103 protein-coding genes and 1 tRNA gene (1 of these 104 only partly in view) are annotated in these 114,513 nt (G+C 70.8%); 65 read left to right on the plus strand and 39 right to left on the minus strand.

What is annotated here, in order from left to right; all coding sequences use genetic code 11:
• The first annotated feature begins 107 nt into the window (after positions 1–107).
• Positions 108–707: a recombination mediator RecR gene (gene recR, locus MWU57_RS07785; protein WP_106266304.1), complete on the plus strand. Its 600-nt coding sequence runs from the start codon at positions 108–110 to the stop codon at positions 705–707.
• 92 nt (positions 708–799) lie between these two features.
• On the opposite strand, the gene MWU57_RS07790 is transcribed toward recR, so the two are convergent.
• Complete coding sequence (locus MWU57_RS07790; protein WP_246908548.1) at positions 800–4,441, minus strand: family 16 glycoside hydrolase; 3,642 nt, start codon at positions 4,439–4,441, stop codon at positions 800–802.
• 218 nt (positions 4,442–4,659) lie between these two features.
• Here MWU57_RS07790 and MWU57_RS07795 point away from each other — a divergent pair, with 218 nt between their 5' ends.
• Positions 4,660–5,229 carry a DUF5063 domain-containing protein gene (locus MWU57_RS07795; protein WP_308221153.1) on the plus strand — a complete coding sequence of 190 codons (570 nt, stop codon included), beginning with the start codon at positions 4,660–4,662 and terminating at the stop codon, positions 5,227–5,229.
• A gap of 27 nt (positions 5,230–5,256) precedes the next feature.
• On the opposite strand, the gene MWU57_RS07800 is transcribed toward MWU57_RS07795, so the two are convergent.
• Together MWU57_RS07800 and MWU57_RS07805 are read right to left on the minus strand one after the other, a co-directional pair.
• On the minus strand, positions 5,257–6,405 hold the full coding sequence (locus MWU57_RS07800; RefSeq protein ID WP_246908550.1) for an ABC transporter permease: 1,149 nt from the start codon (positions 6,403–6,405) through the stop codon (positions 5,257–5,259).
• A complete protein-coding gene (locus MWU57_RS07805) occupies positions 6,402–7,325 on the minus strand; it encodes an ABC transporter ATP-binding protein (RefSeq protein ID WP_106266298.1) in 924 nt (307 codons plus the stop codon). The genes MWU57_RS07800 and MWU57_RS07805 overlap by 4 nt, the downstream gene beginning before the upstream one ends.
• A gap of 176 nt (positions 7,326–7,501) precedes the next feature.
• On the opposite strand from MWU57_RS07805, the gene MWU57_RS07810 reads away from it, so the two are divergent.
• The 4 genes from MWU57_RS07810 to MWU57_RS07825 all read left to right on the plus strand — a co-directional run bounded on the left by MWU57_RS07810 (position 7,502) and on the right by MWU57_RS07825 (position 13,177).
• Positions 7,502–9,811 (plus strand): choice-of-anchor I family protein, encoded by a 2,310-nt coding sequence (locus MWU57_RS07810; protein WP_246908553.1) that lies wholly within the window; start codon positions 7,502–7,504, stop codon positions 9,809–9,811.
• Between the two features lie 37 nt (positions 9,812–9,848).
• The gene (locus MWU57_RS07815) at positions 9,849–10,631 is read left to right on the plus strand and encodes a TSUP family transporter (protein ID WP_246908556.1); all 783 of its coding nucleotides are present in this window, start codon (positions 9,849–9,851) and stop codon (positions 10,629–10,631) included.
• A gap of 124 nt (positions 10,632–10,755) precedes the next feature.
• On the plus strand, positions 10,756–12,057 hold the full coding sequence (locus MWU57_RS07820) for an aspartate kinase (RefSeq protein ID WP_106266295.1): 1,302 nt from the start codon (positions 10,756–10,758) through the stop codon (positions 12,055–12,057).
• 7 nt (positions 12,058–12,064) lie between these two features.
• Positions 12,065–13,177, plus strand: coding sequence for an aspartate-semialdehyde dehydrogenase (locus MWU57_RS07825; protein ID WP_106266294.1), 1,113 nt, complete (start codon positions 12,065–12,067; stop codon positions 13,175–13,177).
• Between the two features lie 127 nt (positions 13,178–13,304).
• On the opposite strand, the gene MWU57_RS07830 is transcribed toward MWU57_RS07825, so the two are convergent.
• Positions 13,305–13,997 (minus strand): MerR family transcriptional regulator, encoded by a 693-nt coding sequence (locus MWU57_RS07830; RefSeq protein WP_246908559.1) that lies wholly within the window; start codon positions 13,995–13,997, stop codon positions 13,305–13,307.
• A gap of 52 nt (positions 13,998–14,049) precedes the next feature.
• On the opposite strand from MWU57_RS07830, the gene MWU57_RS07835 reads away from it, so the two are divergent.
• The 10 genes from MWU57_RS07835 (at position 14,050) to MWU57_RS07880 (ending at position 23,498) form a co-directional block, all read left to right on the plus strand.
• Positions 14,050–14,505, plus strand: a complete 456-nt coding sequence (locus MWU57_RS07835; RefSeq protein ID WP_246908560.1) for a DUF6194 family protein — start codon at positions 14,050–14,052, stop codon at positions 14,503–14,505.
• Between the two features lie 53 nt (positions 14,506–14,558).
• On the plus strand, positions 14,559–15,527 hold the full coding sequence (locus tag MWU57_RS07840; RefSeq protein ID WP_106266288.1) for a TIGR03885 family FMN-dependent LLM class oxidoreductase: 969 nt from the start codon (positions 14,559–14,561) through the stop codon (positions 15,525–15,527).
• A complete protein-coding gene (locus tag MWU57_RS07845; RefSeq protein ID WP_246908563.1) occupies positions 15,524–17,224 on the plus strand; it encodes an alpha-amylase family protein in 1,701 nt (566 codons plus the stop codon). The genes MWU57_RS07840 and MWU57_RS07845 overlap by 4 nt, the downstream gene beginning before the upstream one ends.
• 670 nt (positions 17,225–17,894) lie before the next feature.
• Positions 17,895–18,290 (plus strand): GntR family transcriptional regulator, encoded by a 396-nt coding sequence (locus tag MWU57_RS07850; RefSeq protein ID WP_106266281.1) that lies wholly within the window; start codon positions 17,895–17,897, stop codon positions 18,288–18,290.
• Complete coding sequence (locus MWU57_RS07855) at positions 18,287–19,285, plus strand: ATP-binding cassette domain-containing protein (protein WP_246908565.1); 999 nt, start codon at positions 18,287–18,289, stop codon at positions 19,283–19,285. Before MWU57_RS07850 ends, MWU57_RS07855 begins: the two co-directional genes overlap by 4 nt.
• Positions 19,282–20,055, plus strand: a complete 774-nt coding sequence (locus MWU57_RS07860) for a hypothetical protein (protein ID WP_246908567.1) — start codon at positions 19,282–19,284, stop codon at positions 20,053–20,055. The genes MWU57_RS07855 and MWU57_RS07860 overlap by 4 nt, the downstream gene beginning before the upstream one ends.
• 5 nt (positions 20,056–20,060) lie before the next feature.
• On the plus strand, positions 20,061–20,819 hold the full coding sequence (locus tag MWU57_RS07865; RefSeq protein WP_246908570.1) for a hypothetical protein: 759 nt from the start codon (positions 20,061–20,063) through the stop codon (positions 20,817–20,819).
• Positions 20,820–20,857: 38 nt separating this feature from the next.
• Positions 20,858–21,847, plus strand: coding sequence for an ABC transporter ATP-binding protein (locus tag MWU57_RS07870; protein ID WP_246908573.1), 990 nt, complete (start codon positions 20,858–20,860; stop codon positions 21,845–21,847).
• On the plus strand, positions 21,844–22,653 hold the full coding sequence (locus tag MWU57_RS07875) for an ABC transporter permease (protein WP_106266272.1): 810 nt from the start codon (positions 21,844–21,846) through the stop codon (positions 22,651–22,653). Before MWU57_RS07870 ends, MWU57_RS07875 begins: the two co-directional genes overlap by 4 nt.
• A gap of 113 nt (positions 22,654–22,766) precedes the next feature.
• On the plus strand, positions 22,767–23,498 hold the full coding sequence (locus tag MWU57_RS07880) for a glutamine amidotransferase (protein WP_246908575.1): 732 nt from the start codon (positions 22,767–22,769) through the stop codon (positions 23,496–23,498).
• A gap of 93 nt (positions 23,499–23,591) precedes the next feature.
• Here MWU57_RS07880 and MWU57_RS07885 read toward each other — a convergent pair whose 3' ends face one another.
• The gene (locus MWU57_RS07885; protein WP_246908576.1) at positions 23,592–25,880 is read right to left on the minus strand and encodes a M6 family metalloprotease domain-containing protein; all 2,289 of its coding nucleotides are present in this window, start codon (positions 25,878–25,880) and stop codon (positions 23,592–23,594) included.
• Between the two features lie 170 nt (positions 25,881–26,050).
• Entirely contained in the window at positions 26,051–26,548 is a 498-nt protein-coding gene (locus MWU57_RS07890; RefSeq protein ID WP_246908578.1) for an NUDIX domain-containing protein, read from the minus strand.
• A 288-nt stretch (positions 26,549–26,836) separates the two neighbouring features.
• Between MWU57_RS07890 and MWU57_RS07895 the strand changes: the two genes are divergently transcribed.
• From MWU57_RS07895 to MWU57_RS07910, 4 genes are all read left to right on the plus strand, one after another.
• Positions 26,837–27,964: a 3-deoxy-7-phosphoheptulonate synthase gene (locus tag MWU57_RS07895; protein WP_374108536.1), complete on the plus strand. Its 1,128-nt coding sequence runs from the start codon at positions 26,837–26,839 to the stop codon at positions 27,962–27,964.
• Positions 27,965–28,151: 187 nt separating this feature from the next.
• Positions 28,152–28,718 carry an ECF RNA polymerase sigma factor SigK gene (gene sigK, locus MWU57_RS07900; protein ID WP_246908580.1) on the plus strand — a complete coding sequence of 189 codons (567 nt, stop codon included), beginning with the start codon at positions 28,152–28,154 and terminating at the stop codon, positions 28,716–28,718.
• Entirely contained in the window at positions 28,711–29,454 is a 744-nt protein-coding gene (locus MWU57_RS07905; RefSeq protein WP_246908582.1) for an anti-sigma factor domain-containing protein, read from the plus strand. Before sigK ends, MWU57_RS07905 begins: the two co-directional genes overlap by 8 nt.
• Before the next feature lie 34 nt (positions 29,455–29,488).
• Positions 29,489–30,439 (plus strand): hypothetical protein, encoded by a 951-nt coding sequence (locus MWU57_RS07910; protein ID WP_246908584.1) that lies wholly within the window; start codon positions 29,489–29,491, stop codon positions 30,437–30,439.
• A 136-nt stretch (positions 30,440–30,575) separates the two neighbouring features.
• Here the strand turns inward: MWU57_RS07910 and MWU57_RS07915 are convergent, their stop codons facing one another.
• Positions 30,576–31,271 (minus strand): fasciclin domain-containing protein, encoded by a 696-nt coding sequence (locus MWU57_RS07915; protein WP_106266260.1) that lies wholly within the window; start codon positions 31,269–31,271, stop codon positions 30,576–30,578.
• 148 nt (positions 31,272–31,419) lie between these two features.
• Between MWU57_RS07915 and MWU57_RS07920 the strand changes: the two genes are divergently transcribed.
• Together MWU57_RS07920 and MWU57_RS07925 are read left to right on the plus strand one after the other, a co-directional pair.
• Complete coding sequence (locus tag MWU57_RS07920) at positions 31,420–32,034, plus strand: hypothetical protein (protein ID WP_246908586.1); 615 nt, start codon at positions 31,420–31,422, stop codon at positions 32,032–32,034.
• A 63-nt stretch (positions 32,035–32,097) separates the two neighbouring features.
• Positions 32,098–34,083 carry a cytochrome c biogenesis protein DipZ gene (locus tag MWU57_RS07925; RefSeq protein WP_246908588.1) on the plus strand — a complete coding sequence of 662 codons (1,986 nt, stop codon included), beginning with the start codon at positions 32,098–32,100 and terminating at the stop codon, positions 34,081–34,083.
• Between the two features lie 39 nt (positions 34,084–34,122).
• Here MWU57_RS07925 and MWU57_RS07930 read toward each other — a convergent pair whose 3' ends face one another.
• Positions 34,123–35,319, minus strand: coding sequence for an NAD(P)/FAD-dependent oxidoreductase (locus MWU57_RS07930; protein WP_246908591.1), 1,197 nt, complete (start codon positions 35,317–35,319; stop codon positions 34,123–34,125).
• Positions 35,320–35,425: 106 nt separating this feature from the next.
• Here MWU57_RS07930 and MWU57_RS07935 point away from each other — a divergent pair, with 106 nt between their 5' ends.
• Positions 35,426–36,169: an SDR family oxidoreductase gene (locus MWU57_RS07935; protein WP_246908593.1), complete on the plus strand. Its 744-nt coding sequence runs from the start codon at positions 35,426–35,428 to the stop codon at positions 36,167–36,169.
• A gap of 144 nt (positions 36,170–36,313) precedes the next feature.
• Here MWU57_RS07935 and MWU57_RS07940 read toward each other — a convergent pair whose 3' ends face one another.
• The 9 genes from MWU57_RS07940 to MWU57_RS07980 all read right to left on the minus strand — a co-directional run bounded on the left by MWU57_RS07940 (position 36,314) and on the right by MWU57_RS07980 (position 46,997).
• Positions 36,314–36,946, minus strand: coding sequence for an HdeD family acid-resistance protein (locus tag MWU57_RS07940; protein WP_246908595.1), 633 nt, complete (start codon positions 36,944–36,946; stop codon positions 36,314–36,316).
• Between the two features lie 73 nt (positions 36,947–37,019).
• Complete coding sequence (locus MWU57_RS07945; protein WP_246908597.1) at positions 37,020–38,033, minus strand: serine hydrolase; 1,014 nt, start codon at positions 38,031–38,033, stop codon at positions 37,020–37,022.
• Positions 38,034–38,083: 50 nt separating this feature from the next.
• Positions 38,084–38,986 (minus strand): RNA polymerase sigma factor SigJ, encoded by a 903-nt coding sequence (gene sigJ, locus MWU57_RS07950; protein ID WP_246908598.1) that lies wholly within the window; start codon positions 38,984–38,986, stop codon positions 38,084–38,086.
• A 474-nt stretch (positions 38,987–39,460) separates the two neighbouring features.
• Positions 39,461–40,120, minus strand: a complete 660-nt coding sequence (locus tag MWU57_RS07955) for an Eco29kI family restriction endonuclease (protein WP_246908599.1) — start codon at positions 40,118–40,120, stop codon at positions 39,461–39,463.
• Positions 40,121–40,238: 118 nt separating this feature from the next.
• Complete coding sequence (locus MWU57_RS07960) at positions 40,239–40,997, minus strand: very short patch repair endonuclease (RefSeq protein ID WP_246908600.1); 759 nt, start codon at positions 40,995–40,997, stop codon at positions 40,239–40,241.
• 6 nt (positions 40,998–41,003) lie between these two features.
• Positions 41,004–42,266: a DNA cytosine methyltransferase gene (locus MWU57_RS07965; protein WP_246908602.1), complete on the minus strand. Its 1,263-nt coding sequence runs from the start codon at positions 42,264–42,266 to the stop codon at positions 41,004–41,006.
• 88 nt (positions 42,267–42,354) lie between these two features.
• Positions 42,355–42,978, minus strand: coding sequence for a hypothetical protein (locus MWU57_RS07970; RefSeq protein WP_246908603.1), 624 nt, complete (start codon positions 42,976–42,978; stop codon positions 42,355–42,357).
• 3 nt (positions 42,979–42,981) lie between these two features.
• Positions 42,982–44,640 carry a DEAD/DEAH box helicase family protein gene (locus tag MWU57_RS07975; RefSeq protein WP_246908604.1) on the minus strand — a complete coding sequence of 553 codons (1,659 nt, stop codon included), beginning with the start codon at positions 44,638–44,640 and terminating at the stop codon, positions 42,982–42,984.
• Positions 44,640–46,997, minus strand: a complete 2,358-nt coding sequence (locus MWU57_RS07980; RefSeq protein WP_246908606.1) for an ATP-binding protein — start codon at positions 46,995–46,997, stop codon at positions 44,640–44,642. The genes MWU57_RS07975 and MWU57_RS07980 overlap by 1 nt, the downstream gene beginning before the upstream one ends.
• A 535-nt stretch (positions 46,998–47,532) precedes the next feature.
• Here MWU57_RS07980 and MWU57_RS07985 point away from each other — a divergent pair.
• The 8 genes from MWU57_RS07985 to MWU57_RS08020 all read left to right on the plus strand — a co-directional run bounded on the left by MWU57_RS07985 (position 47,533) and on the right by MWU57_RS08020 (position 55,860).
• Entirely contained in the window at positions 47,533–48,474 is a 942-nt protein-coding gene (locus MWU57_RS07985) for a D-alanyl-D-alanine carboxypeptidase family protein (protein ID WP_246908609.1), read from the plus strand.
• Positions 48,475–48,743: 269 nt separating this feature from the next.
• Positions 48,744–49,235 (plus strand): hypothetical protein, encoded by a 492-nt coding sequence (locus tag MWU57_RS07990; protein WP_246908612.1) that lies wholly within the window; start codon positions 48,744–48,746, stop codon positions 49,233–49,235.
• 38 nt (positions 49,236–49,273) lie between these two features.
• Complete coding sequence (locus MWU57_RS07995; protein ID WP_246908614.1) at positions 49,274–49,603, plus strand: hypothetical protein; 330 nt, start codon at positions 49,274–49,276, stop codon at positions 49,601–49,603.
• 4 nt (positions 49,604–49,607) lie between these two features.
• The gene (locus tag MWU57_RS08000; protein ID WP_246908616.1) at positions 49,608–50,192 is read left to right on the plus strand and encodes an A24 family peptidase; all 585 of its coding nucleotides are present in this window, start codon (positions 49,608–49,610) and stop codon (positions 50,190–50,192) included.
• 103 nt (positions 50,193–50,295) lie between these two features.
• The gene (locus tag MWU57_RS08005; protein WP_246908618.1) at positions 50,296–50,619 is read left to right on the plus strand and encodes a hypothetical protein; all 324 of its coding nucleotides are present in this window, start codon (positions 50,296–50,298) and stop codon (positions 50,617–50,619) included.
• A gap of 128 nt (positions 50,620–50,747) precedes the next feature.
• Positions 50,748–52,706: a hypothetical protein gene (locus tag MWU57_RS08010; RefSeq protein WP_246908620.1), complete on the plus strand. Its 1,959-nt coding sequence runs from the start codon at positions 50,748–50,750 to the stop codon at positions 52,704–52,706.
• A complete protein-coding gene (locus MWU57_RS08015; RefSeq protein WP_246908622.1) occupies positions 52,703–54,196 on the plus strand; it encodes an SCO6880 family protein in 1,494 nt (497 codons plus the stop codon). The genes MWU57_RS08010 and MWU57_RS08015 overlap by 4 nt, the downstream gene beginning before the upstream one ends.
• A gap of 251 nt (positions 54,197–54,447) precedes the next feature.
• Positions 54,448–55,860, plus strand: a complete 1,413-nt coding sequence (locus MWU57_RS08020; protein WP_246908624.1) for a hypothetical protein — start codon at positions 54,448–54,450, stop codon at positions 55,858–55,860.
• A gap of 12 nt (positions 55,861–55,872) precedes the next feature.
• On the opposite strand, the gene MWU57_RS08025 is transcribed toward MWU57_RS08020, so the two are convergent.
• The gene (locus MWU57_RS08025) at positions 55,873–56,316 is read right to left on the minus strand and encodes a hypothetical protein (protein WP_246908625.1); all 444 of its coding nucleotides are present in this window, start codon (positions 56,314–56,316) and stop codon (positions 55,873–55,875) included.
• 464 nt (positions 56,317–56,780) lie between these two features.
• On the opposite strand from MWU57_RS08025, the gene MWU57_RS08030 reads away from it, so the two are divergent.
• The 17 genes from MWU57_RS08030 to MWU57_RS08110 all read left to right on the plus strand — a co-directional run bounded on the left by MWU57_RS08030 (position 56,781) and on the right by MWU57_RS08110 (position 73,758).
• Positions 56,781–58,559, plus strand: a complete 1,779-nt coding sequence (locus MWU57_RS08030; protein WP_246908628.1) for a type IV secretory system conjugative DNA transfer family protein — start codon at positions 56,781–56,783, stop codon at positions 58,557–58,559.
• The gene (locus MWU57_RS08035) at positions 58,559–59,308 is read left to right on the plus strand and encodes a hypothetical protein (RefSeq protein WP_246908631.1); all 750 of its coding nucleotides are present in this window, start codon (positions 58,559–58,561) and stop codon (positions 59,306–59,308) included. The genes MWU57_RS08030 and MWU57_RS08035 overlap by 1 nt, the downstream gene beginning before the upstream one ends.
• On the plus strand, positions 59,305–59,604 hold the full coding sequence (locus MWU57_RS08040) for a hypothetical protein (protein ID WP_246908633.1): 300 nt from the start codon (positions 59,305–59,307) through the stop codon (positions 59,602–59,604). Before MWU57_RS08035 ends, MWU57_RS08040 begins: the two co-directional genes overlap by 4 nt.
• Positions 59,601–60,293: an SAF domain-containing protein gene (locus tag MWU57_RS08045; RefSeq protein ID WP_246908636.1), complete on the plus strand. Its 693-nt coding sequence runs from the start codon at positions 59,601–59,603 to the stop codon at positions 60,291–60,293. The genes MWU57_RS08040 and MWU57_RS08045 overlap by 4 nt, the downstream gene beginning before the upstream one ends.
• Before the next feature lie 3 nt (positions 60,294–60,296).
• Positions 60,297–61,091, plus strand: a complete 795-nt coding sequence (locus MWU57_RS08050) for a hypothetical protein (protein ID WP_246908638.1) — start codon at positions 60,297–60,299, stop codon at positions 61,089–61,091.
• Entirely contained in the window at positions 61,088–62,758 is a 1,671-nt protein-coding gene (locus tag MWU57_RS08055) for a CpaF family protein (protein WP_246908640.1), read from the plus strand. The genes MWU57_RS08050 and MWU57_RS08055 overlap by 4 nt, the downstream gene beginning before the upstream one ends.
• Positions 62,758–63,663: a type II secretion system F family protein gene (locus MWU57_RS08060; RefSeq protein WP_246908642.1), complete on the plus strand. Its 906-nt coding sequence runs from the start codon at positions 62,758–62,760 to the stop codon at positions 63,661–63,663. The genes MWU57_RS08055 and MWU57_RS08060 overlap by 1 nt, the downstream gene beginning before the upstream one ends.
• On the plus strand, positions 63,660–64,571 hold the full coding sequence (locus tag MWU57_RS08065; RefSeq protein ID WP_246908644.1) for a hypothetical protein: 912 nt from the start codon (positions 63,660–63,662) through the stop codon (positions 64,569–64,571). Before MWU57_RS08060 ends, MWU57_RS08065 begins: the two co-directional genes overlap by 4 nt.
• 62 nt (positions 64,572–64,633) lie before the next feature.
• Positions 64,634–64,837, plus strand: a complete 204-nt coding sequence (locus tag MWU57_RS08070) for a hypothetical protein (protein ID WP_246908646.1) — start codon at positions 64,634–64,636, stop codon at positions 64,835–64,837.
• 2 nt (positions 64,838–64,839) lie between these two features.
• Complete coding sequence (locus MWU57_RS08075; protein WP_308221156.1) at positions 64,840–65,256, plus strand: pilus assembly protein; 417 nt, start codon at positions 64,840–64,842, stop codon at positions 65,254–65,256.
• Positions 65,253–65,714 (plus strand): TadE/TadG family type IV pilus assembly protein, encoded by a 462-nt coding sequence (locus tag MWU57_RS08080; protein WP_246908650.1) that lies wholly within the window; start codon positions 65,253–65,255, stop codon positions 65,712–65,714. Before MWU57_RS08075 ends, MWU57_RS08080 begins: the two co-directional genes overlap by 4 nt.
• 52 nt (positions 65,715–65,766) lie before the next feature.
• Entirely contained in the window at positions 65,767–66,156 is a 390-nt protein-coding gene (locus MWU57_RS08085; protein WP_246908652.1) for a pilus assembly protein, read from the plus strand.
• Positions 66,153–69,188, plus strand: a complete 3,036-nt coding sequence (locus tag MWU57_RS08090; RefSeq protein WP_246908655.1) for a LysM peptidoglycan-binding domain-containing protein — start codon at positions 66,153–66,155, stop codon at positions 69,186–69,188. The genes MWU57_RS08085 and MWU57_RS08090 overlap by 4 nt, the downstream gene beginning before the upstream one ends.
• A gap of 127 nt (positions 69,189–69,315) precedes the next feature.
• Positions 69,316–69,948 carry a hypothetical protein gene (locus MWU57_RS08095; RefSeq protein ID WP_246908658.1) on the plus strand — a complete coding sequence of 211 codons (633 nt, stop codon included), beginning with the start codon at positions 69,316–69,318 and terminating at the stop codon, positions 69,946–69,948.
• A 48-nt stretch (positions 69,949–69,996) separates the two neighbouring features.
• Positions 69,997–70,896 (plus strand): hypothetical protein, encoded by a 900-nt coding sequence (locus tag MWU57_RS08100; RefSeq protein WP_246908660.1) that lies wholly within the window; start codon positions 69,997–69,999, stop codon positions 70,894–70,896.
• A 185-nt stretch (positions 70,897–71,081) separates the two neighbouring features.
• Positions 71,082–72,662, plus strand: coding sequence for a hypothetical protein (locus tag MWU57_RS08105; RefSeq protein ID WP_246908661.1), 1,581 nt, complete (start codon positions 71,082–71,084; stop codon positions 72,660–72,662).
• Positions 72,663–72,951: 289 nt separating this feature from the next.
• The gene (locus tag MWU57_RS08110) at positions 72,952–73,758 is read left to right on the plus strand and encodes a DUF5677 domain-containing protein (protein WP_246908662.1); all 807 of its coding nucleotides are present in this window, start codon (positions 72,952–72,954) and stop codon (positions 73,756–73,758) included.
• A gap of 673 nt (positions 73,759–74,431) precedes the next feature.
• Here the strand turns inward: MWU57_RS08110 and MWU57_RS08115 are convergent.
• The 4 genes from MWU57_RS08115 to MWU57_RS08130 all read right to left on the minus strand — a co-directional run bounded on the left by MWU57_RS08115 (position 74,432) and on the right by MWU57_RS08130 (position 79,249).
• A complete protein-coding gene (locus MWU57_RS08115; protein WP_246908664.1) occupies positions 74,432–75,136 on the minus strand; it encodes a hypothetical protein in 705 nt (234 codons plus the stop codon).
• A gap of 45 nt (positions 75,137–75,181) precedes the next feature.
• Positions 75,182–76,045, minus strand: a complete 864-nt coding sequence (locus MWU57_RS08120; protein ID WP_246908666.1) for a hypothetical protein — start codon at positions 76,043–76,045, stop codon at positions 75,182–75,184.
• A gap of 486 nt (positions 76,046–76,531) precedes the next feature.
• Positions 76,532–77,869 (minus strand): ArdC family protein, encoded by a 1,338-nt coding sequence (locus tag MWU57_RS08125; RefSeq protein WP_246908668.1) that lies wholly within the window; start codon positions 77,867–77,869, stop codon positions 76,532–76,534.
• Positions 77,870–77,875: 6 nt separating this feature from the next.
• Complete coding sequence (locus MWU57_RS08130; RefSeq protein WP_246908669.1) at positions 77,876–79,249, minus strand: hypothetical protein; 1,374 nt, start codon at positions 79,247–79,249, stop codon at positions 77,876–77,878.
• Between the two features lie 507 nt (positions 79,250–79,756).
• On the opposite strand from MWU57_RS08130, the gene MWU57_RS08135 reads away from it, so the two are divergent.
• The 5 genes from MWU57_RS08135 (at position 79,757) to MWU57_RS08155 (ending at position 84,248) form a co-directional block, all read left to right on the plus strand.
• A complete protein-coding gene (locus tag MWU57_RS08135; RefSeq protein WP_246908723.1) occupies positions 79,757–80,044 on the plus strand; it encodes a glutaredoxin domain-containing protein in 288 nt (95 codons plus the stop codon).
• An 86-nt stretch (positions 80,045–80,130) separates the two neighbouring features.
• The gene (locus tag MWU57_RS08140) at positions 80,131–80,382 is read left to right on the plus strand and encodes a hypothetical protein (RefSeq protein ID WP_246908671.1); all 252 of its coding nucleotides are present in this window, start codon (positions 80,131–80,133) and stop codon (positions 80,380–80,382) included.
• A 314-nt stretch (positions 80,383–80,696) separates the two neighbouring features.
• Positions 80,697–82,916 (plus strand): ArsR family transcriptional regulator, encoded by a 2,220-nt coding sequence (locus tag MWU57_RS08145; protein WP_246908673.1) that lies wholly within the window; start codon positions 80,697–80,699, stop codon positions 82,914–82,916.
• A complete protein-coding gene (locus MWU57_RS08150; RefSeq protein ID WP_246908675.1) occupies positions 82,913–83,425 on the plus strand; it encodes a hypothetical protein in 513 nt (170 codons plus the stop codon). The genes MWU57_RS08145 and MWU57_RS08150 overlap by 4 nt, the downstream gene beginning before the upstream one ends.
• Before the next feature lie 16 nt (positions 83,426–83,441).
• Positions 83,442–84,248, plus strand: a complete 807-nt coding sequence (locus MWU57_RS08155; RefSeq protein WP_246908676.1) for a TIGR02391 family protein — start codon at positions 83,442–83,444, stop codon at positions 84,246–84,248.
• A gap of 52 nt (positions 84,249–84,300) precedes the next feature.
• On the opposite strand, the gene MWU57_RS08160 is transcribed toward MWU57_RS08155, so the two are convergent.
• From MWU57_RS08160 to MWU57_RS08180, 5 genes are all read right to left on the minus strand, one after another.
• Positions 84,301–84,924 carry an AbiV family abortive infection protein gene (locus tag MWU57_RS08160; protein ID WP_246908679.1) on the minus strand — a complete coding sequence of 208 codons (624 nt, stop codon included), beginning with the start codon at positions 84,922–84,924 and terminating at the stop codon, positions 84,301–84,303.
• 143 nt (positions 84,925–85,067) lie between these two features.
• Positions 85,068–90,152 (minus strand): MobF family relaxase, encoded by a 5,085-nt coding sequence (mobF, locus tag MWU57_RS08165; protein ID WP_246908680.1) that lies wholly within the window; start codon positions 90,150–90,152, stop codon positions 85,068–85,070.
• On the minus strand, positions 90,149–90,823 hold the full coding sequence (locus MWU57_RS08170; RefSeq protein WP_246908681.1) for a hypothetical protein: 675 nt from the start codon (positions 90,821–90,823) through the stop codon (positions 90,149–90,151). Before MWU57_RS08170 ends, mobF begins: the two co-directional genes overlap by 4 nt.
• Before the next feature lie 225 nt (positions 90,824–91,048).
• Positions 91,049–93,745: a hypothetical protein gene (locus MWU57_RS08175; protein WP_246908682.1), complete on the minus strand. Its 2,697-nt coding sequence runs from the start codon at positions 93,743–93,745 to the stop codon at positions 91,049–91,051.
• Positions 93,726–95,225 (minus strand): hypothetical protein, encoded by a 1,500-nt coding sequence (locus MWU57_RS08180; RefSeq protein WP_246908683.1) that lies wholly within the window; start codon positions 95,223–95,225, stop codon positions 93,726–93,728. Before MWU57_RS08180 ends, MWU57_RS08175 begins: the two co-directional genes overlap by 20 nt.
• Before the next feature lie 70 nt (positions 95,226–95,295).
• Here MWU57_RS08180 and MWU57_RS08185 point away from each other — a divergent pair, with 70 nt between their 5' ends.
• Genes MWU57_RS08185 through MWU57_RS08195 form a run of 3 tightly spaced genes read left to right on the plus strand, consistent with a single transcriptional unit; the run spans position 95,296 to position 97,612 of the window.
• Positions 95,296–95,964, plus strand: a complete 669-nt coding sequence (locus MWU57_RS08185; protein WP_246908684.1) for a hypothetical protein — start codon at positions 95,296–95,298, stop codon at positions 95,962–95,964.
• A 38-nt stretch (positions 95,965–96,002) separates the two neighbouring features.
• Positions 96,003–96,746: a DUF2637 domain-containing protein gene (locus MWU57_RS08190; RefSeq protein WP_308221157.1), complete on the plus strand. Its 744-nt coding sequence runs from the start codon at positions 96,003–96,005 to the stop codon at positions 96,744–96,746.
• Positions 96,743–97,612 (plus strand): hypothetical protein, encoded by an 870-nt coding sequence (locus MWU57_RS08195; RefSeq protein ID WP_246908687.1) that lies wholly within the window; start codon positions 96,743–96,745, stop codon positions 97,610–97,612. The genes MWU57_RS08190 and MWU57_RS08195 overlap by 4 nt, the downstream gene beginning before the upstream one ends.
• 226 nt (positions 97,613–97,838) lie before the next feature.
• Here the strand turns inward: MWU57_RS08195 and MWU57_RS08200 are convergent, their stop codons facing one another.
• The 4 genes from MWU57_RS08200 to MWU57_RS08215 all read right to left on the minus strand — a co-directional run bounded on the left by MWU57_RS08200 (position 97,839) and on the right by MWU57_RS08215 (position 100,468).
• Positions 97,839–98,117, minus strand: a complete 279-nt coding sequence (locus MWU57_RS08200) for a hypothetical protein (RefSeq protein ID WP_246908688.1) — start codon at positions 98,115–98,117, stop codon at positions 97,839–97,841.
• Positions 98,118–98,241: 124 nt separating this feature from the next.
• Positions 98,242–99,126, minus strand: coding sequence for an IS5 family transposase (locus MWU57_RS08205; protein ID WP_246908689.1), 885 nt, complete (start codon positions 99,124–99,126; stop codon positions 98,242–98,244).
• A gap of 61 nt (positions 99,127–99,187) precedes the next feature.
• Complete coding sequence (locus MWU57_RS08210; RefSeq protein ID WP_246908690.1) at positions 99,188–100,039, minus strand: PHP domain-containing protein; 852 nt, start codon at positions 100,037–100,039, stop codon at positions 99,188–99,190.
• 195 nt (positions 100,040–100,234) lie between these two features.
• Positions 100,235–100,468: a hypothetical protein gene (locus MWU57_RS08215; protein WP_246908691.1), complete on the minus strand. Its 234-nt coding sequence runs from the start codon at positions 100,466–100,468 to the stop codon at positions 100,235–100,237.
• 244 nt (positions 100,469–100,712) lie between these two features.
• On the opposite strand from MWU57_RS08215, the gene MWU57_RS08220 reads away from it, so the two are divergent.
• Both MWU57_RS08220 and xerC read left to right on the plus strand, forming a co-directional pair.
• A complete protein-coding gene (locus MWU57_RS08220; protein WP_246908692.1) occupies positions 100,713–100,925 on the plus strand; it encodes a helix-turn-helix domain-containing protein in 213 nt (70 codons plus the stop codon).
• Positions 100,922–102,154: a tyrosine recombinase XerC gene (gene xerC, locus MWU57_RS08225; protein WP_246908693.1), complete on the plus strand. Its 1,233-nt coding sequence runs from the start codon at positions 100,922–100,924 to the stop codon at positions 102,152–102,154. The genes MWU57_RS08220 and xerC overlap by 4 nt, the downstream gene beginning before the upstream one ends.
• A gap of 234 nt (positions 102,155–102,388) precedes the next feature.
• Here the strand turns inward: xerC and MWU57_RS08230 are convergent.
• The 3 genes from MWU57_RS08230 to MWU57_RS08240 all read right to left on the minus strand — a co-directional run bounded on the left by MWU57_RS08230 (position 102,389) and on the right by MWU57_RS08240 (position 105,838).
• Positions 102,389–102,465, minus strand: a tRNA-Pro gene (locus MWU57_RS08230).
• 89 nt (positions 102,466–102,554) lie between these two features.
• A complete protein-coding gene (locus tag MWU57_RS08235) occupies positions 102,555–103,463 on the minus strand; it encodes a metallophosphoesterase (RefSeq protein WP_246908694.1) in 909 nt (302 codons plus the stop codon).
• Positions 103,464–103,474: 11 nt separating this feature from the next.
• Complete coding sequence (locus tag MWU57_RS08240; RefSeq protein ID WP_246908696.1) at positions 103,475–105,838, minus strand: transglycosylase domain-containing protein; 2,364 nt, start codon at positions 105,836–105,838, stop codon at positions 103,475–103,477.
• A 141-nt stretch (positions 105,839–105,979) separates the two neighbouring features.
• Here MWU57_RS08240 and MWU57_RS08245 point away from each other — a divergent pair, with 141 nt between their 5' ends.
• The 3 genes from MWU57_RS08245 (at position 105,980) to MWU57_RS18060 (ending at position 107,273) form a co-directional block, all read left to right on the plus strand.
• Positions 105,980–106,141: a DUF4177 domain-containing protein gene (locus tag MWU57_RS08245; protein ID WP_098464656.1), complete on the plus strand. Its 162-nt coding sequence runs from the start codon at positions 105,980–105,982 to the stop codon at positions 106,139–106,141.
• A gap of 8 nt (positions 106,142–106,149) precedes the next feature.
• Entirely contained in the window at positions 106,150–106,617 is a 468-nt protein-coding gene (locus MWU57_RS08250; RefSeq protein ID WP_246908698.1) for a RidA family protein, read from the plus strand.
• 533 nt (positions 106,618–107,150) lie between these two features.
• On the plus strand, positions 107,151–107,273 hold the full coding sequence (locus MWU57_RS18060) for a hypothetical protein (RefSeq protein WP_281495429.1): 123 nt from the start codon (positions 107,151–107,153) through the stop codon (positions 107,271–107,273).
• 896 nt (positions 107,274–108,169) lie between these two features.
• On the opposite strand, the gene MWU57_RS08255 is transcribed toward MWU57_RS18060, so the two are convergent.
• Complete coding sequence (locus MWU57_RS08255; protein WP_106266234.1) at positions 108,170–108,847, minus strand: Crp/Fnr family transcriptional regulator; 678 nt, start codon at positions 108,845–108,847, stop codon at positions 108,170–108,172.
• A 202-nt stretch (positions 108,848–109,049) separates the two neighbouring features.
• Here MWU57_RS08255 and nth point away from each other — a divergent pair, with 202 nt between their 5' ends.
• A complete protein-coding gene (gene nth, locus MWU57_RS08260; protein WP_246908700.1) occupies positions 109,050–109,781 on the plus strand; it encodes an endonuclease III in 732 nt (243 codons plus the stop codon).
• A 106-nt stretch (positions 109,782–109,887) separates the two neighbouring features.
• Here the strand turns inward: nth and MWU57_RS08265 are convergent, their stop codons facing one another.
• Both MWU57_RS08265 and MWU57_RS08270 read right to left on the minus strand, forming a co-directional pair.
• Positions 109,888–110,817, minus strand: coding sequence for an alpha/beta fold hydrolase (locus tag MWU57_RS08265; RefSeq protein WP_106266482.1), 930 nt, complete (start codon positions 110,815–110,817; stop codon positions 109,888–109,890).
• A gap of 26 nt (positions 110,818–110,843) precedes the next feature.
• Complete coding sequence (locus MWU57_RS08270) at positions 110,844–111,590, minus strand: response regulator transcription factor (RefSeq protein ID WP_246908701.1); 747 nt, start codon at positions 111,588–111,590, stop codon at positions 110,844–110,846.
• Between the two features lie 87 nt (positions 111,591–111,677).
• Between MWU57_RS08270 and MWU57_RS08275 the strand changes: the two genes are divergently transcribed.
• Positions 111,678–112,412, plus strand: coding sequence for a hypothetical protein (locus tag MWU57_RS08275; RefSeq protein ID WP_246908702.1), 735 nt, complete (start codon positions 111,678–111,680; stop codon positions 112,410–112,412).
• 33 nt (positions 112,413–112,445) lie between these two features.
• Here MWU57_RS08275 and MWU57_RS08280 read toward each other — a convergent pair whose 3' ends face one another.
• Entirely contained in the window at positions 112,446–113,108 is a 663-nt protein-coding gene (locus MWU57_RS08280) for a YceI family protein (RefSeq protein ID WP_246908703.1), read from the minus strand.
• A 178-nt stretch (positions 113,109–113,286) separates the two neighbouring features.
• Between MWU57_RS08280 and MWU57_RS08285 the strand changes: the two genes are divergently transcribed.
• On the plus strand, positions 113,287–113,751 hold the full coding sequence (locus MWU57_RS08285; RefSeq protein ID WP_246908704.1) for a thioredoxin family protein: 465 nt from the start codon (positions 113,287–113,289) through the stop codon (positions 113,749–113,751).
• On the plus strand, positions 113,748–114,233 hold the full coding sequence (locus tag MWU57_RS08290) for a DUF4395 domain-containing protein (protein ID WP_246908705.1): 486 nt from the start codon (positions 113,748–113,750) through the stop codon (positions 114,231–114,233). Before MWU57_RS08285 ends, MWU57_RS08290 begins: the two co-directional genes overlap by 4 nt.
• 24 nt (positions 114,234–114,257) lie before the next feature.
• Here the strand turns inward: MWU57_RS08290 and MWU57_RS08295 are convergent, their stop codons facing one another.
• On the minus strand, positions 114,258–114,513 hold the 3' portion of the coding sequence (locus MWU57_RS08295; RefSeq protein WP_246908706.1) for a DsrE family protein. 122 nt of this gene lie beyond the right edge of the window; only the last 256 of its 378 coding nucleotides appear in the window; its start codon lies beyond the right edge, outside the window; it ends in the stop codon at positions 114,258–114,260.

The following is a 114,513-nucleotide window of genomic DNA, read 5'->3' on the forward strand; positions in this document are numbered from 1 at the left end:
GCACGACACGCCGCCCAGCCAGGGCGGCAGACGGCGCGTCGTGCACCCACAGCGACGAAGGGCGGGGTGGGGCGGGGGTTGTCGGGTGCGGCCCGTACCCTGAGCGTGTGTACGAAGGAGCGGTCCAGGACCTGATCGACGAGCTCGGCCGCCTACCCGGCGTCGGGCCCAAGAGCGCGCAGCGGATCGCGTTCCACCTGCTGGCCGCGGACGCCGCGGACGTGCGGCGGCTGACCGACGCCCTCACCGAGGTCAAGCTGCGGGTGCAGTTCTGCGAGGTGTGCGGCAACGTCGCCGAGTCCGAGCGCTGCCGCATCTGCGCCGACCCGCGCCGCGGTGACGACATCATCTGCGTGGTGGAAGAGCCCAAGGACGTCGTCGCGATCGAACGCACGCGCGAGTTCCGTGGCAGGTACCACGTGCTCGGCGGCGCCATCAACCCGCTGGACAACGTCGGGCCGGACGACCTGCGCATCGCCGAGCTGATGTCTCGGCTGGCCGACGGCGCGGTCACCGAGGTCATCATCGCCACCGACCCGAACGTCGAGGGGGAGGCGACGGCCACCTACCTCTCGCGCCTCATCGGCCCCATGGGGCTGACCGTCTCGCGGCTGGCCTCGGGGCTTCCGGTCGGCGGCGACCTCGAGTACGCGGACGAGGTCACCCTGGGTCGCGCGTTCGAGGGCCGGCGCGTCGTCGGCAGCTGAACCGCTGCTGGACCGCCACCGGCCTGCCGACACGACCGGGCCCGCCCCGCACGGTGGCGGAGCGGACCCGGCAGCGGACGTGCGGCGACGCGTCAGCGCACCGTGAGATCCGCCGTCGTGCTGGTGGCTCCGTAGACGGAGTCACCCAGGTACTCCACGGTCACCGTGTGCACCCCGTCGGTGAGGCCCGACGTCGGCACCTTGACCTTGGCGGGTCCCTCACCGAGCTCCGTGGTGACGACCTCGTCGCCGAGCGTCACGCGCACGGTGCCGGTCGGGACCGGCTCACCCTCCGCGCCGGACACCCAGACCATCACCTTGGTGTCCTTGCCGGCCTTGACCTTCGGCGGCGCGAGCTTCGCCCGGACCTCGGCCGGCAGGCCGACGGTGCAGTCCGCGGCGTCGTAGGACGCCTCGACCTCCAGCGTCCGCTTGTCGCCGCCGGCCGTCACCTGCACGGTGCCGGCCGCGAGCTCCGCGGCGTCGGCCGTGAACGACTCCGTGACGGAGGCTCCCGGCTCGACGCCCTCGACGGTGCGGGACCCGAGCGGCGTGTCGATGGTGAGGTCCACCGCCACGTCCGTCTCGGTGTTCGACGCGTGCACGTCCAGCACCGCGGACTCCGCCTCGCAACGGGCCTCCGCCGTGGCGGTGACGGCCAGGTCACCGAGCGGCTTGACCTGGATGTCCCGGTAGGAGACCGTCTCGCCGCCCCCGTGGTTCTGGATCCCGAGGAATCCGCGGGAGAGGTCCCTCGCCGGGTCCGAGCTGACGAAGTCGTTCACCAGCACCCCGTTGAGGAAGATCCGGATCGTGTCGCCCACGACGCGGATGTCGTAGCTGTTCCACTCCGGCACCGGGTTCAGCGCCTCCTCGACGGCCTCCGGGTCGGCACCCTGGAAGGTGTAGATCGCACCGGTGGTGCGGTCCGCCTCGTCGCTGGCGTCGATCTGGATCTCGTAGCCCTGGTCGACGGCGACCCACGGGTCGTTGCCCGGGTCGGGGAACCCGACGAACACGCCGCCGTTGTCGTCCTTGACCAGCTTCCAGTCGAGCTGGAGGCTGTACGACCCCTCCAGCTCGTCGGTGTGCCAGAGCAGACCCATGCCGCCCTGGGTCTTCAGGGTGCAGTCGTCCTGCCGCCCGAAGGACCCGGCGCCGGCGAGCCGCCAGTCGTCGAAGGTCGCGAGGGTGCCGTCGAACAGGGCGGTGTACCCCGCGTCGGGCTCGGTCGGGGTGCACAGGTCGGGCGACTCACCGATCGACAGGACGTCGAGGTTGACGTTGCCGTCGTCACCCTCGTCGAAACGGAGCGTGATCGTGTTGGCGCCCTCGCGCAGGTCGAGGTCACGCGTGACGAAGTCCCACGTCTTCCAGTCGCCCGTGCTCGGCAGCACCCACGGGTCCACCTCGGTGCCGTTGACGAGCACCGAGATCGACTTGTCGCCCTCGAACGGGTTGGGGCCGTTGGCGTACCGCAGGTTGACCGGCTGCGCGCCGGCCGCGTCGGCCTCCACCGTGAAGCTCACGCCGGCACCGGGGGACTGGATGCCGTCCACGAACCCGGAGCCGGAGTAGCCGCTGTGCTCGCTGTCGAGCCCGGCGGACCCGAGCAGCACCGACTCCTCGGCCTCGTAGTACCCGCGGTCGGCCGGGGCCACGTACCCGGGCAGGCTGTTGAGGGTGTACCAGGCCTCGGTGTTCCACAGCTCGCGCCCCTCGGCGTCGCTGAACGGGCGCGGCGAGCGCAGGTGCACGACCCGGCCCGGCTTGAGCCCGTCGACGGCGAGGCTGACGGTGGTGCGGTCCTCCGAGACGGTGGCGTCGCTGACGTGCAGCACCTCCTCGTCGATCTTCGGCCCGCCGTACTGCTGGGTGGGCACGTACCGCCACTGGTCCACGCGGTACGCCTGCCCGGCGTCGTCGGCGATCTTCGCGACCGTCTCGTCGGACAGCGGCTGGTTGTACTCGATCTCGAAGCCGCCCTCCTGCACCCGCATCTCGAGCATGTCGAACGACTCCTGGCCGTTCGGCGTCAGCTTCTGCAGGCCGTACCGGAGCTTGTTGGGCTCGCTCCAGTTGCCGGCCTCGCCGATGCCGCCGACGTAGACGGCGCCGTCGGGCCCGATCACGGTGCGGTTGACGCCCGCCTCGAGCCCCGCGGTGTGCCGGAACACGGCACCCTGGAACTCGCCGTCGACCTTCTCGAGGAACCCGCGCTGCAGGCCGCCGTAGGTGACGTCGCCGAACAGGAGCTGGCCGGCGAACCGACCCTCGGAGAGCTGCACGGGCTCGCTGGGCGAGTTGCCGATCTCGTTCTGCGGGATCCACAGGGCCGGCTGGGTGACGGGCTGGTCGTCGAACGGGCCGTCCGGGTTCGTGTAGTGGTTGAAGAACCGGTCCTGCTCGACGTGCACCAGCTTGGAGCTCGGCAGCCAGGCGCCCTGGTTGTCCATGACGAACAGCTCGTTCTCCGGCCCGAACGTCATGCCGTTCGGGGTTCGCAGACCGCCGGCCACGTAGTCGATCTCGCCCGTCTCACGGTCGACCGTGATGCTCGTGCCGCGGTTCTCGGCCGGCTGCGGGTCGGTCGTCGCCCCACCGTTGTTGATGGCCACGGAGAGGTTGACGTAGAAGTGGTCGTCGTCGTGCAGCAGGCCGAACGCGAACTCGTGGAAGTTGCCGCCGAACGGCCACTCCGCGACGGTGGAGCGCTGGTCGTAGAAGCCGTCGCCGTCCGGGTCGGTGAGCTCGGTGAGCGCGTCGCGCTCGGTGACGAAGATCGAGTCGTCGATGACGGCCACACCCATCGGGTTGAACAGGTCGGTGGCGATCTTGGTCGCCGTCACCTCTTCGGCGCTCGTCTCGCCGGTCACCTGGTCGAGCACGAAGAGCTCCCCGGGCTCCGGGTCCTCGACCCAGCCGCCGGGGCTCACGGAGCCGGACGTCGCGACGACGAGGTCGCCGTCGGCGGTCCAGTCCATGCCGGAGACCATGGGCTCGAAGCCCTCGGGGCGCAGGTCGGTGAGGTCGTACCCCGGGTGCACGGCGTCGAGGGGCAGGCCGTCACCGGCGGTGTCCTCGGCACCCTCGCAGTACTTGGTCCCGGGTGCGGTGACGCGGACGACGCCGGCCTCGGTGCTGAGCGCCTCCTGCGGCACCACGGTGAACTCGGAGGCGCCGGGCGGCATCCACTCGAGCCGCAGCACCTGGCCGTAGGCGTCCTCGAAGAACTCGACGAACAGCGGGTGGGCGCCGGCGGTCAGGGTGACCGTGCCGTCCACCGACTCCTCGCCGTGCAGGCCGTCGTTGTCCACGACGACCTCGTCGCCGATCGACAGCCGGGAGCCGTCGTCGCTGGTGAGGCGGAACGTGTACTCGCCGTCCTCGGGGGCGTGGACGTTGCCGACCACGTGGGTGAGGAAGTGGTCCTCGAGCCCGAACTGGCTCGCCTCGGTCCAGTCGATCGTCGGCATGAGCTTGTCGACGTTGGGTGTCTGCCCGTCCTTGAGCCGGCAGAGCTGGTCGATGCCCTGGCGCAGGTCGTACGTGCGCAGGGTGACGCCGGGCTCCTGGGGTGGGAGGTCGGCGGTCCGGAGCTGGGTGGCGGCCGGGGAAGCGGGTTCGACGGCCCCGGCGGGTGCGGTGGCGAGGGCTACGGTGCCGCTCGCCAGGGTGAGTGTGACGAGTCCCGCGAGAGATCTCCTCGCGGGGCCTGACGGCCGTGCTGGCATGTTCTTCCTCCTCGAAGACGGTGCGATCGACCGTCCTCGACCGTAGCCGCACTTATGCTGGCTATCAAGCAAAAGGTGAACGCTGGTCTCCCGATCCTGCGCATGCGCCGGCGGATCGCTTTCCTGTCTGGCGTCGTGGCGGCCGCGCGGGGGACACTGGCACCACGCGGCCGGGGACTCGCTCGGCCTGGCACCGAGTGCAGGAACGGGTGAGGAACGTGCCAGAGATCTCCGCTGACTCCGAGCTGCGGGACGTCGCCGAACAGATGTCGGCACAGGCGCGGACGTTCCTGTCGACGACGTCGCAGGTCGCCTCGGGAGGCTTCCCCGGCGCCGAGCTGTCCCTGCTGATCCTGGCGACGTCGGACCTGCTCGCCGCGGGCGCACGGTTGGCAGCGATCACCGACGTCGTCCCCGTCGAGCGCTTCGAGCCCGACGCCGGGCGCGAGACCGACATGGACCCGCTGCGGACCGCGCTGGCGCAGATGTTCGACGGGTTCGACGACTACGTCGAGGTGACCGACCCGGTGCTGAGCGCCGACGTCGCCCCGGCGACGCTCTCCGGCGACCTGGCCTGCGTCGCGGACGAGATCGCCAAGGGGCTGCAGCACTTCGACGACGGCCACGAGCTCGAGGGCCTGTGGTGGTGGCAGTTCAGCTACCTGTCGAGCTGGGGCGAGCGCGCTTCGTCAGGACTGCGGGTGCTCCAAGGCGTCCTCGCCCACCTGCGCCTCGACGTGGCGGACGACGTCGCCGCCGAGGCGGAGTACGACGCCCTGCACGCCTGACCGTCGGCCCCGACGCCGGGAGTCGGGTCAAGCCACGCGGGTGCCCTTCGGGAGCCGCCGGGCGGGGATCTGCAGGCGCCGCACGGCCGTGACGACCCCGGCCGCGCCCAGCAGCACGTAGATCCCCAGGCCCCAGGGCCACACCGCCGACTCGCTCGGCCGCTGCTCCTCGACGGGCGAGGCACCGGTGCCGTCGGCCCACATGCCGGAGCACCAGTCCTGCTCCGCCGCGGGACCGGTGCGGGCGTACCGGACCCCGTACTGGATCAGCGTCAACGGGTCGGCGGCGTAGTCGTACGCCTCCGGATCGGCGAGCGGCTGGGCGTCCGCCACGATCACGAACGGGTTCGCCGCGAGGAGCCACCACGTGCGTTCGGAGTGCCAGACCTCCTGCGTGTGCGTGGTCCACTCGCACTCGGGCGGCTCGGTGTCCTCCCAGTCGTAGTCCGCCGGCACGTCCCAGGTGCGTACCGCCTCGGTGGTGGTCACCAGGGGCGCGCTGAGGCCGAAGAGCGCGAGGGACACGACCGACAGGCCACCCACGGTGAGGTAGGTGAGCACCGCGGAGCCGGAGGTCTTGGCGGTCAGCGCGGAGAACCCGAGGCCGACGGCGCACACCACCCCGAGCACGACGGCGAGCACGAGCACCACGGACACCAGCGACCAGAACGGCAGCCCGCCCACGGCGAACGCCCACACGACGAACGGCACGCTCGCGGCGAGGAACGCCAGCGCGGCCAGCCACGCGGCGAGCAGCTTGCCGACGACGATCTCGGCCGGGGTGAGCATCGTGGCCTGCAGCGTCGCGAGCGTCCCGGCCGCGCGGTCGCCGTTGATGGCGGGCGCGGTGAGCGCCGGTGCGACGAGGAGCCCGAGGAACAGCACGAAGAACACGACGACGCCGAACATCGTGCGGCCGGCACCGTCGGCGCCCAGCGACGGGTCGTCGAACAGCATGGCGATCGCGCCGGAGGTGAGCAGCGTGATCAGCCCCACCACCACGAACCACACGACGAGCGCGATCTTCCACCGCGTGGAGCGCACCCGCTGGCGCAGCTCGAGCTGCGCCACGGTCCGGACGCCCTGCCACGACAGCGACCAGTCGCTGGTGGGCACCGTGCGGGGACCGGCGCCCGACGGCGTCGCCACTGTGCCTTGATCGGCCGCAACGCTCATCGCCGTTCCTCCTCGAGTCGCAGGTATGCCTGTTCCAACGCGCCGCCGGCAGGCGCCAGGCTGACCACCGGCACGCCGGCAGAGACCGCGTCGCGCAGCAGCGCCGCGGCGGCCTCGTCGCCGTCGAGCTCGACCAGCGCGGTCCCGTCGTCCTCGAGCCGGGCCTCGGTCCCCGCCGTGGTGAGCCAGTCCGTCAGCAGCCCGGGCGAGAGCGCGGCGATCCGCCACGCCCGGCGCTCGGCGGCGGCGTCGTCCACCGACTGCGACCGCACGGTGCGGCCCTGGGAGATGAAGACGGCGTCGTCGGCCATCTCGTCGAGCTCGGTGAGCACGTGCGAGCTGATGAGGATCGTCTTGCCCGCGGCGGCGAGCCGGCGCACGAGCTCGCGCAGGTCGACGCGCGAGCGGGGGTCGAGCCCGGAGGCGGGCTCGTCCAGGAGCAGCACGTCGGGGTCGTGGACCAGGGCCCGGGCGAGCCCGAGCCGCTGCTTCTGCCCGCGGGACAGCACGTGGGCGGGGGAGTCGGCCAGCTCGGTGAGGTGCACCAGCTCCAGCAGCTCGGCCGCGCGGCGGGCGCCGTCGTCGGGCGTCATCCGGTACGCGGCCGCGACGGTGACGAGCACCTCGCGCGCGGTCAGGGACTCCCAGGTGCCGAAGACGTCGGGCATCCAGCCGATCCGCGCGCGGGCGGCACGTCCGTGCGCGGCAGGGTCGACGCCGGCGACCCGGATCTCGCCGGCGTCGGGCGCCAGCAGGCCCGCCAGCATGAGCAGCAGCGTCGTCTTGCCGGACCCGTTGGGCCCCACGAGCGCCGTCACCCGGCCGGGCCGTGCCTCCAGCTCCACGTCCACCACCGCGTGCACGGCGCCGAACGCCCGTCGCACGCCGCGCGTGCTGATCCCACCACCGTCGTCGGTCATGGCGACGAACCTACGCGGTGCGCGAAGGCCCGGGCATCATCCTCCGGGATGATCTCTGACGTGCGACGACGTCCCGCCACCCCGGCGTCACCCGGCGTTCACCGCGCGGGCCCGGCGGCGCTACCGGCGCGCCCTAGCGTGCGACGCGATCCTGTCGTCTCACACCGGAGGCCCTCGTGCCCGTCCGTGGCATCCACCCACCCGCCGCTCGCGCCGTCGCCGTCGCGCTCGGGCTCACCCTCTGCGGCGCCGCGCTGACGCTGCCGGCCCGGGCCTCCGTGGTCGACGACCCGGTCGGCACGAGCGCCGAGGGCGCGGCGATCGACCTGCGCGCCCTCGGCAGCTACGAGACGGGCCTGTTCGACGAGTCCGGCGCGGAGATCGTGGCGTACCACGGCGGCTCCCAGCGCTTGTTCTCCGTCAACGCGCACGCCGGCGAGGTCACCGTGCTCGACGTCGCGGACCCGGCCGCGCCCACGAAGCTCTTCGCCCTGCAGACCACGGGTGTGGCGGCCGACGACGGCTCCACGGTGCCGGCCGGCGCCGTCGCCAACTCGGTGGCCGTGCGCGCGGACGGGCTGGTCGCCGTCGCCGTCGAGTCCGACCCAAAGACCGATGCCGGCTGGGTCGTCTTCTTCGACGCCGCTGCCGACGGGTCCGCGCTCGGCGCGGTCCGGGTGGGCGCGCTGCCGGACATGGTGACGTTCACCCCCGACGGCGCCCGTGCCGTCGTCGCCGACGAGGGCGAGCCGGACGACGACTACACCGTCGACCCCGAGGGGGACGTCGCCGTCGTCGACGTGCCCGACGGCGTGACCGCGCCGTCGCAGGACGCCGTGCGGTTCGCGGACTTCCACGCGTACGAGGCGGACGGCGCGCTGCCCGCGGGTGTGCGGGTCTTCGCGGGCATCGAGGGGACCGACCACCCCGTCTCGCGCAACCTCGAGCCGGAGTACGTGGCCGTGTCGGCCGACTCGACCACCGCGTACGCCGTGCTGCAGGAGGCGAACGCCGTCGCCGTCGTCGACCTGGCCGGCGCCGAGGTGACCGAGATCTGGCCGCTGGGCGCCAAGGACTTCTCGATCGAGGGTCAGGGCATCGACCCCTCTGACGAGGACGGCGGGATCGACGTCCGGACGGTGCCCGTCCAGGGGCTGTACATGCCGGACGGGCTGAACGCGTACACCGCCGGGGGCGAGACCTACCTGGTGACCGCCAACGAGGGCGACGCCCGCGAGTGGGGCGACTACGAGGAGCCCGTGCGGATCAAGGACCTGGGCGAGGACGGCGTCGCGCCGCTCTGCGCGGACAGCCCCGTCGCCGGCCGTACCGCCGACGACGACCTGGGCCGCCTCGACGTGTCGCGGGCCTCCGGGCTGCGTGCGGACGGCGAGTGCTACGAGGAGGTGTTCGCGTTCGGCGGCCGCTCGTTCTCGATCTGGACCACCGACGGCGAGCAGGTCTTCGACTCGGGCGACGACTTCGAGCGGATCACCGCCGAGGCCGCCCCCGAGAACTTCAACTCCGACCACGGCGAGTCCTCGTTCGAGTCCCGCTCGGACGCCAAGGGGCCCGAGCCGGAGAACATGGCGATCGGTGAGGTGGACGGGCGCACGTACGCGTTCGTCGGGCTCGAGCGCGTGGGCGGGGTGATGGTCTACGACGTCACCGACCCGGCGGCGGCGCAGTTCGTGCAGTACGTCAACAACCGCGACTTCTCCGTCTCCGCCGAGGACGCGATCGACGACGGCGCCTCCCCGGCCGAGGCCGTCGCGGCCGCCGGCGACCTCGGCCCGGAGGGCCTCGCCTTCATCGCCGGCGACGACTCCCCGACCGGCGAGCCGATGCTGGCCGTCGGCAACGAGGTCTCCGGGTCCACCACGCTGTTCGCGATCGACGGCCCCGCCGCCACGCAGGTCCCGGCCCGTGGCGTCCTGACCGACGACAACGCGCACGACGGCGTCCGGGGCGGCGCGTACACCGTCTCCGTCGACCTGTGGTGGGGCCAGAACGCCACCCAGGTGCGCCTGCTCGAGGACGGCGAGGTCGTCGCGACGCGGAACCTCGTCGACGCGACGCCGTCGGCCCAGCACGTCGAGTTCGACCTCACCGGGCGCACCGACGGCCGGTACACCTACACCTGCGAGCTGGTGAACGCGGCCGGCACCACCGACTGCCGCTCGCACACCGTCCGGGTCACGGACGCGGCCCCCGCCGCCCCGCGGCTCAGCCACGACAACCACGACAAGGACGGCGCGTACACCGTCTCCGCGGACCTGTGGTGGGGCACCAACGCGACCGGCTGGACCCTGGTCGAGGACGGCGAGCAGGTGGCGACCGGCGCGCTGACCGACGCGACGCCGTCGGCCCAGCACGTCGAGGTCCCGCTGACCGGCCGTGAGCCCGGCACGCACACGTACCGGATGGTGTTCACCAACGACCTCGGCGAGACCTCCAGCAAGGAGCTCACCGTCCGCGTGAAGTAGGCGCGACCGGGGGTGACCGCGTGCAAGGATTCGACGCGTGCTCGATCTCGACCTCACCACCATCCTGCTGCTCGTCCTGGCCGGCCTCGCGGCCGGCTGGGTCGACGCCGTCGTCGGTGGGGGCGGGCTGATCCAGCTCCCCGCGCTGTTGCTGGTGCCGGGCATCTCCCCGGTGCAGGCGCTCGCCACCAACAAGCTCGGCTCGATCATGGGCACGTCGGTCAGCTCGATCACGTACTACCGGCGGGTGGGGCCCGACCTCACGACGGCGGGGCCGATGGCGCTCGCGGCGCTCGTGGGCGCGTTCGGCGGCGCGGCGCTCGCCACGCAGATCCCGGCCGAGCTCTTCACGCCGATCATCCTGGTGGTGCTCATCGGTGTCGCGGCGTTCACGATCCTCAAGCCGCAGCTCGGTGCGCAGGACAACCTGCGCTGGGAGGGCAACCGGCACCGCTGGACGGCCGCGGGCATCGGGCTGGTCATCGGTGCGTACGACGGCCTGCTCGGGCCCGGGACGGGGACGTTCCTGGTGATCTCCCTGGTGAGCGTGCTCGGCTACGCGTTCCTGCCGGCGTCGGCCCTGGCCAAGATCGTCAACTTCGCGACGAACCTCGGGGCGCTGCTGTTCTTCGTGCCGCACGGCGCCGTGATCTGGGGGCTCGGTCTGGCGATGGGCGTGGCGAACCTCGTGGGCGGCTACGTCGGGGCGCGCATGGCCGTCGCGAAGGGCTCCGGGTTCGTGCGGATCGTCTTCGTGGTGGTGGTCGGGGCGCTGATCTGCAAGCTCGGCTACGACGTCGTCACCGACCTCACGGCGTAGCACCGCGAGGTGTGACGCCGTCCACACCGGTCGCGGGCGCCGGGCGCTACGATGGTCGGCGCACACACAAGACACCGGCGGGCCGTTGAGAGAGACGGTGGCCGGCAACAGAAAGGTTGCATGCATGGCACTGGTCGTGCAGAAATACGGCGGGTCGTCCGTCTCGGACGCCCGCTCCATCAAGCGCGTGGCCAAGCGCATCGCCGAGGCCAAGCGCGCCGGCAACGACGTGGTCGTCGTGGTGAGCGCCATGGGCGACACCACGGACGAGCTCCTCGAGCTGGCCGACGAGATCAGCCCCAAGCCCCCGCAGCGCGAGATGGACATCCTGCTCACCGCCGGTGAGCGGATCTCGATGTCCCTCCTGGCGATGGCGATCGACAAGCTGGGTGTCAAGGCGAAGTCCTTCACCGGCCAGCAGGCCGGCCTCCTGACGGACGCGGTGCACGGCAAGGCCCGCATCGTCGACGTCGTCCCGCACCGGATCCGCCAGACCCTCTCCAAGGGTCAGGTCGCGATCGTCGCGGGCTTCCAGGGCGTCAGCACCTCCAACGACGTCACCACGCTCGGTCGTGGCGGCTCGGACACGACGGCGGTCGCGCTGGCCGCCGGGCTCGACGCGGACGTCTGCGAGATCTACACCGACGTCGACGGCATCTTCAGCGCCGACCCGCGCATCGTGCCGGGTGCCCGCAAGATCGACAAGGTCACCTACGAGGAGATGCTCGAGCTGGCCGCCTCCGGCGCCAAGGTCCTCGCCCTGCGTGCCGTCGAGTACGCGCGCCGGTACGACGTGCCGGTGCACGTGCGCAGCTCGTTCTCGGGCAAGACCGGCACGCTCGTGACCGGCACCCACGGAGATCTCATCGACCCGAACGCCAGCACCGGTGACCAGGAGGAAGCCATGGAAGACCCGATCATCTCGGGCGTCGCCCACGACAGCAGCGAGGCCAAGATCACCGTCGTCGGCGTCCCCGACACGCTCGGTCAGGCCGCCCGCATCTTCGAGGTGGTGGCGGGTGCCGGCGCGAACATCGACATGATCGTGCAGAACGTCTCGGTCGCCGCGACGGGCCGCACGGACATCTCGTTCACGCTGCCGCACGGCGACGTGCGCTCGACCGTGGCCGCGCTCAACGCCGTGAAGTCGGAGCTCAAGTTCGACGAGCTGCAGATCGACGACGAGATCGGCAAGGTCTCGCTCGTCGGCGCCGGCATGAAGTCGCACCCCGGCATCTCGGCGCGGCTCTTCGGCGCGCTGCGCGACGCCGGGATCAACATCGAGATGATCTCCACCTCGGAGATCCGCATCTCGGTGGTCACCCGCGCGGACTCGCTGGACGACGCGGTGCGGGCCATCCACACCGCGTTCGGCCTGGACTCCTCCGAGGGCGAGGCCGTGGTCTACGCCGGGACGGGGCGGTGATCGGCTGATGGCTGTCATCAACTCCCAGGGCGTCGACGTCGCCGTGGTCGGCGCGACCGGCCAGGTCGGTGCCGTCATCCGCCGGCTCCTGTCCGAGCGCGGGTTCCCCGTCAAGGAGCTGCGCCTCTTCGCCTCGGCACGGTCGGCCGGCTCGGTCATCACGTACGAGGGCGTCGAGGTCACGGTCGAGGACGTCGCGGCCACGCCGACGGCGGAGCTCGCCGACATCGACATCGCCCTGTTCTCCGCAGGTGGGGGGACGTCGCGCGAGCACGCTCCGCGCTTCGCCGAGGCGGGCGCCGTCGTCGTCGACAACTCCTCCGCGTGGCGCCTCGACCCCGAGGTGCCGCTGGTGGTCTCCGAGGTGAACCCGGAGGCGATCGCCGACGCGGCCAAGGGCATCATCGCCAACCCGAACTGCACCACCATGGCCGCGATGCCGGTGCTCAAGCCGCTGGCCGCCGAGGCCGGGCTGGAGCGCCTGCGGGTCGCCACCTACCAGGCGGTGTCCGGGTCGGGGCTCGGCGGCGTCAAGGAGCTCGCCGACCAGGCGCGTGCCGCCGTCGCCGGCGACCTCGAGGGCCTGACGCACGCAGGTGACGCGGTGCAGCTCCCGGAGCCGGAGAAGTACGTGGCGCCGATCGCGTTCGACGTGATCGCGCTGGCCGGCTCGATCGTGGACGACGGTTCCGAGGAGACGGACGAGGAGCAGAAGCTCCGCAACGAGTCCCGCAAGATCCTCGGGTTGCCGGACCTCGCCGTGGCCGGGACCTGCGTGCGCGTGCCGGTGTTCACCGGGCACTCGCTGGCCATCCACGCCGAGTTCGGCGCCGCGATCACCCCGGACCGGGCTCGCGAGCTGCTGGCCGACGCCCCCGGCGTCGAGCTGGCGGACGTGCCGACGCCGCTGCGCGCGGCCGGCGCCGACCCGTCGTTCGTGGGCCGCATCCGCGTGGACCAGTCGGTCCCGGGGGGGCGCGGTCTGGTGATGTTCGTGTCGAACGACAACCTGCGCAAGGGCGCGGCGCTCAACGCCGTGCAGATCGCGGAGATCGTCGCCGGCGACCTCGCCGAGCTCTCGACGTACGACGAGCTCGAGGCCGCCGCCGCCGACGCCTGACGCCGAGGTAGTGCGGCCCGCGCCGAGGTAGTGCAGAACTCGGCGAGGTAGCAACGCAGGGCCGCGGTGGGACTCGTCCCGCCGCGGCCCTGCGGCGTCCCTGCACCGACTCGTGGGCAGTTGCTTCTCAGGGCGCCGCGGCGTCCAGCACGTCGGCCAGGTCAGCCCCGGCCCGCAGCAGGGCCACCGACCGTGTCGCGATGCCGGTCAGCCGCGCTCGCAGCGCGGCCTCCGCCTCGGACGGGTCGCCGAGCCCGCGCAGCGCCGCCATGGTCCGGGCGACGGCGGGGATCGGGTAGCCCGCCGCACGCAGCGCCGCGACGATCCGCGCGGCCCGGACAGCGCCGACGTCGTAGGCCCGCGCTCGCAGCGACCCGACCCGTTCGGGCTCGACGAGCCCCTCGGCCTCCCAGTGCCGCAGGGCCGACGTCCGCACGCCGAGCGCGGCGGCGAGCTCGGTGATGGTCAGGACGTCGCGGGGTCCGCCCTCCGCCGGTTCCGCGGCGATGGCTTCCAGCGCCTGCAGCGCCTGGAGGGTCGAGGTGCGTTCCGCGGCGAGCCCGGCATGCAGGGCGGTGATCGTTGCGGCAGCATCGGGCAGCGTCGCCTCCCACAGCCCGGCCAGGGTGCGGCGTGCGACGACCGGCCCGACGGCGGCGGCGAGCCCCCGGTAGGCGCGTACCGCCTGGACGTGGTGCCGTCGGTACTGCCGGTAGCCGTTGGCAGCCCGTTCGGCCGGCGGGACGATGCCGAGCCGCTCGAGGTCTCGCACCTGCTGCACGGAGTAGCCCGTGGCCCGGGCGACGTCGTCGGTCCGCAACGCTCGTTCCTTCCGCAACCCCACAGAAGCACTTCAAGGCGACGCTTGAACCATGAGTATGGACCAGATCATCAGCGCGGTGCGCGGGTTCGACGGCGCGCTCGTCCTTCAGCCCCGGCCCGACGACGGCACCCTGGACATCGCCTGGGGCGACGCGTTCTTCTACTACGCCCCCGACGGCCAGGTGCCGACCACCGTGCAGCCCTACGGCACGATCGTCACGAAGAACTATCCCGACGACACCACCTGCGACCTGGACGAGCCCGGCCGGTGGCGGGTCAACGTCCAGGTGGGGCGGGACCGGGTCCACGAGCTCGTCGAGCACGTCCCGGCGTCGCGCCGCGTGCCGACGGACACCTGGACGCGGCATCCGGTGTACGGAGACCTGGGGTGGGTGTGCGTCGTCGACCCGGCCGAGCGCACCACCCCGGCGGTGCTGGCCCTGCTCCGCGACGCGCACTCCGCGGCCCGACGCCGGTACGAGCGGCGCCGCGCGTCACGCCGCTGAGGCGCCGGGCGCTCGACGCGCGGGCACCAGGACGACCCGCTTGACTGGCGAGCATGGTCACGATCGGGTTCCACGCCTCGCACGAACAGATCGCTCCCGGACCGCTGCTCGCCGCGACGCGACGGGCCCAGGACGCCGGGTTCGACGCCGCCACGTGCTCGGACCACCTGACGCCCTGGAGCGTCCGGCAGGGCGAGTCCGGCTATGCCTGGTCGTGGCTCGGCGCCGCGCTCGCCACGACGGAGCTGCCGTTCGGCGTCGTCACGGCACCCGGCCAGCGGTACCACCCGGCCGTCGCCGCGCAGGCGGTGGCGACGCTGGCCGCGATGTTCCCCGGCCGGTTCTGGGCGGCGCTCGGCTCCGGCGAGGCGATGAACGAGCACGTCACGGGTGACCGGTGGCCGACCAAGCCAGAGCGTGACGCGCGGCTGCGCGAGTGCGTCGAGGTGATGCGGGCGCTGCTCGCCGGGCAGGAGGTCACCCACCACGGGCTCGTGACGGTCGACCGGGCCCGGGTCTGGTCGCTGCCCGAGGTACCGCCGCGACTGGTCGGTGCCGCGGTCACCCCCGCCACGGCACGCCGCCACGCGGACTGGGCGGACGGCCTCGTCACGGTCAACCAGCCGGCCGAGACGCTGCGCCGCGTCGTCGGGGAGTACCGCGACGCCGGTGGCCGCGGTGCCCTGGCGCTCCAGGTCCACGTCGCGTGGGGGCCGGACGACGAGGCGGCGTTCGCCGTCGCGCACGACCAGTGGCGGTCCAACCTGCTGCCGCCGTCCGTGAGCTGGGACCTGGAGACGCCGCAGCAGTACGACGCGATCGCCGACCTGGTCCGCCCCGAGCAGGTGCGGGGGACCGTCCTGGTCGAGCACGACCCGCAGCGCCTGGCCGACCGGGTCGGCGAGCTCGTCGCCTGCGGGTTCGACGAGGTCTACCTGCACCACGTCGGCCAGGAGCAGGACGGGTTCCTCGACGTCGCCGCCGAGACGCTCCTGCCGCGGCTGCGGGAGGTGGCGGCATGAGGATCCGCGACACCGGCGACCTGTGGTGGAAGAACGCCGTCGTCTACTGCCTCGACGTGGAGACGTACCTCGACTGGAACGACGACGGCGTGGGCGACTTCCCGGGCCTGCTGCAACGGATCGACCATCTTGCCGACCTCGGCGTCACCTGCCTGTGGCTCATGCCGTTCTACCCGACGGCCGACCTCGACGACGGCTACGACGTGACCGACTTCCTCGGGGTCGACCCCCGGCTCGGTGACGTCGGCGACGTCGTCGAGCTGGCGCGGACCGCGCGGGACCGTGGCATCCGCGTCGTCGTGGACCTGGTGGTGAACCACACCTCGGACCGGCACCCGTGGTTCCGCGCCGCCCGGCGCTCGACCAGCTCGCCCTTCCGGGACTACTACGTGTGGCGCCAGGACGAGCCGCCGTCCACGAAGGACCAGGTGGTGTTCCCGGACGAGGAGGACGGGATCTGGACCCTCGACGACGCGACCGGCGAGTGGTACCGCCACCGCTTCTACTCCCACCAGCCGGACCTCAACACGGCGAACCCGGCGGTGCGGGACGCCATCGCGAAGACCATCGGGTTCTGGCTGGAGCTCGGCATCGCGGGGTTCCGGGTCGACGCCGTCCCGTTCGCCCTCTCGGACGTCGCGTCTCGGGCGGGCGACGCCATCGAGGACCCGCACGACTTCCTGCGCACGCTGCGAGCCTTCGTCGGCCGGCGGTCCGGCGAGGCCGTCCTCATGGGCGAGGTGAACCTGCCGTACGCCGACCAGGCGCTGTACTTCGGCGACACGTCCCCCGGGGACGGCGACAGCGGTACCGAGGTCTCCGAGCTGACGCTCCAGTTCGACTTCAACGCCATGCAGGCGATGTACCTGTCGCTCGCCCGGGCCGACGCCGGCCCGTTGGCGGCGGCGCTGCGCTCGCGTCCGACGATCCCGCACGACGCGCAGTGGGCGACGTTCGTGCGCAACCACGACGAGCTCACCCTCGACAAGCTCACGCCCGAGGAGCGGCAGGAGGTCTTCGACGCCTTCGGCCCCGAGGAGTCGATGCAGCTCTACGGGCGCGGGCTGCGCCGTCGGCTGCCGCCGATGCTGGACGGCGACCCCCGCCGCGTCCGGATGGTCTACTCGCTGCTCTTCTCGCTCCCGGGTACGCCGGTGCTGTACTACGGCGAGGAGATCGGGATGGGGGAGAACCTCGAGGCGCCGGGACGTCTCGCCGTCCGCACCCCCATGCAGTGGTCGCCGGAGCGGCACGGTGGGTTCTCGCACGCGCCGGCACGGCGGCTCCCGGCGCCGCTGCCGGGCGACGGCTGGGCGCCGGAGCACGTGAACGTGGCCGACCAGCGCCGGGACCCGGACTCCCTGCTGTCGTTCATCCGGCTCCTCACGCACCGCTACCGGGAGTGCCCCGAGCTCGGCTGGGGCACCCCGGAGGTGCTCGACCAGCCGTCGGCCGCGGTGCTCGCGCACCGCACGACCTGGCAGGACGCCTCGATGGTCACGGTGCACAACCTGTCTGCGGACCCGGTGGTCGTGGACCTGTCGCTCGGTTCCCTGCCGGAGGGAACCCGGCTGGTGGACCTCCTCGACCACGACGACTGCGAGCCGGGTCCGCACGGTGCGGCCCAGGTGCGCCTGGACGGGTACGGCTACCGCTGGCTGCGGGTCGTGGTGCCAGGGGCGCGGCGCCTGCTGTGAGGTCGGGGCGCCGGCCGACGGCGGGCGCCACCACCACGATCGCCGCCGCGGCGAGCACGTGCCAGGCGCTGTGCCCCCACCCCGGGACGAACCCGACGAGCGCTCCGACGCCGAGGACGACGACGGCGGTGAGCAGCCGGGCACGCAGCGCCGGCCGCGCCGCGGCGCGCGCGAGGACCGCCACGACCGCGAGGGCCGACGCCGTCCCCTGCGCCACGATCGACGCGACGGGGGAGAGCGCGGCGAGCACCACGTCGGCGAGCGTGGGGGCCAGCCACCACCAGGTGCGCAGGCGGCGGCCGGTGAGGTCGGCGAGGGCGTCGGCGGCGACGAGGGCGTAGGTGCCCAGCAGGGGCGGGTCGTGGACCAGCGGGTTCCAGGCCGGTGCCGGGCCGTGCTGGATCACGGACCCGACGCCGACGAGCACCGCCAGCACGCCGAGCGCGGCCCGGCTGCGCGCCGCCTCGGCGGGCCGGTCCGCCGGGCCGGGGTGCCGCCGTCGGGCCACGATCCACGCGCCCGCGAGGACGAACGCGAGGCTCGACCAGGTGTCCATGCCTCCAGTCAACGCCGGGCGCGGTGCGTCCACCAGGGGTTGACGGCGCCGAACCCCTGTGGTTCATTAGTCAAGTAACGAACCATAGGACCACAGCACCGTGAGGAGGGCCGCATGTTCGACGGGCCCGAGCCGATCTACGTCCAGATCGCGCAGATGATCCGGTCGCAGGTCCTCGCCGGGGAGCTCGCGGAAGAGGAGCAGGTCATGTCCACCACCCAGTTCGCGACGACGTTCCGGATCAACCCCGCCACCGCGGCCAAGGCGTTCACCGGACTCGTCGAGGAGGGCGTGCTCTACAAGCGCCGGGGGCTGGGGATGTTCGTCGCCCCCGGCGCCCGTGAGCGCCTTCTCGACCAGCACCGCCAGGCGTACTACGACGACGTCCTGGCCCCCGCGCTCGCCCAGGCGGCCGTGCTCGGCATCCCCACCGAGGAGATCGTCGCCTACATCACCGGCTCGGACGGCACCGACGGTGCCGCCCACCAGACCACTCAGGAGAAGTCATGACCCCGGAGCCCTTCGGCGCCCGGCTGGACGACGTCGTCGTCCGGTTCGGCAAGCAGCGCCGGATGACCGTCGACGGCGCGACGTTCAAGGACGACGCGACCGTCGCGCTCGCCGGCGTGGACCTCACCATCCGCCCGGGCGTGATCACGGGGGTCCTCGGGCGCAACGGCGCCGGCAAGTCCACGCTGCTCACGCTGCTCGCGGCCTTCAACCGGCCCACCTCGGGCACCGTGCGCCTCGGGCCCGCCGGCGTCTCTCCCGACACGTGGGAGGACCCGTGGGAGAACCCGTGGGTCACCTCCAACGTCCAGCTGGTGCGCGAGTCCGGTGACCTGCAGGACGACGAGAAGCTGTCCGAGACCCTCAGGTACTACGCCGACCTGCGCCCGTGCTGGGACGCCGACCTCGCGGCCCGGCTCCTCGACATGTTCGAGGTGAACCCCCGCAAGAAGCCCGCCGCGCTCTCCCGCGGCAAGAGGTCCGCCGTCGGCGCCACCATCGGGCTGGCCGCCCGGGCGCCGCTGACGATCTTCGACGAGGTGTATCTGGGGATGGACGCGCCGACGCGGTACGCGTTCTACGACGAGATCCTGGCTGACTACGCCGAGCACCCCCGCACCATCCTGCTCTCCAGCCACCTGGTCGAGGAGGTCGAGCGCCTCTTCGAGGACGTGATCGTCCTGGACCGCGGCGGGGTGCTCCTCGCCGAGACCGCCGAGGAGATGGGCCGGCGCGGCTTCAGCCTCACGGGGCCGGCGTCCGCCGTCGAACGGCTCGCCGGCGACCGGCGGGTGCTGCACCGCCAGCAGCTCGGCGGCACGCTGCAGGTCACGCTCGAGGGAACGCCCGACGACGGCGAGGCCACCGCCGCGCGGGCGGCGGGCGTCGAGCTCGGCGCGCTCCCGCTGCAGGACCTGTTCGTGCGGCTCACCGACCCGGCGCGGTCGGCGCAGCCTGCCGCAGGGCGGCCCGCCGCGACGGAGACGGACCGATGAGCGCGCCCGCCGTCGTGGACCGGACGGCGTTCGCCGCGCAGGCGCAGTCCCGGGCCGTCCGTCGCGTCCAACGCTCCGTCACCTCCGCCGTCGTCATCATCGGCGCGGGGTTCTGGGTCGTCTACGCCGTCGTGGCCGTCGTGGTGCCGCTGATCGTGCGCAACGCCGGGAACCAGATGGACGCCGGCGTGCTGTCCGCCGCCGACTACATCGCCCGCTGGGTCGCTTTCGGCACCACCGTCGCGATGTTCGCCACCATCCTGCGCCCACACCTGGCGGCAGGCGGGACGCGCGGCGCCCTGCGCACGGGCGCCGTGCGCGCCGCCGCGATCACCGGACTCGTCTACGGGCTGCTGAAGTCCCTCGCGCTGCTCGGCGAACGCGCCTACTTCGGAGCGCTGGGCTGGCCGTGGCAACGCCTCGACGGCGGGCCGCGCGAGCTGACCGATCTCGGCGACTTCGCCCTCACGGCGCTCGCCGAGGCGGTCGTCACCGCCGTCTACCTGCTCGTCGGCTGCGCCGTCGTCGCGGGGTACCAGACGCACGGCGTGTGGCGCGGGACCGCCCTGCTGCTGCCGGGGATCGCCCTGCTCGCGCTCGTCGAGCTCGCCACCCTCAGCGGCAGCACCGCCGACCTGCTCGGCCACCTGGTCACGGTCGACGGGGCGGCAGCCGCCGGCCGGCTGCTCGCCGGGCTCGCCGTCGTCGCGCTCGCGGCCGCGTGGCTGCACCTGCGGCTGCGCAACCTCCGACTCCGCCCGACGAGGTGACCACCGTGACCACCGCCACGACCGGACCCGCCCGCACCGGCACGCTGCACCACCGCGCGGTCGCCGCTGCCCGCCGCCGGCTCCAGCGCTACCTGCTCAGGACGGCGGTCTGGTTCTGGGCGGGCTGGGGCCTTCTGGTCCTCAGCGTGCCGGTCGTCGTCGACCGCTTCGGCGGCGAGGCCGACGGGTTGACCTACGACGCCGCGGGCAGCCCCGCGCGGTGGCCGGCGTTCGCCGTCGGCATCATCCTGACCGCCGCGCTCCTGGGCACGCACCTGGCCGCCGGGGGGACGCGCCGCTCTCTCGTGGAGGGCTTCGCGCGCGGCGCCGTCGTCGGGGGGCTGGTGTTCGGCGTCCTGACGGTCGTCCTCGGCCTCGTCGAGGAGCAGGTCTACTCGGCGCTCGACCGCCCCTACCAGGGCGCGGGCGGGCTCCCGCTCGACTCCGTGACCGGCGTCGCGGCGACCGTCGTCGCCCAGACGCTCGTGATCGTCACCTACGTGCTCGTCGGCGCGGCCGTCCAGGGCGGCTACCGGCGCTGGGGATCCTGGCGCGGGACCCTCGCCGTCGTCCCGCTGCTGGTCCCCGGCGCCCTCGCCGACCTCGCGAGCCGTTCCGGCATCTTCGCGATCCCGCTGCGCGACGCCCCCGTCGACTCGCTGCCCGGCCTGGTGCTCGCCGTCGTCGGCACGCTCCTCGCCGCATCTCTGGCCGGCGGCGTCGCGCACGGCGTGCTCCGCCACGCGCGGCCACGTCCCTCCTGACCCCCGTACCTCATCCACCTCACAGAAGGAGGCCAGAGATGGCCCAGCCGATCGTGGAGGTCCGCAACCTCCGCAAGACCTACGGCGACAAGGTCGCCGTCGACGACGTGTCGTTCGCCGTCCAACCCGGGGAGATCTTCGGGATCCTCGGCCCCAACGGCGCCGGCAAGACGACCAGCGTGGAGACCCTCGCAGGCCTGCGCCACGCCGACGGCGGCACCGTCCGCGTGCTCGGCATCGACCCGCAGCGGCATCCCGAACAGGTGCGCGAGCACCTCGGGGTCCAGCTCCAGGAGGCCGCGCTGCACGACAAGATCACCGTGGGCGAGGCCCTGCGGCTCTTCGCCGGCTTCTACTCCCGGCCCGCCGACCCCGACGAGCTCCTGGCGCTGCTCGACCTGACCGAGCACGCCGACAAGCAGTTCGGACGCCTGTCCGGCGGGCAGAAGCAGCGCCTGTCGATCGCGCTGGCGCTCGTCGGCAACCCGAGGATCGCGATCCTCGACGAGCTCACCACCGGGCTGGACCCGCAGGCCCGGCGCAGCACGTGGGACCTGGTCGAACGGGTGCGTGCCACCGGCGTGACGATCCTGCTCGTCACGCACTTCATGGACGAGGCCGAGCGCCTGTGCGACCGGCTCGTCGTCATCGACGCGGGTCGCGTCGTCGCCGAGGGCAGCCCCGCCGCGCTGATCGACCGGCTCGACGACGACCGCACCGTCGTCGTGCGCTTCGGTGCCGACGACGCCGGGCGCGCCCGCGAGGCGCTCGACCGTCTCGCGGCCGACCACCCCGACGTCTCGCGCGTCGAGGAGCTGGACGGGGGGCGCGGGGAGATCGCGGTCTCCGGCACGCCCCGCGTGCTGTTCGCCCTCGTCCCGGCGCTCGCCGAGGCCGATCTGGTGCCGGACGACGTCCGCACCGTCACCCGCACGCTCGAGGACGTCTTCCTCGCCGTCACGGGCCGCACCTACGCCCCGCAGGAAGAAGCCGAGTCCGCTCTCGTCGCCGAAGGAGCCCGGTCATGACCACGACCACCACCGCCCCGACCGCCCGCCCCCGAGGATCCGGCTGGCACGGGTTCGGGCGGCTGCTGACCACCGAGACGAAGGTCTGGATGCGTGACTTCGCCTCGCCGTTCTTCGGGATCGTGTTCCCGACGATCATCCTGCTGGGCGTCGGCTACTTCATCCCCGGGATGCGCGAACCGATCACGGACGCCCCGCCCGACTCCGTCTGGTTCGGGCTGACCCCGATCGCCACCTTCCTGCCCACCGTGCTCGCGATGGCCGTCGGCACCGCGTCGCTGACGGTGATGCCCGTGACCATCGCCACCTATCGGGAGAAGGGCGTGCTGCGGCGGCTGTCCACCACGCCGATGCGACCGCAGGGCATCGTGGCGAGCCACCTGATCATCAACATGGTCACCACGCTCGTGGGGATCGCGCTGGCGCTGGTGGTCGCCGAGGTCGCCTTCGGGGTGCCGGTGCCGGCCCAGCTCGGCGTGGTCCTGCTCGCGACCGCGCTCGGGCTGTCCGCCATGTTCGCGCTCGGGATGATGGTCGCCGCGGTGGCCCCGCGGCCGTCGTCGGCGAACGCCATCGCGATGTCGCTCTACTTCCCGATGCTCCTGCTGGCGGGGCTGTGGACGCCGGGCCCGATCATGCCGGACCTGCTGCGCGACATCGGCCAGTTCACCCCGCTCGGCGCTGCCGCGCAGGCCCTGACCACCGGCTGGTTCGAGTCCGGGTTCCCGACGCTGCAGATGATCGTCATGGCGGTGTGGACGGCCGTGCTGCTGCCCCTGGCGGTCAAGATGTTCCGCTGGTCCTGACCACCGCCCCGCCCCCCGCCCCGCCCGCCCCCGCGCGCGCCGAATGTGCAGGTCCTGACCGGAATGCGCCGTCATACCGGTCAGAACCTGCACGTTCGGCCTACGCTGCCGGAGTGAAGCCGTTCCTGCTCCTGGCGACCCGCGCCGAGGACGTCGCCGCCGACGGCGAGTACGCCGCCATCTGCCGCTACTCCGGGCTCGCCCCGGAACAGCTCCACCGGGTCCGGCTGGAGTCCCGCCCGATGCCGGCGATCGACCTCGACGCCTACTCGGGCATCCTCGTGGGCGGTGGCCCCTTCAACTCGTCCGACCCGGACGAGGAGAAGTCCGCGGTGCAGCTCCGTGTCGAGCGGGAGTTCGTCACCCTGCTCGACGAGGTCGTGGACCGGGACTTCCCGTTCCTCGGCGCCTGCTACGGCGTCGGGACGCTCGGCCAGTACGCCGGGGGAGTGGTGGACCGGCTCTACGGCGAGGCCGTCGGCCTGACGACCGTCGAGCTGACCCAGGAGGGCCTGACCGACCCGCTGCTGGCGGGGCTGCCGCCGGCGTTCACCGCCTTCGTCGGGCACAAGGAGGCCATGCGCAGCCTGCCGCCCGGCGCCGTGCGGCTCGCGTTCTCGCCGCGCGCCCCCGTCCAGATGTTCCGCCTGCGGTCCAACCTCTACGCCACGCAGTTCCACCCGGAGCTCGACCTCGCCGGACTCACCCAGCGCGTGGAGGTCTACCGGCACTACGGGTACTTCGCGGCGTCCGAGGCCGACGACGTCGTCAACCGGGCGGCCGCACGCTCGGTCACCGAGCCGATGCGGATCCTGCGCAACTTCGTCGACCTCTACCGACGCTGACGCCGCCCGACGGCGGGCCCCCGGTACGCCGTCGGGCCCGGCGCCGGGACTCTTCCCGGGACCGGGCCCGACGGTGGCCGGACGGTGCAGGCGTCAGTTGACGAGCACCGTCATCACGCCGCGCTTGCTGACCTTCTTGACCTCGATGGTCGTCCCCGTACCGCCGACGACGACCGAACCGCCGGGGTTCGCGTCGTCGTAGTAGGCGAACGGGTCGGTGTCGTCGAACACCGGGTTGGCCGGCGCGCCGTCGGTGACCAGGGTGGTCATGCCGCCCTCGGTCTCACGGTGCAGGGACAGCGGTGCGGCCGCCTGCGTGCTGAACGTCGCGTCGTACGACTGGATGCGGTTGCGGGCCACGGTGCCGTCCGACCACGTCAGCGCCGCGGCGTTCGCGTCGACCGGGAGCGCCTGGCCGCCGCCGGGGTGCTGCGACGTGTTGTTGTCGCCGTAGAGGCTGTTCACGTACCAGACCAGCAGGCCGTCCTGGTAGGCGTAGTGCTCCACGGTGTCCGGTGCGGTCAGCTGCCAGCCGAAGTTGTACGGCCCCGTCGCGAGCGTCGCGTCGTACCCGGCGTACTGCCGGTTCTCCGCCACGTAGTAGTGCGAGTACGTCTGCGTGTAGCTGCCGTCGGTGACGACCGTGTAGCCGTCGAGCGTCCACGCGGCCGCGTCGTCCTCGAACGAGGCCGTGAGCGCGGAGCCCACCGCGACGTCGTCCACCGCGAGCCCCGTCTCGTGGTACGCGGCGTCGTTCACGTGGCGGAAGCGCACCTGCGCGGTCTCGCCCGCGTAGGCGGAGACGTCGGCGGTCAGGCCGACCCAGGCGCCGTCCGTCGTGCCGGTGATGCCGTGCCCGAGGTTCTGGTTGTTCGGGTCCGTGTCCGTCGACAGGTTCGTGGCGAGCGGGGTGAAGGTGGCGCCGCCGTCGGTCGAGATCTCGGCGTAGGCGTAGTCCCAGTCGGCCTCGATCTGGTAGTTCACCTTCGCGGTGAGCTGCCCGTCGGCCGGGACGGTGAACGATGGCGAGGCGGCGCTCGCCGTGCGGTCGTCGCCGGTGCCCGAGTACAGGTACTTGCCGTCGAACGGCGGCAGGACGTCGATCTTCTCCTCGCCCTCGGGGAGGTTGACGACGACGGCCTGGGACTTCTTCGTCGCGTGGAACGACAGGCCGAGGTCCACCGTGGCGGACTCGCCGGCGTCGACGGAGGTGTAGTCGAGCCAGCCGAGGAACATCTTCTCGTGGGCGCCCATGTGGTTGGGCGTGGTGCCGATGGTGCCGTCACCGTGGCCCAGCCACGAGCCGGAGCTCATGAGGTTCCAGAAGCCGGTGCCGTTCTCGCCGCCCGCGGTGTCGTAGTAGTCGGGCAGCCCGAGGTCGTGGCCGAACTCGTGCGCGAACACGCCGAGGCCACCGTTCTCCGGCTCGGTCGTGTAGTCACGGATCCAGACGTCCGAGTCGCCGATCCGCACGCCGCCGGCGGGCTCGTAGTCGGCCGGGCCGTCGCCGTCCTGCCACCCGTTCGGGTTGACGGACCAGCGGTGGGACCAGATGGCCGACTCGGGGGCGCCGGCCTCTTCGCCCGGGCCCGCGTGGATCGCCTGGAAGTGGTCGATGTAGCCGTCGGCCTCGTCGTAGACGCCGTCACCGTCGAGGTCGTACCGGTCCCAGACGTCGAAGGACTCGAGGTACTCGGTGATCTCCTCGGGGGACTTGCCCTGGGCGACCTGATCGGCGTACCAGGCGTCGGCCGAGTCCTGGATGAACCGCGTCATGTCGACGTTCGACTCGGTCTGCCCGTAGGACGCCTGGTGGTAGGGCACGGTGACCCAGTCGGAGACGTCGCCCTGCAGGTCGAAGCGGCCCGAGCTCATCTCGTCGTAGACGCCGTGGAACGACTCGCCGCCCTGGTCGTCCAGGCCCTCGAAGAACATGTCGAGGAAGTGCTCGCGCGAGAAGTCGGACGTCCAGTACGTCGAGTTGTCCTGCGTGGTGGGCTCGGGGATCGCGTTGTGGACGGGCCCGGCGGGTGCGTCGGGGAAGCGGTCGTCGGTCTGGTCGCCGAACTCGACGAGGAAGGTCAGCAGCTGTGCCTCCTCCTCGGTCTCGTACTCGACCCACTGGCCGGGCGCGACCTCGACGACCCGGGAGCTGCTGCTGCCCTTGGCGCGGGTCTCGACCTCGGCCTGGCCGGTGGCCACGAGCTCGACGGCCTTCTGCTTCAGCTCACGTCGCTTCGTCGCGAGCGAGTCGGGGCGGTCGTCCTCCTTGACGGTCGCGCCGTCGGGCGTCGGGACGTCGATCGCGGGGGCCGCCGAGGCGGTCGGGGCGACGACGGCGGCGGCCGCGAGAGCAGCGGCGGCGCCGAACGCGCCGGTCATGCGTAGTTTCACTGTTCCTCCGGTGTGTGGAGCGTCCGGCCGTGTTTCGACCGGACGGGCCACCGCTGCCTGGTCGGCAGTTGTGGCGGGCAACACAAAACCAGAAGTTTGTGACGTGCGCGACAACGGGAGGCCCGGTGGTCCGGCTCGTGCCCGATTCGTGACCTCCGTCAGCGGACGAAGACCGTGCCCGCGGCAGGGTCCGCCCGGTACCGCTCCGCAGACCCCAGCCGCCGGCGCGTGGAGGGGGCGAGATCCTCGGGCAGCGAGCCCGGGTCGAACCACGCCACCGCGACCGACTCGTCGTCGGCGACGTGCGCGGCGGCCGCGGACGCGGCCGAGACGGGCCGCGCCAGGAAGCACAGGTCGAGGTACGCGCTGCGGTCGCCGTTCGGGTAGACCACCTCCGGCGTGGTGGACACCGCGGCCAGGGCCTCGACCTCCACCTCGACGCCGGTCTCCTCGAGCACCTCGCGGACGAGCCCCCGCGCCGGCTCCTCGCCGGGCTCCAGGATCCCGCTGACCAGGGCCCACAGCCCGTTGTCCGCGCGCTGTCCCAGCAGGAGGCGCCCGGCGTCGTCGTGCACGACGGCGGTCACGCCGGGAAGCCACAGCGGTGCGGTCCCGACCTGGGCGCGGAGGGCGGCGACGAACTCGGGGATCGGCATGGGGCGACCGTACCCGGGACCGGATCGTGGACACCGCTGGACGGTCGGGCGCGGCCGGGCGTACTCTCGTCGCCGTGGACATCCGTTGGTATTGGCGCTTTACGCCGGCTCCGCTGGGAGCTCGGCGGGCTCGCGCCTGACCGACACCTTCCACCGGAGCCAGCACAGGGCCTGGGACGCGACGCGCGTCCGGGCCCTTTGTCGTCGGGGCCTCCGGTCGGGATCGGACCGCCGCGACGCCGCCGGACCGCCGATCCCGCCCGCCACCGCCACGACCAGGAGCCCCCGATGAGCCCCACGACCACGCCCGACGCGCACGCCACGGCCCGCCCGCGCGATACTGACCTGATGGCCGAGACCTCTGACCTGCGCGTCCGCGCGCTGGATCCCCTGCCCGCCCCGCGGACCATGCGGGCGAACCTGCCGCTGGGGACCGCGCGCAGCGACCTTGTGACGACGTCGCGCCGTGAGGTGCGGGACGTGCTCCGGGGCGAGGACGACCGGCTCGTGGTCATCGTGGGGCCGTGCTCGGTGCACGACCCGGCGGCCGCCCTGGACTACGCGCGGCGCCTCGCACCGCTCGCGCGCGAGCTGTCGGAGGAGCTCGTCGTCGTGATGCGCGTCTACTTCGAGAAGCCGCGCACCACGGTCGGCTGGAAGGGCCTCATCAACGACCCGCACCTGGACGGCACGCACGACGTGCACCACGGCCTGCGGCTCGCCCGCGAGGTGCTGCTCGGCGTCCTGGACGCCGGGGTTCCGGCCGCGTGCGAGTTCCTCGAACCGACCTCCCCGCAGTACATCGCGGACGCCGTCACGTGGGGCGCGATCGGGGCGCGCAACGCCGAGTCGCAGGTGCACCGCCAGCTCGCGTCGGGCCTGTCGATGCCGGTCGGGTTCAAGAACGCGACCGACGGGGACGTGCAGATCGCGGTGGACGGCTGCATCACGGCCGCGAACGAGCACACCTTCTTCGGTGCGGACGCCGAGGGGCGCGCGGCCGCCGTCGAGACGGCCGGCAACCCGGACTGCCACGTCATCCTGCGCGGCGGGCGCGGCGGCCCCAACTACGGGGCGGACGACGTCGCGGCGGCGCTGGGCGTGGCCCGCACCTCCGGCCTCGGTGGAGCCGTCGAGCACGGTGTGATCGTCGACGCCTCCCACGGCAACTCGGGCAAGGATCACGTCCGGCAGGCCGAGGTGGTGCGCGAGATCGCCGCGCGGCTGGCCGAGGGCGAGCAGGGCATCAGCGGCCTGATGCTGGAGAGCTTCATCGAGGCCGGCGCGCAGAAGCCGGGCCCGCTGGACTCGCTCGTGTACGGCCGGTCCGTCACGGACAAGTGCATGGACTGGGGCACGACGGCGGAGCTCCTGGAGGTCCTGGCCGCTGCGGTGCGCTCGCGCCGCGACGTCTGACGGCGGTGCGCACCGTCGTCGGCCGCTCGCGGAAGACCCGAGGGAGGCCCCGTGACGGGCGCCATGCCGCGACGACCCATCCGCCGGGCCGTCGGCACCGAACCCATGACGTCCCGGAAGGTCCGGGGCGAGCGACGCGGGACGGGTGCAGATCGACCGGACGGCTCGGGTACGGCACACTGTGACGGTGCCGCCTTCCCTGCCGACTCCTGTCGACGAAGCCCTCGTGGCGTGCGTCGACGGTGACCCGGCGGCGTTCGGGCCCGTCTACGACGCCCTGGCCCCGGTGGCCTACGGCACGTCGCTCGGCGTGCTCCGCGACCCGGACCACGCCGCCGAGGTGACCCAGGAGGTGATGGTCGAGGTGTGGCAGACAGCAGAACGCTTCGACCCGTCGCGCGCCTCGGCGCGCACCTGGGTCGCCACCCTGGCCCGGCGTCGAGCGGTGGACCGGGTCCGCGCCGAGCAGGCGCGCCGTGACCGCGACCAGCGGGACGTCGACAGCGCCATCGGCGGGAGCAGCTACGACGTCGTCGCCGAGGACGTGGAGCGCCGGCTCGAGGGGGCGGCCGTGCGCCGCTGCCTCGACTCCCTGACGGCCACCCAGCGCGAGGCCGTCGTCGACGCCTACTACGGCGGCCGGACCTACCGCGAGGTCGCCGAGCGGCTCGGCGCGGCCCTGCCCACCGTGAAGTCCCGGATCCGCGACGGCCTCGGCCGCCTGCGCGACTGCCTGGGGGTGGCCCGTGGCTGACAGCACGCGTGACTCCTGGGACCTGCTGCCCGCCTACGCCCTCGACGCGGTCGACGACCTCGAGCGCCGTGCGGTCGAGCGCCTCCTCGCGGACGACGCCGAGGCCCGCCGTGCGCTCGACGAGTACCGCGAGGTCGTCGCGGCCTTCGCCGTCGAGCACGAACCGCCGGCGCACCTGCGCGCCACCGTCATGGAACGCATCTCGGCCTCGGCCGCCGACGGCGCCACCCCCGCCGCGGACGACGGCGGCACGGCGGGCGAGGCGGAGGTCGTCGAGCTCGCCTCGCGTCGCCGCCGGTGGGGTGTGCTGGCCGTCGCGGCGGCCGCCGTGGTCGCCGTCGCCGTGCCCACGACCGTCGCGATCCAGGCGACGGTGGAGCAGAACCGCCTGCAGGAGCAGGTCGACACGGTCGCCGAGATGATGGCCGACCCGTCGGCGACCCTGCTGCGCAGCGACGTCACCGGTGGCGGCTACGCCACGGTGCTCGCGGCGGGCGACGACTTCCTCTTCAGCGCGGGCGACCTGCCCGACGTCGGCGACGACTCGGTCTACCAGCTCTGGCTGGTCGGTGCCGAGGGCGGCGTGACGTCGGCCGGGCTCCTCGAGCCGCAGGACGGCGAGGTGGAGCAGCTGGTCAGCGACGTCTCCGGCGTGGGCCTGGCGGTCTCCGTGGAGCCCGAGGGCGGCTCGGAGCAGCCGACCACCGACCCGATCGTGGTCCTCGCCGAGGGCTGAGCAGTCCCGCCGGGCGGCGTGCCATCATCGCTCGATGACGTCGGTGCCCTGGATCCCCGACCCGGCGTGCGGTGACTGGGTGCGTGCCGGCCTGGACCCCGAGGGTGATGGCCGGTGGACCATCCATACCTTTGTCCCGCGCGGCTTCCAGGCCTACGCCAGGGTGCTCCACCCGCTGCGACGCGAGGACGACGGCGCGGTCGTCCGGTGGTCGCAGGTCGCGGCGGCGTTCGGCACGAGCATGAGCCCGACGGCGGACCTGGACCGGCTGTGCCGGCGCCCGTGGTCCGGCAACGAGGACGTCGTGACGCCGCAGGGCGAGGCGCTCGAGGCGCCGATGGAGGGCCTCGTGCCCGCCGACCTGCTCGCCGTCCTCGCCGGGCACCTGGCGCGGCACACCTCCACGCCGGACCGCGGCGTCGTGGGCGTCTGGGAGGGGATCGGGGGGCTGGTGTCCTCGGCGGGGCGGGCCTCGTTCGTGGCCTGGACCCCCGTCTGGTGGCTGCGGTGGCTCGTGGTGCCGGCGTGGAAGCTGATCCGGGCGGCGCGGCGGGTCGCCGTCGAGCTCCGGCACCGGCGCCGGTTCCGCGGGCACGTCGAGTTCGGGCTCGCACCACCGGACCCGGACGCCCCGGCCCCCGGCACCGGCATCCTCGCCGCCGACGCCGCGGCCGGCCCGCGTCTCGAGCTGCCCTACCGCAGCCACATCCTCTTCACGGCCGGGATCGAGCGGTTCACCGGCCCGGGATGGATCGAGGACGCTCCGTGGCTCGACGACCTGGACCGCCGGCAGCAGGACCCCCGGACTCCCGCGGTCTTCTGGCCGGAGGACCGCGCGTGGGTCGCCACGAACGACGTCGACGACGCGTGGACCCTGGTGGGCGGCTCCCGGGCGCTCGTGGACGCCCTCGTGGACGACCCGGCGCTCGAGGCGCTCGAGCTGCCCGAGGGCGCCGTGATCGAGCACGCTGCGCCGGAGCGGTAGCCGGACCTGGCCGGCCCGCGTCCGGGACGCCGGGCACACAGAAGACCGGGCCGCCTCGTCCGACGACGAGACGGCCCGGCCCCGAAGGCTCCCGGTCACCCCCTGCGTGCCCGGGAACCGGACCGTGGGGTGCCGGTCACATGGACGGCATGAGCACCGAGTCGACGAGGTAGACGGTGGCGTTCTGCGTCATGACGCCGCCGCAGACGACGTTCGCGTCGTTCACCATGAGCTCGTCGCCCTCGCCGGTGACCTCGACGGTCTCGCCCTGGACGGTCTCGTGCTCGCCGGCGATGTCCTCGGGCAGGATCTGGCCGGGCACCACGTGGTAGGTGAGCACCGAGGTGAGCAGGTCGGCGTCGGTGGACAGCGTGTCGATGGTCTCGGCGTCGACCGCGGCGAACGCGTCGTCGACGGGGGCGAACACGGTGAACTCGTCACCGTTGAGGGTGTCCACGAGGTTCACGTCGGGGTTGAGCTCGCCGCTCACGGCGGAGGTGAGGGTGGTGAGCATCGGGTTGTTGGACGCGGCCACGGCGACCGGGTCGGTGGACATGCCGGTGATCGAGCCGGCGCCGTCGGGCACCTCCTCGGCGTAGGCCTCGCAGCCCGGGCCCACGAGGTTCGCGGCGGGATCCATGGCCATGTCCGACTCCGTGTCCTCGGACTCCATGTCCTCCTCCATGGGGGACTCCTCCGCCATGGGCGACTCCTCGGTCATGGTCTCCTCGGAGCCCGACATGTCGGAGTCGTCGGAGGAGCAGGCGCCGAGGGCCAGCAGTGCCAGGGTCGCGAAGCCGGCGGCGGCGGTGCGGGTACGAACGTTGTTCATCGATCTCTCCTTGCCTCGTCGCCCCGACCTCTTTCCGGGGCGCTTCACCGGGGGTTCGGAGCCCTGGCAGGGGCGGATGGGTGGATAAGGAAGAATTTTTCGGGGCCGGAGACGGGCGTTCGCGCCCCCGCCCTTGCAGACTCGGGGGATGGGTGACGAGCAGCGGTTCCGCGGGCAGATCCTCGGGTGCGGCACGACGTCCGGCACGCGCGTGGTGCTGGGGCACTGGTGGGAGTCGCCGTTCGGTGCGTTCGCGGACGCGATGGTCGAGGACGCCGCCGGGCACCGGGTGCTCGTCGCGCCGCCGCACGTCGCGGACTTCGTGGCCACCACGTACCGGTTCGACGAGGTCGTCGAGACGTCGGTGTCCGTGCGGGCGGACATCGGCCGCGGCGCCGGTGGCCACCTCGAGGCCGCGGCCGGCCCGCTCCGGCTGCGTGCCGCCGTCGGACGCCGCACCGCGCTGGGCCGGGTGCTGCGGCTGGTGCCCGGCCGGCTCGCCGCCGCGCCGACGTTCGCGCTGCTGACCGACCCGGTCGCGCGCCTCCTGCTCCACGGCGTGCGCACGCGCGGCAGCGCCGGGAACGGGCGGAGCGAGACCTACGGCGCGACGGACGTCCGGAGCCTCACGGCGGTCCGCGCGAGCTGGGAGGGCCGCGACCTCGGGGCGCTCGCGGACGTGGACCCCCCGGTGCGGTTCGGGTTCGGCTCCACGCCGCGACGGCCGTCCCTGACGCAGGTCGTCACCACCGTCCGCGGGTGACGAGGTGGGCGCGCCCGGCGCGCGCCCACCCATCCGTGCGGCCCACGGTTCCGAACCTGCGGCATGGAGACCTTGATCATCATCGGCCTGCTCGGCGGCCTCATCACCGGCATCTCGCCGTGCATCCTGCCGATGCTGCCGGTGATCTTCTTCGCGGGCGGCGTCGAGGGGGCCCGGCAGCGTACGGAGGCCGCCGGGGGACGTATCGCGGCCGACGACGGCGCACCGGACGGGGGCCCGGACGCTGCGGCCGGCGAGGGCGGCGGCGTCAGCCCCGCGCTGTTCGCCGGAGCGCCGTCGGCGGTGCGGGTCGGCCGGTCGGGGCAGGTCACGAGCGGCCCGCCGACGGGCCGCGGCGGCACGCTGACGCTGCCCCTCTCCCCGGACGAGCCGGCGTCGGGCCGCGACGGCCGGCGCCCGAGCCGGTCCGCGAGCGGTGCGGGCCGGTCGTGGCGCCCCTACCTGGTGATCGCCGGGCTGGTGCTGAGCTTCACGGTGTTCACGCTGCTCGGCTCGGTGCTGCTGACGGCCCTGGGACTGCCGCAGGACCTGCTGCGCTGGCTGGGGATCGCGCTCCTGGCGGCGATCGGCGTCGGCATGATCGTGCCGCGGATCGAGGAGGTGCTGGAGCGCCCGTTCCAGCGCATCGCCGCGTTCGGCTCCCGGAAGGGTGCCGCGCGCCAGGACCGCGGTGCGTTCCTCCTGGGCCTCGGGCTGGGTGTGCTGTACGTGCCGTGCGCGGGGCCGGTGCTGGCCGCGATCACCGTCGCGGGGGCGACGGGCAACATCGGGCCGGGCACGGTCGCGCTCACGGTGAGCTTCGCCGTCGGCGCCGCGATCCCGCTGCTGGTCTTCGCGCTGGCGGGCCGCCGGGTGGCCGAGCGGGTGCGCGGGTTCCAGCGCCACCAGCGCGGGATCCGCGTGACCGGCGGTGTCGTGATGATCGTGCTGGCCGTGGCGCTCGCGTTCGACGTGCCCGCTCAGATCCAGCGCGCGCTGCCGGACTACACCGGGGCGCTGCAGGAGCAGGTCGACGCCAACGAGTCCGTCCAGGAGGCGCTCGAGCTGGGCGGCATCGTCACCGACGCCAACCGGGAGCTGTCGAACTGCACCAGCGGGTCGACCGAGCTGGCGGACTGCGGGACCGCGCCGCCGCTGACGGGCATCACGCAGTGGCTCAACACGCCGGAGAACGAGCCGGTGGCGCTGGAGGACCTGCGCGGCCAGGTGGTGCTCATCGACTTCTGGACGTACTCGTGCATCAACTGCCAGCGCGCCATCCCGCACGTCAACGCCTGGTACGACAAGTACCAGGACGCCGGGCTGGAGGTGATCGGGGTGCACACCCCGGAGTTCGCGTTCGAGCGCGAGACGCGCAACGTGATCGCGGGCGCGGAGGACCTGGGCGTGGAGTACCCGATCGCGCAGGACAACTCCTACTCGACGTGGACCACGTACCGGAACCGCTACTGGCCGGCCGAGTACCTCATCGACGCCGACGGCACGGTGCGCTACCTGAAGTTCGGCGAGGGCGACTACGCCGTGACCGAGCAGCACATCCGCGACCTGCTCGTCGCGGCCGACCCGGGCGTCGAGCTGCCGCCGCCGTCGGACGTCGTCGACACGACGCCGGACGCGGAGACCACGCCGGAGACGTACCTCGCGCTCAACAAGGTCTTCAACTACGCGGGCCCGACGGCGTACGGCAGCGGCGAGGAGACGTTCGAGCCGGCGGCCGAGCAGCAGCCGGACACGTTCTCGCTGGCGGGCACGTGGGACGTCGACTTCCAGGGCGCCACGGCGGTGTCCGACGACGCCCGGCTGGTCCTCGCCTACCAGGCGACGGACGTGTTCGCGGTGCTCGGCGGCGAGGGCACCGTCACGGCGCGGGTGACCGCTCCGGACGGGACGGTCCGCTCCGAGGAGGAGATCGCCGTCGGCGGCAACCCCACGCTGTACGACGTGCTGCGGGGCGACGGCCCGACGGACGGCACCGTCGAGCTGGAGGTGCCCGCCGGGGTGTCGGTGTACACGTTCACCTTCGGGTGACCGGGCGGCGGCTCGGGACGAGCCGCCGCCCGGCGCGGCTCAGACGAACGACTCCAGCGTGGCGCGGTCGACGGGTCCCTCGGCGCGGATGAGTTTCTCGACGTCGTCCATGCGGTCCCAGACGTTGATGCCCATCCCCGCCTGGACACGGCCGCCGTCCACCCAGAACGCGACGCACTCACGGTCCTCCGGCGACCCGCTGAGCACCACCTCGCCGCTGGTGACGCCCTTGACCTCCATGCCGAGGTCGAACTGGTCGCTGAAGAAGTACGGCAGCACGTCGTAGTCGCCGCCGGAGCCGAGCATGGAGCGGGCGGCGTGCTTGCCCGTCTCGTCGGCGAACGCCCAGTGCTCGACCCGCAGCGGTCGGCCGTAGCGCGGCGACGGGACGGAAGCGATGTCGCCTGCCGCCCAGACGCCGGGCGCGGAGGTCCGGAGGCCGCCGTCGACGGCGATCCCGCCGCCGTCGGCCGCCGCCCGCAGCTCGATGCCGGCCGCTCCGGCCAGGTCGCACTGCGGGGTGACGCCGACGCCGACGACGACGGTGCCCGCCTCGAGCGTGGTGCCGTCGTCGAGCTGCACGCCGGAGACGCTGCCGGAGCCGGTCAGGGCGGCCACCGACGTCTCGCGCAGCAGCCGGACGCCGTTCTCCTCGTGGAGTCCCGCGAAGATCTCGCCCACCCGGGCGCCGAGGCCGTGCAGCGGGTGCGGCGACCTGCCGACCACGGTCACCTCGCGGCCGAGCTGCCGCGCCGACGCCGCCACCTCCATCCCGATCCAGCCGTCGCCGACGACGACGACCGGCCCGTCGCTGCTCAGCGCGTCCTGCAGGCGGTCGGCGTCGACGACCGTGCGCAGGTGGTGCACCCCGAGGAGGTCGGTGCCGGGCACCTGGAGCCGGCGGACACGCGAGCCGGTGGCCAGCAGCAGGCGCGAGTACCGCAACGACCCGCCCGGTGCCGCCTCGACGCTGCTGCTGCCCACGTCGAGCCGGGCGGCCGACGTGGAGGTGCGCAGGTCGACGCCCTGCTCGGCGTACCAGTCCGCGTCGAGGGGGAACAGGGCGTCCTGGCCGGCCTCCCCACGCAGATAGTCCTTGGAGAGCGGCGGGCGCTCGTACGGCGGGACGGCCTCACCGGTGAGGACGACGAGATCGCCGTCGTACCCCTGTTCGCGCAGCGTCTCCGTGGCGCGGGCGGCGGCGAGCCCGCCCCCGACGACGACGATCGGCTCCATCGGTCCTCCTTCGTCCGTCCTGCGTGACCTGCCTCACAGCCTGTCACGTCGGACGGCGCTGTGCTGTCGAATGTCTGGAACGGGTCGCAACAGGAGGGTGAGCAGCATGAGGATCGCAGTCGCCGGTGGGACCGGAGTCGTCGGGAGGCACGTCGTGGCCGCCGTGGAGCGCGCCGGGCACGAGGCGGTGGTGCTCTCCCGCGGACGGGGCGTCGACGTGGCGACCGGGAGCGGGCTGGACGCCGCGCTCGAGGGGGTGGACGCCGTCGTCGACACGCTCAACGTCACGAGCCTGCGGGAGAAGGTCGCCACGGAGTTCTTCACCACGACGTCGCGCCACCTGGTGGCCGCCGGCGTGCGGGCCGGCGTCGGGCACCACGTGCTGCTCTCGATCGTGGGCATCGACCGGGCGTCGGGGTACGGCTACTACCGCGCCAAGCTGGAGCAGGAGGAGGTGGTGCGAGCGGGGGACGTGCCGTGGTCGGTGGTGCGCGCGACGCAGTTCCACGAGTTCCCGGGGCAGGTGCTCGGCCAGGTCCCCGGCCCGGTGGGGATCATGCCGCGGATGCGGTGCCGGCCCGTCGCCGCGGCCGAGGTGGGGACGTACCTGGCCGAGGTCGCCGCCGGGCCGGCCCGAGGTCAGGCGCCGGAGATCGCGGGTCCCCGCGAGGAGCAGATGGTCGACATGGCCCGCCGGCTGCTGCGCGCGCGGGGACGACGGCGGTGGGTGCTGCCGGTCGACTTCCCCGGGGCGGGAGCCGCGTTCCGGGGTGGGGCGCTGCTGCCCGACGGCGAAGGGCCGCGAGGGTCGGTGACCTTCGACGAGTGGCTGTCGGCATCGCCAGCCTGACCACGAACGTAGACGAACCTGTCGGGACACCAGAGGCGGACGAGGTCCGTCCGAGGTCCGTCGATCCGGCCCTCCGGCACACCCGACGGGTGCTGGAACGGCTGGACGACCCCGTCGAACTGCCGGCCGACAGGCGTCGACCGTCTACGGTGTAGCGCCGGGCTCAGGTCCAAGGCCGGGCGCCACGGTCGCGTCCGCGTCCTTCTGACGGGTGGTCGTCGCCAGGCCACCCACCAGGACGACGGCGCCCGACAGCACCAGGTACAGCGCGAGCAGCAGGGCGACGGTCGTCGTGTCATCGGTGGGCCCGGCCAGGAGCACGACGCCGAGCACGAGCCAGAGGGCCGCGTTGACGAGCTGCCAGTCCCACGCCATCGTGCGGGCGGTGCGGCCCCGCAACCCGCCGGCGAGGGCCATGGCGCCGGCGAAGCACGCCCAGATGCCGACGAGCAGGAAGAGCAGCGGGCTCGTCATCGACGGCCAGACCACGATGAGCACGCCCGCCACGATGCTGACGATGCCGGCGACGAGCCGGGCGTTGAGGTCCTCACCGTCGGAGCCGCCGGTGGCACGCCGGTTCTCGACCACGAGCAGCACGCCCTGGACGGCGATCACGATGCCGACGAGCCATCGGAGCCACGTCAGGCCCTCCTCCGGGTTGAGGAACAGGACGACGCCGGCCACCAGCTGGACGGCGCCCCGGAGGTAGACGAGGCCCCATAGTCGCCGGGCCGTCCCGACCGTGCGGCTGGACATCGGGGCGCTGGCGTCTGACATCTGCGTGCCTCCTCGTGGCGCTGCTGCCTGGTGCGATGCTACGAGCGAACCTGCCGCTGCGCGCTGCGAGGCGTCAGTCGAACAGCCCCGCTGTGGCGCCGATGACCGGCCACGCACCCTCGGAGGTGTTGCCCAGGACGCTCACCGTCGTCGAGGTGGCCGGGTCGTGCGTGGAGCGGAACGAGACACCGGCGTCGTAGCCCTCGAGGATGACGGCCGGACCTGTGCGGTGCCGCCAGAAGCCCATCCCGTAGCGCAGGTCCTCGGCCGGGACGTCGTGGCGGGCGCGGGTCATCTCCTCGACCGTCTCCCGTGCCACGATCTGCCCGGCGAACAGCGCCCGCCAGAAGCGGTGCAGGTCGCCGGCCGTGGTGTAGATGCCGCCGTCGCCGTTGCCGAGCACGGGAAGGTGCAGCAGGTTGGTGCGGTTGCCCGTCGCGTCCAGGTACCCGAGGGCGACGTCCCCGGGCAGGCCGTCGGAGCGCAGGTAGCGGGTCGCCGTCAGGCCGGCGCGGTCGCAGACCTCGGTGTGCACCAGGTCGTGGAACGTGCGCCCGCTGACCCTCTCGGCGATCAGCGCCAGGACCACGTACCCACCGTTGTTGTAGGCGAACCGCTCGCCGGGGTCGGACTGCTGGGGGAACCCGTCCAGCTCCGGCAGGAACGCCTCGGCACGGTCCAACAGGTGCACGGGGGAGCGCAGGACGTGGTCGTCGACCTCCCAGTCGGCCTCCTCGTCGAGGTAGTCGCCGATGCCGGACGTGTGCGTCAGCAGGTGCTCCACCGTCACCGCGTCGTCGACGAGAGGAAGATCTGCGCCCAGGACGTCGCGCGCCGGCGTCGTCAGCTGCAGCGCGCCGTCCTCGACGAGCCGCATCACGGCCAGGGCGGTGAAGGCCTTGCTGCCGCTCGCGACGCCGAACCGGTGCGACGCCGTGTTGGGCACCTGCAGCGCGCGGTGGGCGTCGCCGGACGCGCGCTCGAGGACGCGATCGTCCGCGACGTCGACCGCCACGACGCCGGAGAAGTGCCCCTCGGCCACAGCCTCGGTGACGGCCGCGTCGAGCCGGTCCACGTCGATGTGCATGAGGCAACGCTAGGAAGTCGCTGCTGCCTCGTCGAGGGAATACGTGGCGCTCACGGTGCGAAGCCTGCGAGCTTGTCGGGGTTGACCTGGACGAACACGTGCTCGATACCCGCAGCGGTGACCTCGAGCGACAAGAGCCCGGTGAGAATTCCGTCCCGCCGGAAGGACAGCGCGGGACGTCCGTTCGCCTCGACGAAGCTCGCCTCGACGCCGTCGCCGTACTTGCGCCAGAGGCTGCCGAAGAACAGCGAGACCCGCTCGGCGCCCACCAGGTCGACACGGGCGGCGTGCACACGCCCGCCACCGTCCGAGCGTGCCACGACCTCCTCGGCCAGAAACTGCTCGAAGCGGCTCATTTCCCCGTCCCGTGCGGCGGCGAGGAACTCTCCGAGCAGACGGCGGTGCTCGTCCCGGTCCACGGTGACCGCATCACGGGTGCCGAGACGGTCGCGCGACCGGCGTGCGAGCTGGCGTGCGTTCGTCTCGGTCAGGTCCAGGGTCTCCGCGACGCGGCGATAGGGGTAGCCGAAGGCCTCCCGCAGCACGTAGACGGCCCGCTCGACAGGAGTGAGCCGCTCGAGCAGGACCAGCACCGCGACCTCGAGCGCCTCGGCCCGTTCGGCACCCAGGGCAGGGTCCTCCGAGGTGTCGACCGGTTCGGGCAGCCACGGACCCACGTACGTCTCGCGCCGGGCGTACGCCGACGTCGTCGCGTTGATCGCCAGGCGCGTCGCGACCGTGGTCAGGAACGCAGCAGGGTTCTTGACGCGCGACCGATCGGTGCTCTGCCACCGGATCCACGTGTCCTGCAGGACATCCTCCGCCTCCGCAACACCACCCAGCATGCGGTAGGCGATCCCGAAGAGCTGCGGCCGGACGGAGAGGAACGCGTCGAGGGCTGCGGTGCCGTCCTGCTCGGCGGAGTGCTCGGGCACGGACGGGTCCGACGTCATGTGGCCACGCTACGCCACGGGTGCTTCGTGGCCGTGTACGACGAGAGGCCCCCTGGGCAGCGTTCCCGCTGTTCAGAGGGCCTCTCGGCTAGTCGGGGTGACAGGATTTGAACCTGCGACCTCTTCGTCCCGAATCAAGAACCACCTGCGCAAGCGCGCGCTGAGCGGCGGATTCTCGCCCGTGGCGGTTCGTGAGCGTCCGCGCGTGAACGGACGCTTCGTGAAGCAGTTAATGAAGCAGGGGGTCGGCTCGCCAGGACGCGTGAGGCCCTACTGCGGGAGGGTCAGTACGCGGAAGATGCGGCCATGCGCCTCTTGCTCGGCCCCCTGCCCCAGGCCAAGAACGCCGACGGGCTCGCGTGTCCCACGACAGTGACAGCCGACACCCCGTCGCACCCACATGCCAGAATCAGCACCCGAACACGGCAACAACGCCACACCAGCGCCGGTCGACCGTCGGATGAAAGATCGAGGCTAACTCTTCGGAACCTCGATCGCGTGAGGGTCGTAAGAGGTCCAGTCGATTGAGCCGCGCGCGCCGCAAAGTGCCACTTGCATGTCGATCAGCTTGCTCGCGATCGACTGCTCCTTGGCGACAGTTGCCGCATTCCTGGCTGAGCCGTAGGTCCGCGAACGCCCTGGGTGGGCCGTATCCCAAGCTGATTGAGCGCCGGTTCGCGTCGTCGACCCTTGCTCGTTACTGCCGAAGCCCGTGAAAACGGCGTTCCAGACAGGCTTGTATCCCACGCGGAGCCCGTTCTCGCCGAGGTCGATGTGGACGTCCGGCATGAGGAGCATGCGTACGGAGAACTCGCGAAGATCGAGACTGCTCTGGTCGATCGACCTCTTGTGCTTCTGTACCCGCTTGTACAACGGGTTCGCTGTGGGCGCCGAGCGCCCCGTCGCACTTGCGTTCTGCTGCGCCGACCCAACGTAGACCGGGACGAGGAGGGTGCTCAATTTGCTGTAGAGGCCGTGTGTGACCCCGTCGTAATAGATGGCGTAGAGCCCAGCGCCGTCGAAGTCCGCGATGTTCGCGAACGTCGTCGCGGGCTGCTCCTCGAACTTCTGGCAAACGACAGCTGTCAGCCCCGTGGTCGAGAGCGGGTCGTAGTACGCGGGTACGAAACTCATGTGCCGATCTTGGCACATGCGGCTCTGTCACCAGGGGTTTCATGCGCTGTGGCATCCGCCGACCGATGCACCTCATCTCGTGCGAGGAACCCAAACTGGCCTCACAGGCGATGTGCAACTACCGTTCACGACGCTGTAGCACAGCCTCGCGGATGCGCGCCGCGACCACCTGCGCGGGCTCATGCTCCCATCCCCGGATCACTACCCACCCTTCATCGATCAGCTGGCGGTTGGTATCAGCGTCACGGGCGCGGTTCGCCGAGATCTTCTCCGACCAGAACGCCGAGGTCTGGCCGGTCGCCGGGCGATGGTGATCTGGGCACCCGTGCCAGAAGCACCCGTCCACGAACACCGCGACCCGCTCACGTGGGAACACAACGTCGGCGGTTCGCCGGAGGCTAGGGAGTGGGCGGGTCCCTACGCGGTATCGCAGCCCCATCCCGAAGAGAGCCGAACGAACCGCCAGCTCGGGCATAGTGTCCCGTGGCTTGTTCGCCTTCATGACGGCTCTAGATGCGGGCGACGAGGCCCAGGAGGCATCCGGTTCGACGAGTAGCTCCTTCGCGCGTGCGGTGTCCCACGCGGCGCGCAGGTTCTCTGCTCGTGTCGGCCGATCGACCTCACCGAGGTACGTGGTGTGCGTCTTGCCCGCGCGGCTCCATCGAAGGTATGCCCTGATACGCCGCTGCTTGGGAAGGAGCTTCAACTCCACAGAGGCATGCGCCACCCGGCCGTCGCCTGCGTCAACAAGGCGCCGCTCGTGACCGCCTGCGGCCCGGTCCTGCTCGACGCTCCCCGCCTTGGCGGACCGGCCCTTGGTTCCCCGCCACGCTGCGTCGGCCGGACGGCTCTCACGCCAAGTGGAGTTCTGGGTCACGCCCGCTCACGCGCCCGCCTGATCGAGTACCTGACGGATCGCTCGGGCGAACACCTCGCCCAGCTTGACGGGTACGGCATTGCCAAGCTGGCGCATCTTCTCGCCGCGCGGGCCCTCGAGGCGCCAGTCGTCGGGGAAGGTCATGACGCGCGCCGTCTCTCGAACACTCATGTAGCGATGTGTGCCGTTATCCAGAAGCATCACGGACTCGCCACCAGGCACACCATGGACACCTGCCTTAACGGTCTTCGCGGGCCGGTCAAGGACGTTCGGCGTGTGGCCCGGGTAGACGCGCGCCCCCGGCCAACCGATGTGATCACGGAACCCGCCCAGCCCCCGTTCTTTGCGGTCCAGGAACCTCGGGGGAATCGGTGGGAGCGCGGGGTGGCCGTCGATCCCAGCGATTGCGTCTCGCAATGTGATCCACGGCGCGAGGTCGTCATCCTGCCCGGCTTCCGGCAGGCTCGCGACGACGCGGTCGCGTATCGCGGCGGGGACGCCACCATGCCGCTCCCAATAGGAACCATCTCGAATCGATCGGTTGAGCGCCGCCTCCGAGTGTGTCGGTCGAACGGCGTTCCGGAATACGTCGAGATCCACTCCGAGGTCGGACCTGAAAGCGACCATGACCACCCGGTTGCGCACCTGGGGGACGCCATAGTCCGCCGCGTTCACCGGGGTCACCACGACGTCGTACCGCTCAGACGCGGGGCCATGTCCCGCCGCGATCAGCTCACGCAACGACGCGTCGTGGTCAACCCACGTGGTGTCGTCGGCGCGCTCGGCGAACGGAAGCGTGAGCTCTCGCTGGATGTACTCGAAGTACGGGCGGAACGACGCGCGCAAGAGCCCGCGGACGTTCTCCACCATTATGACCTTCGGCCGGACCTCGCGTGCGGCACGGAACATGTGGGGGAAGCCGTTCCGTTCGTCCTCGACGCCCTTGTGGACGCCGCCGAGGCTGAAGGGCTGGCACGGGCACCCGCCGGCGAGGACATCGACGTCGGCGGTGCGCAGGTACCGCATGTCCAGCTCGCGAACATCACCCACGACGAGCGGTGTCGGTTCGCCGGGCGCCGGGACTCGGTCGAGCTCAACCCGCGGCTTCGCGCCGTTCGCCTCGAGCGTCTCTCCCGCTCGTCGGTCCCACTCGTTGAAGAGAAGCGGCCGAAACCCCGCGCGTTCGACGGCTTGTGCGAGCCCTCCAGCCCCGGCGAAGAGTTCGACAGAAGTCCGTTCTGCGGCGACGGTGTTGAGCTCTACGGTCATTGGGAAACCATACCGCGGAGTTGGAAGCGCGCAACCGTCCGACGCGCCGCCACTGTCGCCGTGTCGCAGCACGGCGCCGTCGACCATGTCAGTCCTCGACCACGGGCGCGGACCAGCCCTGCTTCCGCCGAGCTGCGTTCGTGACCTGATGAGGCGTGGCGCCGATGACTTCGCAAAGACCGCGCACCAGCTTCCAGTCGTCGGGTGGCAGCGGCGCGATGCTCGGCTTGGTGACGACGACATCGACACCGATCGCTGAGCCCGAGGCGATGTGAACGGCGCCGGTCCAAATCAGTTCCTTGAGGTTCGCGAACGGGCCCCATGTCACGAAGCGCGCCTCGTTGCCCTTGGCGGCTCGGCATCGCATTGGCTTGTGTTCGAGAGACCCTGGTCGCACGAGCCACCCACTTCCGATCGAGCCGTCGATGATCGACTGCGGACCGGGGTACTGCCGTGATGTGAAGGGCGCATACCTTCCGACGCCCTCAAGGGCGCGCCGGTACTCCTTCGCGGGACCGTCCTTGATCCACACTCTGACCTGTCCGCGCGGCATGTATGTCCCGAGCCTCCCGCCCACTGCGGGGTCATTGACGAAGCGCTGGTACGCCGTCGTGCTCTCGCTCGCGCTGAACTGCTCCCAGTGCATCTCATCAAGGCGCTTGTACAGCTCGACGACGATCTCATGCCGTACGACATCCGGGATCTCGGCCACGGATCACGCTCCTACTTCCGGGGGAAACTCGAGACGGACGCTGTCGTCGGCACCCGCGAGGTCGCCGATATCCGCGATCCATTGCTCTAGGAGGCTCTCGACCCTTGCGTCGGTGAACTCGAAATCGTTCCTCGGAACGGACACGCTCTCGGCTTCCGACTCACCGACCTGCTCGCGTAGGTCGTGAATCTCGGCGAGGCGTCGGATATCAGACACGAAGTCCAACACCTCGACGTTCTCCTTGCCAGGGCGGATCCTGAGCCCGCGGCCGAGCTGCTGCACGAAGATCCGGCGCGAGTGTGTGACCCTGGCGAACGCGAGGATGTTGACGTCGGGCACGTCCACACCCTCATTGAGCAGATCCACACTGGTTAGGATAGGGATCTCTCCGTTGCGGAAGCGGATGAGCCGATCGCGACGTTCGCTCTTCGTCAGTTGACCGTGGATCGCGGTCGTCGCAGTCCATCCCGGGACTCGGGCAAGGAGTCCTGCCATCTCCTCCGCGTGCAGGATGGTCTGGCAGAAGACGATCGCACGCGGACTCCTCGTCCGACCCCACACCTCGGTCAGGTGATCGCGGATCGCCTCGTCGCGTTCCGGCACGAAGAGACGTTTGTTGAGGTCCCTGATCGAGTACCCCTTCTCGCTGTGATCGTGAACGAAGTCCCAGTCGATGTTATCGGAGTAGAGTTTGTACTTGACGCTCGCGAGGTAGCCGAGCCGCATGCCATCCGAAATGCTCACGCGCACGACGGGGCGACCGAAGACCTTTTCGATGTCGAACTGATCGCCGCGCCACGGCGTGGCGGTGACGCCGAGCCTCGGGACATCCGGCAGCGCGGCGAAGACGTCGGCGTAGTCGCCCTCCTCCCCGACGTGGTGCGCCTCGTCTACGATGATCGCGTCTGGTTTGAAGCCAGACCGGACGTAGTTCGCGGCCGTCGGCAGAACCGCGAAGGTAACCCCGCGAAGGTCATCCGGCTTGGATGTCCCGTTCACAACCCGCGTCGCGACACTCTTCGGGATGTCGCGCCACATGGACCGCTCGAGTTGCTCGACGAGATCCGTCGTGTGCGCCATCACCAGGACTCTCGCATCGGGGCTGGCAGCCAGGATCTTCGTCACGACCCGTCCTGCGACGACCGTCTTGCCAAGTCCCGTCGCAAGGAAGATCAGCGCCCGCCCTGTGTCGGTCAGGGCCGTCCAGGCGCCTTCGACCGCACGCTCTTGGTACTCGTGAAGCCTGAAGGGCCTGATCCGCTCGCTGGCACGGTCGTGCAATTTCTCGAGTGCGACTCCGTCCCACAGCGAGATGTTGAGACCGACCTTGCGAAGCGCGTCAACGCGCGCACGTGCCTTCTTGGTGAAGGTACCGTTGGTCACGACGACACCACGATCGATTCGGTACGCGGACATCGCGTTCCGCACCTCGTCAACCGCGTCCGCGTCGACCGTCGCTCCTCCTCTGAGCCGCCACTTCGCCTGGAAGACCCAGTCCTCACCTTTGAGTCGGCCGATCAGATCGCCGCCTTGATCACCGGACGTGTCGATGTTGATGACATCGACGAACCCAATCAGCGCGAGCAGGCGCTCAACCTGCCGGGTGAAACCCGCCGGCCCGCCAGCCCGCAGGAGATCAGGGTCTACGAAGCGCAGCCCCATCAGTCAGCCACCTCCGCGGCGATCAACTCGGCGGAGAGAAGGTACTTGCTGAGCTCGTGAGCGCTCGTCCCACGCGTTACCCCGAGCATCCTGCCGAGATCACCTAGAAGGCCATCGAGGCGGTCGAGCGTGTCGGCGCGAGTTCCCTCGTCGTCGAACGCCGAGTAGGTTGTCCTGAATACCCGTCCGTCGAGGTATCGCTCCGGGTCCTCCGCGATCAAGTCCTTGATGCCGGCGACGGTGACGTAGTCGGCGAACCTGCCAGTCTCGATCGCGTTCATCCAGTCGATGGACGACGACGACCTGTAAGCGGCGAGTTCAGCCTCGCGTCGTGACGACGGGCGAAGACTCTCCCAGCTCACCAATGGAGTCTCGCCAACGACTGGTCCGAGCAGATCGCGCAGACGCTCGACGAGTCCTTCCGCCCGGGACCGCACGGCAGCGTGATCGAGCTTCATGTTGTCGTGCGCCGCGAGAACACTCAGGATGAAAGCGTCCACCGTGCCGCTGTACTGGAGAACCTCGGAGAGGGCAGGGGCCGCGCAAACGAGCGCCACCGACGTCGCATCCCAGCCGTACTCGGCGACCAGCGGGTGCTCACCGGCTACGTACATCTCCACCTCGCCACCGGTCACCCTGATCGCGAAGTGGGGCCCATGACTCTCCGCGGACAAGTCGACGCCGCTCGTCAGGTAGCACCGGATGAATGGGGTCGCGCCCCCGATCGAGACCTTGCCCTCGATGCCGGCAACGCTCACCGAGTTCTCGCGGTAGCGCGCGAACCGCTCATCGAGGGTCGCCGGCCGTTGCGGCGTGTCCGGTTCGGCGTCCACACGGGTGACCTGGCCCGACTCGTCGGACTCGTCGTCACCGTCCGCCAGGTGGCCGAGCCCTTCATTCGTGAGCCAGCTGTCGTCCGCGGTCGGCTCTGGCCGGTCGGAGCCGCGCCCGTGGACGATCGCCTCGTGCTCCTCGATTGCGGCGTACCACACCGAGTCGGTCTGATATTCAGGATCGCCCGCCGCGAAGAGGCGGGCCCACTCACGAGCCTGATCATGGATCGCCGATCTTCCGTTTCCCGGCACCAGATATCGGAAGCCGGGGTCATTTCGTCGATAGGCATTGAATAGGATTCCGAGTGGGCTGTCGTTCTCTGCGAGATTCAACTCTCGCGCTTTGTTGGGCCGCAAAGGGGCCTCGCCCCGTACCTTCTGGACCATCGTTGACCATGCGGCGTTTTCACGATCGAAGTTCGTCTTGCGGAAGGTGACGGGCGCGTGATCGAGGTGGACTTCGCCGACGATCCGCCCGCCGCCAACCTCGATCGGATACTCGACCTGCCGGGTGTCGCCGTCGTCAATCCACTCGAAGAGGGACTTGTCGCGATGCACGATCACTCGACCTTGCCGGATGAGGCTGATGCCGAAGTCGCTGTTGTGGTTGTAGCGCTGGATGCCGAGCCAGCCGGTGATACGCCGTTCGCGCTCATGTACGTTGTGAGATGAGCACTCTGTGCACTCGTCCACGCTCAGGCTCATCCAGTGCCCGCAGTCCATGCACGCGAAGGCGCTGGTCAACGGAAAGTCTAGGGAACGGACCGCCTTGACATCCTGCCCCCTGTAGGGGACCGCTCGAGATGGGGCCCAGATGCACGGCACGGTCGGCTTGATGGCGTTCCCGTTGAGATAGAGCGACAGCGCGAGTCCGCCGATGACGTCCGAGCCCGAGTAGGAGGAACGCTGGGGGTCGCGGAGCATGAAGGTGTAGATGTTCCCCAGCTGGGTCCTCACGCGCCCCAACTCGGCCTGCCTCTGGAGCTTGGCCACCGTGTCTTGCCGCAAACTCTTGATGATAATCATCGTGCCGTGCTCACCAGGCGGCTTCGGTTCCTTGGTCAGCGGCGCATTGAAGGTTCCCGAACGACGCATCTCGGTGAGGTCGATGGTCACGACGTTCCAGAAGTCGTCACCCTCACGACCGGACCTCACAACCGTGACACCACCGAGCCGCGCAGTCGCGACGTTGAAGCCCATTCCGAAGAGCCCCAGCGTGCCGTACTGGCTGTTGCTCGACGAGCCAGCCTTGAGAGCCTGCTCCATCTGCTCTGGAGACATGCCTCTGCCCGAGTCCGCGACGACAACCTCTGAGTTCCGGTTCGCCCTGCCAGCCGTCGGGAGAGTGATGTCGACGCGCCCCTCGAAGCCGGGAATCGCCTCCCGGGCCTTCTGCAGCTCATCGAAGCAGTTGTCGATCAACTCCGCGAGGCACTGATGGATTTGCAGGTCCGTCTCGGCGATCATCTCGAGAATGCGTGGCGACGGCGTCAGATCGAGTGTCTCAACGGGCTGTTCGGGCACTTCTACCTACCTTGGTGAGCATTACGGGCTTTCGGGGTGGCCTGGGCGCGAGCCCGACCGTCGGCTCGGCCCCGTATGGGACCGACCCTACTTGTGACCGCCGACATCCACCGCGTTCAGCTTGTTCGGGTGGCCCACGCCGCAAGCGGGGCCTGTAGGCGCCTCCGCAGCACCGACGCGTCCGAAAGTGCCCGATGCGGTCGGTAGGGCTGTGACCTGGGCTGAAACCTCGGTCGCTTCAGGTTCGCCGGACACTTCAATGTGGCCGCGGGCTGGTCGTCAACCTTGGCGTTCGCGCAGGTCAGGAGTCGCCCCCAATGAGCCGTTGCGGTTAGGGCTTTCCGATATCGCCCGCCGACCTGCTCCCGGCTGTAGCGATGTACCCGCTGAAGGGCCGCGCACCAGGGCATGGCCCTCGCGAGCTAGGGGAGTGGGCGTGGCAGGAGCGTTGGCGGTTGGAGCGGCGCGGGGCTTGGCCGTCCGTGCGGCGCGAAGCCGTCGGGGTCGGCGTCTCGCGGTCGCGATCATCGTGGCCGTGGTCGCCGCCGTCGTCGCTCCGCTGGCCGCCGTCGTCCTGCTCGTCGCCGTCGTCGTCACCGCCGTGACCGGCACCGCCGACACCGGCAGCATGCTGATCGCAGAGGGTGGCGCCGTCTCGTACACCGTGGACGGTTCGACGTTCGTCGACAACGACCCGTCCGCGAACGCCTGGGGCGGTTACGCCAACGGCCGCATCCCCGACTCGGAGCTGTGCCCGGTGCCCACAGCGCCCGGGCATCAGGCCCGCTGCGACGCGGCCGAGGCGTTCGGCGACCTCACGGCAGCGTTCAAGCAGGAGTTCGGGCACGACATCGCCGTGACGGATGCCTACCGCTCCTATTCCGAGCAGGTGTGGACGAAGGCATCGAAGGGGTTCCTGGCGGCGACGCCGGGCTACTCGAACCACGGCTGGGGGCTGGCGTTCGACCTCGGCAGCGGGATCAACGACTACGGCAGCGCGACGTACGCGTGGATGAAGAACAACGGCTCCAGGTTCGGGTTCTTCCACCCCACGTGGGCCGAGCCCGACTCGCCGGACTTCAGCAAGGCCGAGCCGTGGCACTGGCAGTTCGTCTCGTCGGCGTTGCAGGCGCAGCGGCAGGCGACGTCGGGCACGTCGGACGGCACGCCCGACGGCAACCGCGCGCTGGGTCGCTCGATGGCCGCCGCCCAGGGCTGGACGGGCTCGCAGTGGGGGTGCCTGGAGAAGTTGTGGACCGCCGAGTCGGGCTGGAACCACCGCGCCGCGAACCCGACCTCGAGCGCGTACGGCATCCCGCAGTCCCTACCCGGGAAGAAGATGGCGGCCGCCGGCGCCGACTGGCGCACCAACCCGGCCACCCAGATCGCCTGGGGCCTGGACTACATCGCCGACCGCTACGGCACCCCGTGCCAGGCGTGGGCGTTCTGGAACAGCCACACCCCGCACTGGTACTGACCTCGGAGGACGCCATGCACCAGCAGCAGAGTCGACGACGGCGGGTCCCGCCGTGGGGCGTGGGCCTGGCTGCGCTGGCCACGGTCGCGCTCGTCGGGGGCGCAGCGGGGTGGTTCGCACTCCGCGGAGTGCCCGACGGCGGTACGTCCGGCCACGGTGGGCCGGTACCGAGCGCATCGGCACCGGTAGGCGAGTCGGCCTCGGCGCCTGCGCCGACGCCATCGACCCTGCACGAGCGGGCTGAGCACCGCGAGAAACACGCCGCCGAGATGGCCGCCGAGGCAGGTGACGCCGGACGTGTAGGTGATGACGATGCCCCGGACCCCGCCGTCGGACCAGCCGAGGTCACGGACGCCGACCTCGCGGCCGCGCGAGGCTGGCTCACGACCGCCCTCGCCTGGCGGGAGGACGAAGCGGCGCTCGGACCCTGGGGTCGTGCGGTCAAGCGGGCGAACGCCGAGTGGGCGCACCCCGACGTGCAGGTGACAGTCGTACCCTCGACCGCGCTGGAGGCGATCGCGTCCGACGCGACGGTCCACGTTGCGCTGCCTCGCGTCGTCGAGCTGGTCGACGAGACCGACCCGGAGTGGGCCGCACCCGGTGAAGTGACCCTGAAGGCCGATGTCGTGTTCGGCACCGGCGATGGTTGGACCCGGCCCGGCCTGCGGCTGCTCGTCGGCCTCGAGATCGCAGACGGCGAGGTGACGGCCGTGTTCATCGACGACGGGTACGTCGTCTCCGACCCGGAGCTCCTGCCATGAAACCCACATGGATCGGCACGGCTGACGGCGATGAGACGGTGAGCATCCCGGCACTCGACTTCGGCTGGCTCGACGGCGCCGGCACCGGAGCGGCCGGCACGACGCTGCGTGAGATCGCGGGCAGCGTGCTCGCCGTCGGGCTGATCCTGTGCGCGATCGTGTTCGTCACCGGCGTCGCCTTCTGGGTCGCCGCCCGGGCCTCGGGCGGAACGGTGGGCGGTAGGAACTCCTCGTTCTTCGCCGGCGGCGCCGGGGCAGCGCTGCTGGGAATGGTCCTGCTGGGCTCCTTGGTGGGCGCGACCGGCTGGGGCGCGGATACGGTCGGCCAGTGGGTGACAACGATCCTGCCGATCGACTTCGGCGATTGAGCCCGTGACCGGCCACGGGCGTGCGGCGGCGCTCGTCGAGCGGATTGTCAGCGAGGTGCGCCCCTCCTGGCGACCGATCGCGGCCCTCGCCGTCGTCGCCGTCGCCTGGGCGGTGTGGCTAACTGGACCAGGTTGGGCGACTCCCGCGTTCGTCGTCGCCGCGGTGGCGGGCGCGGCACTGGGTGTGATCGACGGGCGAGACCAGCGCCTCCCGGACGTGATCCTCTACCCGGCCATGTGCGCATGCGCGGCACCGCTGGTGGCGGCCGCCGTGGTGACTGGCGCGTGGGAGAACCTCGCTCGAGCGGGGTTGGGCGCCGCCGCGCTCGGCATCGTGTACCTCGGCCTGAGCATGGTCAACCGCCGTGGGCTGGGTCGTGGTGACGTCAAGCTCGCCGTGCTCCTGGGTATGCTCGCCGGCTGGCAGGGCTGGCAGGCCGTCCTCTGGACGGGTGTGCTGCCGTTCCTCCTCGGCGGACTCGCGGCTGCCTTCCTTCTCGTCACCCGTCGAGCGACCCGCCAGTCGATGCTCCCGTTCGGCCCACTCGTGCTCGTGGGCGCTGTGGTCGCGATGACGTGGGTGCGATAGCGGCCCAGTAATCGGCGATATCGGACCGGCGGTTGTCCACGACACCGCGATGTGAGGGATGAAGCCTGCGCGAAGGGCGCGGGCCATCCTCCGGAGCGTCCTCATGGTCCTTCCCAGACATACCCACGGCGTCGCGGCGGCCGACGGCGACGACGTCGACCTCGGCGTCGAGCTCGATTTCGACGCGTTCCCCTTCATGGCCCAGCTCCAGGAGTGGGCGGGCGGCATCCAGGCGGTCTGCCTCATCGTGCTGGGCATCCTGTTCGTGGTCGCGATCGTCGCGTGGATCGCCGGCAAGGCCTCGGCGAGCCAGCAGGTGCAGCGCGTCTCGGTCGGTGCACTCATCGTGTGTGCGATCGGCGCGGCCCTGACCGGTGCCGCGTTCGCGATCACCGGGTACTTCGCGGGCTTCGACCTTGGGTTCTGACGGTGCGTACGCGCGAGTCCCAGAACGCGAGGATCCGACGGCGCCCGCCGCGCCGCCGTCGGTGGCCGCTGCGCCGTCCTGCCCGACGACGACGCCGCTCGCTCGCGACGATCCCCGCTGTCGTCGCCGTGGCCACCCTGACCAGCGGATCGTGGTGGGACCCGCTGGACTGGGAGGGCTTCGTCGACGGGATCATCGAGGGCATGGGCGATGCCCTGGTCTGGCTGCTCAACCTCGCGTTCAACAACCCTCTGACGGTCATCTCGGCCTCGGAGTGGCAGGCCGCGTTCGGCCAGGCGGCCAAGTGGGGCGGGGTGTTCGCCGTCGTCGCTGTGGCGATATGCGCGGTAGAAATCATCGCGGGGATGATCTCCTCCGACCAGGGCCGCATCCTTCGCGGCTGGGTGTGGGCGATCCTCGCCTGGCCCCTGACGGCCGCGAGCCTGCTGGTCTACTCCCGGCTGGTGAACGCCTCGGACTGGCTGACCACCGGAATCCTCAACTCCATCACCGCGCCCGAGGTCGTCGCCGGATCCGCTGCCGTCACGGGGGCGACGTCAGCCGCGACCACGGCGATGGTTTCCATGCTCCTCGGAGTATCGGCGCTGTCGACGTGGTGGCTCGCGCTCATCTTCGTCGGACTCGCGATGCTGCCCGTGATCGGCCTGGTGATCGTGCTCGGAATCGTGACCTTCGGGCAGATCGCCCTGGCCGCGTTCGCACCCGTCGCGCTGATGCTCATCGGGTTCCGCGGCACCCGGGCGATGTCGAGCAAGTGGCTGCAGATGGCCGTCGCGCTGCTGCTCACCAAACCCATCGCGGCGGGCATCGTCGCACTGGGATGCGCGCTGGGCTCCGAGGGCGGAGCGGACGGGCTCATCCTCGGGATCATCGCGATCACCATGGCTGTGGGATCGCCCGCGCTGGCGTTCTCGTTCGTCGGGTTCGCCGGAGCGCAGCTCGGCGGGGCGATGACCGCGCACGCGGACAAGCTCAAGGGCCTGACGAACTCGATGACGCAGGCGGGCGCGAACCAGGGGATGGCCGCGCTGCGCGAGAGACTCGGAGGCTCGGCCAAGGCTGCTGCCGCGACCGTAGGAGCCGGAGCAGGAGGAGCCGACGCTGGCAGTGCGGGCTTCAGCGGTTCAGCACCGACGACGACGACGGCGGCTGGCTCGGGTTCGCCCCGACCCTCGGCGAGCGATCCTCACTCGAAGACGGGCAACGCGGCCAAAGGCCAAGGTGAGGGGCGCGGTGCTGGGCAGCGTGGAGCAACCGGTTCGGGCAAGGGCTCAGGCGAGACCGGCAGGGACACCGCTCGCGGATCAAGGGATCCGGCCAACGGCGGCAGCGCCGCGGGCGTACACGACAACCAGGTCGGCGGTCGGGCAAGCACCGCCGACCCGGCAGCGACAGGGTTCCATGACGTCGCTGGACCGAGCGTGGCCGACACCGGCTACGACTGGGCAGGGCTCGATTCTGCCGACGCCCCGGCTCAGGACGGCTGGCCCGACGACACCGTTCCGGCAGCTCCGGTCGATGACGGTCAGGTGAGCGGTGACGCGTCTCGCCTCGCGGGACCTGTCGGCGATTCTGCCCAGCCTCTTGCGGGGCAGGCCAGCAGCAGCGAGACGACCGGACAACCTGCCGACCCAGCCGGGGCGGCAAGAGCACCGACGTCCGGCGCGAGGGGTGCCGCTTCTTCCGATGGCAGCGGTTCGCGGGCGCTATCCGGCGAGTCTGGCTCTGGGGCGTCGGCTGGACGCAACGACACAACGTCCAATGCCAGCCGTCCCGCTGGCGGCACGGCCCCTCGTCGGCAGAGCGGAGGAGGTGCCGGGGCATCGCCGGGGACGGCCCCGCGCTCGGGCACCTCGGAAACCAGGGCCGAGCCGGGTCCGTCCGCGGCTGGACCATCGGCACCGGCCGGCCATGCCTCCACGCCCCCAACCCCACGCCACGAGCAGCCGAGCGAACCCGAGCGCCCGGGCCGGCCGCCGTCGGACAACCCCAAGACGCCGGATCCCGCGCCGTCCGCTGAGCCGGAGACCGAGTCCGGACCCAACCCGTTCGGAGGCGACCAATGACCCGGACCAGCGATCGCACTACGGGGGACCTTGTGCCGTCGGCGTCGTTCGCGCCGCTGTCGCGCTCGGGCGTGATGCTCGGGCTGTCCGGTCCGCAGCTCGTGCTCGTTGCGATCGCGATCGCCCGGCCGATGTGGCAGCTCACCGTGGGCAAGGATCTGCCAGGAGTCATGTGGTCCGTGGCGTGGTGGACGACGCCGATCGCGGTGGTCGCCGTGGGCTCTTGGGGCGGGCGGTCGTTCCTCGAGCGGCTCACCACCGTGGGCCTGTTCGCACTGCGCAAGGTGTTTCGCCAGACCTCCACGGTCGTCAAGGTCAACGCCGCCCACATCGAGGGACGCATCGCCGTCCCCGGCGCGGCAGGGGAGCGGCTGCACTCGTTCGCGCTGGTCGGTGTCGAGTACGGCCAGGGAGCGGCGTTCGTGTGGGACGCCGTCGCGCAGACCGCGACCGCAGCCCTGCGGTTCACCACCGACGCGTGGGACCTCGCCGACGACCAGGTCAAGGCCGCCCGCGCGACCGCCGTCGGCGACCTGTGCCAGAAGCTCACCACCACCGACGGCGTGCAACGCGTCGCGGTGCATGCCCGCTCCTACCCAGGCGCGGACACCCGCCTCCCCGGCCCGCGCATCCCCGCCTCGACGTCGGCCGGAGCGCTGCTCGCTGACGAGCACGCCGAGCTCCTCGCCACGCCCGCCGTCGGGCAGATCCTGCACCGCGACGTCGTCGTGACGATCACCCTCGCCGCAGGCGCCGTCTCCCGGGACGTCGATGCCGCGGGCGGAGGGATCACCGGCGTCTCCCACGTCTTGGCCGACCGGGTCCAGCAGGTCGCAGCCGGGCTGCCCGCCTGCGGCGTGCGCGTCGAGGACGCGACCTGGATGAACGAGGCCCAGATGCGCGGGGCCATCCGCCTCGCCTACGACCCCGACGCCGCACCGTGGCTCGCCGAGCAGGACTGGCAGCTCCCGCCCGACGCGTTGCTCGCCCAGGTCGTCACCGAACGCCTCGACCACCTGGTCACCGACTCCGCCGTGCACCGGTGTTGGTGGGTCGAGCGGATGCCGGCCCTGCCCGCCCGGGCCGGATTCCTCGCCCCGCTCATCAGCGGCGGGCGCACCGCGCACACCGTCACCCAGGTGTGGGAAGCCGTGGACGTGCACCGGGCCGAGAAGCGCCTCAACAACGCCGAGGCCTCGCGCGCGACCGCCGAGAAGGTCAACGAGTTCCTCGGCCGACCCACCACGACCGCGCACACCGCCGAGGGCAAGGAGCTCGCCAAGCGCCGCGCCGAGCTCGAGCTCGGCTACGGCGACGTGCGCTACTCCGCCTGGATCACCGTCCACGCCCCGTCGCTGGACGAGCTGGATCACTCCGACCTGTGGGTCGCTGCCTCGACGCCCGGGATGAAGGTCAAGCTCCTGCGCGGCGACCAGTGGGCCGCGTTCAACACCGCCGTCCTGCCGCTCGGGATCGGAGCACGCGCATGACTACGACGGCGGAACGCCACCAGGTTGCCGAGCCTGCCGTTGATGGCGGCACGACGACGCCGGACGGGCAGGGCTCGCGACCTTCCCGGCGGCGGTGGGGCCGCAAGCGCGCGACGGCGGACCCGGCGTCGGGCAGGGGGCAAGACCCGGCTGAGGGCGCGCGCCCCAGTGCGCGACCGGGTGGGGCATCGACGGAACCTGGCGAGCGGACGTACGAGGTCACGGCCTTCGCTGGCCCGGGCGATCGCGCCATGCGCAAGGCCGCCCGCCGTGCGGCCAAGGAGGCCCGCACGCAGCTCGCGCACGCCGACGTGCCGACGTCGGACGCCGATGCTCTGCCGAGGCTGTCCCGCCGCCGCGCGTGGGGACGACTGACCCGCGGCGGCATGTGGGGGCCTGCCGGTGTCGGGGTCCCGAAACATGTCACGTCCGCGGCGCGGATCGGTGTGCTCACCCCGTTCGTCGCGCCCACGGCGACGTCGATCCCCGGGCCGGTCATCGGGATCGAGGCGACCAGCGGCCAGCCGTTCACGTTTGACCCGTGGGGTGCGGTGCAGAGCAAACATGCGGCGTCCCCGGGCGTCGTCGCCTTCGGGCTGCAGGGCACCGGCAAGTCCTTCTGCGTCAAGACCGCCATGCTGCGCGAGATCGGCTGGGGCCGACAGGTCATCGTCTCCTCGGACCCCAAGGGGGAGTGGGTGCCGCTGGCCGGGGCGCTCGGCGGGCAGGTCGTCGCCGTCGGGCCGGGCAGCGGCAACGTCATCAACCCTCTCGACGAGGGCATCCGCCCGCCCGACGTCGGCCCGGCCACGTGGCGTGGGCTCGTCGGCTCCAGGCGGTCGCTCGCCTTGGAGTCGATCTGCACGACTCTGCGACCGGGCCGGGTGCTCGACGAGTTCGAGCGCACCGTCCTGGACCGCGCCGTCGAAGCCGTCTCTTCCGGCGCCGTGGTGGCGACCGTCGCGGCCGTGGTCGACTGGCTCGCTCAACCGCCGTCGACCCTGAGCGATGAGCTCGGCGACGCCGGGGCGGGGGCCCCGACGTCGCTGCGCCTGGTGCTCGGCCGCCTCGTCCGCGGGCCGCTGGCAGGCATGTTCGACGGCGAATCAACCGTGGCGCTCGACCCGGTCGCGCCGATCACCGTCATCGACACGTCCGCAATCGTTGGCGCCGCACCGGAGCTGAGGGCGATCGCCCAAGCCGCAACCTCGGCGTGGATCGACGCAACCTTGCGCTCAGGGGACGGGCGCTGGCGGTGCGTGGTGTCCGAGGAAGGCTGGGACGAGCTGCGCAACCGCGCCCAGGCCCGCGCGATGGACGAGCGGCTGCGCATGACGAGCCAGTGGCGGTGCTCCAACTGGCTGATCTTCCACGAGCTTGCCGACATCACCCAGTTTGGCGAGGCCGGCTCGGCACACCGCAACCAGGTCAAGGGCATTATCACCAAGTCGGCGATCAAGATCCTCTACAAGCAGTCCGCGGCCTCGATGGCACTGCTCGACGAGATCGTGCGGCCCACCCAGGCCGAAGCCGACCCGCTCATGTCCCTGCCGCAGGGCGTTGGTGTCTGGCACATCGGGGAGTCGACACCGGTCCTCGTCGCTCCGGTCGCCGGTCCGACCGCCTACGCCCTCATCAACACCAGCGCCGGTCGCGAAGGCTGAGAACTGGCTGGCTCACGATGCGCGCCTCCGCAGCGCCTTCTTCGCGACGGCCTGCCGTTCGTCTTCGTCCAGGTCATCCTCAGGGGAACTGGCCTGAGGCTTCACGGATTGCACCGTCTTGGAGTCCTCGATGACTGCGTAGGTGTCCTCGATCAGAGCATCAACATCGTCCTGCTCTTCAACCAGGGCTACGGCTTCCGAGGCTTCCTCTTTGCGTGCCTTGCGGCGCTTCCATGCTTCGACCCCGAACCAGACCAGTCCCGCCGCTGCGAGCCCAGCGGCGAAGACAAGCGCGGCATCCTCGAGTTCCTCAGTGTCGGAGATTTCGCTCATCGTGGCCTGGCTGAGGTTGTTGTCCTCATCGCGAGCTAAGGCGCTTTTGTGTCCTTCGATTTTGTGGGAGTCGGAGAGCGAAGCCCCGTCGTCCGTGTGGACCCACATCTTCTCCTTGGGCACGCTCGCACACTCCTCGGTTGGGTGATCCAGCTCCGGTCCGTGCTCATTGTGGCCCAGGAGCCGCCAGCCAGTCGATAGGCATGGCCCCGCGCCCCGCGCCCCGCGCCCCGCGCCCCGCGCCCCGCGCCTCGCGCCCCGCGCCTCGCGCCCCGATCGGCTCGATATCGGAGGCTCGGTTGGTCCAGTGGCGGCGACGTGTGGGGTGAAGTCCGCGTCCGCGGGCTCGCCCCGCCGTCGAGAGGATCTCCGTGACCAGCCAGGGTTACGTTCCGCAGCGTCGTGAGCGCTCCGACCGGATCGGTGGCGCCGCGGCTACGCTGTTCGGTCGATCCGATGGCGCTTCGACAGGCGCGAACACCGAGGACCAGCAGCTCGGCCCAGCCTGGCTCGAGCGCGTCGAGCGTCGGGTCCGGTTGACGAGGTTCGCGTGGTGGTTGCGGCGGTACGGCGGTGCCTACCGGCGCATGGCTGTGCTCAACGACGCCGAGGTCGCCCAGGCGCTCGGGATCGCCTGGCTCGCCTACGCGTGTATGGCGGTGATGGCTGCGATCGTCGTCGGCCCATGGTCGGTCATCGTCTTCGTCCCGCTCGGCATCGTCGGGCTCGCGGCCACAGCCGTCGCGCTGGTCTGGTGGTTCGGCTACCGCCGGTCCGGCGCGCAACTTCGCCATCAGATGCTCGCCCGCGAGGGTATCGCGCGTGGCCGGGAGGTGGCCGAGCACCTCGGGGCGGTCGTCCACGTCGCTACGGCCGAGACGGTCCGCCCGACGTTCACCACCGAGGCTCGGGCAGCTGGTCGCACCGTGAACCCCGAGGACGTCGCCTTCCTGCTGGGGCACACCTACGGCGAGGAAGTCTGGGTCGGCCTGGAGCGGCCGATCTACGTGCTAGGCCCAGCGCGGTCGGGCAAGGGCGTCGGCGTCGTCGTCCCGGCGATCCTCGCCGCGCCCGGTGCGTGCATCACGACGTCGACCCGCACCGACAACCTCGAAGCCACCGCCGTCGGCCGCGCAGAGCTCGGCCCGGTCGAGGTGTTCAACCTCGAGGCATCGGGCGGGCGGCCGCACACGATCCTATGGAGCCCGCTGGAAGGCTGCGAGGTCCCGCGCATCGCGATGAAGCGAGCCAAGCTCCTGGTCGGCGCCTCCGGACTGGGTGGCGACAACGCCGTGTGGGCGACGAGCGCGGGCGGCATCGTCATGGCTCTGCTGTACGCGGCGGCGATCTCGGGACGGACCATCGCCGACGTCTACCGGTGGAGCAAGAGCCCCGACGCCTGCAAGGAAGCCATGCAGGTTCTCGAACGCGCCGCCCGTCTGCCCGAGTACTGCTCGGCGTCGGGCGAGCAGGTCGACTGGCACACCACGATCCGCTACGTGATGGGCGAGGAGGTACGGATGAAGGCGAACAAGTGGTTCGGCGTCGAGAACGCGTTCGTGCCGCTCATGGACCCGCACGTCCGTGACCGCCTCGCCATCCGCCTCACCGACGACGCCGGCCACCGAGTCCCGGGCACCTTCGACTCCGAGGCCTTCCTGCGTGAGCGCGGCACCTGCTACATGATCTCGGCCGGCACCTCGACCACCGCGGAGACCTCCGGCACGGTCGGCACCTTCTACTCGCTGTTCCTCGACCACGTCACCGACGTCGCGCACGAGCTCGCCCAGCGCTCACCGGGCGGCCGCCTCGACCCGCCGTTGACGCTGGTCCTGGACGAGCTTGCGAACATCCACCCCTGGCCGGGCGCCGCGCGGATGAGCTCGGCCGGGTCGGGGGAGGGCATCCAGCTCGTCGCGGTCTTCCAGTCCCGCTCCCAGGGCCAGGACGCCTACGGCGACGACGTCGAGGAGACGATCTGGAACAACTGCCTCAACGTGCTGCTCCCAGGAGTCAAGGCACCCGAGGTGCTGTCCGCGCTCTCGCAGACCCTCGGGGCCGAGGACCGCTCCACCACCTCGGCGAGCTACAGCCTCCGCGAGCCGTTCAGCCGCTCCTGGCAGACGCAGACCGCCCAGCAGGCAACGATCGAGCCAGGCGAGATGCGCCGCCTACCCAAGGGTCATGCGCTCGTCATCGAAGCGGCGATGCGTCCGATGCTCGTCGACCTCATCCCGTACTGGCACGGGCCCCACGCCGAGGCCGTCGCCCGGAGCCGGGTCTGGTACGCCGAACATGAAGGGCTTGCCGTCCCGCCCGCGAGCACGGCCCGGGACGACTCCCGGACCCTCGGCGAGGTTGCGTGATGGGCTACGACGGCAACGAGCAGGCCTGGGGCCCGGGCGCCCGCAAGGACGCAACACGTGTGAGCCGGCCACCGCAGGTGTCGCACGGCGACGGCGGGCCGCCCGCCAACGACCCGTTCAGCAGGTCCGGTGGCCTGGGCCCGTTCGCGAAGGCCAAGGGTGGCGGCTGGGCGCGCGTCGATGCGATGTTCCCGGCCCACCAAGACACTGGCGTCTTCTCCTGGATGGACGCCGACGTCGCCACCCGCGCCGCGGCGATGCAGCGCCTGGACAGGTTCGTCGAGTGGCTGTGCGCCACCTTCGCGTTCGGTGAGGTCATCACCCCGTGCTGGAGCCTGCACCCCGCGATCGTCCAAGAGCTCTGGGCGCTGGAGCGGTACCACCGCCTCGCGCACGACGACGGCGCGAACCTCGCCGAGCCCGTCCGCTGGCTCAACCAGCTCGCCTCGACCCGCACACGACTCGGCGCCGAGTGGCGTGCGCGGGCCTGCGACTACCAGCACGTCGAACCCATCGCCGAGGCCGACAGTCGCATCGCCGAGCGTCGCGGCTACTACCTCGCCGACTATTGGCCCGACGGCGAGATCCCGCTCGAGGACCCGCCCGGCGGGTTCGCCTGGCAGCGGTGGTCGTGGCCCGAGTCCGACGAGTCCGGCGCTGAGATCACTCCGCCCGACCACGTCGAAACCGTCAGTGTTCGCAACCGTCGAGAACGTGCGCGAGACGGTGGGCGGGGGAGTCCGGCATGAGCGTCGATCTCGCCCACCAGCTCGAGTCGATCTTCCACAGCGAGCCCGAGGTCAGCGGTCTGCTCGGCCACCTCGCGGCCGCTCCGTTGGCCGAGCCCACGGCAGGCCGGATCCGCCGAGCCGTGGCGAACGCCTCGCCCGCGGTCCGCCTCGCCAAGCACCGACAACTCATCCGAATGCATGAAAACGCGAGTGATTCCGCGGGCGACTCGCCATGTGGCGCGGATCACCAAGGGTTAGTGTCCTTTTCACGCATGGTCGATCGCAGTCCCGAGCAATGGGGTGCTCAGACATGACGACAACGACACAACAGAGCTCCACCGACGCCCATGCCGGTGTCGACGGCGAGCCCGGGCCCGACCAGATCGCCCCGCCGCCGAAGTACCGGCGGCGCCCGCTTCTCGTCATCGCCTCGGTGGCCGCCGTGGCGCTGGGCGCGCTGGCCTCTGTGTGGGCCTATCAAGGAGCGTCGGACGCCAACGACGTACTCGCCGTCCGAACGACAGTGGAGCGCGGGCAGGTCATCGAGCCCGACGACCTGATGACCGTGCCCATGACGATCGACCCCGCCCTGCACCCGCTCCCGGCCTCGCAGCTCGACGTGGTTGTCGGCAAGCGAGCCGCGCTCGACCTCGTCGCCGGGGGAGTCGTCACCGCCGACCAGGTCACCGAGACGGCGCTACCCGCCGCGGGGATGTCAGTCGTCGGCCTCAACCTCACTGCCTCCGCACTGCCCGCGAACCAGGTGCGCGTCGGAGACCGGGTCCGCGTCGTCCTCACCTCCGATCCGGTGACGGGCACCGGCTCGACGCCGGAGGAACCAGTGGCGATCGACGCGGAAGTGGCCGGTTCCGGGATCGATGACGCCTCGGGCAACACGATCCTCAACGTCCAGGTCGCCCACGACGACGCCCCGCTCGTCGCCGACAAGGCCGCGGCGGGCCAGGTTGCTGTGGTCCTCGACGAGCCGGGCGACCAGGAGTGAGACATGGCCCTGATCGCGCTCACCTCAGCCAACGGCTCCCCAGGGGTCACGACGACGGTGCTTGGCCTCGCCCTGTCCTGGCCGCGGCCGGTGGTACTCGTCGATGCCGACCCGACCGGGTCGCGAGCCATCCCTGCCGGGTACCTGCGCGGTGGTGAGCTGCCGACCACGCGCACCGTCGTCGACCTCGCTGTCTCCCTGCGGGCTGGCACCCTCGTCGCCGACCTGCCGAAGTCGGTCTTCACCCTGCCCGACTCGCATGTGCAGGCGCTGGCCGGCCCCCTCAACCACCTTCAGTCGCAGGCGCTCGGACCGTTGTGGGAGCCGCTGGCCGCCGCGTTGAAGGCGCTGGAAGGCAACGGCCAGGACGTCATCATCGACGTCGGCCGCCTCGGCCTGGACGGCAGCCCCATCCCGCTGCTCACCGCTGCGGACCTCGCGCTAGTGGTGACGAGGTCGAGTCTGCCCGCACTCGTCGGGGCGTCCTCCTGGGCACCGACTGTCCGCGAATGGTTCGAACGTTCCGGTGCTGGCACCAGCCTGGGAGCACTCGTCGTCGGACCGGGTCGCCCCTACGGCGAACGCGACGCCGCCAAAGTGCTCGGCATGCCCGTGGCCGCGTCGCTGGCGTGGGACCCCGAGTCAGCGTCCGTCTACTCCGACGGCGCCACACCGGGCCGCAAGTTCCAGACCGGAGCGCTGGCCAAGTCGCTGCGCGCCGCCGTCCAAGGGCTCGGATCCGCGCTCACGGCCGCGCGCATCGACCTCGGCTTGGCCGTCGAAGGGAGCTGGTCGTGAACGAGTTCCTCGAAGATGCGGCACCCGGCGGTGCCGGCGACCCGACGAACCTGCCGATCTTCGGCGTCCGGCCGAGCGGCACCACCGAGCTGCTGCCCGCGCCGTCGGTGAGCGGCAGCAACACGTCCAGCGACGCCGACGTCGACGCCGACGCGGCCGCGGCCGCGCCCACGCAGCCTGCGGCACACTCGCTCGCCGGAAGGCTCCGAGCGCCGAGTGCGCTGGCGCCCGAGGAAGCACGTTCCGCGACACGGTCTGTAGCGGCCCCTACGGGGGAGCCGACTGTTGCCACCCGGGGACACAGCGGCGAGCCGTCGTCGGGAAGCCTCGACTGGCAGCTCGTCGCCGAGCTGCGGACCCAGGCCTCGGACCTCCTGATGGCGTCACTGGGCGACGAGCGCGGCCAGGACATCGAGGCCGAGCGTGAGCGCGGTCGGGCGATCATCCACGAGCTGCTCGCCACCACGGCCGCCGACCGGATCCATGACGGCGAGCCCGCATGGAGCCTGGAGGTTCAGGCACGGCTGGCCGAGGCGGTCTACAACGCGCTCTTCGGCCTCGGGCGCCTGCAGCCCTACGTGGACGACGACTCGGTAGAGAACATCATCATCACCGGGGCCGACACGGTGTTCCTAGAGAAGACCGACGGCGACCTTGTCCGTGTGGAACCGGTCGCGGATTCGGACGCCGAGCTGCTGGAGTTCCTCCAGTTCGTCGCCGCTCGCCAGGAGTCCACCGCCCGGTCGTTCTCCGCGGCGTCCCCGACGATGCACATGCGCCTCGACGGAGGGCCGCGTCTGGCCGCCGCTGCGTGGATCACCGCGTTCCCGGTCGTCGTCATCCGTCGCCACCGCCTCGTGCGGGTCACGCTCACCGACCTCATCGCCCGAGACATGCTCACCCCCGTCCAGGCGTCGCTGCTGTCGGCGGCGGTCAAGGCGGGTCTGTCGATCGTCGTCGCCGGCCCGCAGGGAGCGGGCAAGACGACCATGGTCCGCGGACTGTGCGCCGAGATTCCCCAGCACGAGAAGCTCGGCACCTTCGAGACCGAGTACGAGCTGCACCTGCACGAGCTCAAGGACGTCCACCCCATCGTCGTCCCGTTCGAGGCGCGCCCAGGCTCGGGCGAGGTCGGCCCCGACGGCAAGCGGGCGGGGGAGTACACCCTCGACGAGGCGCTCTACGACTCGTTCCGCATGGCCCTGTCTCGGCAGATCGTCGGCGAGGTCCGCGGCTCGGAGGTGTGGGCGATGCTCAAGGCGATGGAGTCCGGGGCCGGTTCGATCTCCACCACGCACGCCGCTGACGGCGAAGCAGCGATCCGCAAGCTCGTCACCTGCGGGATGGAGGCCGGCCAGGCCAAGGACGTCGTCACTGCGAAACTCGCCGAGGCGATCGACCTCGTCGTCCAGGTCCACCTGGACACCACCGAGGTCGGCCCGAACCAGTGGCACCGCACCCGCTGGGTGTCCGAGATCCTCCACGTCACACCGGGCGAGGAAGCCAAGGGCTACGCCACCACGCGCGTCTACGTACCCAACCCCGACGGCGGGCCGGCCCTGCCCGGAACCTTGCCCGACGAGCTGCGCCGCCTGGAACGCCACGGATTCGACCTGGCCGGGTATATCGCCTCCGCACCCGGCGCGACCCAAGCGGGGGCCGCCTGATGCCGCTGCTCATCCCCGCCCTCGGCGGCGCACTCATCGTCGCCGGAATCATCGGCGTCATCGTGGGTCTGACCCCGCGATCTCCCGCCGTCTCAGCGCCGCGGATCTCACGGCGCTCGCCGCTGGCGGCCTGGTGGCGGCGCCTGACCAAGCGGACCAAGGTGCTGCTCGGTGTCGGCCTCGTTGCGGGCATCGTCGCGTGGCTCGTGACCGGATGGGCCATCGCGATCGTCCTCGGACCCCTCGCTGTCGCAGGGCTCCCTGCACTCCTGTCTGCCCCGGGCACCGACGAGCAGATCGCCAAGCTGGAGGGCCTCGAAGAGTGGACACGGGGGCTCGCGAGCGTGCTGACCGTCGGCGTGGGGCTCGAAGAAGCCATCCGGGCCACCTTGCGATCGGCCCCCGAGGCGATCCGGCCCGAGGCGACCGCGCTGGTCGCCCGGCTGCGTGCCCGCATGGGCACCGAGGCCGCGCTGCGGGCCTTCGCCGACGACTTGGACGACACCACCGGTGACATGGTTGCCGCGTTCCTCATTCTCGGCGCCCGCAAGCGTGGCCAGGGCCTGGCCGACGTGCTCACCTCGCTCGCCGAGTCCGTCTCGTCGGACGTCCGTGCGCGGCGCGCCATCGAAGCCGATCGCGCCAAGCCCCGCACGACCGCCCGCTGGGTCACGATCATTACCATCGCGGTGCTCGGCTACCTGCTGATCTTCACCGGCGAGTACGTCGCTCCCTACGGCACCGCTCTCGGCCAGCTGCTGCTCACCCTCCTGCTCAGCATCTACGTCCTGCTGCTGTGGTGGATGCGCCAGATGGCCAAGGGCGAGAGGCTGCCCCGGTTCCTGGGGCTGTCCGGCCTTGCTGGGACCGAGTCCCGTACGGCCACAGGGGCAGGTGCGCGATGACGACCGGACTGCAGATAGCGCTGGTCGGTGGCGCCTTGGCGGGGCTCGGCGTCGCGTTGCTCCTGTGGCGCCTCGTGCCCGCGCGGCCCGACGCCGCCGACGTCGTGCGGCGGTACTCCCCGCAGGGCGTCCGTGATCGCGAGGCCACCGCCAGCGCCGCCATGAGCACCACGAGCGTGACAGAACGCCTCGGCGTCTGGGCGCTGCGCACCGTCCCCGCCGCCTGGTGGGGCCGAACACCGACGCGCGAGCTCGCCCTCCTGCAGATCCCGCTGCACCGCTACTACGGCAGCAAGATCCTCTACGCGCTCGTCGGTCTGCTGATCCCGCCCGTCGGGATCTACGTGCTGTCCGTTGTCGGGATCACCATGCCGATCGCCGTGCCCGCGGCCGGATCGCTCGTGGCCGCCGCGGTGCTGTTCTGGCTCCCTGACTTCAATGCCCGCGACGATGCCCGCAAGGCACGGGCGGAGTTCAACCGGGCGCTGGGCGCCTATATCGACCTCGTCGCGCTCGAACGCCTCGGCGGATCAGGCAGCCGCGAGGCGATGGAACTGGCCGCGAAGGTCGGCGACAACTGGGTCTTTCGGCGCATCAGCGAAGAGCTCGCCCGCTCACGGTGGTCCGGCGTCGCCCCGTGGGACGCCCTCCACGCGCTTGCTGACGAGCTCGGCCTGCCCGACCTGGCCGACCTCGGCGACGTCATGCGCCTGACCAGCGAAGGTTCCCAGGTTTACGACCAGCTCAGAGCCCGGTCCGAGTCGGTGCGAGCCGCGATGCTCGCGGCCGAGCTCTCCAAGGCCAACGCCGCAGGTGAACGCATGACCCTGCCGATGGCGCTGCTGTCCGTGGTGTTTCTCGTGATCCTCGTCGTTCCCGCGCTCCTGCAACTGACAGGAGGCGCGTAGCACCGGGCCCGCAGCTCCTGAGCCCGTCCAGAAAGCACCGAAACCCACCCGGGGGAAGAACCATGAGCAAGTTCATCGCCACCATCTACTTGTTCGGCCTCGACGTCGTCGACGGCGTCAGACGCCGTCTCGGCCCCGACGAACGTGAGCGAGGCTCGGTGAGCATCGAGCAGGTCGTCATCACAGCCGCCCTGCTCATCGCCGCCGTCGCGCTGGTCGCGATCATCAGTAGCGCGATCGGCGACCGCGCTGCGGAGATCAGCTGACCGTGACCAGGGGGCACCCGCGCCACGGAGCACGTCCTGCTCGACGCTGCCACCGGGCGGGCGAGCGTGGCTCCGTCGCGCTCGAAGCCGCCATCGTCATGCCCGTCATCCTGGCCCTGTTCTTCCTCGGGCTCCAGGCGGCGTTGCTGTACATGGGGCGGACGGCGGCAGTGGCCGCAGCCCAAGAGGGGGCGCAGGTCGCCGCGGGGGAGTCCGGGACCATCGCCGGTGGGATCACTGCAGCCCAAGGGCTCGCTGACGCCTCCACCATGGTCCTGGAATCGACGTCGGTCACCGGTTCGATGACGGCAACGGAGGTACACATGACCGTCTCGGTCCGCGTCGCCTCGCTCGTCCCGGGGTGGCAGCCGAACGTCACGGCCTCGGCCGCGATGCCCGTGGAAGAGGTGACCGGATGAGGACGGCGCCGCGCCATGCACGACGGCGGTACGCACCGTTGCCCGGCGACCCTGAGCGGGGTTCGGCGAGCCTCGAGCTCGCCGTGCTCGCACCCGCGTTGCTGGTGCTGCTCGCTCTCATCGTGGTGGCGGGCAGGGTCGCCGTCGCACACCAGGCGGTCGACGGCGCGGCAGCGCAGGCCGCGCGCGCAGCGTCGCTGGAACGCACCCCGGTGGCGGCCACCGACCGGGCGCTCGCTGTCGCCGACGCGACCCTCGACAACTCCGGACTGCATTGCACCGGCACTTCCGTCGTCGTGGACACCGGCGGGTTTGCGGCGCCAGTTGGTACTCCGGCCAGCGTGACGGCGACCGTGACCTGCACCGTCGACCTGTCCGGCCTGCCCGTCCCCGGCGTCGGGCCGCAGACCATCACCAAGACCGCGTCCAGCGCCCTCGACACCTACCGGGAACGGTGAAGCGATGCGCCTCGTCTACCGCCGCACCACGCCGGACGCCGAACGTGGGTCCATGTCCGCGTGGGCGGCCGTCACCACGATGGCGATGCTGCTGTTCGTGGGGATCGGGGTCGACTTCGGCGGCCAGCTCCAGGCCATCCAGAACACCCGCGCCGTCGCCGCCGAGGCCGCACGCATCGGCGGACAGCAGCTCAACGCCCCCGAAGCGATCCGCGGACAAGGCGCCGAGGCATCACCAGCCACGGCCAGGTCCGCCGCAGCGGCCTACATCGAGGGAGCCGGGCTGACCGGCTCGGCGCGGATCGCAGACGGACGGATCGTCGTCGACACGAGCGCCACCTACCGAACGAAGATCCTGTCCCTGATCGGCATCGATAGCCTGCCAGCGAGCGGGCACGCCAGCGCCCGGATCGCACGCGCCGTCGAAGGGGTCGAACAGTGAACCTGCTGCGACGTCGTTTGCTCGGCCTGGCCGCCCTGGTCGCGATCCTCGCGATCATCATCGGCCTGCCCGCCGTGCTCTTCGCCGTCGGGGCTAACCCGTTCGCCGATGGTGTCTCCTGGGGAGACCTGACCCGTCCCGACGACGGATCTCTCGCCCTGGCCGCGATCAAGGTGATTGCGTGGATCGCCTGGGGCGCCCTCACAATCTCGTTGCTCGTCGAGATCGTCGCCCGGGTGCGCGGCATCCGCCCGCCGCGCATGCCCGGACTCGCGCTGCCGCAGGGCTGGGCGCAGGGCCTCGTCGGGGCAGCCGTCGCTCTGTTCGCCGCGGCCGGCCCGACGGCGGCCGTCTCGCCTCCGGCAAGCGCCGCCCCCCTTGCTGCGGTCGAGCCCGGCGTTGCCGCCGCCGACGTCGATCATGCGGCCACGGATGGCGCGGCCCGCTCGCAGGAGCAGACGGAGCAGCGCGACGCGCCAGAGACCGTCGCGTACACGGTGCAACCCAACGACTCCTTGTGGTCCATCGCGGAGCAGCGCCTCGGGGATGGGAACCGGTTCACCGAACTCGTCGCCCTCAACGCCGACCTGCTCGGCGGCAAAGCCGACTTCCTCAAACCCGGCTGGGTTCTCACCCTCCCGGCATCGCCCGAGCCTCCCGCCGCGCCCGCCGACGACCGGCGCACAGTGACGGTGCAGCCCGGCGACACGCTGACGTCGATCGCCGACGCTGAACTTGGCGACACTGGCCGGTACCGCGAGATCTTCGACGCCTCGACGGACATCACCCAACCCGACGGGGCACGCCTGTCGGACCCCGACCTGATCCAGCCCGGCTGGACGCTCGTCATCCCCGGCGTGCGTGGCGATGGCGAGCCGGGGGCGTCTCCGACGCCGGATCCGGCTGAGCCACCTGCCGCCGAGATGCCGACCGCAGAACCGGAGGCCTCGGAAACGGTGGACGCGGCGCCACGACCCGAGCGCGGAACCGGGGCATTGTCCGCTCTGCCCGGCGAGGCTCCGACACCTCCGGCCGCCGTGCAGAACGCTCCCGACGCCGGAGCATCCGAGACGGCCGCAAGCGGCGACGTCGACGAACCGGACTCGGCCGACGCATGGAAGGTTGCGACAGGCTCGGGCATCGGGACGATCCTGGCGGCCGGAGCGATCGCCGTCGTCGCCCGCCGCCGAGGCGCCCAGCAACGCCGCCGCAAGCCGGGCCAGACGATCCCGATGCCCGAGGGCAGCGCCGCGACCCTGGAACAAGAACTGCGGACGGCCGCCGACGAACTCGCCGTCCAGACCGTCGACGATGCCCTGCGAGGACTCGCGCGCCAGTGCTCCGAATCGGGTGAGCCCTTGCCGGGCGTGCGGGCCGCGAGGCTCACGGTCGACCGGTTCGAGCTCTACCTCGAGGAACCCGAACCTCTCCCGGCGCCCTGGCAGGACCTCGGCGACGGCTCCATCTGGGCTCTCGACGCAGGCCCGGCACTCGCGCCGGACTCGACGTCCAGCTTGGTCCCGGCCCCGTACCCGGCGCTCGTCACTGTCGGTCACGACGACACCGCAGGCCACATCTTCCTCAACCTCGAACGCATCGGGTCGCTCGGTGTCACCGGTACCGAAGAGGACGCACGCGCGATCGTCGCGGCCCTGACACTCGAACTGGCCACGTCGGTGTGGGCGGACGACCTTCAGGTCACCGTCGTGGGCTGGTTCGCCGACGTCGAAGGCGTCCTGCGCAGCGGCCGGATCCGGTGGGTCCCGACCATCGACCGACTGCTCGATCAGCTCGCCGAACGTGCTGATTCCGACCGCCAGGCGATCGCCGGGGCAGGGGTGCGCGACCTGGGCGCCGCTCGCTCCGCGGGCCTCGTGCCTGACGCTTGGACGCCGGAGATCGTCGTCGTCGCTGATTTCATGACCGAGTCGCAGAAGTCCAAGCTCGCGGCGCTCACGGCTCAGACGCCGAAGGTCGCGGTCGCGGCCATCACCAGCGGCGTGAGCGTCGGGCAGTGGGCGCTCCGAACGTCGCCCGGGGAGTCACGCGCGATCCTCGACCCCATCGCCATGCCGCTCACACCGCAACGTCTGGCGCTCGAACAGTACGACGACCTCCTGGGACTCGTCGCACTTGCCGACCCGGCGGGCCTTGTCGGCGACGGTGATCCAGAACCGTCCGTCACCCAGGTCGAGGCTCAGGCTCCGGAGCCTGAACTCGATTCGGACGCCGGCGAGCCCGACGGACATAACGAGGCACCGGCCACGCCGAGCGCACCGCGGCTCCTCGTCCTCGGGCCTGTCGACCTCATCGGCGCTGCCGGGACCGTTGAGGACTCCAGGAAGGCGCGCCTGCTCGAGCTGGCCGCCTACCTCGCGCTGCACCCGAACGCGACCGCCCCCGCGATCGACGACGCTATCTGGCCCGACCGCAGAACCGAGGACAACCTCAACACCCGCAACACCGCGACGTCGAAGCTACGCCGGTGGGTCGGGCAAGACGAGTCCGGTCAGGACTTCCTCCCGCGCCACGCCGCCGGCGGCGGATACGGGTTCACCGACGAACTCACGAGCGACGTCGGCGACTGGAATGCGCTGACGGGCGGAGACCCGCTGAACGGCTCGACCGAGAACCTGGAGGCAGCTCTCGAACTCGTGCGCGGCACACCCTTCGAGGGCACTCACCGCAGGCGCTATGCATGGTCGGAGCCGATCCGACAACGCCTCGTGTCGGAGATCGTCGATGCCTCGTACGCCCTCACCAAGCGCCGGCTCATGGAGGGGCACTGGCGAGCGGCCGAGGCCGCCGTCAGTGTCGGTCTCCTGGTCGACCCCGCCCAGGAAGCCCTGTGGCGGCTGCGCATCCTCGCCGCCCACGAATCCCGCAATCCTGCCGCCGAGTCCGAGGCCGTCGACCGCCTGCTGGCCATCACCGAAGAGCTCGAAGTCGACCTCGAACCCGAGACCGAACAACTCCTCGCCGAGCTCAAGAACCCCGGCGAGCCGACCAAGACCCGCCTTCGTGCATTGTGACGGGAGACCACGTGCGTCCACAGCCAGTCCGAACCGCGCGCCATCCACAGATCCGTGGTGGCGATGCCGGCGCACGGCCGATTGATCCTACGGTGGCCGCGAGGCAGCGGAGCGGAAGGAGGACGCGATGATGCCGACACGACTGGCTCTGGCGGCGGGCACCGTCGGGCTCACGGTGCTGCTTGCCGCATGCACAGGCGGAAGCAACGGCAACGACCGCCCGCTCCCGATCCCTACGGTCGCGCTGCCTTCGGCGACCGCATCGCCGACGCCGTCACCCAGCCCGACGCCGACTCTGAGCAAGGAGGATGCCGCCCAGCAGGCCAACGTCGATGACGCGCAGGGCCGCTTCGCGGAGTACCTCGAGGTGAGTGATCGGGTCCTCGCAGAGCCGGGCAGCGGTGATCCCCTCCGCACTGTGCGCCCGTACATCGGCTCGGAGGAGATGGTGACGTGGTGGCAGTCCGTGCCGCAGCAGTTCACCGACCAAGGGCTCCACCAGACCGGGACGTCCACCCTGGTGTCCGTGGATGTCACCGACTACGAGGGTGATCCCCTGAGCGAGGGCACGCAGATCGTGACGATGGAGGCGTGCGTCGACTTCACGGACGTCGAGGTCGTCGATGCCGACGGCAACCCGGCCGAGTCGAGCTATACGGCGACGACACCGGTTGTCCAGGACGTCGTCATGCAGCGGCAGCCGGATGATCGTTGGACCGTCCAGGAAGCCTCGACCAGGCAGCCATTCACGGAGTGCTGACCGATGCGGTACGCAGTCAGGGTCGTCTTCGCCGCAGTGGCCGCGGCGATGACTCTGCTGCCTGCCGTCGCGATCCCAGCGTCGGCCGCCGACCCCGTGACGTGTCCGCCGGGCCAGACACCCATCGGCGGCACCTGCTACATCGCGATCACCGACCCCGGCGAGGGCGGCGGAGGCAACGATGACGGGGGAGACGACTCGGGTGGTGCCGAGAATGTCAGCCGTGAGCCGGCTACATGCCACTTCGGGCCGCACGAGGTGCCGTGCGCCGTCGAGGGCTACACGTGGAACGCCGCCCGTGAGTGCTACGCGCGGCTCGCGGATCCGCAGCCGGGCCCCGATGATCCGGTTTGGGAGGGCCGCACCGAGGGCGTGATCGTCTCCTGCACTCCGCCGTGGTGCATCGTCGAGGGCGTCGGTATGGACGACTGCTGGAACGACATCTACTGGGCCGAGTCGCCGCCGGGAGCCAGCGGACCCTCTCCACGGGACCTAGCCGACCGCGCCATCGAGGCGATGAACCTGCGCGCGATCACGATCGGAATCGTCCCGGAACCCGTGGCCGGGAGCGTGGGCCTTGTCGGTATGCCTACTTGGATGTGGGCGGCAGAGCCCTCGGAGTCGTCGGCCGGGCCGATCACGAGATCGGCGTCGGCGGGCGGGACGACGGTGACGGCGACCGGGCGGCTCGACCGGATCGTGTGGTCGATGGGCGACGGCTCCGCGCCCGTCGCGTGCGGGGTGGGAACGTCGTATGCGGACTCCTACGGGAAGGCATCGTCGCCCGACTGCGGACACCACTACACCAAGCAGGGTCGCTACACAGTCACGGCGACGTCCTACTGGACCGTCGAGTGGTCCGGCGGCGGTCAGAACGGGTCGATCCCGCTGGAGTTCTCGGACTCCACGCAGATCACGATGGGCGAGGCCCAGGTCGTGGTCCAGTAGCCGATGCCGCGCCCACACTGTCGGTGGGTGCGCCCAACGGGCGAAGAGGGTGAATTCTCCTGGACGAAGGCGCCTGTCGGGCGTCGACTGTCCGTGGCCCGCACTACGGTCCTTCAGTAGAGGCGCGGCCGGGCCGTCCAAACGGGTTCGGGGTGTCTCGCCGACCACGACGAACTGGAGCTGGGATGGGCACGATCTACCGTGCGGTTTGGACCTCGGACGGCACCGACGAGGCGATCTCAGAGTGGAGAGCCCTCGTGGCCGCGTGGGCTACCGAGTCACAGACTTCAACGGAGCTGCCTGAGGGGCGGAGTGAGTGGGACGTGTCGCAGGATCGCCATCGCACGATCCTTCACCGATCGATCGATTCACACGCGTTCGCGGTCAGCACGATTGACCGCAGAGACGGCGACCCCACCGAGTGGACCACCTTGATCCAGGTCGTCGCCGATGACTCCGGTGTGCATGTCCTCGTGGAGAACAGCATGGACTCCGACGACCTGAGTCTGCGTGTGTCCGTAGGGCGACCACGCGTTGTCCACGACCTTCTTAGCGCCGCAGCCAAGCCCGTACTGGGGGCTAGCACTCTGCTTACGGAGCCTGTCTCTATTCCGGCGGCCGGCATCGATATCCTGACAGCCCTGCTTGCCAACCCCGAGCGGACCTTGCCCGTCATCGTCTGCTCCGAGCCAGGTGGCCAGCACGATCAAGCGTGGCTCGGGACGGTTGAGAAGATCGCTCGGAGGGCCGAAGGAGTAGCCGTTGTCGTAACACTTGATAACGAAGCGGTCACCGCATTCAGGAATGCACTCGGGGACCTTGCTATCTGGGGCGGCGGAATCCGGGTGTATGGGCCAGAATCTGTCACGGTTGAGGCAGACGGCTGGCGCCACCGCCTCTATTCACGCGATCGCCTCGAGGGAGCGCGGAGAGCGACAATCGATCGCATCGTGTATGCGGTGGCGCAACTGTCGACTCGGCGGCGGATCCCAGATGCGTTCGGTGTGTTCAATGAGAACGACGACGTCTCGGTCGACGCAACGTCTGTCGACGTGATACCGACGCGGGATTTTGACGAGGCTCGGAAGCAGTGGAAGTTCGATCTTGAGCTTGCGCTCGAGGAGCGTAGCGATCTTGAGAAACAGCTTGCGCGGACGAACGGCCACCTCGCGCGCATGAAGGACGAACTCATCGCCAAGGGGCTAGCCGACGTGATCTGGGGGACTGAACACGCGACGGAATCGTCAGTACCGGACGAGGTCCAGGACACGTCGGAAGCAGTTCTGGCCGCGCAGATGTATCTCACGAAGTGGCTCGTACTGCCGGACTCAGCGGCGAGGGAGTTGGCTGACATCGACACGGCGCCGACGTCATACGCCTGGGGAAACACGACATGGCGTGGGCTCCGCGCTCTCGCTGCGTACGCAGAGGATCGGGCGCACGGCTGGGACGGTGGCGGGTTCTGGGAGTGGTGCTCATCTGGGCCCTTGCTCGGGTGGCCCGCGACCTCGAAGAAGCTCTCGATGACTGAGAGCGAGAGCGTCCAGAACGACGGCAAGATCAGCCGAACGCGTGTCTTTGAAGTGGATCGCGCGGTTGACTCCGATGGCAGCATCACCATGCTTGCACACCTAAAGATCGCGGAAGGCGGCGGGAACCTCGCACCACGGGTTTACTTCTACGACGACACCAACGGCGCGACCGGCAGAGTGCACGTTGGCCTAGTAGGACCGCACTATCTCGTACCGAACAAGTCTACGAACTAGGCAGCGGTGAGCGACCGGAGTCCGGTTCAGGCAAGTAGTCAGTAATCAGTCCGGGCGACTGCGGCGAGTTTCGCGACTGTTGCGAGCAGCGCATCTTTACCGCTGCGCGCGACAGTCCGGTGGCACCACGAAGACGACGAGTCGGGTTCGGTCGAAGCAGCCAGCCGGACTTGCGCGTTCACGGACGCGGCACTGGCACCGTCGCCGATCCGGCAGACAGTACTTTTCGCGGCTTCGTTGATCGCATGCGCCACCGATAGCAGGAACCGAAGTAGGGTAGGGTCCGCGCATGGTGATGGACAGCGATTCGGTCCGCGAACGTCTCGACGAACTCGCAACGACGTGGGATGCAGAGGGAGACACGATTGAGCTCGCCACTCGCGAGTCGTACGTTATCGGCGTGGTTGTCTTCGGGCTTACGAGCCACTGCCACCACCTGAGCCGCGGGATCCGCGCGCTGGATCGGGCTGGGCTACAGCAGGCTGCGATCCCATTGGTACGCCAGCTGATCGAGTGTGCGATGACGGTGCTTTGGCTCGAGTGCTACGGCGAGCGTGCTGCACGGGCACTGATGCACGAGCACGCGCAGAACAGGGACAAAACCTTTGCCGAGTTCATCCGGACAGGAGGCAACCTTGACGCCGACACGCTCAAGGACGCCGAGGACTACCTGGCCGACCTCGAGGACGAGGCGAAGTCTGCAGGCCGGAAATTTCGGGAGCGCTGCGAGGACATTGAGGGCGGGCTTCACATGTACGCGTTCTGGCGGATCGCTTCGGGGGAGAGCCACGCGTCGACAGCGGTGTGCGACAAATACACGCACGAGGTGCCGGAAAGCCCTGTTGGCATTGCGCTATCGCCTGATCCGAAGCCGGGAGCCTGGGATGCCTGGCTAGGCACGAGTCTGACGATGTTGGTGCTGGCGTCGCTAGCGGCCGACCGGTTCGACAAGACCCGACGCCGGCGTACGCACCTCAAGGCGATCGCCCGGGAGGTCGGGACGGCAGTGAAGTGGAGCCGCACGACGACTGGGCTGAAGCGGCAGAGACAGTGGGAGAAGCGTCAATGGGCGATAGCGCGCGGGGACGCGTCCTGAAACTAGGTCATTGGTCGACTTCTCCCCGCAGCGTTCGAGGCAGCGGTCCTAGGCATTGGGACATGCCAGCGCTGCGTGATCGGATGTGTCCTCCGGTGCCCCGGAACAACCGCAGTTCGCCGGGGCGATGATCGACCGGGCCGTGGAGTCCGGGACCCGGGCGGTGTGGGTCGCCGGCGACGAGGTCTACGGCGGCGACGAGCGGCTGCGCGCGAACTTCCGCTCTCACCAGCTGGGATAGGTCATGCAGATCGCCGCCAGCCGACAGATGAATACCCGCGGCCGCATCGCGGTGCGCGATCTCGCCGCGCAGATGCCCTGACACGGCGTGGCAGCAGTCTTCCGCGGGCGAGGGATGCGAGGGGTACTGCTACTACTCCTGGACCCTGATCAGCATCGAACCCGAGCCCAAAGACGCTGGCGAGCTTCGCTCGCCCACGCATTCCGCACCGCCCTCGCCACGCTCGCCCGCACCGGAGACGAATCGTCGCCGTCCGGGCTGATCGCGATCACCGTCGCCGAGGCCCGACGTCTGTTCAACACCTTCGTCCAGACGGCGACCAGGACGGCCGAGCGCGCCCTCCACTGATCCCGCTGGAAGCGACGACACCGAGCGCGAGCCGCGCACTACCATCGACGCGTCACCGGAGGCCACGATTATGATCCACTACTGCTAGGCCCCGATGAGACCGACGGCGTTGATGACACCCTGGCTCAGAACTCCGCCGCCGGCGTTCGTGAGCACCGGGCGCAGGACCGTCTCGCGCAGCTTCTGCCACCGAGACTTGGTCTCTGCCGGAGCGGTCTCCTCGGCCATGACAGTCGCGCCCGCGAACTCGTGTACCGCGGAGCGGAAGTCGCCTGCGTGCCCGCTGCGCAGCGCGGACCTGATCCGCTCGAGCAGGGCGAGCAGGTAGTGGCGCGTCTCCTCCGAGACGTCGTCGATGGACTTCACGAACTCCACCGCTTCGTCGATCGCCGCAGCCACGCTGTCGACCACAGCCGGCGCCGGCATCAGCGCCGCACCACGGGACTCAAGCAGGTTCCCGAACGCGAGCAGCAGAGCATACTGGTCCTCAGAAATCACGGGCCTCGGCTGCTTGGGCACGCTGCTGTTGGCGTTCGTGGTGAACCCGTGCGTGATGCCGGTCTGCCACTTCGGCAGGGCGCTCCGGTACGGCGCGGCGCCGAGGTTCAGTGCCTCCACCTCACCAATCCGCTCCTCGACCTCAAGCAGGTACTGCATCGCGAGCCGAATCAGCGCGTCCTCGCTCATCCCGCGCTGTTTGGCGTACTCACGCCTCACCTGGACCGCGCCCTTGCCGTTCCCGTATTCCAGGTTCTTCAAGATCTCCGCGAGGTGGTAAGCCGGATTCATGGCCCGTACGCTATCCGACCCGCCACTACACCTCGCGTCGGTGGATCAGCACTGAGTCGCACCGGCACGGGCAGCCGCGCTCAGTTTGGCGACCGCGCGGGAGCAGCGCATCTTCACTGCCGCTCGTGATGCTCCGACGGACTCTGCGACGTGGTCGAAGCCCCAGCCGTCCGGCGTAATAGGGACGTATACGTCGGCAAGCATCTGTGCGTCCGCCGTCGTGACGACACCCTCGGAGACTGCCCACGTGAGCACGGTCAGCAGGTCGGCGTCGGGGTCGATCCCGTCGACGAGGCTGGGGGTTCCGCCGTCTGCTTGGGCGCGGACCGCTCGGTAGACGTCACGGTCCTGCTCTGGCGCGACATCCGTGTAGAGCGGTGTGGGGTCGAACGGCCTCGGCACGGCCTGACGAATGTGGCTCGTGACGCGCTTGACGGTGTCGAGCAGGAGATTGGATGCGACGCGCTGGCGGCGTCGGAGGACTGGGAACTCCGCTGCGACCTCCAGGAACTCCTCGACGACGAGCTGGCGTGTGGCCTCGGCACGGTCCGGTTCGCTGGTAGGCAACTTGGGGGTCGTGCGCGCGGCCAGTCCGGCGAGCCCGGGGAGCATCGCGTGGAGCACGGTCTGGCTTGCGAGCGGTTCCCCCGCCTGCGTGAGTCGAAGCAGCGCGAGGAGGAGGGTGTCCTTGCGTTGGTGGTTGCCGGCGTCGATCGCGTCCACGACGTCGGCGGGTCGGGAGAAGCCCTCGAAGTGCGGCTCGGTACGACCCCAGCGCTGTAGGGAAGCGGCCACCGTCGGGCGGGACTGCGTCCACACCCAGTCCTGGACGAGTTGCCGATAGAGCGCCGACGACGTCACGTCGGGAGCGACGTCGTGCTGTCTGAAAATCTTCTCGGCCCGGCGCATGGCATCCACCTCCGTGGTGTCGAGCCACGTCGGCGTGGTGGCTCTCCTGCCATGGAAGCCGTGGGGTCTTGCCCGAACTCTTGCCCGATGCGGATCTGTGGACAGACTCCTTCATCCACAGGGGTCGAGAGTCTTGCCCGCAGGACTCAGGTGCGGGTGACGGCGTTCGCCCAGACCCATGTCCAGCCCTCGCGGCCGTGGGTATCGACGTACCTCACGTGCACCTGTCGGTCGGTCCAGCCGATCGCGTAGCCGTCGCACTCGTGGTTGCCCGACTGCCGCGATCCACACCCGCACCGGGATCGGGTCGGTCGGCTCGATGATTCGCTGACCGGCACGCTGCTCCTTCGGGGCGTGGTTCGCCGCGTCGCGCATCGGCACCGAATCGATGCCGCGATCAGTCAGATACCGCCGACCTTCCCCGGTCATGCACTTCCTCCGGCGTAGAACATGTGTTCGATAATATCGTGGCAGCCGACCGGGTCGTCAGGGTTCGAGGCTCCAGCCGACGTCCGAGACAGGGGAGGGGCTCGGATCGGGCTCAGCATCCCAATCGGTGTCTACACCGGCTGCCTGGGCGAGGCGTCCGTAGAAGGCGTGCGCCTCGCCGTTCGCGCCGGTGGAGCCGAAGGCAGGCATGCCGGCGTCGACGGCCGCACGTTGGATGGGTTCGGCGAGCACCTCGATCGCGGAAGAGCCCCACCGAGTGTTGGCACCGAGGTAGACGACGGCTTCGGCGAGCTCGCGGGCGTGCGTGGTCAGGTGGGTCGCGAGGGCCTCGGCGACGTCGTCGGTGGTCGCCGGTGTCGTTGGTCGGCCGGGCGGCTGGTGGCTTTCCTGGCCGAGCGACGTGTCGGCCATCGCAGCAGCATGCGGCGCGGTGGCCACGGCAACCGGCTCCGCTGTCCGCTCGTGCTGGACGGTCGGTGTCGCCGGTTCCTCGACGGCACCGGCCGCGGCGTCGCTCGTGAGCGCGTCGGCGAGGGTGTGGGCGCAGCGCAGCACGCGGTCGGCGGTGTCCTTGATGAGCTGGGGGTCGCAGTCGGACCACCCGGCGACGTACCCGATGGAGTACTCGGCGGTGTCGAGGCCCAGGAGACCGGCGGTCACGTAGGCCACGGATTCGGCCTCGGTCTCCTTGAGGCCACGGTGTGCGACGTAGTCCTCGATCCCGTCCTCGGCGTGCAGGGTCGCGTGCGCGGCCTCGTGGAGGGCGACCTTGGCGGACATCGCTGGCGACAGACCAGAGTCGACGACGACGCGTCGTGAGTCGTCCATACTGGTGAGCCCATTGGTCTCACCGGGGATGGCCTCGCGGGTGACGGTCCAACCCTGCGACGTCAGGTAGTCGACGACGGCGTCGTAGATCCCGGCAGGGTCTTCGCCGTCGAGCCGGACGGGGCCGGCGGGTGTGATCGCGTTCTCGGGGTCGATCGGGTCGCACTGGGTGATGTCGAAGACCGGGACGGCGAAGAACAGCGTGCGGCGCTGCTCGGTTTCCTCACCGGTAGCGGGGTCCTCGACGGTCTCGGTCACCGAGCGGCCGCCGAAGATGCGGATGGCCTTCTCGCCCTTGCGGACCTGGTAGCCGCGGTCCTGCCAGGTGCGGTAGCCGGCGACGGCGGTCGCGTCGGGGTTCTGCGCGAGGATCAGCAGGAGGTTGTTGATCGAGTAGCCGTTCATGTGGCGGGAGAAGTCGAGGAACCGGGTCCAGTTCGTCGAGTCGCGCAGGTTCTCCACCTCGGTCGCGATGGTCGCGTGCAGGGCTTCGGCTTCCGCCTTGCGCTGCTCGGGCGTCTTGCTAGTGCGGACCTTGCGGGCCATCGCAGCTCACCACCCGAGCTCGGCGTCGGGGGCTGTTGTAGGCCCGACGTCGAGCATCACTGGCGACGGCGCCGCCTGGCTTCCAGGTTCGGTTGAGGGCTCGTCGGCGAGTTCGAACGTCCAGCCGAGGAGGCCGAGGTCGTAGGTGCCGTCGAGGTTCGGGGCGACGGCGTCCCGATCGGTCAGCGTTCCGTTCTCGAGGTGCTCGAGGCGGAGGACGTCGTCGCTGTCGATCCGCCCGCGCAGCCATTGCGGGTCCAGGTGTCCCAGGAGGGCTTCGAGCGTGGCCCGGTCGACGACGGGTGCGGCCCAGCCGTTCCATCCCTGGTGGTAGGCGACGGCGGTGAAGGTGACGCTGTCGAACGCCGGGTGCGTGAACCGTGGCGTGCCCGACGCCGGACCACCCGGCTGCGGGGGTCCCTCACGGACCGGCGTTGGTGAGGCGGGTCCCGCGACGGACTGGGCGGACAGGTCGCCGAGAAGTGCAGCGGACGGGCTCGGGTGGTCGGTGGTGACGCGCTCGATGGTGGGCGCGATCGTCGCGGTGATGGCGTGGTCGACGACGTTGTCCAGGGCGTCGGTCAGCCGGATCCACACCTGCCGCGCCCACGCCTCGACCTCGTCCCGTTGGCTGTCGGTCAGGTTGCTGGCGCCGCGCCATTCGACGTCCTCGGTGTACGCTTCGCCGGTCCAGACTCCGGCGACGGTGAGCAGCTCGGCCCCGCCGACGTTGACGGTCAGTCGGGTCTCGCCGTCGGTGGCACGTCTCCCGGCCACGTCGGAAACTGGGAGGTCCTCGGGCCACTCGGGTAGCGACGGGTGGTGCCGCGTCCCGGTGTCGATCAACGCTGCGGGGACGACGACGCCGTCGGTCGCCAGCGCCCCCAGTTCTTCGGTGGGCGGGATTGGTTCGGGGAAGGCCGCGGCGATCGCGTCGGACAGGTCGAGCTCGGCCGCTGCGCGCAGGTCCAGCCGGTCCACGCGGTCGCTGCTGGCGATGAGCCACGGGTAGGGCGGGAGCGCTTCGCGTGTCTCGACGTCGTAGGTGAAGTCGCTGGGCAGGTCGGTCAGGGGTCCGTAGTGCGCGGCCACGACGGCGTCCCACGGGGCGCTGTGCCGATCCGCGGCGATCGGTGTGCCTGCCGCGTCGAGGATCGCTCCGGGCTCGAAGTCGACCCCCTCCTGGTCGGAGGGTTCGAGCTCGAGGTAGGTCGCGGCGGGGAACTCGGCCCGGATGGCCAGCGCCGCTGCCTTGGCGGTGGCCTGGTGGTACAGGGCCTCACCGACCGTCGTGGTGCGCCGCAGCCGGTGCTGTGCGACGTCCCGCAGCGTCCGCGTCTGATCCGCCATCTGGGCGGCGTGGGGGTCGAGCACGTTCATGAGGCCCTCCAGGTGCCAGGGGCCGAACCCGACTGCCCGGCTCCTCTCACCGAGGTCATCGCCGCACGGACGGCAGAAGCGCCGTCGATATCGGTCGCGCGCTTGCCTGCGGGCCGGCGATGTACGGGGCGAAAGGAGGCCGTGATGACCGATACCGACCGCGGCGCAGCCCCCGACGCCGAGCCCACGGCTCCGCCGAGCGAGCAGCCGCCGACCGGCGCGCAGATGGCCGCCGCGCGTGACCGCAACGCGGAGGTCTACCCCCGCGACGAGCAGAGCCACCTGCGAGCACTGGCTGACGACTCGGCCGCGCGGGTGATCGTCGCCGGCGACACCCTGCCCGACGTTGGCACGGGCTATCGGGCCGCCGCCCAGGACGCGGCTCAGGCCAACGAACAGGTGACCCGCGCCGAGGCCCGCCTGGTCGGCGCGCTGGCAACCTCGGACGGCACACTGCGCGAGCTGGCCGACACCACGGGGCTGGGTGTCGACGACATCGCCCGGGTGTTGGGGCGCGACAAGGTCACCGTGCTGTCCAAGCCCGGATGCGTCCAGTGCGACGCCACCGTGCGGGCCCTGGAGAAGAAAGGCATCGACTTCGTGCGGGTCGACGTCACCGACGACGCCGAGGCTCTCGATCTTGCGCGCGGGCTCGGCTACCTGTCCGCGCCGGTCGTGGTGACCCCCGAGGGAGAGCACTGGGCAGGATTCCGGCCCGACCGGATCGCCGACCTGGACGCCGGTCCTGGCCGCGAGCCTCCCGCCGCACCCACGCTCGTCGGGCCGGGACAGTGAACGCCCACCGCGCTGCCGGTTCCCGCGAACACGCACGGGCTGAGGTGTACCGGGATGCTCGCTCGAACCTCGCCACCCTGCAGGCGATGCTGCCGGACTTCTCGGCCCTGTCGTACACCGAGGTGCTCCTCGCCCTCGAAACCGCGACGGACCTCCCGGTTCCGGTAGCGGTGCCTGTCGAGTCCGGGGACCGCGCCCTGCTGTACGTGCGGGCACGCACCGCCGTCGAACTCCTGGTCGAGCACGGCGATCGCCTGGGGCTCGAGCTTGTGATCGCCGACCTCGACGCCGTCTGGTCCGATGACGTGCGCACCAGGGGGGCAGGGGATCTGCCGTGACCTACGGGCAGAGCGCTGCAGCATTGCGGGACACGCTGGGCCGGCTGCTCGCGATCCAGCGAGTGCGCCCCGCCCTGGACGGGCGCGACGCGCGCCGCGAGCTGGCCGGCAGGCTGTTCGCGGACGGCTACTCGTGGAACGAGGTCGAGCGCGCCCTCGGTATCGGCCGCGAGCTGCTGCGCGAGTACCACGCGGCGTTCCGCGACGACGGCCGGTTCGCAGCGGGCCCGCGCCGTACGGCGAGCGAGGCGCTCCAGGATGGCGGGTTCGACGTTCGCCCCTTCGCCGAGCGCGAGCAGGACCGGCAGCGCGCCATGCGCGACGCCGTCGCGCTCCTGGTCGAGCGCGGCTACGAACACCAGCAGATCGCGGTCGCCGTCGCCGCTGACGTCCACACGGTCCTGCGATACCGCCGGCTGTTGGAGGCAGAAGGCTGGACGCCGACTGTCGTCACCGCCGCCAGCGCCCTCGAGGAAGCGGGGCTCAAGGTGCCCGACCGGGCAACGACACCTCGCGGGACTGAGCGCTCCGCCGCGTACCGACGTCTGATCGGCTTCCTGCGGGGGCGCGGCCACGAGCAGCAGGAGATCGCCGACATCCTCGGTCTGAACGTCGGCACGGTCCGCACCTACCAGCGGCGCCTGGAAGCATCCGGTTGGACGCCCGAGCCACGACCCGACCCGGCCGAGGTACTGGCCGACCACGGCATCAATCTCAGCGCGAGAAGCCTCGGCGACGAGACCCGCGAGATGGTCACGTTCCTCACCGAGCGCGGATACACCCAGGAGCAGATCGGCGATGCCCTCGGCCTGGACCGCGCCTCGGTCGCCTACCACCAGTCCGTGCTGCGCGACGGCGGGCAGATCGCACCGCGCGACAACGGACCCGAGGTGCCGATCGAACAGGCCATCGCCAACCTGGCCACCGAGGTGCCCGAACGTGCCACCCCCGAGCAGCGCATCGCCACCGCCGAGCAGATAATGCGCTACCGCGCCGAGGTGGTCGCGTACCTCGCCGCCGTCGTCGAGAAGGCTGCCGAAGCCCGCTTTGCGACGACGGCGATCGGTGCCGCGAACCCCGCATACCGGCTACGCGCCGCACTCCTGGAACTGCGCGACGCCGAGAACACGCGAGCCTCCGCAGACGACCTTGGCACCCCGCAACCGATCCGCGCCGTCGAGTTGTGGCGGCAAGCCGCGGTTGCCGCGGTGGCGGGGCGCGAACGCGACCTGCCGACCTCGCTAACCCGCGACCAGCGCGCCGCCGCCCTGAGAGACACGGTCACCACCCTGCGAGCACTGGTCGCCCTCGACGAGCGATACGCCGCAGCCCGCGGCTGGAAACGCCTCCCCACGACGGTCGGCCCGAAGCCCGACGAGTGGGCGCTGCCCGCCGTCGTGCTCGACACCGCTGCATGGGCCGCCGACGCACCGACGGCGGACTACGCCATCGACCGCCTCGGGCCGCCAGCGACAGACCGGCCGCCAGGTCCGCCGCCAGCGACTTTCGGGGCTGCCGCCGCCGCGCTCGACCGGGCCGCCGCCCACCTGGCGGGCGAACCCGAGCCGGTCAAGGCCACCGTGATGCGCTGGCTCGTCGATGCGCAACGCCGCATCGCCACCTACGCCCGCCACCAGGCGCTCAACCTGGACCTGGACGAGGTCGCGGGCGTCCACGAGAAGCGATACCACTGCTACGACGACATCGACGGCGTCCTGACCGACGTCGCCAGCACCGCAGGGTGCGAATCGGTGGCCGTCGTCGAGATCGCCGAGGCCGGGCGCATCCTCAAGCACACCCGTCGCGGCACCGAACCCGAGCACACCGACCTGACCTTCGCGAGCCAAGCCCTCGACGCCACCATCTCCCGGATGCTGCGCCTCGGGGCGGCCGGCTACTACTTCCAGCGCACCGAGCGCCTCGCCGTCGAACGACCCGGCGGCTCACTGGTGCGACGCGCCGTCGCCGTCTACGAACCCATCACCCCCGAGAACAACCCCGGCTACGCACCCGCCTGGCTCGAGCTCGAACGGGTAGCCGCCCCGCGCGAGATCGCCCGCTCACCCGAGCGAGAGGCATTCACCGCTCGCCTGGACAGCCTGGCCGCGGACACCCTCGCTGTCACCCAAGCACGCAACCACGCCCTCTACCCGGACGACGACGGCCACCGCGTGCTTGCCGATCACGCGTCCGCCGAGGTGATCGCTGGCATCTACACCCTTGACGCGGCGGGGGCCGCGTTCACCGAGGCTCGAGCACGCCTCGTAGGAGCTCTCGCGGCGACCAACGGCACACTCGCCGAGCTCGGCAACCGATGCGGACTGGACCCCGGGGAGATCGCCTGGCTCATCGAACCCGCCCGTGCCATCGACGCTGGAACCCTTGTGGCAGCGCCGGAGCGGGGCGAGGGCGAACTCGCGTTCGGCGGCGCTGTCGGTGGGTCGCAGCAGACTGAACTCGAGACCGGACGGAACGACCAGCCGGGGACCCTCGTGGGCATCGGGCCGGCCAGTACGGAAGGACCAGGACTATGAGCAAGCGGCGACGCTGGACTATAACCGCCGACGTCGTGCTCGCCGTCTGCGGGCCGGTCTGGCTATTCAGCAAGGGCGCGGATGAACCACCAGGCGCCGTCGTGGCCGTCGTTGCCGCGTGGGTGTTCCTCACCGTCGGGGCGCCCTGGGCCGTCGTGCGGATCGTCCAGCTGCACCGCCGGTGGCGCGAAAACGGCCGACCGTTCGCCCAGGCGCCCCGAACCCTGGTGCTGACGGTGTGCCTGGCCGCGGCGCTCGTCCTGGCCGGCATGACGATCGGCGGCCCCGTCGGCCGCACGGTCGTCAACCTCGCGGGACTCGCACTGCTGGCCTTCGGCGTCTTCGCGTTCCTGGCGGCGTTCACGCCGCTCGGTGGAGTACTCATGGCGCGCTCAGAAGCGCGCCGACCCGGCTTGAGGTTCGGCAGATCATCGATGAGCTGCGGGACGCCGGAGCCGTTCCCTGACCTCCCTCGGCGCCCCTGGCTTCAGGAGCAGCCGCACGAGTAGCTCTCAAAGGAGTCCGATGGCAAAACCTCCCGCGTCCTTCCCGCTGGCAACGATCGAGAGCGTCGCACGCGCGGTGGGTGACCTCTACACCGGTTCCGAACTGACGATCCTGCTCGCCGAGGCAGGCCTGCGGGACGACCCCGGGGTCAGCTTCACCAAGTGGCGTCGGATCGCGCACGCCGCCGCCAACCAGCAGGCGCGCCGTCAGAACGGACAGCCGGTCGTCAATCTCGTCGCCGCGGCGATGAGCCCACACCGAACGCTGAGCCGGGTCCATCAAGCCGCGGTGGCCCGGGACGAGATCAACCAGCACCTGTCTCTGGTCGGGCTACGGGTCCGCGACGACGGCAAGCTCGCGCGCACAAACCGGACCAGCACAGACGTCGAAGCAGCAGCCCGCACCACCCGGCTGCGCGCGCTGCTCACCCAACGCGGCGCCCACGCCGAGGTCCTGACATATTGCCGGCCTGAACTGGTCCGCGCGGACTACTACGAGGCCGTGTTCGAGGCGATCAAGGGCCTGGGCAGTCGACTACGTCAGATGACGGGGGAGGACCTCGACGGACCGAAGCTGGTGGAGGCCGTCATGGAAGGCCGGTCGCCGCGGGTGCTGATAAACCCCGGACACACTGCGACCCAACGCAACGAGCAGCGCGGCGTCGCACTGCTCGCCAAGGGGCTGTTCGCTGCCTTCCGTAACCCCGCAGCACACGAGCCGCGCCTGCACTGGACCATGTCCGAGCACGACGCTCTGGACGTCCTCGGAACGCTCTCCCTCGTTCACCGGCGCCTCGACTCCGCCGCCGCGTCCGCGCATTCCTGATGTGGATCCTCACCACCGCCGTTGGGCTGTTCGACACTGAGCGCCTTCGCACCTACTCGTCCGGGCCGCGCGCCAAGACGCCTTCGAGCCGGGCCTCCATCTCTGTGATCGCGGGGATCGGCCCGCCCACCACGCTGGCTCTTAGCGCATCCTCTGTGAGAAACCACTTGATCATGTCAGCGACCATCCAGACCTGGCCCCTCAGGTCTGGCCTGTTGATCTCGTGGGGCACCGTGAACGAGCCGTCTTCTTCGAGGTCGACATAGAAGCCCTTCTTTTTCGCCTGGTTGTCCTCCTGGGCAATCCCCGTTAGGTGGGCGAGGAGCCACTCGGGATCGTGAGCCTTTACGAACTCGACTTCCACAGGATTCGGACTGCCCGGGAACTCGACCAGCGGGATCAAGAAGCCGCTCGCCTCCGCCAGCTTCGGGACGTGATGCAGCCCTTGCTTGCGCAGTTCAGGCACTTCGCTCGGCGTCTCGTCGCCGTTGCTCCAAGCGCTCCAGAAGGTCTTGTAGACCCAGACCCCCTTGCCGACTTCCTCTTGCGCAAGGACAACGAGCGACTGAGCACGCGGGGAGGGGATCAGGGCGTCGGCCTCGACGACGAGTCGCGACGCGTTGTCGAGAAGTACCAGCCAGTAGGTGCGGGCAGCCGCCGGCGTCATCATCGCCATGTCGCCAGGCTACGGGGTCGACAGTCGAGTGGGAGGGGATCGAATGCGCGGCGGTCGACTTGCTGCTGTCCGGTATCAATGGCCTGCTGCGAGGTCGCGAACTCGAGAGGTCGCGCGGGTCATCTGGCTCGGTACTTGTGCGGCTACCTCAGAAGTGGCTCTGATGCTGGTGCCGGATGGCTCGAGACCGCCGCAGGCAGGTTCGGCTCGGTTCGACCGAGCGTCTGGAGCGCGTCGACGAACTCGTCGTCGATGATCGTGTGGTCGATGGGGCTGTTCGGACCGAAGCGGTCGACGAGGGCGTCCTTGGCCGCCGTGATCGCCTCAGTGTTGAGCGTGGGGGCGACCTCGGTCGCCACCGCACGCAGCAGGAAGACGCGCCCCTCGACGGTCTCCGGTGCGATGGCTGACGCCGCGAGGTGGTCGACCACGGCGAGGGCGAGGGGGCGCGGGTGGGCAAGAGATTGGGCAAGAGTTTCGATCTTGCCGAACTGGACGAGCTCGCCCGGGTCCTTCGCCCCTGACCACATCGCTTGGCGTACGGGTCCCGCTGAGTTGGGCCCGAGCAGCGACCACATTCGAGCGGCCGCTGCCTGTCCGGCGGCGTCGGCATCGAAGGAGACAACCAGACCGTCGAGGTCCCCGGCGTCGCGGGCGATGGCGGCAAGGTGGTCCGCGGTGACGGCGGTGCCACAGGTAGCCAGTGGGACGAGGTCGCCGCGGCCGATGGCATCGACAGCGGCTGCGTCCATGGGGCCTTCGACGAGGACCGGTGTGGCGCCGCTGGCGAGGCGTTGCCCGGCTTCGGGCGTGAGGCCGTAGAGCAGGCGGCTCTTGTCGTAGGCCGCGGTGGCGGGGGTGTTGAGGTACTTCGGGGTGTCCGGCCGGGCGGCGGTTTCGGCGGGGTTGGCGCGGGCGGTGAACCCGGCGATGCGCCCCGCGTCGTCGTAGACGGGCATGGGCAGGCGGTCGCGGAACCGGTCGATGAGCCGTCCTGTACGTGCGCGGGTCGCGAGACCGGCGTCGAGGAGGTCGTCGTCGGTGAACCCGGCGCCGCGCAGGTGGTCGATCGTCGTAGTCCACCCGGCGGGGGCGTGCGCGAGGGGGACGACGCCGCTGAGGCCACGGTCGGTCAAGTAGGCGGGGACCCAGGATGACGGAGCGGCGGCGCAGGTCCGCCAGTAGTCCCAGGCAGCGGCGTTGGTTGCGGCGATCCGGTCGCCCGTGGCCGGGCGGGGCTGGCGGACGTCGTCGCGCCACAAGGGCGCCGTCCGTGAAGGCGAGTGGTCGGCGTCGTGCGGCCAGGTCTCAGGGTCCGACGGCGGTTCAGCGGTCTCGTCGATGAACCGTGCGCCCCGGGGAACCTCGAGGTCGTGGTCGCCGGGGTCGAGTGCCTCGAAGTCGATGTCGGCGTAGGGGTCGGTCTCGATGGGCCGGGAGAGGTCGGGTCCGGGTCGGGGGTCGCCGTCGCGCCAGTGGGCGAGCTGGTCGCGGGTCTGCTCGAAGTGCCGCAACCGGCGTCGGTCGCCCACGGGTACGGGGCCGAGCAGTGTGGGCGCGGTGACCTGCCAGGTGTCGCGGTAGATCGCGACGGCGAGCATCGCCTGGCGCCATGCGTCGCGCAGCTCTGGCGCGGCGTCGGGGTCGGGGGCTGGCGGGGCATCAAGCGTCCAGGGCGGTGGGTCGTCGTCGAGCCGGCGCGCGAGGTCGGCGACGCGCCCCGAGATCAACGCTTCGCACTGGCGTGCGAGGTCCGCCAGCGGGGCGTCGTCGGCCCGGATTCGCACGACGAGGCCGTCGACGTAGGCCGGATCATCGGCAGCGACCGGGGCGGGGTCGACCAGGGCGCCTGCCAGGCGCCACTGCATGATCGCGGCCGGGTCGACGCGGCCCGCAGGGTCGCCGCCTGTGTCGAGTGGGGCTTCTTCGGTGCCCGCGTCCCACAGGTCGAGCGTTCCCTGGAACGCCGTGCGGGCACCGCGGCTGGGTGGGATGCGCAGCAGGCGCAGGGCGCGGTCAGGGTTGACGGCGTGGGCGTGCCGGAAGGTGGAGACGAGGGCGTCCCAGGCGGGGGAGGTGGTGAAGTCGATCTCGGCGTGGAGTCGGGCGAGGTGGGCGGCGAGGCGGGGTGCCTCGGCGTGGGAGGCGAGGGTCTCGTGCTCGGCGACCAGGCGCCCGAGGTTGCTGTGCGCCGCGACCTCGGCGTCGCGCTGCTCGTGGGCGGTCTGCTCGGCGCCGACGGCGGCCAGCGCTCGGGCGAGGATCGACGCGCCGGTCGGCATCGCCAGGCGCGGGACGCCGTCGTCGCCGGTCTCGAAGGCTGAGCGGTTCTCGTGAGCGAGGTCTGCGGTGTCGGGCAGCCCGACCCACGCCGTGTTGTTCGCCCGGCCGCGGGTCATCGCGACGTAGAGCAGTTCGCGGGTCATCCGGGCGCCGTAGGGCACGAACAGGTGTGCCTCGTCGACCGTGATGCCCTGGGCGCGGTGTGCGGTCAGGGCGTACCCGAGGTCGCAGTGGCGGGCGAGGTATACGGGCGGGAGCGTGATGCGCGCGCCGGTGTCGACGCGCCGGCAGGTCGCGGAGCCGTGGTCGTCGATGGCGGTGATGCGCAGCAGGTCGCCGTTGTGGATGGCGACGCCCGAATCGTCGCGCAGGGTGCGGTAGTCGTTGAGGCGGGCGTAGAGCAGGTCGCCGACCCCGGCGTCCTGCCCGGCTCGGAGCGTGACGACCCGGGTGGTGTCGACCTCGCCGGCCTGGCGGCGGTCGAGGGTGGTGCGCAGGTTCAGGTCGGCGACGTGGTCGTTGGTGGCAGCGACCAGGACGGCGGTGCGCCCGGCGCGTTGGGCGGTGCGGACGGCGTCGTAGGCGGCGTCGAGCATGCCGGTGGATTCCCCGTCGCGGATGCGGCCGGCGTCGGCGTATGACGGCGGACCGCCGTCGGTGGGGAACAGGACGGCGGCGTCGCCGTCGCGCAGGCGCAGTGAGGCGGCTGCCTCCCAGGGGGCGTCGAACCGGAACAGCGAGGACAGGTGGGCGGTTTTGCCTTGGCGGTCGAGCCAGCCGAGCATCCCTCCGGCGTCGATGGAGTCGAGCTGGGCGGGGTCCCCGACCAGCGCGACCTTCGCCCCTGCGGCTACGGCCAGGCGCCCGAGCGCGGCGAGGTCGTGGGTCGAGCACATCGAGGCTTCGTCGACGACGACGAGGGTGCCGGGCCGTAACGTGAATGAGGCTTCCTCAGCGTCCAGGGCGGCGAGGCCGCGTGCCGCGGCTGCACGACGGCGCGGGTGAGCGGAGTTGAGCGCGGCGGTGATGTCGTTGCGGCGTGCGGCGCGCCGGGCACGCGCGTCGGGGGAATTGCGGGCGAGCAGCATGGCCAGGGTGTGGGCGTCGATCCCGACCGAGGCCGACAGTTCGTGGGCGGCGCGCGCAGACGGGGCGACGCCCATCACCGACCCGGTGCCGTGGGCGGCGGTCCAGACGTCGTGAAGTGCGCGCATGGTCGTGGTCTTGCCCGAACCGGCCGGGCCGACCAGCGCCGTGAGCGCGTGCGGGTCACCGGCCAGGTGCCGGACGGCTGCGGCCTGGTCGTCGGCCAAGGCTTGTCCCTGCCAGGCGGCGAGTGCGGTCTCGACGCCGTCGAGCGGCACGTGGGCGCCGTCGAGGTCGGTGAGGGAGTCGAGGAAGGCTTCGGCGTCGAGGACCTCTTGAGCGGTGAACAGCCGCAGGTTGGGGTTGTCGAACACCGTGTGGCCGCCGTAGGCCAGGCGCGGGTCGGCGGTGGCAAGGTCGGGGAGCTCGTAGCGGTGCGGGGTGATCGGCACGCACAGGGCGAGCGCGGCCCCGGTAATGTCGTCGATGACCTCTTGGCGCTGGTCGGGGCGGAAGCGGACGAGGCGGGTGAGGCGTTCGACCTCGGCGCGGGCGTTGAACCGCGACCACGTTGCCCGACGGCGCGCGAGGGTGTCGTGGACGGCGTGGGCGAGCGCGTCCCGGGTGGCGCCGTCGTCGTGATCCTCGAGCCAGGTCTCGACGTCGGCGTCGGTGACGCGGGCCAGGTGCTCGCGGTCGACGCCCGGGTTGTCGGTGAGGTGGTGCGCGATCGCCAGGCGCGCCATCTGCTCGACGACGTCGCCGCGGATCCGCCCGGCGGCGGCGGGTGCGCGCTCGTGGCCGAGCACACGGGCGACCAGGTCGCGGGCGTCATGGCCCAGATGGCGCAGCTGGTCGCGCCATCGGCGCGTGAGCCCGGACAGCGGTGCGGCGAGAGCGTCTTTCGGTTTGCGGGTCTCGCGCCAGGCCTGCGCGTCGAGGGCCGCCTTGACCGGTGAGGGGACGGCGTCGAGGTCGGGGTGATCGGCCAGCCACTGGCGCTCGAGTGTGTCGCGACGCTGCCGTAGGGCGAACCGACGGGAGGAGAACCGGTCAACGAGGTCGGGCGGGAACCCGGCCACGTCCGCCACAACCGAACGGGCCGAGCGCGCATCGGGCCGCTCACGCTCGACGAACGACATGCCCAAGCGCTCATGGAGCAGGTCGAGCAGCGCGTTCTCGTGCAGCTCGCTCATCGCGACCGCCGACCGGTACACGGTGCGCCCGTCGAGGGTGAGCCACTTGCCATCGAACGAGCGGCGCACGCGGTTGGCGAGCGCGACGTGCGTGTGCAGGTGCGGGTCGCCGTCGCGGGTCTCGAAGTGGTCGTAGGCGATCGCGATCACTCCGCGCACGCCCGCCGTTGTCGCTCCCGCGCGCCCCGAGCGGGTGGACGCGACCTCGGTCTCGAACCAGTCGAGCGTGCGGCCGATCGCCTTGCGGTGAGCGCTCATGATCGCCGCTTGCGTCTCACGGTCGGCGACGCCCCAGATGACGCTCACCGACTTAGGGATGCTGAACGTCAGGTCGAACCCCGAGACCTGCTCGGGCGACTCCTGCGCGCGAGCCGCGTGCAACTGACGCGGCGGGGTACCCAACGGGGTCCCGGTCACCGGATGGGCGAACCGGGAGAACACCCGCTCGGCCTGTTCGCGGGTCGCCTCGTCGCCGACGGCGAGCCCCAGTCCGGGAACGGCCGAGCCGACCCAGATGCCCGCGGGCGTGCCCGGGCGGGTGTAGTACCCGACCGCACCGGACGCGGCAGGCTCGGCGGCGTCACCCGTGACGACCGACTTCAGCAGGTAGGCGACACCCGCGACCGCCGTGATCTTCGTCAGGTTCATCGTCACCGCGATCACCAGCCCCCGGAGCGTGGTGCCGAGGGCGGGGCTCCGGCGTCGTCGGCGTGCTGGTGGTCGCCGGTGGGGCCGGCGAGCTCGGGCAGGTAGTGGCGCAGCAGCGTCTGGACGCGCTCGTCGACAACGAGGCGATCGCCGTAGACGGCGGCCAGGTGCCACAGCCAGCGAGCCAGCTGCTGCGCGTTCTGCTCGTGCCCGACCGCGGTCTCCTCGACATCGGCGAGCTGCCGGGCGATCGCGGCCTCGCCCGCCTCGAGCTCACGGATGCGCGCGGTCGCGTCCTGGCTGAGCGTCTCGAGCCTGGAAGCGAGCGCGCGATCACGGCGTGCCGCAGCGCGTCGGCGGGTGAGCGCCCGTGACCGCTTGGCGTGCGCGGCCGACCGCTCACGGCGAGCGGCCCGCGCGCACCGGTCGGAGCAGTACCGGCCACCGTGCCGGGCGCGCTCGACGCTGACCGTGTCGCTGCAGCCCGGGCGCGCGCACGCGCGCTCCTCCGGGACGCTCGGCGTCCACTCGGCCTGCCCGCGTCGTCGGGCCTCATGGTTGCGCGTCGACACGACGCTCGCGCAGGCGGGCGAGCAGTACTTCGCGTTCGACCGGCGGGAAGCAGGGATCGGCGACCGGCAGGTCGGGTTGCCGCACAACCGGGCAGGGCCGGAGGTCGTCTCCATGTCCCGCACATCGCGCCCGTCCGCCCAACCGGGCGGGCGATATCGGTCAGCCCGTCAGGGCGCCGATCTACACGGGTGCAAGAGGCGCGTCACTGACTCTGGCGTCGGCGGTCTTGGGGCTTCGGAGGGCCGGGGTTCGGCCTTAAGAGGGCTATCGTCGCTGTCGCTGTCGCCGTCGACAGTCGCTGATCGTCTGATCGGTCCTGTGCTTCAACTTTGGCGGACCTAGTCGTACGCGACCTTGGCGGCGTCGAGGATATTTCGAGCCGTCTCTGACGTCGTGCGCCATGCGATCGGGGGGTCGATCTGGGCCTTCACCCGTGTATCGGTGCTGGCGGCGATACCTGAGGGGGACACGAGCTGGCTTAGCTGGTAGGTCTTCCACACCAGGCGTGCCCCTTGCCTTTCTTGGATTGCGAGCTGCCAGTCGTGCTGCGCGAAGAGGTGCTCCCGACGATCCCTGCCAGCGGCCACAGCGATCGCGACGGTCAGGTCACGCGGCAGGAGGGAGAGCGCTGCGGCCGCGATCGTGAACTGCGCGCCGCTGCTGGCTTGGATACGGATGCGACCGTCCTCGACGAGCACGACGTCCCAAGAGGGGTGAGCAGCCTGAATGCTCTCTGCGTATCGCTCCCAGGGGTTGTCATCGAGCTCCTGGCGAACGATGTCCAGCACCTCGTCGGGCTGCGGTGGACGCTCGGAGCGGCCAAAGTGAGCGTTGACAACAGCCGTCAGGTCGTCTTCGGTCACATATGTCAAGAGTGGTCGGGAGGACTCGAGTGCCTCGTGGGCCATGAGGCCTGTCCCGACGCGGGGGTCGAGCCCTTCGGTCCGGAGGCTGTGCACGCACAGAGCAGCCACGGCCGCGATCCTCGGCAAGAGCTCGTCTCGGACGGGATTCTCGACGATTGACGAGAGGGCTCGAGCGACGAGTTCTGGACGCTTTGGTGGGTCGTCATCCCACACGCGGAAGCGCGAGCCGAGTAGGAGGAGCACCGTGTAGGTGCCGCGGTCGATCTCCGGAAGCGACGGCTGCTCGATAGCTTTAACCAGCTGCTCGAAGCTCCTGCGCCAGTGCCTGCGCTGCTCGGCGGTGTACGAGGAATGAGCAGCCTCCAGCGACACGACGGGTGTTGGGTCGTCGACGGCGTCGGGCTCGTCCTCCGGCTCGACCGCGGTTCGTGCGTCCGCGGGGTCCCCATCCGCCTCGGACACGATGTCTGCCCACTGAGGCACGAGCGTCCGCACCAACGATCCGGGCAGCGGAAGATTGCCGGTCGGTCCACCGAGAACGGCAGCGCCAAGTCGTCGCGACGCCCGTTCGAGGTAGTCGTGGAGGCTCCCGGTGAAGAGCGGACTATGCCCAGCTTCGTCGCGCTTCTGAGGTTTGCGCACAGCCCGGGCTGTGCCAGAGCGGGGCACCGGCAGAGCGGGCGCCTGTTCAGTTCTTACGCGTTCCGCGAGTCTCAGGTACGCGTCGAGGTCGGACTGAGAAGCGAGAACGTCATCAGCCGACTCATACGTGTTCCGCGCCTCACGGGACGACGGGGACTGGCGACGCAGGGCATCACCAGGTGAGAGCATCGGCAGCGGGCTCCCGACTTTGAGAACGCCGTCGACAGTGGCGCCGATGAACACCCGCGACCCCGGCTCGGTCCCGTGCTCGTCGAATAGGTCAAGCACCGAGGTGCCAACCGGGATGGTGCCAAGTCGACGTCGGGCCTCAGGGTCGTTGCCGTAGTCGCTAACGAGCACTTCAAGGTTGACGGATGTGGGCCTGCTGAGTTCAACGCGGATCTTGCCGTCGACAAGGGTGACCCCAACCAGCGCGGGGAGAGGTGCTCCACCGACGCTTGGGGGCGATGCGATCTCGAGCCGACGTTCGGGAATCGAGCTGCTCTCGAGCGTAGGGCCGCTGCCACGGAACATGGACGTCGGGATGACCTGGACGAGCCCGACCTCGCAGTTCCCGCCGTCTGAGAGAGATCGCGTCAGGGCTGCCGCTGTGAGGTTCGGCGAACCCGTGAGCGCCCACCGCTCACCTGCTCCCACCGCCTCGATCAACTTGCCGTGCTGATAGCGCACGCTTACTCCGCTGCCGGCCCCCGGTCCACTCGCTTCCTGCCACCGCAGCTCGGCCCCATGTTCTAGGGCGATGCGGCTGAGCACCGGGGGGATGACGAAGGTAAGGCCCGGCTGGACTGCGATCGTGACCCGACGCGGCCGGTACCTCGCCAGCAGTCGATCAAGAGCGATGCCGTCGGGGTCATGGAAGGGCGCTTGCAGCAGGAGCTCGTCGGCCGGGCCCCCAGGGAGTTGGTCGAGGATCGCTCCGGTCGATGTATCGACCAGTCGCGGACCGAGGTCCTCGTTGATGCCACCGCCGATGAACGGCTCCAGACCGTCCGCTACTCGTGATATTGCATCCCGGGATGCCTGGCCGAGCACGAGGCGGTCCTCGACTGTGAGCAGGGATCGGAGCCAACCTGCGACATCGGCTATGACTCGAGGGACTTCCCCTCCACGGTCGATGTCGATGATCGTGGCGAGTTCTTCATTGGTGAGCCAACCGCCGGTTGTGAGGTTCCCGGACCCGATGCTCACGAGAGTTCGATCGGTTCCTACGAGAACGTTGACCTTGGGGTGGAAGGCCGCATCGAGCGCAGCAACTCCAACGTGATAGGCGCGACCAGCACTGCGCATCGCGCGCAGGTCCGGGTCGAACACAGAACCATCACACAGCACCGTCACGGCAGCGCCCGTGGCGCGGACAGACCCAAGAACGCGAGACTCGAAGTACCTCGGGTCAAAGTTGAACGTGGTGAACAGCGCCTCCCGAAAAGGGAACTCGGCGGTGTCGATCGCCTGTAGGCGGGCGGCAAGAGAGTCAACCCGTGGGGGTTCAGTCGAGGAGTCCGCCATAGGGCCCCACCTTCCACACGCCGTCGTCGGACCTTTCGAAGAGCCCTACCTGCTGTCCGATCGTCAACAGGTTCGGCAGACGCATCGTTGGAACCCAGCCGTTGTCATCCCACAACTTGATGACCAGGCCGTCCTGCACCTTGATCCGCCCAGGAAGGACCAGCCTGCCGGAACGCCAGAACGCCTTAGCCAGGGTCAGGCGGTGGGCTCGTCGGACCATCGTGTGGGCCAGGTAACGAGTGAAGTCCTGCAAGGAGCGGTCCATCCAAGAGCCCAAGGTCGTGGAGACCCAGCGAGGAGAGAGCTCCTCCCGCGCTGTGCGTCTTCCAGCGGGACCGATCTCCTCTCCGACCAGCCCGAGACGGAGGCGGTCTCCGTCCTCGTCGGCCGCCTTGAGACGCGCAGCGCCGAGCGCCAGTACGGCAATCCATTTCTCGGGCGCCGACAGGCTGTTCACCGTTCGCTCAGCTGGCAGCGCAACTCCCGCGCCGTCGGCGATTGGCGGGAGGGAGGACACGAACTCTCGCACCGTGCCCGTGCCGACTTGGTCGGCAAGGTAGTCGGCCAGGACCTCCTGGGGTAGCGCTCCACCGTTGTCGCCCAGGAGGGACAGCAGGTGCGACCAGAGGTACAACCATGCTCCGACGGACTGCGCCCGGAATCGGAGACCCCGCCATACCTCCCAGAACTCGCCCTCCTCGGAGTCCTCCGACGCTGTTGGGTCGAAGAGGACAATGTCGTCGAAGTCGTTGATGTTCTTCACACTGTCCAGGGCCATGGCGCGCGCGAGGAGGCGCAACGTTGCTCGCGTTGTACGGTGAGCTGCGCTCGGCGCCGGCCCCTTTCCGGCTAGCAAGCGGGCGAGCCACTCGCCGTCTGCCGCGGAGGACATCCGGCACAGGCAGGCGCCCGCGTAGGGTGCTAGGGACTTCGCCGTGAGGGGCTCGTCAGAAGCGGCCAGGTCAAGCAGCGGCTCAAGCGCTCTGACCGCTTCACGAGTGAACGCAGCGCCTGGACCATAGCCGCCCGATGCGCCGGTCACCTCGAGCGCGCGTTCTGCGCCGTAGTACTGGCCCCAGAATCCCCACGGTGCCTTGGCGTACGTCGCGGTCCCAGCCTCGATGACGATCGCTCCGGCCTCTTCAAGGAGGCGGGTGAGTCCGTTGACACCGTGAGGGGACCTGTCGCCGTGCTCGGCCGGCGCGTTCTCTCGGTGTGCCATCGAGACCGCAGCGAATGCGACCTCAACGCGCTTGAGCAGGTCGCGATGCTCGAGGTCGTTCAGGTCTCGTGCCACGCGCTCGTCGGCGACGAGCCCATGTAGAACGAAGTACCGAGCCACTGTCGTCTGCGTCGTCACCGTCGGTAGGTACTTGCCGGCGGACGCGTTCAGATACCTCTCGGCCGCCAGGTTGTACTGACCAGGCGTCGGGTCATACGAATGGTCGACCCACCCTGGGCCAGCGATGGTCGCTGCCATGCGTCAATCCTTCCATGTGAGGACGCGGGTCCCGGGGCACCCACAAGCCGACTCGCTGCGATGAGGGTCGTTGGCGGCGGCGATCCGGCGACTGCTCGTGGTGCTCATGCGGATCGCGGGCGGTGCCGACTCCGCGCACGGGCGCGGGTCCGATCTCGCGATGCCGGGATGGGAGGGGATTCGAACTCGACTGTTACTCCGGGCCGGTGTTCGAGGCATTCCCCTGGTGTACGCATGCGACGGCTCCAGGGAGTACTCGATGGCCTCGACCGAACTGCGTGAGCAGATCCGCGCGCTGCTCGCCGCTGGACTCAAGCAGCGACAGATCGCCGTGTCCTTGGGGATCGGTCAGGCGACCGTCTCGGACCACAAGCGAGCCCTGGTCGCGGCCGGTCGCCTGCCGGCCAGCCCACCTGTCACGGCGCGTGGTACGGGCGGCGCCGTCGTCGACCTCGTGCCAGCAGAGCCAGCGTCTCGGCGGTCCAGGGCCGAGGTCCTCCTCGAGCATGCCGAGCTCAAGGCATCGACGCTGCGCACCGCGGCGCGCACCTTCGCCGAGCACATCGTGGGCGCCGACGAGTGGGTCACCGACGGCGTCTACCGTGAGCAGGTACGCGCCGTTGCGGCGGATGCCGTGGGTGAGGCCATCGCCGACCTCGAGCGGATCGCCATCGATCTCGGCCTTCGCGAGCCGGCCGCCGGAGGCTCGTCTACTTCCAGGTCGGGGTCGGCGCGGTGAGCGGGCGCCGGCCCCTGGCGGGGGCGTTGTGGCCGGGCGTGCTGCTGTGCACGGTCGCGGCGGTCATGGCGTTCACGCTGTCGTTCAACGCACTGCGCGCGGTCGGCGTCGCGTCGGGCATCACCCCGCGGCTGGCGTGGATGTTCCCGTTGACGATCGACACCGTCATCCTTTTCGGCACGTGGGCGGCGTTCCGGTTCCGCGCCCGCGGCGCGGCTGGCACCTGGTACGCCTGGGTGCTGCTGGTCGTGTTCGCGGCCGCTTCGTGGACCGGCAACTTCCTGCATGCCGAACCGGTTCCCGTCGGGGACATGGAGCTCTCCCGTCCGGTCGCATCATTGTTCTCTTCGGTGCCGTCGCTGTCGCTGCTGCTGACCACGCACATGCTCGTGTTGATCGCCGTACGGCGCGGCGAGGAACGCGACCACGAGCCCGCCGCCGAACCGGTCGCGGTCACCGTCTCCGCGCAAACCGAGGAGTCGAACGTTCCCGCGCGGGGGCAGATCGCCGCCGGCGCCGACACAAGCGTGGCGCGCTCGGGCGCCCTGGTCGCCCCGGCGGCGGAGCCGTCGGGCATCGATGTTGAGCAGGCCCAGGTCGAGCAGGCCGCCGAGAAGGCTGACGGTTTCGCTGCGTGGGTGGCTGCCCAGGAGAAGGCGGGGGTCCGCCCGACCGGACGGATGGCCGTCGAAGCGGGGTTCGCCGGCTCGGAGGCGACCGGGCGGAGATGGCTACGAGACCTGCGATCGCAGTTGGCACACCGCAAGGAGGCCGAGACATGACGACACTGACCTACGCTCCACCTGCCGCCGTGGCGGCTTCGATGTGCGATGACGAGGTTGGTGCCCGCGTGCTCGGCCTGGCTGCCGACGTCGAGAGCTACGTGCACCGGCGCCTTCGCACCGCCGGATCCACCGCCGTCGTGCGCGACGAGCTCGGCGACCTCGCCAGTGCCACGAGCGAGGTCGTCGGCGACGTCGTCGAGATCCTGTGGACGAAGCGCGATCAATGGACCACCCTGTGTGACGAGGACCAGCGGCGCTGGACGTTCGCCGTCGCCCGCAACATCGTCGCCCGACGCGTGAAGAAGGCCTACGCGACCCGCGTGCACAGGAGCGAGTTCGTCCCGCTCCTGGACGGCACCGGCGAACCCACCGTGGTCGATCCGCGTCTTGACACACTCGCCGAGCTGCGGCTACTCGTCGAGTCCCGCCTCGGAGACGTGGCGTGGGCGACGATCACTGCTGCCATCCAACGTAACCACTCGCCGCACCTGCGCGCCGACGTCGCCGCGGCGCTCGAGGCGGTGGCCGCAGGGCGTGTGCCGTCGACCCGAGCCATCGTGCGTCGATGCCGCGTCGACTGGCGGCCCTGGGCCCTGGCACGCCTCGAAGCAGGCCAGGCGCTGCGCCCGCCCGATGCAGTCGATCTCGGCCTGTTCGCGACTCTCGTCGAGGCGACGTCGACCCTGACGAGGTGGTGGGTCGAGCAACGCACCGCGTTCGACCAGCCCATCGACGACGCCGCCCTCGTCGCTTCGGGCCTGATCGAGCACTTCGGCCGTACTGAGGCGGCCCGCCGTGAGGCCGCGTCCGACCTGCTCGTGTGGATCTCGACAACGGGCACTCGTGCCGCGGTCGCGGCGTAGGCAAGAACAGCTCGCGGATTTCCGATCGGGGATGCAGCCCGGTCCCCGCGGATGAATCTGCGCGTGTGGCGGCGTGGTTCGATGCCAGTGCACGCCGCCGCGCTTGACCGGCTCGAGGAGTCCTGCGCACGGTGCGGCCGTTGAGCTGCCCTGCCGCGGCTCGGCGCCCGTAGAGCAGATCATGGCGGCGAGTTCTCGCTGCTAGGGCCTGTTTCAGAAGTACTGGTCAGGGGCGTTGCTGGAGCCAGGCGATGAGGCCGGTCGTGATCTGGGTGGGGTCCGTGGCCGTGGTCTTGGTGTCACGCCCGTTCTCGTCACGGTGTTCGACGAGATAGCCGGCGCCCTGGCGGGTGACGGATGCGTGCCAGGTCGGGGCGTCGGTATCGGGCAGGACCACCAGGAACGAGTTGCTGGGGCTGAGCCCGGTGATCAGGTCGCAGATCGTGGTCTGGTCGGGCTCGATGAAGTACTGCCCGTCCTCGGTGTCCACTACGTAAGCCGCCACGAGCATCGATTCCAGCAGCCAGGACGCAACACCGGCAACGAGAGGGGTCAACAGGTATCAACCGCTGCCATCGTGCGGGGGTGATGATGTGGGTCGCCGATGGCGAAGTCAGCTGGTCGAGCGGTCAGCTGGTCGGGCGCAGCCAGTCGTCCATCGCGGCGATCTGGACGGTCGCCTCGAAGCGCACGGCGAGCTTGTCGTAGCGGGTAGCCACCGCCCGCCATCGTTTGAGCCGGGCGAACATGCACTCCACCGCGTGCCGCGCCTTGTAGTCGACCCAGTCGGTCTTCGGTGGACGCCCGCCGTGGCGCCCGCGCGCGAGCCGGTGCGCGGCGTGGTCGGACTTCTCCGGGATCGTCGTCTTGATGCCGCGCCGACGCAGGTAGCCCCGGTGCGCCCGGGACGCGTAGGCCTTGTCCGCCCGGACCCGGTCCGGCGTGGTCCGAGGTCGACCAAGGCCGCCCGGCCGGGCGACCCGCACCCGGTCCAGCACGACCTGGAACTGCGGACTGTCGCCGAACTGGCCCGGCGTGACGACGACCGCCATCAACTTCTGCCCCTGCTCGGCCGCGGCATGGATCTTCGACGTCCACCCGCCACGCGAACGACCCAGCCCGTGGTCGGCCGGCTCCACCCTCACGCCTCCCGGCGGCTCCTTCTGCTCACCACCGGATCGACGGGCTCCAGCCGCGTGCTGGTGAGCCCGGCACACCGTGGAGTCCACGTTCAGCTCCCACGTGATCCGTCCTGCCCCGTCCGCGCGCGTGCGCAGCGCGTCCAGCAACCGGGTCCAGGTCCCGTCGCGCTGCCAGCGACGGAACAGCCCGTAGATCGTCTGCCACGGCCCGAACCGATCGGGCAGATCCCGCCACGGGCAACCCGTGCGCACCCGATGCCGGATCCCGTCGATCTGCAATCGACGACAACCGGCGGGGCGGCCGCACCCCGCGACCGGCAGCAACGGCTCCAACACCACCCACTGCTCGTCAGACAGATCTCCTCGACCCACGACGACGAATCATGCCAAATCCGGCATCACGGTCGTTCTGAAACAGGCCCTAGAGACCACGCTAGCGAGTCCAGAACTCCTCCAGGGTGCGGCCGGGTCGGAAGCCGAAGTGTTCGAGCATCGCCGTGGCCTCGGGGAAGTTCGACGCGATGGCGTCGGGCGTGTGGGCGTCGCTGCCGAAGGTCACCGCCGTGCCGCCGGCATCGGCCCACCACTCGGGGATCCACGGCCAGAGCCGGCGGGTGTTCATCTCAAGCGCGCGGCCGCCGTCGGCGATTGACTGCAGCGCCGCGCGAAAGCCGTCCTCGAACGCGCGTGGATCGAACGGTCCGGCGGTGGCGACGGGCCACGTGCGCACCGCGTAGTCGATGTGCGTGAAGACCTCGAAGGCGTCGGATCCCGCGACCGTGACGCGCACCTGGGCGAGGTAGGCGTGCAGGACGTCGCCCGGGTCGTGGTCTCGGTACAGCGTGTGGGGTTCGGCCGGACCGTCGCCCAGATCGAGCGTGTGGAGCGAGCCGAGCACGCGATCGATGAGGTCCAGGTCAACGACCTGGGCCGCGCGACGACCCATCAGATGGGGCTGGCCGAACTCGACCCCCGTGTGGATGTGCAGGTCAGGAAACTCGTGCCGCATGCGGTCGACCGCGTCCAGGTAGCCCGCCGCGTCGAAGGGTGCGAAGTCGACGCGGCCCGCAGCGTTGAGGAAGTCCTGCTGGTATGCCATCAGGTCCTCGGGCTCAGCCCGCCACGTGTCGGGAATGTCGAGGTGCTCGGTGAAGTAGATCGCGCCGAGCCCGATCCGCACGGCGTGCTCACACGTGGCCCGCATACGTCCGGCGGCCTGCGAGGTCGGGCCGCCGGTGTCCCAGGACCACTCGCTGTGCACGTGGCTGTCGGCCGGTAGCGTCATGTCCGCATATCAGCCGATCGGCGACGATACCGCAAGCCGACGACGGGGTCCCATGTTCGGCCCCGTTCCGGTCATCGCGCCTGTGCGCGCACACGCCAACAGTCCGAAGCGTCCGGCAGGGCTGTGACCTGCGGGAACGCACCGGGTCGGACGGATCGAACCGCCCGACATCTGTCGTAGCGAAGGTGGGCGTGGTCATGCGGCACCGCCGATCACGCCTCGGGTGACCACGGCGCCGGTGCGGGCGACGGTGAAGCGCAGACGAGCGTGCCTGGCGGGGTGGGTGAGCGCGTCGGTGGCGCAGTCGAGGCAGACGGCGTACCGGTGCTCGCCGTCGACGGCGATGAAGGTGATGGTCCCGACGACGGCGGCGTCGCACGAGTCGCAACGGCGCGCGAACGGCAAGCCCCTGTTGGTCTGGGTCCTCATAGCCCTGGATCCCTCCGGTCGTGGCGGGTGTCGAGAGGCGGGTGCCCCTCGCCAGAGGAATGCCTGTCCGACGGCCGCGGAGTAACACCGCATGGACACACCCGGGTCTGCCCGGGTTCGTCGTCGGCCCATAGAGTTCAGGTTCGCCTGTTACTCCGCCGGCCCTCGGGAGGCATTCCCAGGGTGTGAGGGAAGTTCCCTCGCCGGCACTGCTGGTGCCGGCAACAACGCCCTTGGGGGAGAAATGTCGAGGAATGAGCCGATCACCGCCAGCCAGGTCGCCCCGATGCTCTACCGGGTCGAGGAGGCTGCCGAGGTGCTGCGCGTCGGGCGGACCGTCGTCTACGAGCTGATCCGGTGCGGTGCCCTGCGTACCGTCAAGGTCGGTACCCGCCGCCTCGTGCCCGTCGAGGCTGTGCGTGACTACGTCGACAGCCTCTCGGACGGTGCCGCATGACCGAGCGGTCGAAGAAGCCGCCGCGTCGCTCACGCGGCGAAGGTGGCGTCTACTGGAACGAGAAGCGGCAACGCTGGGTCGCCACCCGGGTTGTCGCCTACGACGACCGTGGCAAGGAGGTCCGCAAGACGGGCTACGGCAAGTCGCGCTCGGCGGCAATCGATTCTGTGCGTCGGCTCGTCCGCGCCTACGAGAACGGTGTCCCGCCGGGCGCCGAGAAACTCACCGTGCGCGACGCGGTCGACGACTGGCTCCGATACGGCCAAGGTCAGGTCGACGAGAGTACGGTCAAGACGCGCGCGTACTTGTCCGCGCACGTCATCGACGGGCTTGGCGACGTGCTGCTCAGGAAGCTGACGACCAAGCACGTCGAGGCGTTGCTGGCCGAGCTGGCGAAGACACGCTCGACGCGCACGGTCGCTGACGTCAAGGCGCAGTTCAACAGCGCGATCAAGCGTGCCGTCGCGCGTGACCTCATCGAGCGGAACGTGGTCGAGTTCGCCGTGACCCCACGAGGGCGTGCTGGGCGGAAGTCGAAGTCCCTGACCGAGAAGCAGGCGCTGGACGTCCTTGAGCTGACCAAAGGGCACTGGATGTACCCGTACATCGTCGTGTCGATGCTCGTCGGCATCCGCACCGAGGAGATGCGCGCCCTGACGTGGAACCACGTCGACCTCGCCTCGAGCCCACCCGCGATCGAGGTCTGGCGCTCCGTGCGGACATCCGGGGACACCAAGACCAGGAAGTCCCGGCGCACCCTCGCCCTACCCGACGTCGCATCGGAGGCTCTGGGTAGGCGTCGCCGAGAGCAGGAGACAGACCGCGCCAGGGCTGGCTCCGACTGGGCCGAGACCGGCCACGTGTTCACGACGTCGGTCGGCACTCCGCTCGACGCCGCGGACGTGCGTCGCGCGTTCCGGTCCGCGCTCAAGCTCGTCCCCTCGGTGGATGCCAAGGAGTGGACCCCGCGCGAGCTGCGCCACTCGTTCGTGTCGCTCATGTCCGCTGGCGGAGCGGCCGTCGAGCAGATTGCCCACGTCGTCGGGCACTCCGACACCTCGACCACAGAGCGCATCTACCGCCACGAGCTGCGCCCTGTGATCCACACCGGGGCGACGTTCATGAACGAGTTCGCCGGCATGGAGGTGGTCAACCCCGAGTGGCACATGGACCCGTTGTTCAAGATGCCGGGGAACGGCCAGGTGCGACAGGCGGACGATGGCGGGTGACAGACGGAGCATCCGGGGATGAGGGCTCGATCGTCGCGGACGATCAAGCCCTCGTTGCCTGGGAGGTGAGGATGCTCCAACTCGCGCCAGTGGTCCGCCGCAGACCGTCCAGACGCGCCGGAGTCCCGGGCCGTAATGAAGCAGGTGATGAAGCATCCCCGCAACCGGTCCCGTCGAGGCAATGCGAAAGGCCCTCCGCACTCAGCGTTTCCGCTGGTCAGAGGGCCTTTCTGGTGGTCGGGGTGACAGGATTTGAACCTGCGACCTCTTCGTCCCGAACGAAGCGCGCTACCAAGCTGCGCCACACCCCGAAGGACTGCATCCGCAGCACAGGACGAGCCCGTCCGCGGAAGCCTGCTCAGAATAGCCGACGATCGCCCGGGAACGAAAACCGGATCCGCTAGCGCGCCGTGAACGTGATCAACGTCGCCTCGGGGCGGCACGCGAACCGCACCGGCGCGTACGGCGAGGTGCCCGCGCCGGCCGAGACGTGCAACCAGGTGGAGTCCCCGCCGTCGGGCGCGTCCGGGCGGGCGCCGGGCCAGCCGTGGAGTCCCTTGGCCCGCCGCTGGTCGATGTCGCAGTTGGTCACCAGCGCTCCGTAGAACGGCACGCAGAGCTGGCCGCCGTGCGTGTGCCCGGCGATGATCGCGTCCGCGCCGTCGGCGTACATCTGGTCGAGCACGCGGGTGTACGGGGCGTGCGTGACGCCGAGCCGGAGCAGCGCCTCGCCCTCGTCGTCCTGCGCCGGGCTGGGTGCGGGGAAGTCGTCGAGGCCGAGGTGCGGGTCGTCGACCCCCGCGAACGCGATGCGTCGTCCGTCGACGACGACGGCGTCACGCCGGTTCGTCAGGTCCGCCCACCCGGCGCCGGACATCGCCGCGGCCAGCTCGGCGGCCGGCAGGTTGGGCGCGCTGCGGGTGCGAGGGCCGGACCGCGTCCACAGGTAGCGGGCGGGGTTCTTCGGCTTGGGCGCGTAGTAGTCGTTCGACCCCATGACGAAGGCGCCCGGAGCCTGCTCGAGCAGCGGCCCCAGCGCGTGGAGCAGCGGACCGAGGGCCTCACGGTGCGCCAGGTTGTCACCCGTGTCGATGACCAGATCCGGCTCGAGGGCCGCCAGCGACCGCACCCAGGCGATCTTGCGGTGCTGGGTGGGCGTCAGGTGCAGGTCGGAGACGTGCAGGACCCGTAGGTCGCGCTCACCGGCCGGCAGGGCCGGAACGGTCACGTGCCGGACGGTGAAGAGCTTGGTCTCCAGATGGGCGTAGGCGAGCCCGGCTGCCGCGACGGAGACGATCCCGCCGAGCACCCCGCGGGCGCTCAGTCGTCGCCCCCGTTGCCGTTGCCGCCGCCGTTGCCGCCGCCGTTGCCGCCGCCGTTGCCGCCGCCGTTGCCGTTGCCGTTGTCGTCGCCGCCGTTGCCGCCACCGCCGCCATTGTTGTCGCCGCCGTCGTCGGACGAGTCAGACGACTCTTCGTCGTCGTCATCGGTCGACGGCGGGACATACGGCGCCGGCGCCTGCCCGATGAGGTTCTGGTCGGGCGAGCCGAAGTCCTGCACAGGCATGCCCTCGACGGCCACGTCCATGTATTCCTTCCACGCCGGAGCGGCGACCCGCGAGCCGTACATCGGCATGTGGGTCACGCCGTTGACGGTGATCGGCACCGTCGCGTGGTCCTCGAGCGGGTTGTCGACCGAACCGACCCACACCGTGGTGGCGAGCTGCGGGGTGAACCCGCTGAACCAGGTCTGCGCGGCCAGCTGCGAGGTACCGGTCTTGCCGGCGACCGGTCGCCCGTCGGCCAGGCCGCCGAGAGCCCTCGCGGTACCGGTGCCGCTGAACACCTGCTCCATGGCGTACACGACCGTGTTCGCGATGTTGCTGGGCAGCGCATTCTTGTCGCACTTGGACGCGGGGACGTCGTACGCCTCGCCGTCCGGACCGGTCACCTCGGTGACCGCGACCGGCGTGCAGTAGGTGCCGCCCGAGGCCAAGGTGCCGTACATGGCGGCCATGTTGAGCGGCGAGGACTCCTGGGTACCGAGCACCATCGGAGCCTGGACGTCGACGTCGGACTTCTTCGCGCTCGTCAGCGGTCCGTGGTTCGGCTTGCTCGTGGGCCGGAAGCCCATGTCCCAGGCGTTGTCCGCGAGGTCGCAGAGGTTGATCTCGTAGCCCATCGACGCGTACGCGGTGTTCACGGACTCGTAGGTGGCTCGCAGCACGGAGATGTTGCCCGCCGTGTTGCCCTCGGCGTTCGCCGGCTCCCACGGCTTGGCGCTGGTGAGCTGGGTGCAGGGAGCGTTGAAGTTCTGGGGCCAACGGCCCACCTTGTTGGCCGTGACGGTCTCGTTCAGCGTGTGCCCCTCGCGCAGCCACTGGGCGAGCACGACCGGCTTGAAGTTCGAACCCGGCTGGAACCCACCGGACGCGCCGTGGATGTAGTCGGCGTTGTAGTTGACGGTCGTGTCGCGGGAGGCCTTGTCGGCGGCCTTCGTCCCCGTGTAGGGCACGTTCTGCGCCATCGCCTTGATCTTGCCCGTGCCCGGCTCGACCGAGACGACGGAGGCCTCGAGGCCGCTCTGGTCGTCCGGCGGGATGTTGTTCTTGATGGTCTTGTACGCCTGGCGCTGCATCTTCATGTCCAGCGTCGTGTGGATCTCGAGCCCGCCACGGTAGAGCAGCTTGTTGCGGTCGGCCCGCGTCTCGCCGTACGTCGCGTCGAGGAGGATCTCCTTGATCACGTAGTCGCAGAAGAACGCCGATCCGTTGGCCGATTGGCAACCGGCCGACACCGGCGTCACCTTCAGGGTGTCCTCGAGCGGCGTCTCCTGTGCTTCCTCGCGCTGCTCGGTGGTGATGTACCCGAGCTTCCACATGTTCTGCAGGACCAGGTTGCGGCGTTCCTCCGCGTTCTCCGGGTTCTGCGTGGGGTCGAACTGGCTCGGCGCCTTCGTCACACCGGCGATGGTGGCCGCCTCGACCGGCGTCAGGTCGATCGCGGACTTGTCGAAGTAGTAGCGGGAGGCAGTCTCGACGCCGTAGATCTGGTTCTTGCCGTACTGCGCCACGTTGAGGTAGCCCTGGAGGATCTCCTCCTTGGACATCTTCTTCTCGAGCGCGATGGCCATCTTCGCCTCGCGGAGCTTGCGGTTGAGGGTGTCCTCGTGCGCGTCGATCACCGCGAAGGGGTCGCCGTCCTGCAGCGCCGCCTCGATGAGCATGTTCTTGACGTACTGCTGCGTGATCGTCGACGCGCCCTGCGTGTCCGAGCCGCTGAGGTTGTTGACCGCCGCGCGGGTGATGCCCTTGGGATCCACGCCGTTGTGCTCGTAGAAGCGCTCGTCCTCGATGGCGATGGCCGCATGCTGCATGTGCTCGGAGATCTCCTCGAGCGGTAGCACGATGCGGTTCTGGTAGTAGAACGTGGCCAGCAGCTTGCCGTTGCTCGCGTAGATGCGCGACTGCTGCGACAACGGCTGCGGCTCGAGCTCGGCCGGCACGTCGTCGTACATCTCGATGGTGCTGTCGGCGGCGGCGTTGGCGCCGGCGACCGCCGGGATGACGAACCCCGCAGCGAGCACGCCACCGGCGCCGGCGGCGAGCAGGAAGGCGAGCAGGAGCGCGACCATCTGGGTCGCGGGGATCGTGCGCGTCATGCTGCGCGGCTCAGAGTTCGCCATGTTCCAAGCCTAGAGGGTCACCCCGACGGGGCCAGCCGATCCGCGCACCGCGCGTGTGCAGGTCCTGTGGAGCGGTGGTCGAGGCCGGAGAACGGCCGGTCCCGGACGTCGGGCTTCACCCGCTCGGGCTACCATCGCCGCATGGCTACCACGTGGGAATACGCGACCATCCCCCTCCTCATCCACAACACCAAGGCGATCCTGGACCAGTGGGGTGCGGACGGCTGGGAGCTCGTGCAGGTCGTGCCCGGCCCCGACGGCACCGGGCTGGTCGCCTACCTCAAGCGGCCCTCCGGCGCGTGAGCGCGGGTATGAGCATCGACAGCCGCCTCGCCGAGCTGGGCATCACCCTGCCCGACGTCGCAGCACCGGTCGCGGCGTACCAGCCGGCGGTCCGCTCGGGGAGCTACGTCTACACCGCCGGGCAGCTCCCGTTCGTGAGCGGCGAGCTGCCCGTCACGGGGAAGGTCGGCGAGGGCGACGGTCTCGTCGACGCCGCCACGGCCACGGACCTGGCCCGCACCTGCGCGCTCAACGCGCTCGCTGCGGTGCGCTCCGTCGTCGGCTCTCTCGACGATGTCCGCATCGTTAAGGTGACCGGGTTCGTCGCGAGCGACCCGTCGTTCACCGGTCAGCCCGCCGTGCTCAACGGTGCCAGCACGGTGCTCGGTGAGATCTTCGGCGACGCCGGCACGCACGCGCGCTCCGCCGTCGGCGTCGCGGTCCTCCCGCTGGACGCCCCGGTCGAGGTCGAGCTGATCGTCACCCTCCCCGAGTAGGCCTTCAAGCACCTGGTTCCTCACGCAACAACAAGTTCTCCTCCACCTCCCGCACCGCCGTCTGACGGCTTGGCCCGGATCGCAGTACACAACGTGTGAGTCGCAGTACATAACGTACGAGCGGGTGCGAAGGGCCACTCGCACCCAGGGTGCAGGCAGGGTCGGGTTGTGGGCTGTGAACCGCGTCTTCGCTGGCGAGGCGAGCGTGCCGTGTCCCATTAACCGGCAAGATCGATCAAGCCACGCGCCGAAGGACACCACAATGGCCGAAGTTGGGCCCCGCGCGAGGTGATGAGGTCCAAGCAGATGCTAGTCGAGTCGCTCGCCAGTCTGCCCAGTCGCGGGCTCAGTCCGGGCATCGGCCGGTCGCGCCAGCTGTTCGCGGTTGCCATTATGTGAATAGTCGATCGGATCGATGCTCGGACGCGGTTGCCGTTCAGGTTTGTACCTGCACCGCTGAGGTTTCGAGGCGAACAGATTGTTGAGTAGCCGGTCATAGGAGGCGAGCGTTTTATGTCCTACGGTAGTCTAAGGTGAAGAATGCAAAGCGGCTCTTTTTGGCCCTTTTGGCCCTTTTAGCCATTGCGGCGATCCTTGCTTTAGGTTGGTGGATTCTCGACATTTTTGCCCGGATGTGGTTCCGCGCTGCTCCATGACGGCAGTTTGCTGGTGCTATCGCCAGTCTTCGCAAGTGACGTTCTCGACATGATACTTCTCGCGCCCTGCGCAACGACGCCACGCCCGACTCGGTACCCGGCTCACCGATTCGCTCATGACCGCATGGTTCAGTTGGGATAGCTGCACGGATAGGTGACATCTGACCTGTGGTTGACCTGTGGTGCCTGCGGGTGCTGCTGGAAGGATGTGTCCCGTGCCCAGACCCCAACCCAAGGAGTTCGGCGACGACGTCTTGGCGATCGCTCGCCGCGGCGAGGCTCCGATCAAGAAGATCGCGAGGACTTTGGAATCTCCGAGTCGTGCCTGCGCAACGGTCTCCGCCGTCGGCGACCTTGCGGCCAGAATCGAGCAAGTGTCCAACATCTTGCGCCGGAACTCCGGAGAATACCCACGACGTCCCACGAGGCCACTCCTACCGGGTCAGGTGGCACAAGAATCCAGTAATCCGGCTCCACGGAACGCGGGACACACCATCGTTCCTGCTGCGGGTGTTCTCGCGGTTCTCGCGGCTGTGGGCGCGCCACCCGCCGCCGTCGGGGATGCGTCCACGGCCGACCGTGCCGGCCTCGCCTTCGATGGCGAACCGGTGCAGCCAGCACCGAACGCACTGCGCGAGACGCCCATCGCCGCAGCGATGTGTGCCTGCTTCCAGCTCTGGCGGCGACGCTCGACGATCAGCATCCTCCGCGAGACTTCTGGCGGGCGTTCGCGTGGGACACGAAGACCTCCGGGTTGTGAAGACTTCAGACATCTCCACTAAGCCCGGGGGTCCTCCCTCTCGCCAACCGGAACTGATACCAACCTCATGACCGAGTACACCTAGGGAACGCGGTGGCCTGCCCGCTTCTTATCGGACACTCGCGCCTCAGCGGGCTCAGCGAGCCCTTCGCTCCAGGCGGTCCAGGTCCAGCAGGACGACGGCGCGGCCCTCGCGCCGGACCCAGCCGCGGGTCGCGAAGTCGGCCAGCGCCTTGTTGACGGTCTCGCGGGAGGCGCCGACGAGCTGGGCGAGCTCCTCTTGCGTGAGGTCGTGGGCGACGCGGACGCCCTCGTCGTTGGGCTCGCCGAACCGGTTGGACAGGTCGAGCAGCGCCTTGGCGACGCGGCCGGGCACGTCGGAGAAGACGAGGTCGGCGAGGGTCTCGTTCGTGCGACGCAGCCGGCGGGCCAGGGCGCCGAGCAGCGTCGTGGCGACGTTGGGGTGCGCGGCGATCCACTGGACGAGGGCCTGGTGGCGCAGTTCGTAGCAGAGGGCGTCGGAGACGGACGAGGCCGTGGCGGTGCGGGGGCCGGGGTCGAACAGCGACAGCTCGCCGAACATCTCGCCCGGTCCGAGGATCGAGAGCAGGTTCTCGCGGCCGTCGCTGGAGCGGCGACCGAGCTTGATCTTGCCCTGCGCGATCACGTACAAACGATCGCCCGGCTCTCCCTCGCGGAACAGGACGTCTCCGCGGGTCAGCTCGACGGGGATCATGGATTCGAAGAGTGCCTTCGACTCTTCGCTGTCCATGTCCGCGAAGAGGGGGGCGGAGAGCACGACGGTGTCGTCCACAGGAATCCTCACGTTCTCAGATGTCGTCCGCGCGGGACGGTGCTGTCTCGAAATGTGTTCCAGGTCTCAGTGTGCCTCACGCAGGGGCATCGTGCCTGGAAGGGTCGGTCTCGGGTGGCTCCCCGGCGAACGAACGAGCGGCCGCCGTGGTTCCTGTCAGGGCACCGCGGTCGGTGTCGGACGTGGCCGATACGCTGCCGAGGTGACCGCCGAGAAGCCACAGCAGCCTACCCCGACGGGGGAGTCGCCCCTGGCGCTGGTCCGCCGAGCGCGGCGGATCGACCGCGTGCTCGCCGAGACGTACCCGGAGGCGCGCGCCGAGCTCGACTTCACGACGCCGCTCGAGCTGCTGATCGCCACGGTGCTCTCCGCGCAGACGACGGACGTGCGGGTCAACGCGACGACCCCCACCCTGTTCGCCCGCTATCCCGACGCGGCCGCCCTCGCCGGCGCCGATCCTGTGGAGATGGAGGAGATCCTGCGCCCGCTGGGCTTCTACCGGGCCAAGACCCGTGCGGTGATGGGCCTCGGCCGCGCGCTGGTGGAGCGGTACGACGGCGAGGTGCCCGCCCGTCTGCAGGACCTCGTCACGCTTCCTGGCGTCGGGCGCAAGACGGCGAACGTGGTCCTGGGGAACGCGTTCGGCGTCCCGGGGATCACGGTCGACACGCACTTCGGCCGGCTGGCACGGCGGCTGGGCTTCACGACGGAGGAGGACCCGGTCAAGGTGGAGCACGCCGTCGGCGCCATCTTCCCGAAGAAGGACTGGACGATGCTCAGCCACCACCTCGTGTGGCACGGGCGGAGGATCTGCCATGCGCGTCGTCCGGCGTGCGGGGCCTGCCCGGTGGCCCGGTGGTGCCCCTCGTACGGCGCGGGCGAGACCGACCCGGCGGCCGCGGCAAAGCTCGTCCGCACGGGCGGCCGGGCCTGAGCGGCACTACCTCGCCGGGCCGGCGACTACCTCGCCGGTTGGGCCACTACGTCGCCGGGCGCGGCACTATCTCGGCAAGCGAGGTACTACCTCGGCGGGTGGGTGACTACCTCGCGGCGAGGGCGTGCGGGAGCCAGTCGGCGAGGAGGGCGTCGACCGCGTCCGGGGCCTCCTCGGCGAGGTAGTGGCCGGCGCCCTCGACCACCTCGAACCGGAAGTCGCGCGCGAGCGCCGCACCGTCGACGTCGGCCGTCGCGGCCCGCACGAATCCGTCGGCGGTGCCGTGCACCTGCAGCACGGGCACGTCGATCGGCCGGCGCAGGGCCGCCAGGAACCGCCGTCCGCTGGGCCGCGCGGCGTATCGCGTCAGCCAGCGCAGGGACTCGACCGAGCTGTGCGCGGCGAACGGGATGCGGATGACCTGGCGGTACCGGTCCACGACCTCTGACGGCAGGGGTCGGGCCGCACCTGCGGCGAGCACGCGGGCCACCTCGTCGCCCCGCGTCAGGCGACGTTCGGCGACCGACGGAAGCTGGTAGAGGGCGAGCGTCTTGCGGGCGGCGGGGGTCAGCAGGCGCCGCCCGGGCACGTGCAGGCGCAGCGGGTGCGGCGAGGCCAGCGAGACCACACCGGCCGTGACGGCGGGCTGCAGCGCCGCCATCGCCCACGCCAGCGCACCGCCGGTGCCGGAGCCGACGACGACGGCACGGTCGTGACCGAGGGAGCGCACCACGCCGGCGACGTCCCGCGTGCGGGTGGGGATGTCGTGCCCGGAGGGCGGCTTGTCGGAGGCGCCCACACCCCGCAGGTCCATCGCGGCGACCCGGACGCCGTCGTCGGACAGCGCGGAGAGCTGGTGGCGCCATGCCCACCACATCTGGGGAAACCCGTGCAGGAACAGCACGAGCGGGGCGCGGTCGCCGTTGCCCCGGGCGGGGCCGGCCGTCGCGACGTGGAACCGGGAGCCGTTGGCCGGGACGAACTCGTGACGCCACGGCCCGTCCACGAGGGCGGAGGTGTAGTCGGTGTCGGGCATGGCGGTCACGCGCCGAACCTACCGGTTCAGCCGCCCGAGGACACCCGCGTGGAGCCTCGAGCGCCCGAGCCCGGGTCGTCGCCCTCGTCGTCGCGGGGCTCCTTCGGCGGGTCGAACCGGTAGCCGACGTTGCGCACGGTGCCGATGAGCTGCTCGTGCTCGGGCCCGAGCTTGGCGCGCAGGCGGCGCACGTGCACGTCGACCGTGCGGGTGCCGCCGTAGTAGTCGTAGCCCCACACCTCCTGCAGGAGCTGGGCGCGGGTGAAGACACGGCCCGGGTGCTGCACGAGGTACTTGAGGAGCTCGAACTCCTTGTAGGTGAGGTCGATCGGCCGGCCGCGGAGCCGGGCCGTGTAGCCGCCGGCGTCGATCGCGAGCTCGCCCGCGGAGATCTCCTGGGGCGAGTCGTCCGCCGGGCCGTGGGCCGACTTCTCCACGACGAGCCGCAGGCGGGCCTCGACCTCGGCGGGGGAGGCGTTCTCGAGCAGCAGGTCGTCCGCGCCCCACTCGTGGTTGACGACCGTGAGCCCACCCTCGGTCAGGACGAGCACGAGGGGGACGGTGAGGCCGGTCGCGTGCAGCAGTCGGCAGGTGGTGCGGGCGGCGACCAGGTCGCGGCGCGCGTCGAGCAGCACGACGTCCGAGTCGGGGGCGTCCACCAGCGCGGACGGCTCCATCGGCAGCACCCGCACCTTGTGCGAGAGCAGACCCAGTGCGGGCAGTACCTCGACCGACCCGCCTGTCGCGGGGGTCAGGATCAACAGCTCGGCCACGCGCACCTCCTCCCGCCACCGGTGGTGGTAAAGGTACCGTGCCCTGCGCCGGAGATCACAACGGGTCGGCATGCGAGACTCTTCGTCGTGACCGTGACCACCCGTGCCGTGACGACCGCCGCGCTCGCCGCGCTCGTCGCCGCCGCGGCGTACCTGGGGCCGCTGTGGACGACGGCCGCCGCCGCCGGTCTCGTGGTGCTCGTGGCGGTGGGCTGGGCCGCGCTGCTGCGACTGCCCGCGGAGGGCGCGACCGTGCTGGTGGTGCTGCTCGCCGGCCTCGGCGGTGTCGCGATGGCGTGGGCGACCGAGGACGAGCCCGTGCTGCGCAACGTCCCCCTGGTCATCGCGATGGCCCTGGTCCTCGCCTTCGTGGCGCAGATGCTCCGGCGTGGCGGACGCCCCCGGCTCGTGGAGTCGGTGAGCGGCATGACGGCGGGGATCGTCGTCGCGGTCTCCGCCTCCGGCTGGGTCGCCACGGGGCGTTCGGACGCCGGGGCGGCGCTGGTGCTGACCAGCGCCGTGGCGCTCGCCGTCGCCGCCGCGGTCTCGGCGCTGCCGATCGCCGGCGGCTGGACCGGCTCGCTCATCTCGGTCGCGCTCGGCGCCGTGGCGGGAGCGGGCACCGCGTCGGCGGTCCCGGAGGTGGAGCCGGTCACCGGCATGATCGCCGGGCTCGTGGCGGGACTGATCGCGGCGGCGCTGCGCTTCCTCTTCGAGCGCCAGCCGACGCTGTCGCTGCGCCGGGCGGGCCTGACGGCCGCCGCGGTCCCGGTCGTGGTGACGGGGATCCTCGTGTTCGTGGTGGGCCGCGTCGTCATCTGACGTGCCCGGCCGTCCGGCACACCGTCGGAGGCCTCATCCGTCGACGCGGATGGCCTCGCCCGCGAGCTCGATGCGGACGGTCTTGGCGACCAGCACGCCGCCGGCCTCCAGGGCGACGTTCCACAGCAGCCCGAACTTCTCCCGCTCGAAGTCCGCGGTGGCGCTGAACCCGAACAGGTGGCGGCCGTACGGGTCGGTGCCGACGCCGCCGAACTCCGCGTCGAGCGCGATCGGGTGCGTGACGCCACGGATCGTCAGGTGCCCGTGGAGCACGAACCGGGTGCGTGACCCGGCCGTGGCGCGCTGGGTGTCGACGTCCCGGCCGGGCAGGCGGCCCTTGAGCGCCGCCCACGAGAAGATCGGGTCGGGCGCGGGGTTCCACTCCACCCCGGTGGACCGGAACTCGATCGTGGGGAAGACGTCGACGTCGAGGAAGTCGGGGCTCTTGAGGTGCGCGTCCCGGTCGGGGTGCGCGGTCTCGATGGACGCGGCGTCGATCGACGCCGCCACGGTGGAGGCGAGCGGGTCCTCGGCGACGTGGATGACGGCGGAACCGGTGCCGAACTGCCCACGGACGGGGCTCACCATCATGTGCATCGCCAGGAAGCCGATGCGCTGGTGGGCGACGTCGAGCTCGTAGGTCCCGGGGGCGGGGACGACGAGGTCGTTCCAGATCCGGGTGGGGGCGTCGGTCATCGCGGGTCCTCCAGGGTGCCCGCGGCGGCTGCCGCTGCACCCGTCTCGTGAGCGGGTTGGCGGCGGTGCCGTGGCGTCGGGGCGCGTACGCTACGGCGCATCGCAGGCTCCACGGTACCGGGAACATTCATGCAAACGGATCTGTTCCCCGCCGGAGAAGGACCACAGGGAGGTCAGGATGTCCGTGCAGTGGCCGTCGCTCGTCGCGCTCGTCGTGCTGACCGCCGTCGTCGGCCTCGTCTGGCGGGGTCGGCAGGGCCGCCTGCGCCGGCACGACGGCGCCGCGGCCGGGGACGCGTCGGCGGTCTGGGCCGCCGACCTCGCCGCCCTGGGCGCTCTCCCCGGCGCGCGGGCCACGTTCCTGCAGTTCTCCGCGCCGGTGTGCGCCCCCTGCCGCGCCACCGCCCGGGTGCTGGGAGTGCTGTCGGCCGGGGAGCCCGGCGTCGCCCACGTGGAGGTCGACGTCGAGACCCACCTCGACCTGGCGCTCCGGGCGGGTGTCCTGCGTACCCCGACCGTGCTCGTGCTCGACGCCGCCGGGGCGGAGGTGGCTCGCGCGTCGGGAGCCATGACCCCCGCTCAGGCACGGGCCGCGCTCGCCGCCGTCACACCGATCGACCAGCCTTCCGGGAGGAACGCATGACCCGCACGCACCGCACCGCACCGCACACCCCGGAGGGGACGACGGCGGAGCCCGCCGGGATCGACCCCCGCGGTCCGCGCGTGGGAGCGGGGATCACGGCGGCGCTGCTCGCCGTCGTCGTGCTGCTGGGGCCCACCACCCCGGCGCTGGTGCTGCTCGCCGTCGTCGCGCTGAGCTTCCTGCCGGGCGCGGTCCGCGGTCCGCAGGCGACCTGGCAGGGCTGGCTGTTCCGCCTGCTCGTCCGCCCGCGCCTCGGCAGCCCGGAGCACCTGGAGGACCCGCGCCCGCCGCGGTTCGCCCAGCTCGTGGGCCTCGTCGTGACCGGTGCTGGTGTCGTGCTCGGCCTGGCCGGCGTCCTGGCGGCGGTGCCGTGGGCGGCGGGGATCGCCTTCCTGGCGGCGGCGCTCAACGCCACCGTCGGGCTGTGCCTCGGCTGCGAGCTCTACCTGATCGGCCGGCGGCTCCGGCGCGCCCGGGCCTGAGGCGCTGCACGCCCCCGGGCGCGGTCAGTAGACGAGCGCCTGCGCGCCCGGCCGCAACGACTCCTCGACGAACACCGGGGCGCCCGCGATCCGGACGCCGTCGAGCACGTCGTCCGGGCCGATCCCGCGCCGCGCGGCGCACTGGGTGCACAGCGTGACGGTGCCGGCGGCCAGGACCGCCGCGAGCAGGTCGGCGGCCGGCGCCGCGTGCTCCAGCTCGAGCTCGTCCGCCCGGCCGGGCAGCGCGAACCACGCCGACTCGCCCGTGAGCCACAGGGAC

Source organism: Isoptericola sp. S6320L (assembly GCF_023015685.1).
Lineage (GTDB): Bacteria > Actinomycetota > Actinomycetes > Actinomycetales > Cellulomonadaceae > Isoptericola > Isoptericola halotolerans_A.

What these genes read in the sequence shown, in the direction of transcription:
- MWU57_RS07790 (WP_246908548.1), bottom strand. Translation starts at nt 4,441, where the DNA reads ATGCCAGCACGGCCGTCAGGCCCCGCGAGGAGATCTCTCGCGGGACTC.
- MWU57_RS07800 (WP_246908550.1), bottom strand. Translation starts at nt 6,405, where the DNA reads ATGAGCGTTGCGGCCGATCAAGGCACAGTGGCGACGCCGTCGGGCGCC.
- MWU57_RS07805 (WP_106266298.1), bottom strand. Translation starts at nt 7,325, where the DNA reads ATGACCGACGACGGTGGTGGGATCAGCACGCGCGGCGTGCGACGGGCG.
- MWU57_RS07820 (WP_106266295.1), top strand. Translation starts at nt 10,756, where the DNA reads ATGGCACTGGTCGTGCAGAAATACGGCGGGTCGTCCGTCTCGGACGCC.
- MWU57_RS07825 (WP_106266294.1), top strand. Translation starts at nt 12,065, where the DNA reads ATGGCTGTCATCAACTCCCAGGGCGTCGACGTCGCCGTGGTCGGCGCG.
- MWU57_RS07835 (WP_246908560.1), top strand. Translation starts at nt 14,050, where the DNA reads ATGAGTATGGACCAGATCATCAGCGCGGTGCGCGGGTTCGACGGCGCG.
- MWU57_RS07840 (WP_106266288.1), top strand. Translation starts at nt 14,559, where the DNA reads ATGGTCACGATCGGGTTCCACGCCTCGCACGAACAGATCGCTCCCGGA.
- MWU57_RS07845 (WP_246908563.1), top strand. Translation starts at nt 15,524, where the DNA reads ATGAGGATCCGCGACACCGGCGACCTGTGGTGGAAGAACGCCGTCGTC.
- MWU57_RS07850 (WP_106266281.1), top strand. Translation starts at nt 17,895, where the DNA reads ATGTTCGACGGGCCCGAGCCGATCTACGTCCAGATCGCGCAGATGATC.
- MWU57_RS07855 (WP_246908565.1), top strand. Translation starts at nt 18,287, where the DNA reads ATGACCCCGGAGCCCTTCGGCGCCCGGCTGGACGACGTCGTCGTCCGG.
- MWU57_RS07860 (WP_246908567.1), top strand. Translation starts at nt 19,282, where the DNA reads ATGAGCGCGCCCGCCGTCGTGGACCGGACGGCGTTCGCCGCGCAGGCG.
- MWU57_RS07870 (WP_246908573.1), top strand. Translation starts at nt 20,858, where the DNA reads ATGGCCCAGCCGATCGTGGAGGTCCGCAACCTCCGCAAGACCTACGGC.
- MWU57_RS07875 (WP_106266272.1), top strand. Translation starts at nt 21,844, where the DNA reads ATGACCACGACCACCACCGCCCCGACCGCCCGCCCCCGAGGATCCGGC.
- MWU57_RS07885 (WP_246908576.1), bottom strand. Translation starts at nt 25,880, where the DNA reads ATGACCGGCGCGTTCGGCGCCGCCGCTGCTCTCGCGGCCGCCGCCGTC.
- MWU57_RS07890 (WP_246908578.1), bottom strand. Translation starts at nt 26,548, where the DNA reads ATGCCGATCCCCGAGTTCGTCGCCGCCCTCCGCGCCCAGGTCGGGACC.
- MWU57_RS07895 (WP_374108536.1), top strand. Translation starts at nt 26,837, where the DNA reads ATGAGCCCCACGACCACGCCCGACGCGCACGCCACGGCCCGCCCGCGC.
- MWU57_RS07910 (WP_246908584.1), top strand. Translation starts at nt 29,489, where the DNA reads ATGACGTCGGTGCCCTGGATCCCCGACCCGGCGTGCGGTGACTGGGTG.
- MWU57_RS07915 (WP_106266260.1), bottom strand. Translation starts at nt 31,271, where the DNA reads ATGAACAACGTTCGTACCCGCACCGCCGCCGCCGGCTTCGCGACCCTG.
- MWU57_RS07920 (WP_246908586.1), top strand. Translation starts at nt 31,420, where the DNA reads ATGGGTGACGAGCAGCGGTTCCGCGGGCAGATCCTCGGGTGCGGCACG.
- MWU57_RS07925 (WP_246908588.1), top strand. Translation starts at nt 32,098, where the DNA reads ATGGAGACCTTGATCATCATCGGCCTGCTCGGCGGCCTCATCACCGGC.
- MWU57_RS07930 (WP_246908591.1), bottom strand. Translation starts at nt 35,319, where the DNA reads ATGGAGCCGATCGTCGTCGTCGGGGGCGGGCTCGCCGCCGCCCGCGCC.
- MWU57_RS07935 (WP_246908593.1), top strand. Translation starts at nt 35,426, where the DNA reads ATGAGGATCGCAGTCGCCGGTGGGACCGGAGTCGTCGGGAGGCACGTC.
- MWU57_RS07940 (WP_246908595.1), bottom strand. Translation starts at nt 36,946, where the DNA reads ATGTCAGACGCCAGCGCCCCGATGTCCAGCCGCACGGTCGGGACGGCC.
- MWU57_RS07945 (WP_246908597.1), bottom strand. Translation starts at nt 38,033, where the DNA reads ATGCACATCGACGTGGACCGGCTCGACGCGGCCGTCACCGAGGCTGTG.
- sigJ (WP_246908598.1), bottom strand. Translation starts at nt 38,986, where the DNA reads ATGACGTCGGACCCGTCCGTGCCCGAGCACTCCGCCGAGCAGGACGGC.
- MWU57_RS07955 (WP_246908599.1), bottom strand. Translation starts at nt 40,120, where the DNA reads ATGAGTTTCGTACCCGCGTACTACGACCCGCTCTCGACCACGGGGCTG.
- MWU57_RS07965 (WP_246908602.1), bottom strand. Translation starts at nt 42,266, where the DNA reads ATGACCGTAGAGCTCAACACCGTCGCCGCAGAACGGACTTCTGTCGAA.
- MWU57_RS07975 (WP_246908604.1), bottom strand. Translation starts at nt 44,640, where the DNA reads ATGGGGCTGCGCTTCGTAGACCCTGATCTCCTGCGGGCTGGCGGGCCG.
- MWU57_RS07990 (WP_246908612.1), top strand. Translation starts at nt 48,744, where the DNA reads ATGGCCGCCGAGGCAGGTGACGCCGGACGTGTAGGTGATGACGATGCC.
- MWU57_RS08005 (WP_246908618.1), top strand. Translation starts at nt 50,296, where the DNA reads ATGGTCCTTCCCAGACATACCCACGGCGTCGCGGCGGCCGACGGCGAC.
- MWU57_RS08015 (WP_246908622.1), top strand. Translation starts at nt 52,703, where the DNA reads ATGACCCGGACCAGCGATCGCACTACGGGGGACCTTGTGCCGTCGGCG.
- MWU57_RS08020 (WP_246908624.1), top strand. Translation starts at nt 54,448, where the DNA reads ATGCGCAAGGCCGCCCGCCGTGCGGCCAAGGAGGCCCGCACGCAGCTC.
- MWU57_RS08030 (WP_246908628.1), top strand. Translation starts at nt 56,781, where the DNA reads ATGGCTGTGCTCAACGACGCCGAGGTCGCCCAGGCGCTCGGGATCGCC.
- MWU57_RS08035 (WP_246908631.1), top strand. Translation starts at nt 58,559, where the DNA reads ATGGGCTACGACGGCAACGAGCAGGCCTGGGGCCCGGGCGCCCGCAAG.
- MWU57_RS08040 (WP_246908633.1), top strand. Translation starts at nt 59,305, where the DNA reads ATGAGCGTCGATCTCGCCCACCAGCTCGAGTCGATCTTCCACAGCGAG.
- MWU57_RS08045 (WP_246908636.1), top strand. Translation starts at nt 59,601, where the DNA reads ATGACGACAACGACACAACAGAGCTCCACCGACGCCCATGCCGGTGTC.
- MWU57_RS08050 (WP_246908638.1), top strand. Translation starts at nt 60,297, where the DNA reads ATGGCCCTGATCGCGCTCACCTCAGCCAACGGCTCCCCAGGGGTCACG.
- MWU57_RS08060 (WP_246908642.1), top strand. Translation starts at nt 62,758, where the DNA reads ATGCCGCTGCTCATCCCCGCCCTCGGCGGCGCACTCATCGTCGCCGGA.
- MWU57_RS08065 (WP_246908644.1), top strand. Translation starts at nt 63,660, where the DNA reads ATGACGACCGGACTGCAGATAGCGCTGGTCGGTGGCGCCTTGGCGGGG.
- MWU57_RS08070 (WP_246908646.1), top strand. Translation starts at nt 64,634, where the DNA reads ATGAGCAAGTTCATCGCCACCATCTACTTGTTCGGCCTCGACGTCGTC.
- MWU57_RS08080 (WP_246908650.1), top strand. Translation starts at nt 65,253, where the DNA reads ATGAGGACGGCGCCGCGCCATGCACGACGGCGGTACGCACCGTTGCCC.
- MWU57_RS08085 (WP_246908652.1), top strand. Translation starts at nt 65,767, where the DNA reads ATGTCCGCGTGGGCGGCCGTCACCACGATGGCGATGCTGCTGTTCGTG.
- MWU57_RS08095 (WP_246908658.1), top strand. Translation starts at nt 69,316, where the DNA reads ATGATGCCGACACGACTGGCTCTGGCGGCGGGCACCGTCGGGCTCACG.
- MWU57_RS08100 (WP_246908660.1), top strand. Translation starts at nt 69,997, where the DNA reads ATGACTCTGCTGCCTGCCGTCGCGATCCCAGCGTCGGCCGCCGACCCC.
- MWU57_RS08105 (WP_246908661.1), top strand. Translation starts at nt 71,082, where the DNA reads ATGGGCACGATCTACCGTGCGGTTTGGACCTCGGACGGCACCGACGAG.
- MWU57_RS08110 (WP_246908662.1), top strand. Translation starts at nt 72,952, where the DNA reads ATGGTGATGGACAGCGATTCGGTCCGCGAACGTCTCGACGAACTCGCA.
- MWU57_RS08115 (WP_246908664.1), bottom strand. Translation starts at nt 75,136, where the DNA reads ATGAATCCGGCTTACCACCTCGCGGAGATCTTGAAGAACCTGGAATAC.
- MWU57_RS08120 (WP_246908666.1), bottom strand. Translation starts at nt 76,045, where the DNA reads ATGCGCCGGGCCGAGAAGATTTTCAGACAGCACGACGTCGCTCCCGAC.
- MWU57_RS08125 (WP_246908668.1), bottom strand. Translation starts at nt 77,869, where the DNA reads ATGGCCCGCAAGGTCCGCACTAGCAAGACGCCCGAGCAGCGCAAGGCG.
- MWU57_RS08130 (WP_246908669.1), bottom strand. Translation starts at nt 79,249, where the DNA reads ATGAACGTGCTCGACCCCCACGCCGCCCAGATGGCGGATCAGACGCGG.
- MWU57_RS08140 (WP_246908671.1), top strand. Translation starts at nt 80,131, where the DNA reads ATGCTGCCGGACTTCTCGGCCCTGTCGTACACCGAGGTGCTCCTCGCC.
- MWU57_RS08145 (WP_246908673.1), top strand. Translation starts at nt 80,697, where the DNA reads ATGCGCGACGCCGTCGCGCTCCTGGTCGAGCGCGGCTACGAACACCAG.
- MWU57_RS08150 (WP_246908675.1), top strand. Translation starts at nt 82,913, where the DNA reads ATGAGCAAGCGGCGACGCTGGACTATAACCGCCGACGTCGTGCTCGCC.
- MWU57_RS08155 (WP_246908676.1), top strand. Translation starts at nt 83,442, where the DNA reads ATGGCAAAACCTCCCGCGTCCTTCCCGCTGGCAACGATCGAGAGCGTC.
- MWU57_RS08160 (WP_246908679.1), bottom strand. Translation starts at nt 84,924, where the DNA reads ATGGCGATGATGACGCCGGCGGCTGCCCGCACCTACTGGCTGGTACTT.
- MWU57_RS08170 (WP_246908681.1), bottom strand. Translation starts at nt 90,823, where the DNA reads ATGGAGACGACCTCCGGCCCTGCCCGGTTGTGCGGCAACCCGACCTGC.
- MWU57_RS08175 (WP_246908682.1), bottom strand. Translation starts at nt 93,745, where the DNA reads ATGGCGGACTCCTCGACTGAACCCCCACGGGTTGACTCTCTTGCCGCC.
- MWU57_RS08180 (WP_246908683.1), bottom strand. Translation starts at nt 95,225, where the DNA reads ATGGCAGCGACCATCGCTGGCCCAGGGTGGGTCGACCATTCGTATGAC.
- MWU57_RS08195 (WP_246908687.1), top strand. Translation starts at nt 96,743, where the DNA reads ATGACGACACTGACCTACGCTCCACCTGCCGCCGTGGCGGCTTCGATG.
- MWU57_RS08210 (WP_246908690.1), bottom strand. Translation starts at nt 100,039, where the DNA reads ATGACGCTACCGGCCGACAGCCACGTGCACAGCGAGTGGTCCTGGGAC.
- MWU57_RS08215 (WP_246908691.1), bottom strand. Translation starts at nt 100,468, where the DNA reads ATGAGGACCCAGACCAACAGGGGCTTGCCGTTCGCGCGCCGTTGCGAC.
- MWU57_RS08220 (WP_246908692.1), top strand. Translation starts at nt 100,713, where the DNA reads ATGTCGAGGAATGAGCCGATCACCGCCAGCCAGGTCGCCCCGATGCTC.
- xerC (WP_246908693.1), top strand. Translation starts at nt 100,922, where the DNA reads ATGACCGAGCGGTCGAAGAAGCCGCCGCGTCGCTCACGCGGCGAAGGT.
- MWU57_RS08240 (WP_246908696.1), bottom strand. Translation starts at nt 105,838, where the DNA reads ATGGCGAACTCTGAGCCGCGCAGCATGACGCGCACGATCCCCGCGACC.
- MWU57_RS08245 (WP_098464656.1), top strand. Translation starts at nt 105,980, where the DNA reads ATGGCTACCACGTGGGAATACGCGACCATCCCCCTCCTCATCCACAAC.
- MWU57_RS08250 (WP_246908698.1), top strand. Translation starts at nt 106,150, where the DNA reads ATGAGCATCGACAGCCGCCTCGCCGAGCTGGGCATCACCCTGCCCGAC.
- MWU57_RS08265 (WP_106266482.1), bottom strand. Translation starts at nt 110,817, where the DNA reads ATGCCCGACACCGACTACACCTCCGCCCTCGTGGACGGGCCGTGGCGT.
- MWU57_RS08280 (WP_246908703.1), bottom strand. Translation starts at nt 113,108, where the DNA reads ATGACCGACGCCCCCACCCGGATCTGGAACGACCTCGTCGTCCCCGCC.
- MWU57_RS08285 (WP_246908704.1), top strand. Translation starts at nt 113,287, where the DNA reads ATGTCCGTGCAGTGGCCGTCGCTCGTCGCGCTCGTCGTGCTGACCGCC.
- MWU57_RS08290 (WP_246908705.1), top strand. Translation starts at nt 113,748, where the DNA reads ATGACCCGCACGCACCGCACCGCACCGCACACCCCGGAGGGGACGACG.